Raw genomic sequence first — 115,343 nt, 5'->3', positions numbered from 1 at the left:
TTGTAAATAACAAGATTTCAGATGAGACAGTATATCTATCGCTGGAAGGAGCGGTTGAAGCGAGCGGAGTGAGCCATTATCTTACATCGCAGATGCAGTTCACCGGCTTTCGCTACACCCAGTACCAGCCCACCATGTCGGTGCGCTTTCTCGACCCCGGCGACAATACAAAAGAGCTGCATTACGCCCTGCCCGGCGATACCGTCACCGTCGAGGCCACCGCCCAGAACATCGGCAGCACCTACAGCTTTCCCGCCGCCCTCAAAAACAGCGACCTAAACGCCCATGTGGGCATAACGCCCTGTACCGGCAGCGACCAGAAGATCTATATCGGCAGCACCCCCGTCGCCACCGATACCACCCACGACATCACCAAAGACAGCGGCATCGCCTTTTCGCTGCCCACCGGTGACGACGCGGTCACCATCCGCTACAACGCCACCGTCACCGGCGATTCCGGCACCACCGCCACCGTCTACCAGCGGCTACAAGACGATTTCTTTAAAAACAACTACTACCACCAGTCCTCGCTTACAGTGGGCGCGCCCATGGTGTCGGATGACGAGGACCCCGACCACTACGACTATATCGTAGAGGGCCCGGCCGGTGAAAATGGCTGGTATACCGGTACCGTCACCATCGCCCTGGCTCCCGACAGCACCTACGACGAACTGTACTTCGCCGGCGCCGCCGCCCCCAGCGAGAACGGCCAAAAACAGTTTGAAACCGACACCGCCGGCACCCAGACAGATTTTTACGGCGTACAGACCTCCGACGGCAAGCGCTCCGGCGACACCAGCGAGACCCTCAAGATCGACAGCGCCGCTCCCACCCTGCAGCTCACCGACCGCGGCACCATGTCTTTTTCTCTAAAAGATAGCCTCTCCGGCGTGTGGAAGCTGCAGGTAAAACTGCCCGGCGGCGGTTGGCAGGATCTACAGCTCTACGCTCTCACCGACGGGGCCGGCGACCCAGTCCAGACCGCCGCCCACACCGGCTTTACCGGCCTGCCAAACGGCACCTACCAGTATCGGGCAGTCGATGCAGCGGGCAACACCAGCGACCCGGTCACCGTTAAAAAGACCGATGTGGCCCCGGTCATCGTGGCCGACGACACAGCCACGGTCCAGCACAGTGCCGCCACAGCCGACTCGCTGTCGCCGCAGGCGGTGTTCGATATGATCGCCGGCGACGATATTGCCGTCACCGCCCCTGCCGGCAGCGTCAAAACACCGGCGGTGCACAATACGCTGCCCACCGTCGACGGCGCCGCCCGCATCCAGCTGTACGATGAGCAGATCAGCTGGCGTCTCGAGCAGCCGGGCAGCAGTTTCACACCGCAGACCGGTGCCGCCAGCACCACGCGCATCCCGGTCGACCTGCCCTGCGGCAAGTATATCCTCACCTTCAGCCAAAACGGTGCCGATGACGACGGCCACACCGCCCCGCCCAAGGTCTGTACCCTGTACGTGGTAGAGGGCCAGGCTCCCGACGTGCAGCCCGGCGGCGACACCACCTACCCCGACGGTCGCCCTGACACAGACCCCGATGACGCGGTATTTCCCCCAGACCAGCCCGAGCCCGATATCGACGACCAGGGTCAGGTGCACCGCACCCTCATCGACCAGATCACCGAGCAGCTGCAAGACCCGCCAGCCGGCGGCGGGCGGTACACCCGGCAAAATATGCTGGACCTATTTGCCGGCCGCTATCAGGTCACCTCCTCCCAGCCCGATGGCCTGCTCCAGTGGGGCCAGCTGCACATCACCCACCAGGGCCAGCCGGCGTCAGAGCTCGGCACCACCCGCCCCGGCCAGTACATCATCACCCGCACCGCCACCGACAGCGCCGGCAACACCACCACCATCCAGCTCACCTATACCTTTGTCGAGCGCCCGGTGGTAGATCCGCCCCACGTACAGCCCGGCGACGGTCCCATCCAGCCCGATTGGCCCCAAAACCCCGATCAGCTGCCGGAGGTCACCGTCACGCCCGACGGCCAAAACCCCACCATCAGCCACGCGCTGCTGCGCGACGAGTTGGTGCAGGATATCGGCATCGCCCCGCCGTTTGGCGGCCACCTCAGCGCCCAGACAGCGGCCGGCTGGTTCGACGGCCGCTACCGGCTGCAGTCGGCGCTGCCCTACCCGGCCGACACGCTCACCTATTCGCCCATTCAAATACTCGACAGCCAGGGCCGCGACATCACCGCGCTAGGTATCGACACCACCGCTCCCGGCAGCTATACCATCCGCCGCACCGCCACCGATCTGCTGGGCAACACCACCACCGTCGAGCTGTCCTATCAGCTCACCCAGCGCCAGGCCCAGATAGAGCCGGGCGAGACCGGCACCTCGACCGGCGACGGCGGCCACCAGTCCGGTAGCGACGGCGCGAATGGCGGCGTAAATACCGGCGAACACCGCCGCTGCTGGGTGCACTGGCTGGCACTGCTGGCGGCCGGGTGCACCGCCGGCTATACCTGGCTGGTGCTGCGCCGACAGGATGAGGAGGAGCAAGATCCCAATGAGATATAGAGACCTGTTTTTCTACAGCGGTATGACCGCTATCGCCTGCCTGCTGTGGGCACTGCGCGGCTGCGCACTGGATATGGGGACTATCCTGTTGCTGGCAGTCGCCGTCCTGCTCTCGCTGGCGGTGCTGCTGCGCCGCGAAAAAAGGCGAAAATAGCGATTCCTGAAACCGTTCAGCCAATTTAAAAAGCCCACCGGGAGTCTGCCTCCAGTGGGCTTTTTGGCCGTCTGGCCGCGGCGGGCGCCCATGGGCTCTCGCCGATGACTGCCCAAAACAGCAGTGTAGAGACAGAAATATTTTCCAGCTGCTCCCATCGTCATTTTTTTGACAAATTGTAGATGACAGGCGTATAATGAGGTAACAAATATGTTTATTTTTCTTATAAACAGAGCGATTATTGTGACCATCAGTGTGTGATGGGGAGGATTATGTTATGAAAAAACGCTTTTGCGCCTGGGCGCTTTCACTGCTTTTGGCAGTCTCGCTCTTTACCCCAGTCCCCACCGCACAAGAAGGCGTCGTGCTGCGGGTGGGCCCCGGCGGCGACTGTGCCACCGCCCAGCAGGCTTTGGATAGCCTCAGCGCCGATACCGGCGCGCTCACACTGATCTTCACCGCCGACTTGGGCGAGCAGGGCACGCTCGAGCTGCCGCCAGATAAAGGCATCACCACAGTCACGCTGGGCAGCAACGACGGCGGGCTCTACACAGTGGGTGCCTACGAAGTGTACGCCAGCGGTATCCCCCTCACAGTAGACGGGGTAAAGATAAACTACCTGTACGGCGGCGGCCACAACCAGACGGTGCCCTCCACCAGCGTCACCGTGCGCAGCGGAAGTGTTCGCTGGCTGCTGGGCGGTGGTGGGGCCGACGTGGCGGGCGGCGTGGCACAGGTCACCGGCCAGGTGTCCATCCGCTTTGAAAATGCCGACGTAGCGCCTTACTCTAACAATGACGACTATCTCTGGGGCGGTGGCGGCACCAGCACTGCCGGTACCGATGTGTCGGTGGGCTCGGTCTCCATCTCCATCTCCGGCACCACGATGCAGCGCGAGATCATGGGCGGCAGCTACGTATCAGCGCGTGATGCCGTCGGCAACACCGGCCACGTGGACATTGCCATCAGCGATTGTACCATCGAGGGGGATGTGTACGGCGGCGGGGAGAGCAGTGGCACATCGGCTACATCCACCTCTCAAAGCACCCGTATCGCCATTCAAAACAGCACTTTCCCCCTGTACGACGGCACTTATGGCGGCAACATCTTGGGCGGTGGCTTTATCATGAATACTGACGGCTGCGTCGACGTGCTGGGCAGCGCCGTGCTCGATATAAAAAACAGTACCATCACCGCCGCCATCGGCGGCCCGCTGGCTTTTTCCAGCAAAACGGCCCGGGCCGGCAGCACTTCGGTCACCCTCACCGGCTGCACCGTGCGCGAGTTGGTCTGCGGCGGCAGCTACAGCGGCGACGGGGTGGCCGCCGTCTATAGCGGCAGCAGCGCGGTGCACATCGTAGATGGCATCACCTTCCCGAGCGGCGGCGCCATCTACACCCAGGGCTATGTCGAGGAAGATGGCACCGCCACCGTCGAGGGCGCCAGCACCCTCACCATCACCGGCAGCCCGGTCACCGTCGACCTGCTCGACGGTGTCACCGACCTGGCGCTGGGTGACCCGCTCACCGTCACCGGCCAGTATATCCCAGTCGATCCCGACCGCCCGGCCGCAGTGTCGCTGCTGGGCACTGGCTGGCGGCATCAGGATGCGCTCATCTCCTACCAGGGTCAGGATACTGCCGCCAGCTGGTTTACCTTTGCCGACGACAGTCCGGCCGCATTTCAGCCGGGGCCCCCGGCGGTGTGGTCGCTCAATACCCCCGATATACGCGTCACCACCCAGATACAGGGGCAGGGGAGCATCGATCCCAGCGGCCCGCAGACAGTGCCCTGGAACAGCACCGTCACCTTTACCGCCCACCCGGCTGCCGGCTGGCAGCTCGACAGCGTCACCGCCGGCGGACAGCCGGTAGAGGTCGCGCAAAACAGCTTCTCTCTGCCGTCGCTGCGGGCCGATGTAGCCCTAAATATCACCTTTAGGCCGCTGCCGGTACAGCTGCAAGACCCCGATACCCAGGTGCAGCTGGTCTGTCCGCCCGAGTCGCTGCCCGCCGGGGCCGACCCCGCCCAGATCCACCTGCAGGTAGAGCCGGTCGACCGACAGAGCGATGACTGGAACACCGTCCATACCGCCCTGGCCGACCGGGCCGATCAGCTCGTCGCCTTCGATATCGGTCTTTACCTGCAAGATACCAAGGTGCAGCCCGGCGGCAAGGTGCAGGTGTCCATCCCCATTCCCGCCGGGTTCGACCGCAGCCGGCTGCTCATCTACCGGGTCGAGCCCACCGGCGACCTGGTGCAGTACCCGGTCACCGTATCCGGCGATCTGGCCCAGTTCGAGACCGATCACTTCAGCTACTACGTGCTGGTCCAGCAGGCGGCGCAGTCGCCGCTGCCGGCCGAGAGCACCCTGTATTTTGCCGATGCTGCCGGCGGTCGGGTGCTGGCCCGCGCCGGTTCGGCGCAGGTGCGGTCCGGCCAGCCGCTGCCCGTCGGCACCGCCGTGCAGTTTACCGCCGTACCCGCCAGCGGTTACCAGTTTTCCCGCTGGCAGGTCGATGACCGCGCGGTCGCTGCCGGTGCCGACGGCACGCTCACCGTCACCGTGACCGAAGGGGCGCAAACGGTCACCGCCATCTTTGTCCCGGCGCCGACAGGCGGCAGCGAGGAGCCCACCGCCCCCACCACTGTTCCAGCCGGCTCCGGGGCGCCCGGCACTGCGCCGGTCCCCACCGGCGACCACACCGCGCTGCCGGCCGCGGCGGCGCTGGCACTGGTGTTGGGGCTGGTGTTAGGGCTGGCCTTAGCCGCCGCGGTACCGGGCATCTGCCGCCGGCGGGCAGGCGGCCCCCACTAGTTTTCACATCTGCCATAAATAAAAAGAGGGAAGGCTCAAAGGGCAGTCCCAGAAGGAAGTAATTCCTATGTAAGTTACGGTGTAACCTCGAAAAGAGGTTGCACCGTTTCTTTTTATGCTGTGAAGTAATAATTTTACAAATTTTGGTCTATAAAATCCGATACTCGTTATCCCTGTGGACATCATTTATTATCATATGATTTTGACAACAAAAAACCGATGACAAGTGATTTTTTCACAAGCCATCGGTTAAGAAATCAGTATTGTTTTTTATTCCTGCAAACTGGAATTTCGTGCATATCGTAATTTATCTTTACCATATGAATATGGTCTTCCCAAATTCCGTTGATATTTAGATAATATTTTGAAAGCCCCTCATTTATAAACTGATTTTTTTCTAAAACTCTTAAAGATGCTCTGTTCTTCGGCATCACATTCGCTTCAATTCGGTGCAAGCCTAATTCTTCAAATGCATATTTTGTCAGCATACCTACTGCCATAGACATATACCCTTTATTTACAAAACCTACATCTAATTTATATCCCAAAAAAGCAGAGCAGAAAGCTCCCCATACGACGTTATTCAAACCGATTATCCCTATAATTTTTTGAGGATGGTCTGTTGATTTGATATAAAAACGAAAGGCGGTCTTTTCTTTACAGCGTTTCATTTCACTTCTCAAAACTTCTTGCTGATAATCTAAAGAAAAGAACTCCTCGCTTCGTATAGGTTCAAAGGCTTCTAAAAAGTCTCTGTTTCTCCTATAGTAATCAATTACCTGTTCGGCAAGTGATAGGTCTGCCGGAACAAGTTGCATATACTGATTTTTCATTATAAACCTCTTCAAATTCAAAGTTGTCTATCTCGTAGAACAAAACTATATTTTGTTCTTATATCAAAAAATTCATATTTTTAAAAATTTCAGTATTTTCTTTTATCTGCCAAAAGAAAACACCGACAAAACTTTACGGTTCTTCTCGGTACTCCTCTAACGGTTACTTATGCAATAACCGATAATTCAGTATGTCTATTGCTTTCTAAAATACTTCCTTATAAGGCGATACCAAAGCGTCCCCTCTTTTATGTCTGCTATCTGCCCGCCGCTACTTCTGCCGGTAGTAAAATACCGCCAGCTGGGTGCGGTCGCGCAGGTCCAGTTTTTCCAAAATAGCACTCAGGTAATTGCGCACCGTCCCCTCACTCAAAAACAGCCGGTCGGCGATCTCGCGGTTCGAAAGCCCCAGCGCCACCAGCTCGGTCACCTCCCGCTCCCGCTCACTCAGCTGAAAGCCCGAGAGGTCCGGCCCCGCCGGGGCGCCCATCAGGTCGGGCAGCTTGTGCACCACCTCGTCGCCAAATACGCTCTGCCCCGAGTACACCGCCCGCAGCGCCGGGGCGATGGCCTCTATATCCTGCTTGATAAGATACCCCTTGGCCCCCATCTGCAGCGCGTCGCGGATGTAGTCGTTGTCCGAAAAAGTGGTCAAAAATAAAATGCGCGCCAACGGCCATTGAGCCAGTATCTGCCGCGCCGCCTCAAGCCCGGTCATCCCCTTCATCTGGATATCGATGAGCAGGATGTCCGGCTCGTACCGGCGGTACAGCTCCACCGCCTGCTGGCCGCTGGTGCCGGTGCCCAGCACCTCGATGTCGTCCTGGACCTGCAAGATCGTCTGCAGCGAGGCGCAGACGAACGGGTCGTCGTCAATAATGAGGATATCCATCGCTCAGTGCTCCTTTGGTATCGATATAAACAGGCGAAACCCATTTTGGTAGCCGGCGGTAAATACCCCGCCCAGCGCCTCGACCCGGTCGCGCATGTTCTGCAGTCCAATGCCGCGCCCGCCCTCTGCCGGTCGGCGGCTGCCGTTGTCCTGGATGATGAGCTGGTACAGCGCCGGGTGCTCGATGGCCCGCACTGTGGCCCCGGTGGCGTCCGAGTGGCGGGCAATGTTCGACAGCGCCTCCCGCAAAATGGCGATAAAGCAGTACTTTACCTCCCGCGGCGCGTCCTCTATCTCACACTCCAGCTGCACCGGGCAAAAGGTGGTGCTCTCGGCCAGCGCCCGCAGCTGCACCCCCAGGTCTACCGACTCGTCGTGCAGGTCGTGTACACTGCTGCGAATGTTGTCCATGGCCCCCGAAAGCGTGGCCTTCACCTGGTCCAGCTGCTCCCGCAGCGGCTCCTGGTCCCGGTACACCACCTCCAAAGCCCCCACCTGCAGCAGCGAGCGGGTCAGCAGGTGCCCCACATTGTCGTGTATCTCGCGGGCAATGCGGTTGCGCTCGGCCAGGGTAGCCAGGCGCACCTCATAATCCTGTTTTTCCATCAGGTCGTGGTTTTTCTGCTGCAGGTTTATCGCCGCCTCCCGGGTGTTGTCCTGCAGCAGGTAGTAGCGGCTAAAAATATCCGCCAGCGCGGCGGTCTTGCGGGCCAGCAGCACCGCCAGCAGGCAAAACCCGGTCAGGGTGGCCGTCAGGCTGGGCTCGGTGCGGCGCAGGCTCACCGCCAGCGGCACCAGCCACCCCAGGCGCAGGTACCACCGGTCCTGCCCGGTGCAGTCGTAGCAGCACAGCGGCAAAAACAGCAAAAACAGCGGGTACACACAGCACAGCAGCAGGTAGGGCAGCGTGCACGCCGGGCCCCACCGGCGCGGCAGGTAGCTGCACAGCGCCGTCAGCGCCACCGCTGTCAGCAGCCCCACCACCGCAAAGGTCCCGGCGTCCTGCGCCAGCGATAAAAGCAGGCACAACACCAGCAAAACGGCCTTATCCACGATCTTCTGCATCCGCTCACCCCCGCTTGCTCTTCTGTCTCTAGCATAACAAAAGCCGGTCCTTTATGCAATCGCACCCGGCTACATGTGACAATTGTCACCGCGACTCGTGCCCCCGCTCACTGCCCACCGCCGCCCCGGTGGGGTATACTGGTCATACCGGGCAGGGGAGAGCGATCCCCGCCGCCCACCACCCAAAAATAGAGAGGGGCGTATTCCATTGATCATAGAAGTAAAAAATCTCGTCAAGCGCTACGGCGACCTGGTCGCCCTCGACCACTTCGACCTGTCGGTGCAGGAGGGGGAGATCTTCGGCCTGCTGGGTCCCAACGGCTCGGGTAAGACCACCGCCATCAACTGCATGCTCTCGCTTTTACACTACGACCGCGGCGAGGTGTCGCTGTTCGGTTCCCCCATGAGCCCGCAAAACTACAAGAGCAAGCAGAAGATCGGCGTAGTCATGCAAAACGTGGCCGTGTTTCACGAGCTCACCGTGCTCGAGAATATCGACTATTTCTGTGGCCTTTACGTGGCCGACCGCAAAAAGCGCCGCGAGCTGGTCGATGAGGCCATCGATTTTGTGGGCCTGGGCGAGTACCGCAAGTTTCTGCCCAAAAAGCTCTCCGGCGGCCTGCTGCGGCGGCTCAACATCGCCTGTGGCATCGCCCACCGTCCCAGCCTCATCTTCATGGATGAGCCCACCGTGGCCGTCGACCCCCAGAGCCGCAACAACATCCTCGAGGGCATCCGCCGTCTCAACGCCCAGGGGGCCACCGTGGTCTACACCTCCCACTATATGGAGGAGGTCGAGCAGCTCTGCTCCCGCATCATGATCATGGACCGCGGCCGCGCTGTCGCCACTGGCACCAAAGAGGAGCTCAAGGCCATGATCCGCACCGGCGAAAAGCTCTTGGTCGAGCTGCCCGACCTGCCCGCCCCAGTGCTGCGCGAGATACAGGCCATCGACGGGGTGCGCCAGGTCAGTTACCAAAACGGCCAGCTCGTCGCCCACTGCATGATGGGCGGCCATCAGATGATCGCCGTGCTCGACCTGCTGCGCCAGCGACAGCTGCCCTTTGGGCGGGTGTTCTCCGAGCCGCCCACCCTAAACGACGTGTTTTTAGAGATCACCGGCAAACAACTGCGGGATTAAGGGGGAAAACGCCATGTTTTGCAACATCTATCTCAAGCGCATCCGCGCCGCCCTGCGCGACCCCACGACTCTGGTCTGGACCTGGGTGTTCCCGCTGATGATGGCCACTCTGTTCTATTTTGCCTTCGGCTCGCTCGACGAGACGGCCCAGCTGCAAACGGTGCCGGTAGCGGTGGTGCGCGACAGCGCCTACCAGCAGGACCAAACACTGCAGACCGCCCTGCAGCAGGTCTCGCAGGGCGACAGCGCCCTGCTCTCTATCACCTATGTCGACAGCACCCAGCAGGCCGATACACTGCTGCAAAATGAAAAGGTGTCCGGCTACATCCTGGCCGGTGATGTCCCCCAGCTGGCCGTCTCCGGCAGCGGCATAGAGCAGACGGTCCTGCGCGGCTTTCTCGACAGCTACCAGCAGACCAAAAACACCGTCTCCCGCGCCGTGGCCGCCGGCGTCAGCGATCCGCAGCAGCTGCGCGCGCTCATCGCCCGGCAAGACTTTACCGAGGGTATCAGCCTCACCAAAAACCCGGTCACCGAAAAGGTGGGCTACTTCTACGCGCTGCTGGCCATGGTCTGCCTCTACGGCAGCTTTCAGGGCCTCACCAGCGTCGACCGCCTGCAGGCCAACCTGTCGCCGGTGGGCGCCCGCCAAACGATAGCTCCCACCAACCGGCACATACTGGTCTCGGCCGATCTGCTCGGCGGCATCACCGTACACACGGCCTGTGTGGGTATCGTCGTCCTCTATATCCGCTACGTGTTGGGGGTAGATTTCGGCGGTAAAATGCCACTGGTGCTGCTCACCTGTCTGGTGGGCAGTCTGGTCGGGGTGGCCTTTGGCGCGCTGGTCTCGGTCAACCACCGCATCAAAGATGGGCCCAAGACCGCCATCCTCATCTCGGTCATCATGGTGCTCAGCTTTTTGTCCGGCCTCATGGTGTCCGGTATCAACTACACCGTGGCGCAAAAGCTGCCGGTGGTCTCCTGGCTCAATCCCGCCGCCCGCATCTCCGACGCCTTCTACTGCCTGTACTGCTACGATGGCTACAGCCAGTACTTCCTCAACATCGGTATCCTGCTGGCCATGGCTGCGGTCATGTTCGCCGCCACCGCCGCATTCGTAAGGAGGCAGCGCTATGAGAGTATTTAAGGCCTGTTTTCAAGTCATGTCCCGCAAAATGGGGGCGCTGGCCATCTACGTGGTCATCTTTATGGCCCTCTCGGTGCTGCTCACCGACATGAGCGCCCAGCAGCTCAGCACCGACTTTACCGCCGAAAAGCCCACCTTCACCATCATCGACCGCGACGGGGATACCCCCATCACCCAGGGCTTGCGCCGCTACCTGTCGCAAAACGGCACCGAGGTGCCGCTCAAAGACGAGATACAGGTGCTGCAAGACGCCACCTTCTACCGCGCCAGCGACTATATCGTCATCATCCCCCAGGGCTTTGCCGCCAGCTTTCTCACCGCCGCTCCGCTGCAATTACAAACAGTCACCACCCCCAACTCGGCCCGCGGCTACTACGCCGACAGTCTGGTCAGCCAGTACCTGCAAATGGTCCGCAGCAGTCTGCTGGCCGATCCCGGCGCCGACCCTGCGCAGGTCGTCGAGACCGCCATCAGCGACCTCGGTCAGCACGTGCAGGTCACCACCCGCCAGTTCGGCGAGGCCCAGCCCGTCAGCGAGAGCTACCACATCTTCTTTCGCATGCAGAGCTACATCCTCATGGTCATGGTCATGCTCTGCCTCAGCACGGTGACCATCGCCTTTGGCCGCCCCGATCTGCGCCGCCGCAACCTCTGCAGCCCCATGAACGCCGGCCGGCTCAACGGGCAGCTGTCGCTGTACAGCCTCATCATCAGCCTCTTTTGCTGGCTGCTGCTCACCCTGCTGGGCTTTGTCGTCTACCGCCGCGATCTGGCCGTGCTCGATATGCGGCTGCTGGGGCTCATGCTGCTCAACGCGCTGGTGTTCACGCTGGTGGCCATGGCCATCTCCATGCTGGCCGGCATCTTCATGAAGAGCCCCAACACTCAAAACGCCGTGGCCAACTTCGTCTCGCTGGGTCTCAGCTTTCTGGGCGGCGTGTTCGTCCCGCTGGAGTACCTGGGTCAAGGCATGCTGGCCGTGGCCCACTTTACCCCCACCTACTGGTACTCGGTAGCCCTCAACCGCATCTGTAAGATCAGCAGCTTTTCGGGCGGGGTCCCCGTCGAGATCTGGCAGGCTATGGGCGTGCAGCTGGGCTTTGCCGCCGCGCTACTGTGTATCGCCCTGGTCATGGCCAAATATGCCGGCCGGTCCGAGCGCGCGCTGCAGCAGTCCCACACCGAGCTGCAAAATTGACATGGGTGCAGCCATCTGCACCGCAACATAAAAAGAGGGGAGACTACCCGGTAGTCCCCCCTCTTTTGGCGTTATAGCGACTGGGTGTAGTGGGCGATCATATCGCGCAGGTACACCGCCCGCCCGGCAGTGCCCCGGTCGTAGTAGTCGCGAAAGCGGTCGTCGGCCACATAGCCCGCCGCCAGCGCCGCATGGGCCGCCGGGTCGTAGTGGCCCCAGCTGGCAGTCAGCCACTGGCGGTGCTTTTCGGCCAGCTCCCGCGCCGCCGGCGCGTCGGTCGGCGTCCCTGCGGCAAACAGCGCGTCCAGCTGCTGCAGGATCTCCTTTTCCAGCGCGGTAAAGCGGTCGTAGTCGGCCCGGCTCATGCAGAGCATCGCCGCGTTCGCGCTGTCGGCCGCTGCATCTCCGTATCTGGCCCGCACCTCTTTGCCGTAGCGGCGCTCATTTTCAGCCACCAGCTGCTCTTTAAAGCAGTCAAATCTCTCTTCCAATAAAAACACCTCCTGTGTGTCGTCAGCGGCCAGCACGCGGTCCACCGCGCCCAATAGCCGCTCCAGTTTCTCTCTTTTTTGCAGCAGACGGCGGCGGTGGTCGGTCAGTGCCTGCCGGCGGTCGTAGCTCGGGTCGCGCAGCAGCGCCCGTATCTCGCCCAGCTGTAGCCCCAACTCCCGGTAAAAGAGTATCTGCCACAGTGTGTCGGCCTGCTCGGCGCCGTACAGGCGGTAACCGGCGGCAGTGGTATGTTGGGGCGCCAGCAGGCCGATCTGGTCGTAATAGCGCAGGGTCCGGGGGCTTATCCCAGCCAGCTTTGCCAGTTGGCTCACGGTAAAAGACATCTGTCGGCCTCCTCATCACGCATTTCTGCTGTAACTATACGATAAGCCCTTACGCCGCGTCAAGGTAAAGCGCAAATTTGCGCCGGTGCCGGTACCGGGGGCCAAAAGTGGCAAAACACGCCAAAAAAGGCCGGCTATGAGCGCCGGCCCCCGGTCCATGGCACCCTATTCGCAAACGCCAAAAAGTAAGGTGATATGGACACTGGTAGTATACCCGCCGCTGGTTGGTGTATACAAAAATTTATCGACGCCATTGGTTGCTTTTTTATAGCAGATATGCTATTATATTGATTATTGTGAGAACATAGCTTTACTTCGGAGGTGGCACCGTGAACACAGTTCAGATCGTGGCGGGCGTACTACTGCTCATCTCCTGCCTGGTCATTATTTTAATGGTCATCATGCAGGAGCCGACATCCGGTATGTCAAACACCATCAGCGGCGGCTCGGCGCAGTCTTATTTGGGAAGCTCCGGCGGCAGGACTCCTGACGCACTGCTGGCCAAGTGGACCAAAATAGCGGGCGTTGCGTTTTTCGCGCTTACACTTTTAGTCGGTGTATTCGGAATATTTTCCAAATGAGAAAAACACCCTGCCACCTGGTGCAGGGTGTTTTGTTGTGTGTGCCCATCGGGGCGGGGTATGCCCGCCCCGGGCGCTGCCCACAATAAAGGGGCGGGCGCATACAGTGGCACAGAAGTTTACTTACCGGCGGCCGGGCCGCCCTTGAAAGACAGGTGACCGTTTATCAAACTGCAAAAAACGATAGAAAAAATACTCCGCGAGACCAAAAACCCCTACGTCCCCCTCAAGCTGATCTGCACCCGTGCGGCCAGCTTTTCCAAGCCCCAGATCCGCAGCTGTCTCGACCAGATGGAAAAGAGCGGCCAGGTGCTGTTCGGCGAGCAGGGCTTTGCCCTGCCCGAGCGGCTGGATCTCAAGCGCGGCGAGATCGTCAAGGTGGCCGGCAGCTTCGGCTTTGCCCAGCTCGACGACGAGGAGAAGACCCAGGTCTTCATTCCCGGCCGCTACTTCATGGGCGCCATGACCGGCGAGCAGGTGCTCTTGCGCACCCGCCCGGGCCGGGTGGGCATGTCGCTGGAGGGCGAAGTCGTCCAGGTCATCCCCGACCCCGACGGCGCCTTTGTCGGCGTGCTGCACCTCTCCGGCGACAGCTGCTTCGTGGTGCTCGACTGCATGCCCAAAACCGAGATCAAGGTCCGCCGCTCCACCCTGGGCGAGGCCAAAGATGGCGACAAGGTGCTCGTCAAACTGGTGGTGCGGGGCCGCAAGCACTTCGGCCACATCGCCGCCATCGAGCGGGTGTTCGGCGACTCCGGCCGCGCCAAGTTCTGCGCCGACGCCATCCTGCACCAAAACCACATCAAACTGAACTTCGAGCCCGAGACGCTGCAGGAGGCTGCCCAGGTGTTCGAGCGCGGCGTCTGCCCCGACGATTTCGCCGGCCGCGAGGACCTGCGCGACTGGGTCATCTGCACCATCGACAGCAAAGAGACCAAAGATATCGACGACGCCATCTCGCTGCAAAAAACGGCCGACGGCTATCAGCTGGGCGTGCACATCGCCGACGTGTCCCACTACGTCCGCCCCGACACCGCCCTCGACAGCGAGGCCTTCGAGCGCGGTACCTCGGTGTACTACGCCAATTCGGTAGTGCCCATGCTGCCCAAAGAGCTCTCTAACGGCGTCTGCTCCCTTAACCCCGACGAGGACCGCCTGGCCCTGTCCTGTATCGCCCAGCTCGACGAGCAGGGCCGCATCAAAGACTACCGCTTTGCCAAGACCATCATCCGCTCCCGCAAAAAGTGCGCCTACAGCGAGGTCAACGCCCTGCTCGACGGCACCGCCAGTCCCGACATCGTAGAGGCCTACGCCCAGGTGATCGACAGCTTGCAGCTCATGGGCCAGCTGGCCCAGATACTCGAGGACAACCGCTTTGCCCGCGGCGCCATGAATATCGAGTCCAACGAGAGCAAGATCATCATGGACGAAGAGGGCGACCCCGTCGATATCGTGGTGCGCGACCGCGGCGCCTCCGAAAAGGCCATCGAGGAGCTCATGCTCATCGCCAACGAGTGTGCCGCCAACCTGGGCCGCAAAAACAAGCTGCCCTTTGTCTACCGCGTACACGAAGATCCCGACGGCATCAAACTCGAGACGCTGCGCACCATCCTCAAGGCTTTCGGCTACCCCTACACCGACATCAAGGCCGGGGTACCCACCAAAAAGCTGGCCGAGATCCTCGATCTCTCCCGCGGCAAACCCGAGCAGATCCTCATCCATAAAATGGTTCTGCGCTCCATGGCCAAAGCCAAGTACAGCGAGCAGCCCCTGGGCCACTACAGCCTGTCGCTCGACGATTACGCCCACTTCACCTCGCCCATCCGCCGCTACCCCGATCTCTCCATCCACCGCATCATCACCGACTTTTTGAGCGGCGTACCGGCCTCCGAGATCAGGGCGCGGTACGACGATTTCGTGGTCGATTCCTCCGCCCACTCCACCCAGTGCGAAATAAACGCCATGATGGCCGAGCGCGACTGTGACGACGCCTACAAGGCCCAGTACATGCAGCAGTTCATCGGGCAGGATATGCCCGGTATCGTCTCTGGCGTGGCCCCCTACGGCTTCTACGTCCAGCTCGAGAACAGCTGTGAGGGACTGGTGCGCCTGGCCACCATCGAGGGCAGCGATTACGAGCTGGTCGACGATATCAAGCTGGTCGATCACGCCGGCGGCAAGACCATCTCCATCGGCGACCCCATCACCGTCAAGACCACCAACACCAACGTCTCGCTGGGCCAGGTCGATTTTGCCCTGGTCTGACCAGCTGCACAGCGCGTATAGTATCTTTGTATTTCTGCCCGCCGGCGCTCTGCCGCCCGGGCCGCAAAAAAGCGGTCGTGCCCCCATCCGGGAGCGCGGCCGTTTTTTTCGTGCTGTCTTTTCGTCTCCTCCCGGCCAAAATGGGTATTTATCCCAACCGCACCGGCATAAACTGGAGGTATAGGGGGCAAACTCACAGGCGAAAGGAGCGGATGGCTATGGAAGGTATCTTAGCGCGTATCGACGGCCGCCTCGCCGGCCTTAAACAGCTGCTTTCTCAGCGGCAGCAGACCGCGCCCAGCAGTGCCCAGCTCGCCCGCCAGCAGCTGCAAGACGACATCGCCGAGACCAATCTGCGCCTGTGTCAGGCCCACGATCGGTTCGACTACAGCAGCGAAGGCGAACTGGTGACCTCCGCCGTTTACGAGATCAAGGCGCTGGAGCACCGGCTCGATTTCCTGTACCAAAAGGCCCGGCAGCTGCCGCGCCAGGAGTAGCCCCACAATAAAAAGACGGGGGATGACGAGATGGCATACTACCGGTGGATCATGTTGGCGCTTGCCATAGTGGTGGTGGCGGTGATGGCCCGCACCTTTTCCAAGGGGCAGCACCCCTGTATCACCGCGGTGTTTACCGGGCTCTCGGGCATTTGCGTGGTGCTGCTGCTCAATGTGCTGGCGCCGTTTATCGGCCCTACCATCGGCTTTAATTTCTTTACCTGCGGGGCCTCGGCGGTGCTGGGGGTGCCCGGCGTGGCCGGCATGTTGTTTTTAAAGCTGATCTTTAAGCTCTGACCAGGTAGTGTAGCGGTGCAAAAAAGGGGCGTGTCCGGCTGTGGACACGCCCCTTTTGCCGCGCCATAAAATAGGGCAGGGGAGCAGGGGGCAGAGGCAGCAGCGCGGCAGTTGCGCCCGGCCGCCTCGGTGCGGTATACTGTACCTACCCCATAAAAAAGGAGCACTGCCAATGGAATATATCGCCAAGTGGGTCGAGGGCACCCCCCAGCAGCAAGATGCCTACGACCTGCGCCTACAGGTATTCGTCGACGAACAGGGCTTTGCCCGCGAAGTCGAGCTCGATGAGATCGACCACACCGCCTGGCACCTGGTCCTCTATGCGCCCGACGGCACCCCCGCCGCCGTGGGCCGTACCTTTCCCGCTCCCGGCGGGCCCGGCACCTACACCGTGGGCCGCATCTGTGTGGCCAAAAGCCACCGCAGATCCGGCCTGGGCGCCCGCCTGCTGGACGAGATACACGCCCGCCTGCGCGCCGCCGGCGCCAAAACCGCCCAGCTGCACGCCCAGGTGCAGGTGCAGCCCTTTTACCAGCGCTGCGGCTATACCGCTGTCGGCAGCCCCTTTATAGAAGACGGCTGGCCCCACATCACCATGCAGCGACCGCTGTGAGCGCGGCCCCACCGCCGGTACGCCCGTACCGGCCCGTTTAACAGGAGGAAGCCCATGAGCGACTGGAGCAACACCTACCCCGCCACCGCCGCCCCCACCCCCCAGCAGATAAGCCAGTACATCGGTACCCCGCTGTGGCCGCAGCTGCAGCAGTTTATAAAAGATACCTACGGCCTGTCGCCGCAGCTGTTTTTTAGCCGCTGCGGCATGGCTCCGGGCTGGAACGTCAAGTACAAAAAGGGCAGCCGTTCGGTCTGTACCCTCTATCCCGAGCGGGGCTCTTTTACCTGTCTGGTGGCCATCAGCGACCGCGACGAGCCCGAGGCGCAGGCCGTCCTCGCCGGTGCCGACCCCTATCTTCAGGAGCTGTTTTCCTCCACCCAGTCGTTTCGCGGCAGCCGCTGGCTCATGGTGGCGGTCACCACCCCCGCCATCCTAAGCGGCCTGCAGCAGCTTCTGCTGGTGCGCACCAAGCCGCCCAAGCGCAAATAGGCCTTTTGGTCCCGCCAGCACAGTTGGCGCCGGCCAAGGCCCCACGTGTCAACAGAGAAAGCCCTGTAGTTTACAGGGCTTTCTTTTTGCGTGGCCGGTCACTCCAATATGCCGGTATGGATGACTTTCCCATATAGCGCCAGTTGTGCCCGCGTCAGCAGGGCGTCGGCTGCAAGCGCTCTATACGGCATACGCCCCTGCCAGTCACTGCGGATGTTGCGGCCGCCGATCTCCCGGTGCATTTTTCCCCCTAAGAGCACGAGCCCCTCGATAATGAGCGCCAACTCTATGCGGCTGATGGAAAAAGCCACCGTCTGACCGTCTCTCTTTTTCTCCTCCTGAAAGGCCTGGTACTGCCGAAAGCGCCTTTGCGCATTGCGTAAGTGGAGCGACACCGCGCTCACCGATAGGTGCAGCTCCTCGCCAATGCACTTACAGGTCAGCCTCTGCTGCCGCAAAAGATATACTTCCCGTTGCCTCTCCGTGAGGATAGATAGATCGTTTTCCATAGTTTTTCTCCCTTTATTGTTTATTTTTAAGCCCTTTGCTCGTATACGAGTAAAGGGCTGTATATTTATTGCTAATATGAAAATATTAGCCCTATATATAGGGATAGTATTTTTATATTAGCAGGGGTGTGAAGTATGTGGATAAGGCAAACATAATTTATTCTCAAATTATTGTTGACCACATAGTATCGCTCTGCAAACAGCAAAGAATATCTATTAATGAGTTGGCGCGGATGAGCAATATTAGCCAGTCTACCCTCGACAACTTGGTTAATAGAAGAACATTTAACCCAAGAATCAAAACACTACACAAAATCGCTAATGCTTTTAATATGACGGTGGCGGAATTTCTTAACTTTCCCGCTATTAACAACTATTCTTTCGAAGACGATTCCGATGAAGACGATTCCGATGAATAACCTAAACAGATGTAGCGCCGCTATATCTGTTTTTTGCTATCCAGTTATGGTAAGTAGGTGATTGCTATGCCAGTCCCAATCTCGGTGCTTATCGCCGCCCATATCCAAAAACTCTGCCACCAGCGCGGTATTTCTATCTATCAGTTGGCACAGATGGGTGGCCTTGCCGACTCTACGCTCGATAACATTATGAACCGCCGCTCCGCCTATCCGAGTATTAAAACGCTGGTGCGGATAGCCAACGCCTTTGGCCTTACCGTGGCCGAATTCTTGGATTTCCCCGCCCTCAACGACTACTCGTACGAGGACGATACCGATGCCTGACGATAGCGGATGCAGCGCCGCTATATCGGCTTTTGCCACGCAGCCATAAACAGGTAGGTGAATACTGTGAAAGACCAGCTCTCATCGCTCGTAGTCGACCGCATCTGCACTCTCTGCCGCCAGCGCGGTTTTTCTATTTACAAACTGTCGCAGATGAGCGGCATCACCCAGTCCACCCTCGATAACCTCATGGGCCGCCATACCTTTAATCCAAGTCTTAAAACGCTGGTGCGGGTAGCCAACGCCTTTGGCCTTACCGTGGCCGAATTTTTAGACTTTCCCGCCCTCAACGACTACTCGTACGAGGACGATACCGATGCCTGACGACAGCGGATGCAGCGCTGCTGTATCGGCTTTTGCCACGCAGCCATAAACAGGTAGGTGAATACCGTGAAAGATCAGCTCTCATCGCTCGTAGTCGACCGCATCCGCACTCTCTGCCGGCAGCGCAGTTTTTCTATTTACAAACTGTCGCAGATGAGCGGTATCACCCGTTCTACGCTCAACAACATCATGGGCCAAAAAACGCGTGATGCCCGGCTGTCCACACTACTTAAAGTAGCCAACGCCTTTGGCCTTACCGTGGCCGAATTCTTAGATTTCCCCGCCCTCAACGACTACTCATTCGAGGACGATACCGATGAGTAGTAAAAATAGTGGATATTTGTGCTAAACGTGGAAAGCATGCTCTCATGATACCATTGCCCAATATTTTAGTCAATAGCACATTAAATAAGACTGTATTGCAGCCTGACAAAATCTATAATATACACCATACGATACAAGAGGGGAGGGGCATACATGGGTCGGGACGTGTCTTTTGACAACCGCGACCGCTTTATCGAGTTGGGGCTGGCTATCGCCGCCCTGCGCAAAATGCAGGGCCTCTCGCAGGAGCAGCTGGCCGAAAAAGCGGGTATCAGCCGCTCCCACCTCAGTTCCATCGAAGCGCCCGGCACCGTCTACCCCTTTTCGCTGGAGGTGCTCTATAACATCGCCGACGCGCTGCACATCCGCCCCGGCGACCTGCTCAACTTCACCCTGCCCGGCAGCCGCCGCAGGCCGTGACCCGCGGCAAGGGCCATGGCCAAAAAGACGCCACTACCCACACCTGTGTAAGGGGGATGCAGAGAAATGATCGTCTATGACCCACTGTGGGCGACCATGGCCAAAAGAGGGGCGACCACCTACACCCTGCGGGTGAAATACGGCCTTAGCCATGCCACTGTGCAGCGCTTACAGGCCGGTCAACCCGTCACCACCCACACGCTAGATAAGCTGTGCCAGATATTCGACTGTGCGCTGTCAGACATTGCGGTATATGTTCGCGCCGAGAGCGATAAACAGCATTTGCCAAAATAAAAAAGCACCCGATACGGGTGCTTTTTTTTCAAGTAGGCGACTAAACCATAAGCCGAGTTCTGTATTGAGTGACGATCTATCTTGGCCGCGCGTCGCCGCACAGCTCCAGCCACCTTGTCGGGAGCCGGCCGGGCAAGCCGTATCTGCCCCCATTGCGGTGTTGCTCCGGATAGGGTTTACATAGCCGCACAGTCTCCTGTGCGCTGGTGAGCTCTTACCTCGCCTTTCCATCCTTACCCACATGCCATAAGGCCGGGGCGGTTTCTTTCTGTTGCACTTTCCCTAAAGTCGCCTTCGGCTGCCGTTAGCAGCTATCCCTGCCCTGCGGAGCTCGGACTTTCCTCACACACGCTCTTTCGGGCTGTGTGCGCCGCCACATGGTCTACTCGCCGCGCAAAACTGCGCCCTGCTATTTTAGCACAACAGCGCGCTTTTTACAAGTGACCTACCGGTCCAGCGGCACGCCGTTGCCGTCCACGCTGATCGACTCGGTCAAAATCAAAATACCCTCGATGAACGACCAGATGTACGATACCGTGCCACAGCACAAAATACCCAGTATCAGCTGTACGATGGCCTTGTTGGTGTAGCCCAGGTAAAAGTTCTGAATGCCAAAGCTGCCCAGCAAAAAGGCAAACAGCGCCGCCACCACTTTGCTGCGGGGCTTGTAGCCCGCCGGGATGGGCGCGCCCTGCAGCACCGTGCCGCAGTTGGGGCAAACGCTGGCGCCCGGGGGCACCACCGCGCCGCACACCGCACAGGTGGCGCCGGCCGCCTGTCCGGCGGTGTTCTGTCCGGCCTGTTCCGCGTGCTCCACCGGGGTGCCGCACACCGTGCAGAAAGCCGCCCCGTCGGGGATGATATTGCCACAGTTTTTACAGTTCATAGTACCCAACTCCCAATTTTGTGGTTTGGCCCGCCCGCTTCGGCGCTGTTGCCGCCGGGCGGTGGGCCCGCTCTCAATGGCCTTATTATAGCATTTTTGACCTATTGGGGCAACTTAACAATTTATGAAGTACTCTTACGAATATCTTGCGGTATACCCAAACAAGCGCCCCGCCGCCCCTGCAAAAATTGGCATAGCCCATAAATTTGCAAGTCGCTGCCCGGTTTTACTTCACTTTTGCTTGAACTGTGCCCCCAAACTCTATATAATATGGACATATCGGGGTGCGATGTACCGCTTTACAGCGATGATGTGCCCAATCCCATTTTAAGGAGGCCCCCTATGTCTTTTAGCAACGCATATCTCAGCCAGGTTTACGAGCAGGTCTGCCGGCGCAACGCCGGCGAGCCCGAGTTTTTGCAGGCCGTCCAAGAGGTTCTCGAGTCCCTCGAGCCGGTCGTCGCAGCCGATCCCGCCATCGAGAAAAACGGCGTTATCGAGCGCATGGTCGAGCCCGAGCGGATGATCGTGTTCCGCGTCTCGTGGGTAGACGACGCCGGCAAAGTACAGGTCAACCGCGGCTTTCGCGTCCAGTTCAACTCCGCCATCGGCCCCTATAAAGGCGGTCTGCGCCTGCACCCCTCGGTCAACGCCTCGGTCATCAAATTCCTGGGCTTCGAGCAGGTGTTCAAAAACAGCCTTACCGGCCTGCCCATGGGCGGCGGCAAAGGCGGCAGCGACTTCGACCCCAAAGGCAAGTCGGATATGGAGATCATGCGCTTTTGCCAGAGCTTCATGACCGAGCTGTGTAAACATATCGGCCCCAACACCGACGTGCCCGCCGGCGATATCGGCGTCGGCGCCCGCGAGATCGGCTATCTCTTCGGCCAGTACAAGCGCCTGCAAAACGAGTTTACCGGCGTGCTCACCGGCAAAGGCCTTACCTACGGCGGCTCGCTGGCCCGCACCGAGGCCACCGGCTACGGCCTGTGCTACTTCACCCGCGAAATGCTCGCCGACCTCAAAAACGAGAGCTTCACCGGCAAAAAGGTAGTCATCTCCGGCTCCGGCAACGTCGCCATCTACGCCGCCGAAAAGGCGACCGAGCTGGGCGGCAAAGTCATCGCCATGTCCGACTCTGCCGGTTACGTCCTCGACGAGAGCGGCATCGATCTGGCCCTCATGAAACAGGTAAAAGAGGTCGAGCGCGCCCGCATCACCGAGTACGCCGCCAGAAGAGAAGGCGCCGTCTACACCGCCGGCAGCAAAAACATCTGGAACACCCCCTGCGATATCGCCCTGCCCTGCGCCACCCAAAACGAGCTCGACGAAGAGGGGGCCAAGGCCCTCATTCAAAACGGCGTCATGGCCGTGGCCGAAGGGGCCAACATGCCCTCCACCCCCGCTGCCATCGCCGCCCTGCAAAAGGCGGGCGTGCTGTTTGCCCCCGCCAAGGCGGCCAACGCCGGCGGCGTGGCGGTCTCCGGCCTCGAGATGAGCCAGAACTCTATGCGCTACAGCTGGACCTTCGAGGAAGTCGACAGCAAGCTCGAGGGCATCATGAAAGGCATCTACCAGAGCGCCAGCAGCGCCGCCGCCCAGTACGGCCACGCCGGCAATCTGGTCATGGGCGCCAACATCGCCGGCTTTAACAAGGTCTGCACCGCCATGATCGCCCAGGGCGTCGCCTACTGATATCTTTACGCCGCGCCGGTACCCATATATGCCCCGCCCGTGTTTCGCAAGGTAAAGTAAAGCCGGCGCGGCGGTGTGTATTTGACCGGCACACCGCGCCCCGCCCAGCCGGGGCGCCCGGCGGGTCCGGCCCGCCAACTGTAGAAAGGCAGTGATTTTCATGCAAGAGATCAGAGTGGAACTTGCAAAAACCCTAAAGGATAAGCCCGTCGACGAGAGCAAATTGGGCTTTGGCCAGGTCTTTACCGACTATATGTTCGTCATGGAGTACACCGCCGGTCAGGGCTGGCACGACCCGGTCATCAAGCCCTACGGCCCCATCTCCATCTCCCCGGCAGCCATGTGCCTGCACTACGGGCAAGAGGTGTTCGAGGGTATGAAGGCCTACCGCGCCGACGACGGCCGCGTGCTGCTGTTTCGCCCCGAAGAGAACTTTAAGCGTCTCAACCGCTCCAACAAGCGCATGTGTATCCCCCCCATCGACGAGGAGCTGGCCCTCTGCAGCCTGAAAAAACTGGTCGATCTCGACCGCGACTGGATTCCCAAAGCCAAAGATTCGTCGCTGTACATCCGCCCCTTCATCATCGCCACCGAGGGCAAGCTGGGGGTCAAATCCTCCGATAGCTACCTGTTCATCATCCTGCTCTCTCCCTCCGGCCCCTACTACGCCAGCGGCCTCGACCCGGTCAAGATCTATGTCGAGTCCTCCTACGTGCGCGCCGTGCGCGGCGGCACCGGCGAGGCCAAGACCGGCGGCAACTACGCCTCGGCGCTCATCGCCCAGGAGGAGGCCCACGAGCAGGACTATGCCCAGGTGCTCTGGCTCGACGGCGTCGAGAGAAAATACATCGAGGAAGTGGGCGCCATGAACATCTTCTTCGTCATCGACGGCGAGGTGGTCACCCCCGCTCTAAACGGCAGTATCCTGCCGGGCATCACCCGCAAATCCACCATCGAGCTGCTGCAGTCCTGGGGCCAAAAGGTCAGCGAGCGCCGCATCTCTATCCAGGAGATCGCCGACGCCTACGACGCCGGCAAGCTCACCGAGTGCTTTGGCACCGGCACCGCCGCGGTCATCTCCCCGGTGGGCGAGCTCAAGTGGCAAGATAAGGTCATGCCCATTGGCGGCGGCCAGATCGGCGCTATCTCACAAAAGCTCTACGATACGCTCACCGGTATCCAGTGGGGCCGTCTCGACGGTCCGGCCGGCTGGTCGGTCGATATCGACGCCTAGCTGTCCCATCACACTGTGCTGCGTAGCTGCGTACTGTGTGCTGTTTGCTGTTTGCTTGTGTACCGCACATAAAAAAGAGCGGGGCCGGGTCCATCCCGGCCCCGCCCTTTTTATCTTTCTTATAGGCCGGCGCACCCCAAGCGCCGGTGCCCCGCGGTCCAGAGCAGGGCAGAGCAGCCCCACTTTTTTCCGCCCGGCAAAAAGAAAAGCGCCCCTCTTTTTAAAGAGGGGCGCTTTTTTTACAGTGCACTTACAGCGCAGTCACGTTGGTAGCGCGCAGCTTGCTGCTGTTTTTGGGGTCCTGCTCGGTCTCGAACGAGACTTTCTGACCCTCATTGAGCGATTTGTAGCCGTCGCCCACGATGGCCGAGAAATGTACGAATACGTCCTCGCCGCCGTTGTCGTCAGCAATAAAGCCAAAACCTTTTTCCGAGTTGAACCATTTTACAGTACCAGTATGCATAATAGGTACCTCCATCAAAAATATTATATTCTCTGACAAAAAAGAATCACATGTTTTTGTAGACCATCTAACGAGCAAATGATTTACAAAAACATGTGAGATCAAATGTACATCTAGAATACTTCTCTAGTATACAGACTGGCGGCGGTGTTGTCAAGCGTTTTGGCAAATAAAATTTAAGCTGTTTAAGCTGTGCTCAGCCCTCGGCCAGTTGCAGCGCCTGCTCCCAGCTGAGCTTTCGAACGCACATATCCAGCTCGGGCGACGGCACCCAGTCGCCCGCCGGGCAGCTGCCGTACTTCACCGCGTGCACCACCGCCCCGGCCCCCATGCACAGGTCGTGGGGCACACCGGGGTCGGGGCAAAAGCAGTCGCCGGTTTCTAAAAGCCGCAGCACCGCCTTGCCCTGCCGGTACACGGCGCAGATCACCGGCCCCTGCTGCACCAAGATGAACTCTCGGGTGGTGTGGTGCAGATGGCTGTTTTCCCATACCGGCCCGCCGGGGTTCTCGCAGCGGATGTAGCCGCTGCCGTCTGGCCCCAGCAGGCGAAAGCGCCGCTCGCCGTTTTCCATCTCCTGGTGGTTGCAGGTAACGCCACTGGCTGCCACCATCTCCGCTGTCATCTTTTGGGGCATGTTGCGCCCTCCTTTTTTATAGGTGGCCTGTGTGCGGCGGGCGCTCGCCCACCTCGTAGGCGGGGTAGGGGGCATCGGGGCGGTAGCCCAGCTTTTGGGCCAGCGCCAGCGAATGCAGGTTCTGGGCGTCCCAGCTGGGGTACAGCCCCCGCTCTAAACAGTCCAGGATCAGCGCCGCTCCACAGGCGGTGGCCAGCCCCCGGCGCCGGTGGTCGGCGCGGGTGTCGATCTCGATCTCAATGCCCTGCCGGTACACACTGTAAGAAGAGGCCCCCGCCACCAGCTGCCCGTCGCGGGTGGCCGCCACCCCCAGCCCCCGCCGGCGGTAATCCTCCCACCCGGCAAACTGTCCGCACAGGCTGTACGACCATTGCTGGGCCTTAGCCTGTGCAAACAGCGCCGCGTTTATGGGCTGCAGCACATAGCCCTCCGGCAGCTCGGCGGCCAGCGCCCGCAGCCGGTCCCGGTCAAATACGCCCGGCTCCTTTTTTACCGCATAGCGCTGTACCCGCTGGGCCCGGTCGCCGTACACCTGCTCAATACAGCGGGCCCACGCCTCGCTCTGGGGCACCAAAATGCAGAGATCCGGCGCGTCCTCTGGCCGGTGTGCCGCCAGCTGCGGCTGTGGCTGTCCGGCCAAAAAGCCAAAGTCGCCCAGCGCCACCAGCGCCGCGGTGGGCGCTGTCTGGTCATCGGCCCAGGCGCTGCCCATACAGCCCTGCAAACACGACCAGATCATCGTCTCCGGCCACTTTGCAAAAAGCGGGGCAACGCGCGCAGTGTCAGTCACCCGATATACGGCCATAGGTGTCCCTCCCATCTGGCAGCGGGGCCGTCAGCCGTCTGGCCATTGGCTCCTCTGCGTATCCTGTGTAATCCCACCCATTGTATCATGTCGCCTTGCTCCCCACAAGCACCCCCTATTTTGCCTTTTTCGCCTTTTTCCTATATAATAGAAGCTCATGTCGGGCACGCGCGTATCGCCGGCCCATCAAATGTGTAAAACATCCGTCATGGCAGAAAGGAGCGGTATTCTTGCGGGAGATCGTCTACATCATCAAAGAGCACCAAAACGGCAAGTCGGTCAAGCAGATCCTCAAAGGCGCTTACGGCTATTCCTCCCGCACGCTCACCCGGTTGCGCAAAGACCCGCTGGGCCTGCGGTGTAACGGTTCCCACATCCGCACCATCGACCCGGTGCACACCGGCGACCGGCTGCAGGTGCGCCTGCCCGAAGAGCAAAACACCTATCGCCGCAGCCTTATCACCGTCCCTGTTTTATATGAAGACGACGACCTCATGGTCTATAACAAGCCGGTCAACATGCCCAGCCACACCGCCTATGCCCACCATCAGGATACACTGGCCAACGTGTTTGCCGCCCACTGCGACCAGCTGGGTCTGCAGCTCAAGTTCCGCATCGTCAACCGGCTGGATAAAGACACCACCGGCTGTGTGCTGGTGGCCAAAAACCAGTATGCGGCCAGCGCACTTACCGGCCGGTTGCAAAAAGTTTACCTGGCTATTGTCGAGGGCGCGCTCACCCCGCCCACCGGCACGGTCGAGGCCCCTATCCTCCGCGAGCAGGAGATCCTCACCAAACGCATCGTCCATCCACACGGCCAATATGCCCGCACCGACTACGGTACCCTGGGTCGGGGCCCCGGCTGTTCGCTGGTGCGCTGCCAGCTGCCCACCGGCCGCACCCACCAAATACGGGTGCACATGTCCTATCTGGGCCACCCGTTGCTGGGCGACAGCCAATACGGTGGAACGTTACGATCCATCGCCAGGCCGGCCCTGCACTGCCGCACGCTGCGCTTTTTACACCCGGTCAGCGGCCAATATCTTACAGTACAAGCCCCAATTCCTGGAGACATGCAGGGTATAATCGACCAAATGACAGAGCTCACTGGCGACCATTACTAGCAAAGTTCCACGATAATCGGGCCAAAAATCGGCTTTTTCCGCCGGCAGGGGTTGAAATCTTACAGGATTGCGATATAATAGTAACCAAGTTGTAACCAATTTGTAAGATTTGAAATTGGTTCACGGCAATTCCCAAGACAGGAGTGATTGGATGGCGCATCTGCCAAAAGGTTTGTCTCAAGACCTCAAAAAAGATGAGATGACCCAAAGCGGGGGCGGGCAGTCAGAAGACAAGAGTTTTAAAAAGACCGTTAAAAAGGTCGCCCACAAGATCGATGCATTCAGCTGCTATATCGGCACCGTGATTATCCGCCGGTATAAGCACTATCATAAAATATGGGTAAAGCGCAGAAAGGCGATGGCTATCGTCTTGAAGCAGCTGCCGGGCAGGGTGGCGCACAGCTTTATCGAACTGATGGTAAAGGCCAAAAAACATCTGGTCAACCCGGTACAGCGCTTTTTCGGCAACATCGTCGACGGTGTCCGCGGCACCTGGCGGGCCCACAAAGACCCGCACAAGTCCGGTCGGGCCCACTTTAAGGGCTGGTTCGGCCGCTCGCAGCACGGCTTTAAAAAGGCCATCAACTACCTTATGCCGGTAGCGGCCATCGCCGTCAGCGCGCTGGTCATCAGCACCGTGCTCAACTTAAACTTCGCCCTCAAGGTCGAGTATGAGGGACAAGTTGTCGGCTACGTCGACAGCGAGGCCACCTTCAACCAGGCCAAAAAAGTGGTCAACGACCGCATCGCCGTCAAAGACAGCACCGATACCGAGTACATCAAAAGCCCCACCTACTCCATCGCCGTAGTCGACTCGAAAAAAGTCGTCGAGACCGAGGAGCTGGCCAATACGCTCATCAGCGCCTCCGGCGCCGAGATCGTCGAGGGCTACGGTCTCTATATAAACGGCGAGTTCCAGGGCTGTGTAAAAGACGAGACCGCCACCCAGCAGGCGCTGGCCGCCATGATCGACCCGGTCAAGGCCCAGTACCCCGACGCCACGGTGGAGTTCAATAAATCCGTCGAGCTCAAAGAGGGGCTTTTCCCCACCGACAGCGAGATGGCCGACGAAGAGATGGTCGCCCTGCTGAGCTCGCAGGAGGTGGAGGAGAAGATCTACACCACCCAGGACGGCGACACCCCCATCGATATCGCCGCCAAAAACAACATCACCCTCAGCACGCTGGTGGCCCTAAACCCCAACATCACCGGCGACCTGTTCCCGGGCGATCCGGTCGTCATCCAAAATCCGGTGCCCATCATTCAGGTCAAGGCCACCCGTCAGGTCACCTATAACGAGAAGATCCCCTTCGAGACCGAGACCAGCCAGAGCGCCGAGTACGACAAGGGAACCACCACCACGCTGCAAGAAGGCGTCGAGGGCGAGCAGGAAGTCACCGCCCGCGTGGTCACGGTCGGCGGTGTCGAGACCGAAAAGACCATTCTCAGTGCCAAGGTCCTATCCGAGCCGGTCACTAAAAAGGTGGTCGAGGGCACCAAAGTCAGCTACTCGCCCAGCTACAGCGGCAGTTCCAGCACCTATAGCGGCGGCTACAGCGGCTCTGCTTCCGGCAGCCTTATCTGGCCGGTAGCCGGCGGCTATATCAGCTGCCCCATCTGGGGGTACTACGGCCATACCGGTATGGATATCGCCGCCCCCGCCGGCACCGCCGTATACGCCGCCGATGACGGCGTGGTCGAGAAAGTGGCCTACCAGAACGTGGGCTACGGCTACCACATCATCATCAACCACGGCAACGGTATGAAAACGCTGTACGGCCACAACTCCGAGCTGCTGGTGACTGCCGGCCAGACCGTCAGCAAAGGTCAGCAGATCGCCCGCGTCGGCCGCACCGGCAACGCCACCGGCAACCACTGCCATTTTGAGGTGCGCATCGGCGGCTCTTATATGGACCCGCTCAACTACATCTAAAATAGGCGATCACCTATTTCTATAAAAGGCCGGGGGCCGCAGCGATTGCGCTGCGGCCCCCGGCCTTTTTTGTCTCCCGCCCCGGCGCCGTCCAGCACCTGCCGGGCCCGCCTCCTGCCGCCCGCCGCGTCCCGATAGTCCCGAGCCGCCATCCAATGCTCTTTTGTAAAAAAATATCTATAGCATCTTGTTCCCTCTTGAGCCGGCAATTGTTTTTCACGCTGACCGCCTGTTTTTCCCCGCCCATATCTCGCCCTCTAAACAGATCCTGCGATCGCATCTCTGCCGCCGACACACCGGCTCATCATCCGTCATCCATCGCCCGTCACGCGCCGCCCGCCAAACGGCAAACGGCGCGTAAATGGGTGCGCTTTTAACGCTTTTTGGCCCGTTTTAACAATTTCGTAACATCTTGCCTTTTGTGCAGCGTACCGCCTCAAGGCGCATCAGCAGTCGCTCGGTGCCGGTTTGACATACAAAATTGCCGAGTATCGGCCTTGTTTTTGGGGAAAATACAGTCAAAGACAGATGTTGCCGGGCAAAATGGCAAAATGCTACTTTTCTTTTTTGGTCAAAGATGCTATAATAACTTCATCCATACACAGGTGGTGACAAGGGGTATCTCTGCGTACAGCACAGCGTGCCGCTTGTGGGGCGCGGCCCCGCCGGGTATAGGTCCCGGCCACCGCGATCTTTCGCTTTTTTCACTCGCCACGGCCGCCGGGCAGCGCTGTCCACGGCATATTGGTGGCGATTTTGTATACGAGTTTAGCGCGCCGCAGCAGCCCCGGGGGAGTGGGGCAGGTGCGCTCTGCGTCTGTAAAGGGAGCGTTTACCATTGGAGAAATTCGTCATCCGCGGGGGAAAGCCGCTGAGCGGTGAAGTAAACGTGAGCGGTGCCAAAAACGCCGCCGTCGCTATTTTGCCCGCCGTGCTGCTGGCCGAGGGCCCCTGTCTTATAGAAAATGTGCCCGCCATCAGCGATATCGATATCAGCAAAGACATTCTGGCCGCCATGGGCGCCCAGGTAGAATATATCACCAAAAACACCCTGTCTATCGATCCCACCACCGTTTTGGGCACCGATGTGCCCTATGCGCTGGCCAAAAAAATGCGCGGTTCCTACTACTTTATCGGCGCGCTGCTGGGCCGGTACAATCAGGTGTGTGCCGCGCTGCCCGGCGGCTGTGATTTCGGCATTCGCCCCATCGATCAGCACCTCAAAGGGTTCGAGGCGCTGGGTGCCCAGGTCGGCATCGAGGGGGATATCATCCATGTCAGCGCCGATCAGCTCATCGGCGCCCACGTGTATTTCGACATCGTCTCGGTGGGGGCCACCATCAACGTAATGATGGCCGCCGTCAAGGCGCAGGGGGTCACCATCTTAGAAAATGTGGCCAAAGAGCCCCACATCGTCGATGTGGCCAATTTTCTAAATTCGCTGGGAGCCGATATCCGCGGCGCCGGAACCGACGTCATCAAGATCCACGGGGTCGAAAAGCTCGGCCGCACCGAATACGGCATCATCCCCGACCAGATCGAGGCCGGCACCTATATGGTGGCCGCAGCCGCCACCGGCGGCGACGTGCTGGTCAGCGGGGTTATTCCCAAGCACCTCGAGTCTATTACCGCCAACCTCATCAGAGCCGGCGCCCAGGTGACCGAGTACGACGAGGCGGTGCGCGTCCAGCGCGAGGGGCCCATTCAAAAGTGCAACATCAAAACACTGCCCCATCCGGGTTTTCCCACCGATATGCAGCCGCAGATGACCACCATGCTCACCGTGGCCGAGGGGACCAGCATCATCACCGAAGGCGTGTGGGACAACCGCTTCGCCTACGTCGAAGAACTCAAAAAACTGGGCGCCAACGTCCAGGTCGACGGCCAGGTGGCGGTGGTCGACGGGGTCGACCGCCTGCACGGCGGTGTGCTGCGCTCGGTCGATCTGCGGGCCGGGGCGGCCATGGTCATCGCCGGCCTCATGGCCGACGGTATCAGCGAGATCGAGGATATCCGCCATATCGAGCGCGGATACGAAGACATCGTCTCCAAGCTGCGCGATCTGGGGGCCGATATCCGCCGGGTAGAGTGTGCGCCCCAAAAACAGTAAGCGGCCAGAGAGGACAGGGTAGAGCATGGCAAAAGTTTGTACGCTGTACAGCGGTTCCAGCGGTAACAGCACCTATATCGGCAGTGAATGCGGCGGATTGCTGGTCGATATCGGCAAAAACTGCAAGCAGACCGTACTGCAGCTGCAGAGCCGGGGCATCGAGCCCGAGTCGCTGGGCGGTATCCTCATCACCCACGAGCATATCGACCATGTGCGGGGGCTCAAGGTGTTTTTAAAAAAATACCACACCCCGCTGTACACCACCACCGGCACCGCCGGGGCACTGCGGATGAAAGATCTGCTGCAGAGCGATTACCCGGTCCACTACATAGAAGAAGAGACCCCGTTTGAGATCCAGGACATGCAGATCAGCGCCATGCGCACCAGCCACGACTGCGCCGACAGTATGGCCTACCGGGTGCGGACCGCACGGGGCAAAAAGGTGACGGTGGCCACCGATATGGGCCAGCTGCCCGATGGGTTTATCGACAAAGTCGCCGACAGTGATCTCATCGTGCTCGAGTCCAATTACGACGAGAACATGCTCCGCAGCTGCGACTACCCCTATTTTCTCAAACGGCGCATCTTCTCCGACTGCGGCCATCTCTCCAACGACCTGTGCGCACAGACGGTGTGCACGCTCACCCAGCGGGGGGTGCCACGCTTTATGCTGGCCCACCTCAGCATCAACTCCAACGCGCCCGAGGTAGCCTATCAAACAACGGCCTGCCAGCTGCAGATGATGGGGGCCGATCCCGAGGGGGACCTCCAGCTGTCGGTGGCCCCGCGCGACACCGCCTCGCCGCTGTGGGAGCTGTGATACGATGCTCAGTGTACAGGTGCTCTGCATCGGCAAACTCAAAGAAAAATATCTGGTACAGGGCTGCCAGGAATACGCCAAACGGCTGCAGAGCTTTTGTAAGCTCACTGTTACCGAGCTGCCCGAGACCCGCCTGCACGACAGCGTCGACGCCGTGCTCGCCGACGAGGGTCAGCGCCTGCTGGCCAAACTGCCCGCCGGCGGCTATCACATCGCCCTGTGCGTAGAGGGGCAGACCTGCTCTTCTCCCCAGCTGTCGCAGCTGCTGCAAAAAAAGGCGCTGGCGGGCATCAGCCAGTTCACCTTTGTCATCGGCGGCAGCTACGGGCTGCACGAGCAGGTGAAAAAGGCCTGCCAAATGCGGCTGTCGGTCTCGCCGATGACTTTCCCCCACCAGCTTTTCAGGCTCATGCTGCTCGAGCAGATCTACCGCGCTTTCTCCATCGGCGCCAACACCAAATACCACAAATAAAAGCCTCTGGCCATAGCTGCCAGAGGCTTTTTTATATCTGTCGGCGGCGAGCCGCCCAGCCGACCCCGGTCTAAAACCCGGCATCGGGCCGGTCCAGCTGCCGGTACTGGATTACCTCTGCCATGTGGTCTCCGGTGATCTGCTCGCTGCCGTCTAAGTCAGCCACGGTGCGGCTCAGCTTTAGCAGTTTGTCCCGGGCCCGGGCCGACAGGCCCATCCGCTCAAAAGCGCCCCGCAGCATCTGCTGTGCGGGCTCGGTCATGGCACACACGGTATCCAGTACCCCGGCGGGCAACTTGGCGTTGCACGACACACCGGTCTGCTGTTGTCGGTCCAGCTGTCGCTGACGGCCGGCCACTACCCGGCGGCGTATCTGCGCACTCGATTCCGCCGGTAGGGGAGAGGCCAGCGCGTCATAATCCACCGGCTGCAGCTGTAGGTGTATATCAATGCGGTCGAGCACCGGCCCGCTGATGCGCCCCAAGTAGCGGCTGATGGCCGAGGGGCTGCAGCTGCACCGGCGGGTGGGGTGGCCCGCCCAGCCGCAGGGGCAGGGGTTCATGGCCGCTACCAGTAAAATATCACAGGGGTACTGCACCGTCACTCCGCCGCGGTTTATGCGCACGGTGCCGTCCTCCATAGGCTGCCGCAACACCTCGATGGCGCTGCGCTTAAATTCGGCAAACTCGTCTAAAAACAAAATGCCCCCACTGGCCAGCGATACCTCGCCCGGCCGGGGCGTGCTGCCGCCCCCCGCCAGCCCCACCGCTGATATCGTGTGGTGCGGTGCCCGAAACGGGCGCGACGAGAGCAGTGCCGTCTCGGGCGGCAGTGTCCCGGCGATCGAGTGCACCATCGTGGCCGAGAGCTTTTCCGCGAACGTCATGGGCGGCATGATGCCCGGCAGCCGTTTGGCCAGCATGCTCTTACCTGATCCCGGCGGCCCCATCAGCAGAATGTTGTGCCCGCCGCAGGCCGCCACCTCAAAGGCGCGCTTAGCCAGGTACTGCCCCTTCACGTCGGCAAAGTCCAGCGGGTATATCGTGTCGTCCGGCGGCAGCTGGCTGTGGTAGGGGGCGATCAGCGCTGCTTTGCTCAGGTGATCCAGCACCTCTTTTACCGTGGCAGCCGGTAAGATCTCAAGCCCCTCTACCACCCCTGCCTCCATGGCGTTCTCTGCCGGCACGAACAGTGCCCGGTACCCCTGCCGGCGGGCCTCGATAGCCATGGGCAGCACGCCCCGCACCGGCCGCAGGTCACCCCGCAGCGACAGCTCACCGATAAAGGCGCAGTCGTCGGTGTCGGCTTTCAGTTGACCCGAAGCTCGCAATATGCCCACAAAAAGCGGCAGGTCATATACCGAGCCGGCTTTTTTGATATCTGCCGGCGCCAGATTGGCGGTGATGCGGCTCACCGGAAAGGCAAAGCCGCTGTTTTTTACCGCTGCCCGCACCCGGTCTCGCGACTCTTTTACCGCCGTGTCGGGCAACCCCACGATCTCAAAGCTCGGCAGCCCGCGTGCAGTGTCCACCTCTACCTGTATGCGGTAGGCCTGCAGGCCCACCAGACCCAGACTGTGCACCATACAAAACATGCCCGTTTCCCTCCTCGCCCCTCTTACAGCTAGTATACACGTTCTGTGCACTTGTCACAATGGGTCGTCAAAAAATGTCGAATACAGCAAAGTGAAAAACACTGGGCAACCGGTGCTGCCTAGTGCTGCCTAGTGCTGCCTGGTTTCGTCTGCACAGTCAAATACCCACACAGGTCCCCCGCATATACAACTTATAGCGGTCGCTGCGAATGATCTGCCGGGCGCAGTGCAGGGGGTTTTGGTGGCTGTCGCGCACATAGTCGTCGATGCACAGTAGGGCGGTCCTGGGCTCTACCTGCAAAAGCGCCGCCTCCTCCCGGCTGGCATAGCTGATGCCGATCGCCTTTATCGTGTCGCTGGGGGTAATGTGATATTTTTGCAGCACCCGATACAGCGAACCAGAGAGATCCTCCTGCAGCAAAAAGCTGTAGTGGCGGGCAAAAATATTCTGCTCGATCATGATGGGTACGCCGTCGGCAAAGCGCAGCCGCCGCAGTGCAACGACCGGTTCTCCGGGGCGTATGCCCAAAAAAGAGGCCTCCTCCTCGCCGGCAGTCTGGTAGCCGACCGAAAGCACCTCTGTGCCAGCCACCTGGCCGCCGGCCTCACAGGCGTTGGTGAACCCGCGAAATTCAGCCATGTCGCGGCCTATGTACGGGCGTGCTACATAGGTGCCTTTGCCCTGCCGTCTGATGAGCAGGCCCTCCTCTACCAGCGCGTCGATGGCCTCGCGCACGGTAATGCGGCTGATACCGTACCGCTGGCTCAGCTGTGCCTCGGTGGGGATCTTCTGGTCGATCGAGAACTCGCCAGCGGCGATCGAACTGCGCAGGGCGTCTATCAGCTGGCGGTACAGCGGCACCCCGCTGTCGGGGGTCAAAGTGGGTATCATCGGGCACAGCGCTCCTTCCTATCTGTGGTCTCGGTATCCGGCAGGTCCTATATAGTATGATTATAGCACATCTCGAGCAGCCCAACAGCCGGCATACAGCAGGGGAGCAGACACATCTAAAAAAACGAGCAACTGGGGCCGGTAAACCGGCTGGCCGGGCGTTGCGGTGTCGGCAGTCAGGACCTGACCGGGCAAGCGTTCCCAGGTGAGACCCGCGTATCGGCATTTGGGCGCCGAATATCTACCACTGGGGAGCGGGCACCTTGCCGGCGTGCGCGGCGCCCAGTATAATAGGGGTCGTACAGAGGCGCTGCCATCTGTGCAGACAGGAGGAGCTGTGTGTGAAGATCAAACTGAATCAGGACCCGGCACTCACCGAGACGCAGGTACAGATCGACTGCCCGGTCATCGACGAAGCGGTGCTGCAGATCGTGACCGGTCTGCGGCTCTACCAGCAAAAGCTCACCGGTATCCGCGACGGGGAGGTCCACATCGTCGACGTACGGGATATTCTGTATATCGACTCGGTGGATAAAAAGACCTTTTTCTACACCGAAACTGCCGTATACGAGAGCGCCCTGCGCCTGTATGAGCTGGCTGACCGGCTGGAGAAACTCGATTTTTTCCGGGCCTCACGGTCCACCATCGTCAATTTTGCCAAGATATGTGCCATGCGCCCCGATCTGGGCGGCCGGCTGCTGCTCACCGTGGAGGGCGGTGAAAAGCTGTACGCCTCCCGTCAGTACGCGGGCGCTTTTCGCCAAAAACTGGCCGCTCTGGAGAGGGGAGATCGCTGATGAAAAAATTTATGCGCCGGGTCATGGAGTGGAAAGCCGCCTGCTGCTTTGCCTTTACCGGCTGTGCGCTGCTGTACGCGCTGGTGTGCCTGTTTATGGGGCGCACCCAAATACGAGTCACCAGCCTTTTATACCTGTTGGGGCTCACCGCCGTCGCCACCGGCCTGCAATACCTGTGCTTTACGCAAGCGCTCTTTAAAAAGATGCGCTACACCGCCCGCCTGCTGCTGTTTGCCGCACTGTTACTGCCGGTACTGGTAGGGGCGGCCCTGCTGCTGGAGTGGTTTCCCAGCCAGTATGCCAGCGCTTGGGTGCTGTTCGGGCTCATCTTTTTAGCTGTATTGGCTGTATTCACCGCCGGGTTCGAGCTGTATTTTCGGCTGGCTGGCCGGCGGTACGACGGGCTACTGGGCCGCTATCGGGCCGGCGCAGACCACCGGCAAAAATAGAGTATAAAAAGAGAAAGAGCCATCCGGCCGGGTGGCTCTTTCTCTTTTATAGCGGTGATGCAGTTTTATTTATTGCGGCTAAACAGCTTGGCGATCTCCACGATGGGCACCGGCAGCACGCTCAGTCCCAGCACGCAGCCCCAGGCGGCCAGCGGCAGGTGTACCATGCCAAAGATACCGGCCACCGGTGGGATCAGCGCTACTGCCAAGATCAGCGCGATAGAGGCCAGCACCGCCAGGTTCAGATAGCGGTTGGCAAAAGGGTTAGACTTGAAGATCGAGCGGCGGGTGCGGGCGCCAAAGATGTGGAACATCTGTGAGAGTGCCAGCACCAAAAAGGCCATGGTCCGCCCCTCTGCTACCGAGTTCTCGGCGAACACATAGCGGCCCAACACGTAGCTGGTCACGGTGAGCGCCGCCAGCATCAGCCCCTGCAGCACGATGTGCAGCCACATGGGCCCGTCAAAGATACCTTTATCCTTGGGCCGCGGCGGATCGTCCATCACGTCGCTGCCGGGGGCGTCCATACCCAGCGCTAAAGCGGGCAGCCCGTCGGTGACCAGGTTGACCCACAGCAGTTGGATGGCGCTCAGCGGGGCGCCAAAGCCGGCCAGCATCGAGGTCAGCACGGTAAAGATCTCGCCGATGTTGCAGCTGAGTAAAAACTTTACCGATTTGACGATGTTCTGGAAGATGCCGCGCCCCTCGCGCACCGCCACCACGATGGTGGCGAAGTTGTCGTCGGTCAGCACCATATCGGCGGCCCCTTTGGCCACATCGGTGCCGGTAATGCCCATGGCACAGCCAATATCTGCCGCCTTCAGGGCGGGGGCGTCGTTGACGCCGTCACCGGTCATAGCCACGATCTGCCCCTTTTGCTGCCAGGCCTTGACGATGCGGATCTTGTCCTGCGGGGTCACCCGGGCGTATACTGAGTAGTCGCCGATGGTAGCCGCCAGCTGCTCGTCGCTCATCTCCTGCAGCTGGGCGCCGGTGATGGCCTTTTGGCCCTCCTGCAAAATGCCCATCTGGCTGGCGATGGCCGAGGCGGTCACCACATGGTCGCCGGTGATCATAATGGGGCGTATACCGGCCTTTTTGCAGGTGGCGATGGCGTCTTTGGCCTCCTGGCGGGGCGGGTCGATCATGCCGATGAGACCGATGAGCGAGAGATCCTGCTCCAGGCTGGCCGACTCGTCTTCTGGCGGCAGCACCTCGATGACCTTGTGGGCGACAGCCAGTACGCGCAGTGCATTTTGGGCCATCTGGTCGTTTGCTTTGCGGGCGGTCTCGATCTGTCCGCTGCAGCGGGGGGCCAAAATATCAAAGGCGCCTTTTACGATGACGTGCAGCCGGCCGTCGATCATGTTGACGGTGGTCATCAGCTTGCGGTCCGAGTCAAAGGGGAGATCGAACATGCGGGGGTAGTCGGCATTCAGCTGCTCCTGCTTTTCCCCCGCCTGTAGTGCGGCGGCTACGATCGCCGTCTCGGTGGGGTCGCCGATATGCTGCAAACTGCCGTCGGGCTGCTCTAACACCTTGCCGTCACAGCACAGTGTGGCCAGTTTTAGCAGCGACACTACCTCGGCCGGGGTGTCGGGGGCGCCCACTTCGTCGAGCAGGTCCGCACCGTCGGCGCGCTCCTGGCGGCGGGGCACCCAGCAGGCAGTTACCGTCATGCGGTTTTGGGTGAGCGTACCGGTCTTATCCGAGCAGATGACCGAGGCGCTGCCCAGCGTCTCCACCGCCGGTAAGCGCCGGATCAGTGCGTTTTTCTGCACCATTTTCGACACGCCAACCGCCAGAACGATGGTGACGATGGCCGGCAACCCCTCGGGAATAGCCGCCACCGCCAGCGAGATAGCGGTCATAAAGATCTCTTTGATGGGGGTGCCGCCGATGAGGCCGATGATAAAGATCACCGCGCACACGCCCAGCGCCACCAGGCCCAGCGTTTTGCCCATCTTTTCCAGCTTGTGCTGCAGCGGGGTAGCGGTGTCTTGCTGGCTGTCTAAAATGGCGGCGATCTGACCGATCTGTGAGGACATACCTGTCGAGGTGACGATGGCCTTAGCGCGGCCATAGGTAACGCTGCAACCGGAATACACCATGTTTACCCGGTCGCCCAGTGGTGCCCGCTCCTCCACTGTGGCCGCCGCATCTTTTTGGGCCGGTACGCTCTCTCCGGTCAGGGCGCTCTCCTCGCACTGCAGACTGGAGGACTCGATGAGTCTGGCGTCGGCGGGCACGTAGTCGCCGGCCTCCAGCACCAGAATATCGCCCGGCACCAGCTCGGCCGAGGAGATGATCTGCTCGCGGCCGCTGCGCACCACCCGCGCGTGGGGGGTAGACATATCTTTGAGGGCATCCAGCGCCTTTTCGGCTTTGCTCTCCTGAAATACCCCCAACACCGCGTTGAGGATCACGATGAACAGAATGACGGCGGGCTCTAGAAAGTCGCCGTGCCCCTCCATCACCGCCAGCACCGTCGAGATAACGGCGGCGATGATGAGAATGATGACCATGGTGTCTTTGAGCTGGGCGGCAAAGCGCTGCAGAAGGGTCTTGGGCGGCTTGCCCTGCAGCTTGTTCTCGCCCACCTCGGACAGCACACGGGCGGCGGCCTCATCGGTGAGCCCCCGTTCCAGATCGCTGGAAAATTGCCCCGCGATCTGCTGGGGCGTCCTATCATGCCACGTCAATACAAAACACTCCTTTTTATCATTGGGCCGCCCGGGATAAAGATCGCCCCGGCGCCCCATAACTGCTTTGTTTTACCGGCCCCCGCCGCTGCCCTGAACAGGCGGCGGGCGGCACCTCTGGTCACTGGTTCTTTTTACCTTATAGTATAGCCGCTTTCGCCAGCCCATTCAACCAAAATAGCGCCGCGCCAGCTGTCGGTCTGGCGCAGCGCTTTTTATATGCTTAAGACGGGGGAGATGCACTACCGGCCAAACAGCCCCCGCAACTTTTGCCACAGCCCGCGGCTCGCACTGCTCTGGCCGGCGACCGGCTGCTTCTGCGCGTCCAATATGGCTTGGTCCATAAAGCACTGCTGGCTGTCCACCGGTATCTGTCCGTCGGGGTGGCGTATGCGGTAGCGCCCGTCGGCGCCCAGCTGGCGGGCCTTTACATTATCGCCCAGCATTACCTGCATCATGTGCAGGATGCGCTGGCGCAGGGCCGGGTCGTACACCGGGCACGAGACCTCTACCCGGTGCATGGTGTTGCGGCTCATCATGTCCCCCGAGGAGATGTACATCTTCATCTGCTGTCCCACCCCGAAACAGTACACCCGCGAGTGCTCCAGGTAGCGCCCCACGATGCTGATGATGGTGATGTTCTCGGTCAGCCCCTCCACGCCCGGCACCAGGCAGCAGATACCGCGGACGATGAGCTGGCAGGGTACCCCCGCACAAGAGGCCTCAATGAGCTTTTCCATCACGTCGATGTCGGTGAGAGAGTTGAATTTCATCATTACCCCCGCGGGTTGGCCGCTGCCGGCCAGCGCGATCTGCTCGTCGATGCAGCGCAGCACGTTTTGTTTAAAGCAGCAGGGGGCCACCCACAGCTGCCCATAGCTGCCGTGCAGGTTGCCGATCGACATGTTTTTAAAAAACGCAGTGGCGTCGGCACCGATCTGTGGGTTGGCGGTGATCAGGGCCAGGTCGGTGTAGAGCTTGGCGGTCTTTTCGTTGTAGTTGCCGGTCCCCACCTGGGTGATGGTCTGCAGCCGCCCGTGCTCGCGGCGGGTAATGAGGCAGATTTTCGAGTGCACCTTGTAGTGGTCCATACCGTAGATCACCCGGCAGCCGGCCTCCTCCAGCCGCTGGGCCCACTCGATGTTGTTCTGCTCGTCAAAGCGGGCCCGCAGCTCCATGAGCACAAATACCTCTTTGCCGTTTTCTGCCGCGGCGATCAGATATTCGGCCAACTTGGCCTGCCGGGCAATGCGGTAGAGCGTGATCTTGATCGAGAGCACGTTTTTATCTTCCGACGCCTCTTTGATCAGCCGCAAAAAGGGGTTCATGCTCTCATAGGGGTACGAGAGCAGGATATCCCGCTTGAGCACCTGTCGCAGCACCGGCTCGCCCTGTTTTACGAGCGCCGGCTGCTGCGGGGTGAACGGGGCGTCGGTCAGCTGGCTGACAAGCGGTGCCGGCAACTGACCCGTCAGGGCAAAGCAGAAAGACAGGTCCAGCGGTGCCGCACACAAAAATACCTGTTCGCGGGTAATGCCCAGCTTGCCCCGCAGGTACTTAATAAATCCCTCGCTGATATCCCCCTGCACCTCCAGCCGCACCGGGGCCAGCCGCATGCGCTTTTTTAGCACCTTTTTCATGTGCTGGCGGTAGTCCAGGTCCTCGTCGTACATGCCGGCGTCGGCGTCGATATCCGCGTTGCGGGTGATGCAGATGATGGCTTTTTCCCCCACCTTGTACATGTCAAACACCTTGGGGGCGAACTGCAGCAGCACCTCCTCCATCAGGATATAGCGCAGCTGTTCTCTATCCACGAACAGCATGCGAGGCACCGAGCCGGGCAGGGGAATGATGCCGAACATGGTGTGATCTTTATGCCGCAGCGACACCGCCACATTGAGCTGCTTGTTGTCGATGTGGGGGAACGGATGACGAGTGTCGATGATCTGGGGCGACAGCACCGGCAGCACTGTGCGATAGAATTCCTTCTCTACCAGCTTTTGCTCGCTCGGTTTTAGTTCGTCGTAGTGCAGTTGAGAAATGCCCGCCTGGGCCATCAGGGTGGTCAACTCGGCAAAGGCCCGGTCACGCTGGGCATATAGGGGCGCCGTCTCGCGGTAGATCGCCGCCAGCTGCTCCTGGGCGGTCATGCCGGTCTTCGAGTCGCGGTCGTCGGGCTCTACCAGGGCCAAGTCGGTCAATGTGCCCACCCGCACCATGTAAAACTCGTCCAGGTTAGAGGTGAAGATCGATAAAAACTTCAGCCGTTCCATCAGCGGGGTCTCTTGGCAGTTGGCCTCCTCCAGCACCCGTTCGTTAAATTTTAACCAGGACAGCTCGCGGTTCTCCATGCAGCTGCGGTGCCGCTTGTCTTTCATAATATGTATGCTCCTTTTGCTCCTCTATCCAAGTCGTTTTGGGCCGCCGGTCAGTTTTCGGCCGCAGGGTCTGCCAGCACGTGCCGCAACAGATACCCCTCTCGCACACCGCCGGTGCTCACCTGCACCTGTCGGCAGCCAAAATGGGCGGCGATCTGCCCCAGCAAAACAGCGCCCGGGACCAGAGTCAATATGCGCTCGGGCACCAGCGAAAACACCTGCCGCTGCAGCTTTTCATCGCCGCTGGCAAGCAGCGCGCACAGTTCGTCGGCCCAGCTGGCGGGGAAGTAGCCGGCCAAATCGCCGCCGCCCATCTGGGCGTATAGCTGCCCACAGGCGCGCACGGTGCCGCCAATTCCGCACAACACCCCGCCGGGCGGCACCGGCCAATCCAGCAGACACAGCTGCTCGGTGATGTATTGGCGCATCTGCTTCACGGCCGCTGCCGTGGGCAGCAGGCCCGGTACATACCGCCGCGACAGCGACAGCGAGCCCAGCGGCAAACTTACTGCATCCAGCGGCCGACCGTCGGCAAAGCCCACCAGCTCGGTCGATCCACCGCCGATATCGCACACCAGCCCCGCCCGAGCGCCGGTGGCGTGCATCGCCCCGGCCAGCGAGCACAGTGCTTCCTCTTTGCCCGAAAGAACCTGTGGGCGCACCCCACACGCCTGTTCGATCGCCGTCAGCACCTGCGTCCGGTTTCTTATCTGCCGCAGCGATGCGGTGGCAAATACCTGCACCTGTACGACTCCCAGCAGTCGGGTCAGCTGCAGCAGCCGCGTCAGTGCCCCGCAGGCGCGCTCAACGCCCTGTTCAGTCAGGTCGCCACCCTCTATACAACCGGCCAGAGCAGCCATCTGCTTGTCTCCGAACAGCAGAGAAAACGAACGCCCCGTGCAGCGATAGACCGACAGGCGGATAGAGTTGGAGCCCATATCGATGATGCCGATGGTCACCGCCGGCACCCCCTCTCTGTGTATGCGCTTACAAAATTCCTTTATATAGGTATATTGTGACAAATGTTTCGTGAATTTGCAAGTGTTTACGAAAATTTTACACAATAATTTTGGTAAATCCTACGACTTATGGGGGACGGCAGATGTGCTAAAATAGGGGAGAGCCGAACGGGGGGTAAAGGTGCGGCGCGCCCCGCCGCCACCGCGTTTTTTTGCAAAAAAGTACTTGCATTTTGCGGGGGGCTGTGCTATTATTTTGAAAGTAACGTTTCGTTGAGTGAAAGAGGTGACTACGTTGAAACAGGGGATTCATCCAAAATATGAAGAGACCACAATCAGATGCGCTTGCGGCGAGACCTTTACGACTCGTTCCACCAAGAGCGATATTCGTGTTGAGATCTGTTCAAAATGCCACCCATTCTATACAGGCAAACAGAAACTTGTCGATACCGGTGGACGTGTTGAGCGCTTTAAAAAGCGTTTTGGCACAAAATAAGACGGGCTTTTCACAAAAGTCTAGCAGGTGGTGTTTTTTAAAAAAGCACCGCCTTTCTTTTTTTGCCGGCCGCCCGCGGCCAGAGAGGAGAGGACCATGGCAGATGCGCTGCAGCTACAGGAATACCGCACTCCCGGCGGTGCCGCCCAGTCGCTCTACGAGCAAAAAAAGTCCCGCTTTATCGGGCAGCTCTTTCCAGCGGCCGACCAGCAACAGGTAGACGCGCTGCTCGCCCAGGTAAGAAAGCAGCACCGCGAAGCGCGGCACCACACCTATGCCTATCGGCTGCGCACCGATCATGTCGAGCGCTCATCAGACGACGGCGAGCCGCAGGGCACTGCTGGCCGCCCCATATTAGAGGTGCTGCAAAAGGCGCAGATCACCGATGCGCTGCTGGTGGTCACCCGCTATTTCGGGGGCGTTTTGCTGGGCGCCAGCGGGCTGCTGCGGGCCTATTCTAAAGCCGCCTCGCTGGCGGTGGCCGGCGCCGATATCATTACCATGTGCACCTGCATCGACTGTGTGCTCACCGTGCCCTATAATCTCTACGGCGTCATACAGAATATGTTGCCCGGCTACACGCTGCAGATAAGCGACACCCGTTTCGAGGTGGATGTCACACTGGCGCTCACCGTCAAGGGCAGCGACTACCAGCGCCTGGTAGACGAGGTCACCGAGCGCACCGATGGCCGGGTGGTGCCCAAAAAGATAAAGAGTCACTTTTCCTATCTGTAGCCGCCGCACTGCGCGCGGCGCGAGATGGCGGTGCACTCCTGGCAAAAAGCCGATAAAATAGCGGCTCTTTTTGTAATTTTGCAAAAAAAGAGGGATAGCCCGCGTTTTTGCGTATAAGCTTGTTAGAGGGGCATCGTCTGCGCCGGCGGCGATCCCCACGCATATATCGTACCTGTACCCAACGCAGTTTATAAAAACTGCCCTACATATACATAGGGGAGGTGACACCCATCGACACCACCATCCGCAGCCGCAGCGAACAGGCCGAACGGCAGACGCTGTCACCCTATGCGGTGTGCGCCGCCGATTCGCGGGGGCGGCGGCACCCTACTGCCCCCTGCGATATCCGCACCGATTTTGCCCGCGACCGCGACCGCATCTTACACTGCAAGTCGTTTCGCCGTCTCAAACACAAAACACAGGTGTTTTTGTCCCCTAAAGGGGATCATTATCGCACCCGCCTCACCCACACGCTGGAGGTCTCGCAGATCGCCCGCACCGTCGCCCGTGGGCTGCGTCTCAACGAGGACCTGACCGAGGCCATCGCCCTGGGCCACGATCTGGGGCACACGCCGTTTGGCCACGCCGGTGAGCGGGCGCTCAACGAGGTCTGTCCCGCCGGCTTTCGCCACTACCTGCAGAGCGTGCGGGTAGTCGACTTTTTAGAAAAAGACGGCCGCGGTCTCAACCTCACCTACGAGGTGCGCAACGGTATCGCCTGCCATACCAAAGGTGTCCGCGCCAAAACGCTGGAGGGCCAGCTGGTGCGCTACGCTGACCGCATCGCCTATATCAATCACGATATCGAGGACGCGATCACCGCCGGTATCCTGCAGGAAAACGAGCTGCCCTACGACAGTGTGGCGGTGTTGGGACGGGGCAAAAATCAGCGCATCACCACGCTGGTGCGCTCGCTGCTGGAAAACAGCGGTGCGCGCATCTGGATGGGGGAGGAGGTGTACACCGCCTATCAGCGGCTGCACCAGTTTATGTTCGATGTGGTGTACACCGACCCGGTGGCCAAAAAAGAGGAGAGCAAAGCAGAACAGCTCATCATCACCCTCTATAAACACTTTGTCAGCGACCCCGATGCGCTCTCGCCGCGATATCAGCAGCTGGCTGACCGCTGGGGCCTCGATCGCGCCGTGTGCGACTATCTCTCGGGCATGACCGACGACTATGCCGTCCAGCTGTTCGAGCGGCTGTACGTCCCCCAGTTTTGGCACGGAGAGTAGCGGCCCGACACGGCGCGTTAGCACCAGTATAGCTCTGCCCGGGAGGCAGATTTTGACGAAAGGAGAGGAGCGCCTTGCTGCCCGAGAGCTTTTTGACCGAGCTGAAATTCCGAAACGACATCGAAGACGTGGTCGGTTCCTACGTCGACCTCAAGCGGGCCGGCAGCAATACCGTCAAGGGCCTGTGCCCCTTCCACTCTGAAAAAACGCCTTCCTTCGTGGTCTACCGCGACACCCAGTCCTACTACTGTTTTGGCTGCGGTGCCGGCGGCGACGTCATCACCTTTATCAAGTCCGCCGAGAACCTCGACTATATCGAGGCGGTCAAGTTTTTGGCCCAGCGCGCCGGCATGCAGATGCCCGAGCAGGGGGTCGACGACTCGATGGGCAAGCTCAAGCTGCGCATTCTCGAGGCCAACCGCGCCGCCGCCCGCTGGTTTTATGCGGCGATCTTCTCACCGGCCGGCAAGCAGGGGCTCGACTACCTGCTGGGCCGCGGTCTCAGCATCGAGACCATCAAGCACTTCGGCCTGGGCTTTGCCCCGTCGAGCTGGAATGCCCTGCGCGACGCGCTGCGCAAAAAGGGCTTTTCCGATGGCGATCTGCTGGCGGCGGACCTGGTGGCCCGCTCGTCTAAGGGCAGCGTGTACGACAAGTTCCGCGGCCGGGTGATGTTCCCCATCATCGATCTGCGCGGCAACGTCATCGGCTTTGGCGGCCGCAACATGGGCGACGAAAAGCCCAAGTACCTCAACACCGCCGAGACGCCGGCCTTTCACAAAAACCGCAATCTGTTCGCCCTCAATTTTGCCAAGCGGCAAAAAGATCGCGCCTATATTCTGGCCGAGGGCTACATGGACGTCATCGCCATGCACCAGGCCGGCTTCTGCACGGCGGTGGCCACCCTGGGCACCGCCATCGGCGACCACCAGGCCCGGCTCATCGCCCAGTACGCCGACACCATCACCATCGCCTACGACGCCGATGAGGCCGGGCAGATCGCCACTAAGCGGGCCATCGGCATTCTGGCGCCCACCGGCATCAAGGCGCGGGTGCTGCACATCCCCCGGCAAGAGGCCAAAGACCCCGACGAGTACATCAAAAAATACGGCAATCTGCGCTTTGAGCGCCTGCTGCAAAATGCCCGCGGCTCCACCGAGTACGAGCTGCAGCGGGCCGAGACCGGCCACGACTTAAAAGAGCCGGCTGGCCGCGCCGGATATATCAAAGACGCCGCGGTGGTCGTGGCGGCGCTGCCCACCCCCGCCGAGCGCGACATCTACGCCGGGGTGGTGGCCGAGCGGGCCGGGGCCACCAAGCAGGGGGTGCTCGAGCAGGTAGAGCAGCTGCGGCGGCAGCACTACCGCAAACAAAAGAAAAAAGAGCGCAGCGAACTGCTCAGCAGCGCCATCGACTACCGCGACAAGGTAAATCCCCAGGCGGCTAAAAATCCGCTGGCCAACACCGCCGAGGAGTTCCTCATCGCCGCGCTGCTGCGCGATGTCGCCTTTGGCCGGCGCATCTACCCCCAGCTGGCCGAGCGCGACTTTGTCACCGATTTTAACCGCCGGGTGTACAGCCTGCTCAAAGGCGCTTTCGATGCCGGTCTCACCGGTGACCTGTCTTACCTAGCCCAGCTGCTCACCGATCAGGAGCTGGCCCGGGTCACCCGCATCATCGCCGAGACCGCGCCGCTGCACATCGACATCGAGGAGATCGACCAGAAGATCGGGCTGCTCAAAAAAGAGAGCAGCCGCCCCGACAGCGAGACCATCGCCCACACCCCCGACGCGGACTGGGCCGAGATGATGCGCCAGCTGCGGCAGCAAAAAAATAAGCGGACATAGCACCCCGCACCCATATACAGACACCAACACGCAGGAGAATAGGGAGAAAAGACGTATGGCAAAAATGGACAACACGGCAAACACCGCTAGCATGCTGACCATCGCCGAGATCGGCGCCAAAAAAGGCAAGCTCACCACCCAGGAGCTCACCGAGTTTATCGAGAAATACGATTTCGATGTGGAGCAGGTGGACAAGCTCTACGAGCTGCTCGAGAGCAAAAAGGTCGAGATCGTCGACGATCTCGAGACCGAGCAGGACATCGATCCCGAGGCCGATTTCCAGCTGGTGAGCACTGCCGAGAGCAAGTACTCCCACAAGGAGATTGAGGAGGGCAAGCGCTACGCCACCGCTGCCGACGGCGCCAACATCGACGATCCGGTCAAAGTCTACCTCAAAGAGATCGGCCGCGTGCAGCTGCTCACCTCCGAGGAGGAGATCGAGCTGGCCAAGCGCATGAGCGAGGGGGACCCCTACGCCAGAAAGCGCCTGAGCGAGGCTAACCTGCGCCTGGTAGTCAGCATCGCCAAGCGCTATGTGGGCCGTGGTATGCAGTTTTTAGACCTTATCCAGGAGGGAAATCTCGGCCTCATCAAAGCTGTCGAGAAGTTCGATCACACCAAGGGCTTTAAATTCTCCACCTACGCCACCTGGTGGATTCGTCAGGCCATCACCCGCGCCATCGCCGACCAGGCCCGTACCATCCGCATCCCGGTGCACATGGTCGAGACCATCAACAAGGTCAAAAAGGTCTCCAGCCAGCTGCTGCACCAAAATGGCCACGAGCCCACCGCCGAAGAGATCGCCGATGTGCTCGACATGCCGGCCGAAAAGGTGCGCGAGATCATGCGGGTGGCGCAGGAGCCGGTGTCGCTCGAGACCCCTATCGGCGAGGAGGAGGACAGTCACCTGGGCGACTTTATCCCCGACGACGACGCCCCCGCCCCCGCCGAGGCCGCCTCCCACACGCTGCTGCGCGAACAGCTGGGCGAGGTGCTGCAAACGCTCACCCCCCGCGAGGAAAAGGTGCTGCGGCTGCGCTTTGGCCTGGAGGACGGCCGCAGCCGCACCCTGGAAGAGGTGGGCAAAGAGTTTAACGTCACCCGCGAGCGCATCCGCCAGATCGAGGCCAAAGCTCTGCGCAAGCTGCGCCACCCCAGCCGCAGCAAAAAGCTCAAAGACTTTTTAGACTAGCCCATATGTCCGCTCCCGTTTGACAAATCGCAGTTGCTGTTCTATACTGGATACAGAATGTATAGTAATTTGGTTAACTTTTGACAGCAAGGAGTTGCGAGAAATGGTTTTTACCCGGGAGACCGATTATGCGGTGCGCATCGTGCGGCATCTGGCTACCGTCACCAGCCGGACCGAGGCCAAAAAAATAGCAGAAGCCACCGATGTCACGCTGCGCTTTGCACTGAAGATACTCAGCAAATTGGTGGCCGGGGGCCTGGTGCGCTCCTATAAAGGCACGCAGGGCGGGTACGAGCTGCAAAAGCCCGCCGCCGAGATATCGCTGCGCGACATCGTCGAGATCATCGAGGGGCCGGTCACCATCTCCAAGTGCCTCGACCAAAACAGCGACTGCGAGTGTCAGAGCGCGGGCAACTGCAAGGTGCGCCGCGTATTCGGCAAGATCGCCGACTCGGTCAACGCCCAGCTGGCCTCATACACCATCGACCAGTTTGCCGACGACTGACCGCCTTATACACAGCTATACGAAAGAGGGGAACTACCGCCGTGAGCGAGAGTCAAGATATCCAGTACCACGTCCGCCGCTACTACGAGAACTGGTTTATGATCGACAGTTTGTATGGCGCATGGGCCGCCCGTCGGGGCGTGCAGTTTAACACCGTGCTGGTGCTGGACATCATCCGCGAAAACCCCCAGGGCTGCACCCAAAAGCACATCTGCGACAAGACCGCCCTGCCCAAGCAGACGGTGTCCTTTCTGCTCTCGGGCCTCGAGAAAAAGGGGTACATACACCGCAAGCAAAACGACAGCGACCGCCGGGGCAAGCTGGTGGCTCTCACCCCGGCAGGGGAACAGTTTGCCTTTCCCCTGCTAGATGAACTGGCCACCGCCGAGGAAAACGCCTACGAAAACCTCACCGAGCAGCAGCGCCGGGCCATCACCGATGGCATGACCAGCCTGGTCGAGGCCCTGCAGGGCAGTCTGGCCGACTAGTGTCCGTCTGCTGCCCCGCCGCAGCACACCATATGTTAAAAAACCGCCCGCGATGTAACTGTCGCGGGCGGTTTCTTTATTTTGCCCCGCTGCGGGCGCCGGAGCGGTCTCGCTGGCCGCCACCTTTACCGTCTCGCAGCGATTTGGGGCGGTTGCGCGTCTGCGTGTTCTCACCCGGCCAGCATCCAGCATACAGCACATAGCACACAACACACGGCCCGCAGAACCGCAGAACGGCTGCTCAGCAAGTCGGCTCACAACCGGCTCACTGGTGCAGTGGCGGCAAGAACTGCCCACTGCACCAGAAATAGGGGAGAGCGGCGCCGTACCTTTCAGTAATGCGTCTACCCCTGTATACAGTGCCAGAAAACAGAGGTCAAGATTGGCACAGCTACCAGTATCAAGTGTATATTATATTTGATATAATATAGTTGTAGAAATAATAAGGGGGCGAGCAGATGATCTTTCAGACCGGCGCGGCGCTGCTGGAGTGCTGCGTGCTGGCGGTACTGGACCGGGAAGATACCTACGGCTATGTCCTCACCCAGCGGGTCAAAGGCGTGTTGCAGATCTCCGAGTCGACCCTGTACCCGGTGCTGCGCCGCCTGCAAAAAGAGGCCAGTCTCTCCACCTACGACCGGGCCTTTCAGGGGCGCAACCGCCGCTATTATTCCATCACCCCCCAGGGGCGTGAAAAACTGCAGCAGTACCGGACCGAGTGGGAGGCCTACAAGAACCGGATAGACGATATTTTGTTGAGGGGGCTTTGTGGCGATGAATAGAGAGCAGTACCTTAAAAGATTGGAGACCTGTCTGGATACGCTCTCCACCGAAGAGCGGTCCAGTGCGCTGCTGTACTACGTCGACTATTTCGAGGACGCAGGAGCGGATGCCGAGCAGGAGGTGATCGCCCAGCTGGGTGACCCGCGACAGCTGGCTGACCGCATTCTCGAGGAAAACGGCCAGAGCCCGTCAGCCGGCCGCTGGCGGCAGTGGCTGGCAGCGGCAGCCCAAAAGTGGGGGGCATACCGCCGCCGGCGGTCAGAAAGGCGCGTTTCAAAATCGCCCCACAAGCGGGAGCGGCTGCGGATCGCGGGTTTTTGCATCCTGTTTGTGCTCTCGGCGTGGCTGCTCCTGTGCGGGGTGGCGGTGGTCATCCTCAGCCTCACGCTGTTTTCGACCGGGCCTATGGGGGCGCTGTTCTACCTGGGTCTTGGCCTGTTCGTTTCCGGCGGTGCGCTGCTGGCGCTGTCGGCGCTCTCCGGTCGGCTGCCCCGCCCCCGCAAGAGGAATACCCCGCCCGCCGGTCGGCAAACAGCAGAGGAGGTGACTGCACATGGCCGCTGATCGCCAAAAAAGAATACGTATCGCCGCAGTCGCCATAGCTGCCGCCGGGCTGGTACTCATGGGTGCGGGCTATCTCTCCGGCTCCAGCCTGTGGGTGGCAGCCGATCAGAAGGGCCTGTTCATAGTAGAAGATACCCCGCGCAGCCGTATCAGCTACCCTGAAGAGGGGGGCATAAGCAGGGCCGTCGGCATCCAGCTGCATCTGGATGATTTTGATGTGCAGATCGTCCACGGGGAGAAGCTCTCGGTAGAAACGGTGTGCTACGGATCTCTCCGCTCGCCCGATGTAAAGGTCAAGGACGGTATCCTGTCGATCGGCGAGACAGCATCGCAGGGCCGCGGCGTGGGCACCACGCTGCTGGACCCGCGCGGGCAAAAACGCAGTCAGGTACGCATCACGCTGCCGTACCGCAGGTGCAGTACGGTGAGCTGTGTGTTGCAAAAAGGCGACGTGCTCGTCGATCACCTGGAGGCCGATGATTTAGAGATCGACACCCGTCAGGGCGATATACAGCTGCACGACATCAGCGCCCAGCAGGCCGCCATCAGGCTCGGCCGCGGCAACGGCAGTCTGCTAGAAGTCTATGTGAGCGAGATGGACTACCAAAATGAGCGGGGTCAGAGCACCTACCAAAATGCCACTCCGCAGAGGGGCAAAACACTCAACTTTGCCAGTGCCGGCGGTCCAGTCAAGCTGCAAAAGCTGCAGGTAGATATCGCCCGGCTGCAGCTCGACGGCGACTTGCAGGCCAGCGACGTCAAGGCCGGCCAGCTGTATATCAGGCGCACCAGTGGCCAGGTCGAAATCAGCCGCCTGCAGGATAACGGGGTCATCTCGGTCATTGGCGGTACGGGCGACGTGTCGCTGCAGGGCGGCAGTCAGCAGGCCACAGTCAACATCGACAGCGGCGATATCCTGCTGGATGTGGGGCGGGGGAAATACGCCTGCCCCACCACCGCCATCACGCAAAAGGGCAGCATCACCCAACAGCGCCAGCTGGCCGAGACCTACGCAGTCGACTGCCTGGCCGAAGACGGCAAAGTCACCCGCGCCGGCAAAACGGTCGAGGGTAAAAACAGCTTTACCACCGCCGCCCATTACACCCGCGATGATCGGAGCAAAATGCTGCTGAAAACACAGAAAGGCGACATCGCCCTGCCCTGACCGCCCCTTACCTCCCCAGACCCCACCCGACAAATAGAAACGGGCACTCCACCGCCCGTCACTGTAATGAGCACAGAGCAGAGCGACACCAAAAGCCAGGTGTCGCTCTGCTCTGTTGCAGTAGATCAAAAAAACGGAAAAAGTCGCTAAAATCGCAACTTTTCCCGTGCAAATCGGTTGACATCAGGAGATATCTATACTATAATGATATACTGTATCAAAATGGATATTTGTAGCTCTCGCACAAGTATTATAGCATGAACCCGCCGTGAAATCAACATCATTTTTTATCGGATTTACCGGTAATGAGGGATGTTCAATAGATGAAGGAGTGATCGAGCCTATGGTGAATGTCAAGCCGACCAAGCTGGGTAAAAACGTCAGGATGAGCTTTTCCAAGATCAACGAAGTACTGGAGATGCCCAACCTGATCGAGGTGCAGAAAAACTCGTACCAGTGGTTTTTGGAGCAGGGCCTCAAAGAGGTATTTGAGGACGTGTCCGCCATCACCGACTACACCGGCAATCTGGTTTTGGACTTTGTGGACTACCGCCTCGACGACGAGCCCAAGTACTCGGTAGAGGAGTGCAAGGAGCGCGACGTCACCTTCGCCGCCCCTCTGCGGGTCACCGCCCGGCTGTTTAACAAAGTCACCGGCGAGGTCAAGCAGCAGGAGATCTTCATGGGGGATTTCCCCCTCATGACCGACAGCGGCACCTTTGTCATCAACGGCGCCGAGCGGGTCATCGTCTCCCAGCTGGTGCGCAGCCCCGGCGTGTACTACGGCATGGAGCACGACAAGACCGGTAAGGAGCTGTTCACCTCCACCGTCATCCCCAACCGCGGCGCCTGGCTGGAGTACGAGACCGACTCCAACGACATCTTTTACGTCCGCATCGACAAGAACAGAAAGATCCCCGTCACCACCTTCATCCGCGCATTAGGCCTGGGTCAAAACAGTCAGATCATCGACTTCTTCGGTGAGGACCCCAAGATCATGGCCACCCTGGAAAAAGACACCACCGAGTCCACCGAGGAGGGCCTGCTCGAGACCTACCGCAAGCTGCGCCCTGGTGAGCCGCCGACGATCGAGAGCGCCCAGACCCATATCGACAATCTCTTCTTCGACGCCCGCCGCTACGACCTGTCCAAGGTGGGCCGCTACAAGTACAACAAAAAGCTGGCCCTGGGCGACCGCATCTCCGGCCAAAAATTGGCCGAGCCCGCCATCGACCCCATGACCGGCGAGATCATCGCCGAGGCCGGCGAGCTGCTCACCCGCGAAAAGGCGCTGCAGATCCAGGAGTCCGGCCAGGACACAGTGGTGCTCGACGTAGAGGGCCGCCAGGTCAAGGTCATCTCCAACGGCATGGTCGATCTGGCCCACTTCGTGCCCGGCATCGACCCGGCCGCGTGCGGCATCCGCGAAAAGGTCCGCTTCTCGGTACTGCTGGATATCCTCGAGGCCGCTGAGGGCGACGAGGAGCTCAAAGAGCTCATCACCCAGAAAAAAGACGAGCTGGTGCCCAAGCACATCATCATCGACGATATCTTCTCCTCTATCAACTACTTAAATTGCCTGGCGCAGGGCATCGGCACCACCGACGACATCGATCACCTGGGCAACCGCCGCATCCGCTCGGTGGGCGAGCTGCTGCAAAATCAGTTCCGCATCGGCTTTTCCCGTATGGAGCGGGTCATCCGCGAGCGCATGACCCTGCAGGCCCAGGAGCTGGAGAGTGCCACCCCGCAGGCCCTCATCAACATCCGTCCGGTGGTGGCCTCTATCAAAGAGTTCTTTGGTTCCAGCCCGCTGTCGCAGTTTATGGATCAGACCAATCCCCTGGCCGAGCTCACCCACAAGCGCCGCCTGTCGGCCCTGGGCCCCGGCGGCCTGTCCCGCGATCGCGCCGGGTTCGAGGTCCGCGACGTGCACTACAGCCACTATGGCCGCATGTGCCCCATCGAGACTCCTGAGGGCCCCAACATCGGCCTGATCTCCTACCTGGCTACCTTTGCCAAAATAAACGAGTACGGGTTTATCGAGGCGCCTTTCCGCAAGGTGGATAAGGCCACCGGCGTCGTCACCGACGAGGTGGTCTACATGACCGCCGACGTGGAGGACAACTTCGTGGTGGCCCAGGCCAACGAGCCGCTGGACGAAGAGGGCCACTTCAAAAACAAAAAGGTCAACGCCCGCCACCGCGACGAGATCCTCGAGATCGGTCGCGACAAGGTCGACTACATGGACGTATCGCCGAAGATGGTGCTCTCGGTGGCCACCTCCATGATCCCCTTCCTCGAAAACGACGACGCCAACCGCGCGCTGATGGGCTCCAACATGCAGCGGCAGGCAGTGCCGCTGCTCAAGACCGAGAGCCCGGTGGTGGGCACCGGTATGGAGTACAAAGCCGCCGTCGATTCCGGCGTCTGCGTGCTGGCCAAACACGACGGCGTGGTCGAGGCCGTCAGCGCCGACGAGGTGCTGCTGCGCACCGACGAGGGAAAACTCGAGCGGTACAAGCTCATCAAGTTTATGCGCTCCAACCAGGGCACCTGCACCAACCAGCGCCCGGTAGTCGACAAAGGCGAAAAAGTGGTCAAGGGCCAGGTGCTGGCCGACGGCCCCGCCACTGACAACGGCGAGATCGCGCTGGGCAAAAACGCGCTCATCGGCTTTATGACCTGGGAGGGCTACAACTACGAGGACGCCGTCCTCATAAACGAGAAGATCGTCCGCGACGACGTCTACACCTCGGTGCATATCGAGGAGTACGAGACTGAGGCCAGAGACACCAAACTGGGCCCTGAGGAGATCACCCGCGACATTCCTAACGTGGGCGAAGAGGCCCTCAAAGACCTCGACGAGCGCGGCATCATCCGCATCGGCGCCGAAGTGCGCGCCGGCGATATCCTGGTGGGCAAAGTCACCCCCAAAGGCGAGACCGAGCTCACCGCCGAGGAGCGGCTGCTGCGGGCCATCTTTGGCGAGAAGGCGCGCGAGGTGCGCGACACCTCGCTGAAGGTGCCCCACGGCGAGTACGGTATCGTGGTCGACGTCAAGGTGTTCACCCGCGAGAACTGCGACGAGCTCAGCCCCGGCGTCAACATGGTGGTGCGCTGCTACATTGCCCAGAAGAGAAAGATCTCGGTGGGCGACAAGATGGCCGGCCGCCACGGCAATAAGGGCGTCGTGTCCCGCATTCTGCCGCAGGAGGATATGCCCTTCCTGCCCGACGGCACTCCGCTGGACATCGTGCTCAACCCCCTGGGCGTTCCCTCCCGTATGAACATCGGGCAGGTGCTGGAGGTCCATCTGGGCCGCGCCGCCAAGGCGCTGGGCTGGAAGATGATGACCCCCGTATTCGACGGCGCCCACGAGGAGGACATCCGCGATGCCCTGCGCGAGGCCGGTCTGCGCGAGGACGGTAAGACCGTTCTGTACGACGGCCGCACCGGCGAGCCGTTTGACAACCCGGTCACCGTCGGCTATATGTACTTCTTAAAGCTGCATCACCTGGTCGACGACAAGATCCATGCCCGTTCTACCGGCCCGTACTCGCTGGTCACCCAGCAGCCCCTGGGCGGCAAAGCCCAGTTCGGCGGCCAGAGATTCGGCGAGATGGAGGTCTGGGCGCTGGAGGCTTATGGCGCCGCCTACACCCTGCAGGAGATCCTCACCGTCAAGTCCGACGACGTGGTGGGCCGTGTCAAGACCTACGAGGCCATCGTCAAGGGCCAGAACGTGCCCCAGTCCGGTGTGCCCGAGTCGTTCAAGGTGCTCATCAAAGAGCTGCAGTCGCTGGCGCTGGATATCCGTGTGCTGGATAAAGACGGCGAGGAGATCGACCTCAAACAGAACTTCGACGACGAGGATATGGGCATCCCCAAAGTGGTGGATGACGAGGCGTTCTCCAATGTAGCTGTCGACAGCGAGATCGAGGAGCTCAGCGTCGAGGACGTGCCCGAGGAGATCCTCACCGGCGAAGACAGCGAGGACACCGGTGCCGCCGACCTGCTGGGCGCGCTGCTCGGCGGTGACGACGACGCAGATCTTGAAGACGAGAACATGTAACGCGCTGTGATCCGCAAAAAACGGAAAACATGCCTTCTGATATAGAAAAAGGGGACGCCTATGGAATTTAATGTTTTTGAATCGATCAAGATCGGCCTGTCCTCCCCGGAGCAGATCCGGGAGTGGTCCCATGGCGAGGTCAAAAAACCCGAGACCATCAACTACCGCACCCTAAAGCCCGAGCGCGACGGCCTGTTCTGTGAGCGCATCTTCGGGCCCACCAAGGACTGGGAGTGCTACTGCGGCAAGTATAAACGGCTGCGCTATAAAGGCAAGGTCTGCGAGCGCTGCGGCGTCGAGGTCACCCGCGCCAAGGTGCGCCGTGAGCGCATGGGCCACATCGAGCTGGCCGCGCCGGTGTCGCACATCTGGTACTTTAAGGGCATTCCCTCCCGCATCGCCCTCATTCTCGATATCTCTCCGCGCCTGTTAGAGAAGGTGCTCTACTTCGCCTCCTACATCGTCACCGATCCCGGCTTTACGCCGCTGGAGAAAAAGCAGCTGCTCAGCGAAAAAGAGTACTGGGATATGCGCGAGAAGTACGAGGACGAGTTCGAGGCCGGCATGGGCGCCGAGTCCATCAAAAAGCTGCTGCAGGATATCGACCTCGAGGCCCTGAGCAAAGAGCTCAAAGAGGAACTGGAGACCGCCACCGGTCAAAAGCGCATCCGGCTGCTCAAGCGGCTGGAAGTGGTCGACGCCTTCCGCCTCTCCGGCAACAAGCCCGAGTGGATGATCCTGGATGTCATCCCGGTCATCCCGCCGGATATCCGCCCCATGGTACAGCTCGACGGCGGCCGTTTTGCCACCTCCGACCTGAACGACCTGTACCGCCGGGTCATCAACCGCAATAACCGCCTCAAACGGCTGCTCGAGCTCGGCGCGCCCGATATCATCGTGCGCAACGAGAAGCGCATGCTGCAGGAAGCAGTAGACGCCCTGATCGACAACGGCCGCCGCGGCCGCCCGGTCACCGGCCCCAACAACCGGCCGCTCAAGTCGCTGTCGGATATGCTCAAGGGCAAACAGGGCCGTTTCCGTCAGAACCTGCTGGGCAAACGCGTCGACTACTCCGGCCGTTCAGTCATCGTGGTCGGCCCCGAACTGAAAATGTACCAGTGTGGCCTGCCCAAAGAGATGGCGCTGGAGCTGTTTAAGCCCTTCGTCATGAAACGCCTGGTCGAGACCGGCGCCGCCGGCAACATCAAGAGCGCCCGCAAGATGGTCGAGCGCGCCCGCAACGAGGTGTGGGACGCCCTCGAGATCGTCATCAAGGGCCACCCGGTGCTGCTCAACCGCGCGCCTACTCTGCACCGTCTGGGCATTCAGGCCTTCGAGCCGGTGCTGGTCGAGGGCCGCGCTCTCAAACTGCACCCGCTGGTCTGTACCGCCTACAACGCCGACTTCGACGGCGACCAGATGGCCGTGCACGTGCCGCTGTCGGCCGAGGCGCAGGCCGAGGCCCGCTTCCTCATGCTGGCGGCCAACAACCTGTTAAAACCCTCCGACGGCCGCCCGGTGGCGGTGCCCACCCAGGACATGGTGCTGGGCTCCTACTACCTGACCATGGAGAAGCCCGGCGAGCCGGGCGAGGGGATGATCTTCCGCGACGAGGCCGAGGCCCTTATGGCCTATCAGGAGGGCTCGGTAGGGCTGCACGCCCGGGTCAAGGTCCGCCTCATCCGCGAGATTGACGGCGAGCGCTGCTCCAAGATCATCGATACCACCGTGGGCCGGCTGATCTTTAACACCCCCATCCCGCAGGATCTGGGGTATGTCGACCGCTCCGACCCCGACAAGAAGATAGACCTGGAAGTGGATTTCCTGGTCACCAAAAAGCAGCTGGGCGATATCATCGACCGCTGCATCCAGGTGCACGGCACCGCCACCACCTCCGAGGTGCTCGACAAGATCAAGGCCCAGGGCTTTAAGTACTCCACCAAAGGCGCCATCACCGTGGCCGTCTGCGATGCCGAGATCCCGCCCCAGAAAGCCGATTATCTGGCCGAGGCCGACGAGCAGATCGACCGGGTGGTCAGCCTGTACAACAAGGGCCTCATCTCCGACGACGAGCGCTATGCCAAGGTCATCGAGATCTGGGATAACTGCACCAGCAAGGTGTCCGACGCCCTGACCGACAACCTCGACCAGTATAACCCCATCTTCATGATGGCCGACTCCGGCGCCCGCGGTTCCATCAACCAGATCCGCCAGCTGGCCGGCATGCGCGGCCTGATTGCCAACACCTCCGGTAAGACCATCGAGCTGCCCATCAAGGCCAACTACCGCGAGGGCCTCAACATCCTGGAGTACTTCATCTCCTCCCGTGGCGCCCGTAAGGGCCTGGCCGACACCGCGCTGCGTACCGCCGACTCGGGTTACCTGACCCGCCGTCTGGTGGACGTCTCGCAGGAGGTCATCGTCTGGGAAGAGGACTGCGGTACCCATAATGGCATCGTGGTCGAAGATATCCGTGAGGGCAACGAGATGATCGAGCCGCTGCAGGAGCGCCTTACCGGCCGCTATGCCGCCGAGCCCATCCTGCACCCCGAGACCGGCGAAGTGCTGGTCGACTGTGATACGCTGATCACCGATACCATCGCCGCTCAGGTAGTGGCCGCCGGGGTCAAGAGTGCCAAGATCCGCTCCATCCTCACCTGTGACGCCACCCACGGCATCTGTGCCAAGTGCTACGGCGCCAACCTGGCTAACAAAAAAGAGATCGCCATCGGCGAGGCGGTGGGTATCATCGCCGCCCAGTCCATCGGCGAGCCCGGCACCCAGCTGACCATGCGTACCTTCCATACCGGCGGTATCGCCTCGGCTGACGATATCACCCAGGGTCTTCCCCGCGTCGAGGAGCTGTTCGAGGCCCGCCGGCCCAAGACCATGGCCATCATCAGCGAGATCGACGGTGTGGTCTCCATCCGCGAGATCAAAAAGGCCCGTCACGTGGTGGTCACCAACAACGAGACCAAAGACGAGCGCAGCTACCTCATCCCCTATGGCTCTCGTCTCCGGGTCACCGAGGGCCAGTATGTAGAGGCCGGCGATACCTTTACCGAGGGCTCGGTCTATCCCCACGACGTGCTGGCCATCAAGGGCGAGACTGCCGTGCAGAATTACCTCATCCAAGAGGTGCAGCGCGTCTACCGCCTGCAGGGCGTTGACATCAACGATAAGCATATCGAGGTCATCGTCCGCCAGATGATGAAGAAGGTGCGGGTGGACAACGCCGGCGACACCAATCTCATCTCCGGTTCGGTGGTCGAAAAAGGCGATTTCATCAAGGCCAATCAGGAGATCGAGCGCCGCATCGCCGCGGGCGAGGTCAGCTTGCAAAAGGCCAACTATATCCCGGTGCTGCTGGGTATCACCAAGGCCTCTCTGGCCACCGAGAGCTTCCTCTCGGCCGCCTCTTTCCAAGAGACCACCCGTGTGCTCACCGACGCCGCCATCAAAGGCAAAGCAGATCCGCTCATCGGCCTCAAAGAGAATGTCATTATCGGTAAGCTCATCCCGGCCGGTACCGGTATGCCCATCTACAACGATGTCGAGGTCGTCAAGCGCACCCCCGAGGACCTGGTCTCCAAGGTGGCTCCCTGCGAGTTCCAGCTCGACCAGATCGGCGAGTAATTTATCCTAAAACGACAAAAGAGCAGAGGCTTTTGCCCCTGCTCTTTTTCTCTCCGCCCCGGCCATTCCCGTACGCCCGCTGGCTTTCTGGCGTTGGCCTGCGGCCGTCTAACTGGCGCACTGAGCAGGGGAGAGGTGTATTTTATAGCCCCTGTACCAGCGCCAGCGCCCACCGCTTTAGCGCCGTCAAGTCCCGTGCGTCGGGGTGGCTGCGCGCGGCGTCAAAGTTTTGCAGCATGGCCTGCGCCTGTGCGTTGCCCGGGTCGTCTTTTAGCATCTGCCGGTACCGCTGCCCCACGCTCCCGGGCATTTTGCCCTGACACATAAAGCCCGGCAACAGACGGGCATCCGACGGCGCCAGCGCCGCCACCCGCTCTAAAATGCGGTCAAAGTAGTCGCGGCTGCCGCCAAACCCGGCGGTGCCGAACAGCGCCACCGTCTTGCCGTGCAGCTGGGGCAAAAAGGCAGCTGTCTGCTGGTCGCACCCGCCCTTATCAGTCCAAAACCCCACCAGGATCAGATCGACCGCCAGTGCCGCATCGTCCGGGGCCCCGCAGTACAGCGGCCCGCTTCCCGCCCACAGTGGCGGCAGCGCCTTTGCCAACTGGGCTGTGTTGCCGGTTCGGCTGCTGTAAACGATCGCGTATGTCATGGTCTCTACCTCCGTCTGTCATCGCCGGGCACTCTGCGCGCCTGGCATCTTCTTTCCTTTTATATACACAGTATACCACCGCTGCCAACCGTTCTTTTGCACCCGGTCCGGTCTGGTCCAGTCTGTTCTGCGCGCCCCGCCTGTCACGCAGCAGCCCGGTCTTGACAGAGCTGCATAAAAAACCAGAAACACGGTTTTACGAGGCTGATTATTTACCCAAAAACGGAAAAACTTTCATAAATGCCGCATGACAAACTTTTTATGTGGCAATATTACCTAAAAGCTTGACAAAATAATTGTATAGGTGTTAAAATTCAAATGTTGAGCCATGTCTAGATGGCCCAACTGACTCATTTTCAAGGAGGTGTAAATACATTGCCAACCTTTAACCAGCTCGTTCGCAAAGGCAGAACTGCTTCTGTGAAGAAATCGACTGCTCCGGCCCTGCAGAAAAACCTGAACACCATCAAGAAACAGCAGACCGACATGTCTTCTCCGCAAAAGCGCGGCGTATGCACTGCCGTTAGAACCATGACCCCGAAGAAGCCGAACTCGGCGCTGAGAAAGATCGCCCGTGTGAAACTGACCAACGGAATGGAAGTATCGGCTTACATCCCCGGTATCGGCCACAACCTGCAGGAGCACTCGGTTGTACTGATCCGCGGTGGACGTGTCAAGGACCTGCCTGGTGTGCGTTACCACATCATCCGCGGCACTCTGGATACCCAGGGCGTTAACGGACGTATGAAAGCGCGCTCCAAGTACGGCGCAAAACGTCCGAAGGCTGGTGCTTCGAAGTAAACAAGACTTGTTATAGCCAGATGATGGCATTTTTTATAAATGTCTCGTCTTGGCAATACGGGAGTTTTGTCGCTTTCGAGTACCTGTGAATTCATTTATATGAAGGAGGGAAGCAAAGTGCCAAGAAGAGGTAAAATTGCAAAACGCGACGTATTAGCCGATCCGCTGTACAATTCCAAGATGGTGACCCGCCTGATCAACTCCATCATGTATGATGGCAAAAAAGGTGTGGCCCAGAAGATCGTGTACGGTGCCTTCGATATCGTCAACGAAAAGACCGGTAAAGACCCCGTAGAGGTCTTCGAGCAGGCCCTCGAGAACATCATGCCTGTCTTAGAGGTCAAGGCCCGCCGTGTCGGTGGCGCCACCTACCAGGTCCCCATGGAGGTCCGCCCCGCCAGACGTCAGACCCTGGGTCTGCGCTGGCTCACGCTGTACGCCCGCAAGCGCTCCGAGAGAACCATGAAAGAGCGCCTGGCAGCCGAGATGATGGACGCCGTCAACAACACCGGCGGTTCTGTCAAAAAGCGTGAGGACACCCACAAGATGGCAGAGGCCAACAAGGCGTTTGCCCACTACCGCTGGTAGGAATACAGCCCGGACAAGCCTTTTGCCCGCGCTGTGGCGTACGGCCCATGTGGGCCGTTTTGCCAGTTTTAGATTTTTTCCTGTAGCGATACAGGTCACACACAGTTTAAGGAGGGCACTATGCCAAGAGACGTATCTCTCGAACTCACCCGGAATATTGGCATAATGGCTCACATTGATGCTGGTAAAACCACCACCACCGAGCGTATCTTGTTCTACACCGGTGTTAACCACAAGATCGGTGAGACCCACGACGGTGCAGCAACAATGGACTGGATGGCGCAGGAGCAGGAGCGCGGTATCACCATTACCTCCGCTGCTACCACTGCCCACTGGAAGGGCCATCGCATCAATATCATCGACACCCCCGGACACGTGGACTTCACCGTTGAGGTGGAGCGCTCCCTGCGCGTGCTCGATGGTTCTGTAACAGTTTTCTGTGCCAAAGGCGGCGTTGAGCCCCAGTCAGAGACTGTTTGGCGTCAGGCAGACAACTACAGAGTCCCCCGCATGGCGTTCGTCAACAAGATGGACATCATGGGCGCCGACTTCTACAACGTTGTCTCCATGATGAAAGACCGCTTAAAATGTAATGCAGTTCCCCTGCAGCTGCCCATCGGCGCCGAGGAGACCTTCCGCGGCATCATTGACCTTCTCACCATGAAGGCCGAGGTGTATTACGACGATCTGGGTCAGGATATCCGCGAGGAGGACATCCCCGAGGATATGAAGGAACTGGCAGAAAAATATCACAGCGAGCTTATCGAGGCTGTTGCAGAGCAGGATGAAGACCTGATGATGCAGTATCTCGAGGGCGAGGAGCTCTCCATCCCCGAGATGAAGAAAGTCATCCGTAAGGCCACCATCGCCAACGACTTCGTGCCGGTGCTGTGCGGTACTGCTTACAAGAATAAGGGCGTACAGCCCCTGCTCGACGCAGTGATCGACTACATGCCCGCCCCCACCGATATCGACGATATCAAGGGCGTGAACCCCGACACCGAGGAAGAGGAGACCCGTCCGTCCTCCGACGACGAGCCCTTCTCGGCGCTGGCCTTTAAGATCGCCACCGACCCCTATGTGGGCAAGCTGTGCTTCTTCCGCGTGTACTCCGGTGTGCTGCATGCCGGCAGCACCGTGTACAACTCGGTCAAGAGAAACAACGAGCGTATCGGCCGCATCCTGCAGATGCACGCCAACCACAGAAAAGATATCGAGGAAGTTTACGCCGGCGATATCGCCGCTGCCGTGGGCCTAAAGAACACCACCACCGGCGACACCCTGTGCGACCCCAAAGCCCCCATCATCCTCGAGTCCATGGAGTTCCCCGAGCCCGTTATCCGCGTCGCCATCGAGCCCAAGACCAAAGCTGGTCAGGAGAAGATGGGTATCGCGCTGGCCAAACTGGCTGAAGAGGACCCCACCTTTAGGACCTACACCGACGAGGAGACCGGCCAGACCATCATTGCCGGTATGGGCGAGCTGCACCTCGAGATCATCGTCGACCGTCTGCTGCGCGAGTTCCGCGTCGAGGCCAACGTGGGCAAACCCCAGGTCGCCTACCGCGAGACCATCCGCACCGAAAAAGAGGTCGATCACAAATACGCCCGTCAGTCCGGCGGCCGCGGCCAGTACGGCCACGTCAAGATCCGCCTGATCCCCAACGAGACCGGCAAGGGCTACGAGTTCGTCAACAAAGTCGTTGGCGGCGCCATCCCCAAAGAGTACATCCCCGCTGTCGACGCCGGTATCCAGGGCGCCATGCAGACCGGTGTGCTGGCCGGCTACCCGGTGGTGGATGTGAAAGTCGAGCTGTTCGACGGTTCTTACCACGAGGTCGACTCCTCCGAGATGGCCTTTAAGATCGCCGGCTCCATGGCTTTCAAAGAGGGTATGGCCAAGGCCAACCCCGTCCTGCTCGAGCCCATCATGAAAGTTGCCGTCATCGTCCCCGAGGAGTACATGGGCGACGTTATCGGCGACCTGAACTCCCGCCGTGGCCAGATCCAGGGCATGGAGTCCAGACCTGGTTCCCAGCAGATCAACGCCTTTGTACCTCTGTCCGAGATGTTCGGCTACGCCACCGACCTGCGCTCCAAGACCCAGGGCCGTGGCCAGTACTCGATGGAGCCCAGCCACTATGTGGAGGTCCCCAAATCGATCGCCGAGGGCATCATGAACGCCAGAGCCAAAAAGGGCGAGTAGTCTTGCTTTTTTGTATCGCTCTTGATACAATGAAACCACCAAAAACTATTTTCTTTGCATAAAAGGAGGAAATACCATGGCAAAAGCTCATTTTGAAAGAACCAAACCCCATGTGAACATTGGTACCATCGGCCACGTTGACCACGGCAAGACCACCCTGACCGCTGCTATCACCAAAGTGCTGTCTTTCAAGGGCCAGGCTCAGTACGAGGCCTATGACATGATCGACAAAGCCCCCGAGGAGAGAGAGCGCGGCATCACCATCAACACCTCTCACGTAGAGTACGAGACCGACAAGCGCCACTACGCCCATGTCGACTGCCCCGGCCATGCTGACTACGTCAAGAACATGATCACCGGTGCTGCTCAGATGGACGGCGCTATCCTGGTTGTTTCCGCGGCTGACGGCCCGATGCCCCAGACCCGTGAGCACATCCTGCTGTCCCGTCAGGTCGGCGTTCCCTACATCGTCGTGTTCATGAACAAGGCCGATCAGGTCGACGACGAGGAGCTGCTGGAGCTGGTGGAGATGGAAGTCCGCGAGCTGCTGGACGAGTACGAGTTCCCGGGCGACGACACCCCCATCATCAAGGGTTCCGCTCTGGCCGCTGTCGAGTCCACCAGCACCGACATCAACGCCCCCGAGTACGCTCCCATCCTCGAGCTGATGGACGCTGTCGACGATTACATCCCCACTCCGGAGAGAAAAGCCGACCTGCCCTTCCTGATGCCTGTTGAGGACATCTTCACCATCACCGGCCGCGGCACCGTTGCCACCGGTCGTGTGGAGAGAGGCCAGCTGAACACCGGCGACGAAGTCGAGATCATCGGCCTGACCGACGAGAGAGCCAAGACCGTTGTTACCGGTATCGAGATGTTCAGAAAGATCCTGGACTACGCCGAGGCTGGCGACAACATCGGCGCCCTGCTGCGCGGTGTGCAGAGAAACGAGATCGAGCGCGGTCAGGTTCTGTCCAAACCCGGCTCCATCAACCCCCACACCAAGTTTGCTGGCCAGGTCTACATCCTGAAAAAGGAAGAGGGCGGCCGTCATACTCCTTTCTTCAACAACTATCGTCCCCAGTTCTACTTCAGAACTACCGACGTGACCGGCGTCATCACCCTGCCCGAGGGCACCGAGATGTGCATGCCTGGCGATAACGTCACCATGGACGTTGAGCTGATCACCCCGATCGCTATCGAGGAAGGCCTGCGTTTCGCTATCCGCGAGGGTGGCCGCACTGTTGGTTCGGGCGTTGTTACCGCTATCAACGGCTAATTTAGCTTTTTAAGCTGCTATAAAAGAGAGCTGTACGTTTCGTACAGCTCTCTTTTTGCATGATCTCTACATTTCCTACATAGAATATCTCCACATAAAAAGGCCGGTCCTGCCAAAATCCAGTTGGCAGCCCGACCTTTTCCACAGTGGTCCTGTATATGCTATTTTCTGCCGGACTGCGCATCATCCGTCAATCGCAGAATATAATCGGTACTCACCCCATAAAAGTGGGCTAACCCTACCAGAATATCCTCGGTCAACGGCTGAGTACCGGTCTCTATGTAGCTGTATTTGCGCTGCGTAATGCCCAGCGCCGCCGCCACCTGTCGCTGTGATAGATCGTGATCCTCCCGCAGATCGCGCATCCTGTTTTTCATCTTTATCACCCGAGTAAAGCATACGATAGATAAAATCTATCTATTGACATTTAGATAAATAATATCTATAGTAAGTTAGAAGAGGTGATACTTTTGACAGATTATCAAAGACTATATACCTATCTTTTTAACCAGGTTACCGACTGTATCGAGCTGCTCAAACAGGCTCAGATAGAGGCAGAAGAGCAGTACCTCAAAATGGATGACTCGCCGTCACCGGCAGAGTCCCCCACAAACGACACACCGCCCCTGCAAAGGCCATAGATCGTCACAAATTATATACAAAACGTATAATGCGCATAAAATATGTTGTTTTGTGCCGGCAGATCAGTGTTGACAAACCCCATCAGCGCGCTATAATATAGGTGCAGTCTGTTTCAGGGCGAGGTGCGATTCCTCACCGGCGGTAAGGGGCGTTGCCCCGAGCCCGCGACCGCACAGTCTCTGCTGTGCGCTGATCTGGTGTGATTCCAGAGCCGACGGTATAGTCCGGATAGAAGAAACGACACACCGCGGCAGCATCTCTGTCGGTATATCGTGTTTTTTCGCCCACAGCTACAGCTGTGGGCTCTTTTTGTCCCGCAGCCTCCGTAGCCGGTGGGGTATATACACAGTATTCCAGCGCGGTGAGCCTCCCAGAGCAGACCTCCCGGCGCAGGTGTCAGTACCAGTATCCGTAAAGAGTACACCCGCGCACATTTATTATCGCTGGAGGTACCCCTATGCAACGCAACGACCGTGTCCGCACACTCACCTATATGGCGCTGTTTGCCGCCATATCCACCTTGCTCATGTATATTGAGATGCCGCTCCCGTTCCTGCCCCCGTTTTTAAAACTCGATATCAGCGGTGCGCCTATCCTGCTGGCCGCTTTTCTGTTTGGCCCCTGGCAGGCGGTGGGCATCACCCTGGTCAAAGACCTGGTGCACCTGCTCTCCACCCAGACCGGCGGCGTGGGCGAGCTGGCCGATTTCCTCATGCTGGCCAGCTTTGCCCTGCTGTGCGGCTATCTTTACCGCTATGTACACAACCGCAAAGGCGCGCTCATCTCGCTGTCGGTGGGCACGGTCATTCTCGTCGCAGTGGGGGCGCTGAGCAACTGGTTTTTGCTCATCCCTTTCTACTCCAAGATCATGCCCATCGAGGCCATCGTCGGTGCCTGTCAGGCCATCAACAAAAATATAAACAGCATCGCCGCCTATATCTGGGTGGGGGTAGTACCCTTTAACCTCATCAAAGGGGTGGTCATCTCGCTGCTCACCTTCCTGCTCTACAAGCGTCTCTCCGGCCTGGTACACCGGCAGCCCAAAGCCGCTCCGACACGCATTGACAAATCCAGACAGGTCTAGTATAATAACTCTCGACAATTAAATACCTTATTGCGAGTGGTGGAGGGACTAGGCCCTGTGAAACCCGGCAACCTGCAAGTTTGCAAGGTGCTAAATCCTACGGTACTACCGAGAGATAAGGCCGCTTAAAAAAGTATAGAGCGCTCGGTATGGGCGCTCTTTTTTACTGCCTGTACAAAAACGGCAGGACAAGGCCCAAAACGCAGGGATTTAAAAGTCACATCCATTTTTTCATAGCCGCCGGTTAAGGGCGGCCCGGCATTACAAAAGGAGTGCATAGTATGGCAAGACATCTGTTTACATCCGAATCGGTCACCGAGGGCCATCCCGATAAGATCTGCGACCAGATCTCCGATGCGGTGCTCGATGCGATCTTAGAAAAAGACCCCAGCGGCCGTGTGGCCTGCGAGACCGCCGTCACCACCGGTATGGTGCTGGTGATGGGCGAGATCTCCACCAGCTGCTATGTCGATATCCCAAAATTGGCCCGTCAGGTCATCGCCGACATCGGCTACACCCGCGCCAAATACGGTTTTGACGGCGAGACCTGCAGCGTGCTCACCTCCATCGACGAGCAGTCGCCCGACATCGCCATGGGCGTCGACAAGGCGCTCGAGTCCAAGGTCGGCCAGCAGGATGCCGACGCCGACGAGACCGGCGCCGGCGATCAGGGCATGATGTTCGGCTACGCCTGCGACGAGACGCCCGAGCTCATGCCGCTGCCCATCAGCCTGGCGCATAAGCTGGCCAAACGCCTCACCGAGGTGCGCAAACAGGAGCTGGTCGATTACCTGCGCCCCGACGGCAAGACCCAGGTCACCGTCGAGTACGAAGACGACCGCCCGGTGCGCATCGACACCATCGTCATCTCTACTCAGCACGGCCCCGAAGTCTCTCTGGAACAGATCCGCCGCGATCTGGTAAAGCTGGTCATCGACCCCATCGTGCCCCGCGACCTGCTGGACGAGAGCACCCGCATTCTGGTCAACCCCACCGGCCGTTTCGTCATCGGCGGCCCGCAGGGTGACAGCGGCGTCACCGGCCGCAAGATCATCGTCGACAGCTACGGCGGCACCGGCCGCCACGGCGGTGGCGCCTTCTCCGGCAAAGACCCCACTAAGGTCGACCGCTCCGCCGCTTACGCCGCCCGCTACGTGGCCAAAAATATCGTCGCCGCCGGCCTGGCCAAAAAGTGTGAGATCCAGCTGGCCTATGCCATCGGTGTGGCCCACCCGGTCTCGGTGTTCGTCGATACTTTTGGCACCGGTGCCGTCAGCGACGAAAAGCTGGCCGAGGCAGTGGGCCAGGTATTTGACCTGCGCCCCGCCCGCATCATCAAAGATCTCGACCTGCGCCGCCCCATCTACCGCCAGCTGGCCGCCTATGGCCATATGGGCCGCGAGGACCTGGGCGTCCGCTGGGAGGACACCGACCGGGTCGACGCCCTCAAAGCCGCCGTCTACGGTAAAACCTCGGCCTAACGAGATAAAAAAGGAGTAAGAAGGGGGAAAAGCCGGGTGTGCGTAAAGGCTTCGCATCCCAGGCGAAAAGTGCCGCTCGCGGGCCCGTACGCCCACTGCTTTCCTCGATGTCGGTGCCACCTCTGCTGCACATTGTGCAGCAGAGGTGGCACTGCGCTTCTCCCAACTTACATCTCCCCAAAAACATCGCAGCCCCTGAAACAAAAATATAAGAGATCAAAAAGAGAGCACCCGGCCGCGGCGCAGAAACTGTCTGCCCGCCCCAGGTGCTCTCTTTTTTGTGGCCGTATCTGTGGGACCGGGCGCATACGGCGCACACTACAGGGCCAGCACTTGTGCCCGGTCGATGCGCATCAGAAATTCGCCTTTGTGGTCCCGCTCGCCGGTAAACACAAAGCCCAGCGACTGGTACAGCGCAGTGGCAGCAGTGTTGTCTCGGTACAGGCTCAGGTAGATGTGCCGGTGCCGGGGGTACTCGTCGGCCATGCGCCGCAGCACCGCTCTCAGCGCCGCCCGCCCGTAGCCCCGGCCCTGATACCGCTGGTCGATGAGCAGCCGGTCCATCCACAGGCGGCCGCCAGGCCCCTCTTTTTCCCACAACCCATACATGCAAAAGCCCACCACCGTTTCGCCGGCGCATACCGCCAGCGGTCTCCACAGCGCCAGCTCTGCCGCCTCCTGCAGGCAGCGGGCAGTGGTCTCGATAAAGTTCTGCTGGCTCTTTTCTACCCGCAGCGCCAGCACCTGCGCCCGGTTGTGTTCATCCACCGGCCGCAGCGCGATCTCTCGGTCCATATTTGCCCTCCCCCGGTTCTGCCTGCCGTCGGGAGGTCCCGGCTCCGCCAAAGCCCGAACAGCCCCCGGCGCGTTGCCGGTGTACACGATACATACGGTATCCGCTTTCCCCCATTGTAGCGCGGCGGCCCATAAAAGAAAAGCCACAAATCGGTCTGGGAGTGACCCTTTTTCTTCTGTTTTCATAGAATGGGTAGAATTTTTAAGATAGGGGGCTCTTGTCATGAAACTGATCACGATGCTGTTTTTGGTGGTGCTGGCGGCGCTGGGCTTGTGGGAGGTGGTGCGCATGTTGGGCGACCGGCTCGACAGTTGCCGCCGCCGGCAGCTCACGCTGATGCTGCCGCTGCAGGGGAATGAGCGCGACCTCGAGAACATCCTCCACAATTTAAAAAACACACAGGAGTACAGCTGCTTTCGCTGCCAGGTCTACCTGCTGGCCGAAAAGCCGCTCACCGGTGAATGCGACCAGGTGCTGCGCCGCTTTCTGGCCGATTGCCCCATGCAGCTGCAGGTGCTCTCCGCCACCCAGCTGCCCGATCTCGCCTCCGGGCGGGTGGTGCGGCCGTGAGGGCCCGGCTGTGTTCCGCCCCAGTCGGCGGAGGGCAAAACGAACGTTTGCAAAGCGACGGCGAAATGGGTATACTGTACCTGTATACGATGCTGTGCGGCCGCCGGTGCGGGCGGCCAAAATCTCACCTACAGCGCAGTCACAGGGGGCGCCATGGAACAACCGCTGATCCAGATCTCCGGCACCGTCGAAGGTGTCATCTATAAAAACGAAGAAAACGGCTTTGCCGTCATCGATATCGAGTATCAAGACGAACTGCTCACCGCCGTGGGAGAGTTCCCCGACGTCCATCAGGGCGAAGAGGTAGAGCTCACCGGCTGCTTTGTCAATCACCCCACTTTTGGCCGCCAGTTCAAGGCCAGTCTCTGCACCACCCGGCTGCCGGCCACCACCGGCGCGCTGCTCAAGTATCTGGCCTCCGGCGCCATCAAAGGCATTGGCCCGGTCATGGCCCGCCGTATCGTCGACGAATTCGGCGCGAATACGCTGGAGGTCATCGAGCGCGAGCCGCAGCGGCTGTGCGCCGTGCGGGGCATCACCCCCAAAAAAGCCGAGCAGATCGGCGAGGAGTACAAGCGCATCTTCGGTATCCGCACGGTCATGGCCTTCCTCACCCAGTACGGCCTCACCCCGGCCGAGAGCATCCGCGTCTGGAAGATGTGGGGCGCTATGGCCCAGGAGATCGTCACCCAAAACCCCTACCGCCTCTGCTGCGACTTTATCGGCATCTCCTTCGACCGCGCCGACGATATCGCCCGCCAGCTGCAAATGCCGCTCTCGGCGCCCGAGCGCATCCGCGCCGCTCTGGAGTTCGTGCTGCGCCACAACCTGCAAAACGGCCACACCTGCCTGCCCAAGAGCCGCCTGCTGCAGGTGGCCACAGACTATATCGCCCTCGAGGAGGAGCCGGTGGCCCAGGTGCTGGCGGCCATGCTGGAGGAAAACGATCTGGTCGAGTACATGGTCCGCGGTAAGAGCATGGTCTTTTTGCCCGATCTCTACCGGGCCGAGGGGTATATCGCCACCCGTCTGCAGATGATGACCGCGGTCATGCCCGATAGCGGCACCAAGTGGGATAAGGCCATCGCCGCCCAGGAAAAAAAGCTGGATATCACCTACGCCGACAGCCAGCGGCAGGCCATCTCCAGCGCCATGCGTCAGGGCTTTGTGGTGCTTACCGGCGGTCCCGGTACCGGCAAGACCACCACCATGGCCGCCATGATCTCGCTGTTCGAGGAAGACGGCAAAAAGGTGGCGCTGTGCGCCCCCACCGGCCGCGCCGCCAAGCGCATGACCGACCTGTGCGGGTCCGAGGCCAAGACCATCCACCGCCTGCTGGAGGCCGGCTATCAAAAAGACGGCACGCTCTCTTTCTCCAAAGGGGAAGACGACCTGCTCGACTGCGACGTGCTCATTTTAGACGAGGCCTCCATGGTCGACGTGCTGCTGCTGGAGGCGCTGCTGCGAGCCATGAAGCTCACCTGCAAACTGGTGCTCGTGGGCGACTACGATCAGCTGCCCTCGGTGGGGCCGGGCAACCTGCTCAAAGACATCATCGACAGCGGCTGCTTTGCCACCATTCGTCTGTCCCACATCTTTCGCCAGGCGGCCCAGAGCGCCATCGTCACCAGCGCCCACCAGATCCTCACCGGCCAACTGCCCGATCTCTCCCGCCGCGACAGCGACTTTTTCTTTCTCCGCGCCCCCGGCAAAGCCGGCGGCCTGCAGCTCATCGAGGACCTCATCGCCCGCCGCCTGCCGGCAGCCTACGGGGTCTCTCCCGGCGACATCCAGATCCTGTCCCCCGGGCGGCGGGGCCTCTGCGGCTGTGAAAACCTCAATCTGCAGCTGCGCGAGCGGCTAAACCCCCCCGCGCCGGACAAGCCCGAGATCAAGAGCATGGGCTTTTCCTTTCGGGTGGGCGATAAGGTCATGCAGACCAAAAACAACTACGATATCCTCTACAAAAAGTCCGACGGCGAAAAAGGGACCGGTATCTTCAACGGCGATATGGGCCTCATCACCCACATCGACCGCCGCGACGGTCTGGTGCAGATCCTCTTCGATGAGGAAAAGACCGCCACCTACACCGCCGACATGTTGCGCGAGATCGAGCTGGCTTACGCTGTCACCGTGCACAAGAGCCAGGGCAGCGAGTTCGATGTGGTCATTCTCTCGCTGCTCGAGCCCAATCCCAAGCTCTACTACCGCAACCTGCTGTATACTGCCGTCACCCGCGCCAAAAAGCTGCTGGTGATGGTGGGAAGTCCGCAGGCGGTGTCCATGATGGTCGAAAATAACCGCAAAACGCTGCGCTACAGCGGCCTGGGCGCCTTTATCCACGATATTATGGATTAGCAGGTGAAGTCCGTGCCGGCCACATTTTCACCGCCCGGCCTGCCGCCTATATTTTTGGGGCAGCCTACATAAAAGAGGGGAGGGGCTCGCGATCTCGCACGTCAAAAGTGTCGCCGCGGCGCTGCTGCGTTTTTTCTACCCCGATCTGTGCCCCTTTTGCGACCGACCAATCCCCGGCGGGCAGGTGATCTGCCCCGACTGCGATTTGCAAAAATCGCGGCTTTCCGATACAATAAATCAAAGGGGTATTTTCGCCTATTTTGGCCGCACACTGCCCTATGTCGAAAAAGACGTGGCCCCGTTTATCTACCGGGGAGAGGTGCAGCGGGCGCTGGGACGGTACAAATTCTCCGGCCGCGCCGGCAGCGGTCGCGCATTGGCCGTCTATATGGCCGCCTGTGCGCGGGCGCACCTGCCCCTGGGCGATATCGCCGCGGTAACGGCGGTGCCCATGTCGCCCCAAAAGCGCCGCCAAAAGGGGTACGACCACGCGGCGGTGCTGGCCCGGCAGTTGGCCTCTCAGCTGGGGCTGCCCTTTTGGGGCGATCTGCTCAAAAAGATCTACCCCACGGCGGCCCAGCATACTCTGCCCAAGCTGGCGCGCAGCGCCAATCTGTTGGGCGCGTTCGAGGTAAAAGACCCGCAGCGGGTGCGGGGCCGGGCGGTACTGCTGGTCGACGATATCCTCACCACCGGCGCCACTGCCGGTGAATGTGCCAAAATGCTGCGGGTGCGGGGCTGCAGACAGGTCTACCTGTGCTGTGCCGCTGCCGCGCTGCAAAAAGGGGACAAGCTCCCCGATGGCGCATAGTACCCACACGGCCCGCTTTCCCGCGGGCTGTTCACACCGCACAATAAGCGCGGGGCGGTCCCACCGCCCCCCAGTCTATAGAGGAGTTTAAGCGCATGGCAAATTACGACATCGGTATCGATCTGGGTACCACCTCCATCATCATCTACGTAGTGGGCAAAGGCATCGTCAGCAAAGAGCCCTCGGTAGTGGCCGTCAACAAAAAAACAGACAGCGTGCTGGCCATCGGCCAAAAGGCGTACGAGATGGCCGGCAAGACCCCAGCCCACATCGTGGTGGAGCGCCCGCTGCAAAACGGTGTCATCTCCGATATCGACATGACCGAGGAGATCGTCAAATACTTTATCAAAAAGGTGTCCTCCTCCTATGTGGTCAAGCCCAAGGTGGCCATCTGTGTCCCCTCGGCAGTCACCAATGTCGAGGCCCGGGCCGCGGTCAATGCCGCGCTCTCCGCCGGTGCCCGCAAAACCTTTTTGGTCGAGGAGCCCATCGCCGCCGCCCTGGGCAGTGGGGTAGATATCTCGCTGCCGCGCGGCCGCATGGTGGTGGATATCGGCGGCGGCACCGCCGACATCGCCGTCATCTCTTTAAACGACGTGGTCGATTCCACCTCGGTCAAATGTGCCGGTACCCAGTTCGATGACCGCATCATCCAGTATGTGCGTCTCAACCACAAGGTGCTCATCGGCGAAAAGACCGCTGAGCGCCTCAAAAAAGAGATCGGCTCGGTCAAAAAGGTGATGGAAGATACCGAGATGGAGATCAAGGGCCGCAGCCTCGAGACCGGCCTGCCGGTCAAGATCACCGTCACCTCCGACGAGTTCATCCCCACCTTAAACGAGTTCGCCATGACGCTGGTGGTGGCTGTCAAAGGCGTGCTGGAAAAGACCCCGCCCGAACTGGTGGGCGATATTCTGGAAGACGGTATCCTGCTCACCGGCGGCGGCAGCCTTATCAAGGGCCTGCCCGAGCTCATCTCCGGCGAGACCGGCGTGCAGTGCCGGGTGTCCGAGAACCCCATCGACTGCGTGGCTATCGGCACCGGTATGGCTCTCGACCTCATTGCCGACGGCTACTCGCTCTCCTACAGCAGCGACTATTAAAGTACAGATTTTCGTTCTCCTTTACAAAGCGTATCGAGCCCTAGAAATAGGGCTCTTTTTTATTGATTTGCGGTCACTTTTAACAAGAATGAAAATCTGTGCAAAATCAGTCGACAATGCATTCAAAGCGGGTCTACAGTCTCGACTGCTTAAAGGCCATCTTTATACTCATGGTGGTGATCACCCACTTTTCCTTTACCGATGAACAGCGCCACCGCCTGCTGGCCCCTTTTTGGCTCGACCTGGCAGTGCCTGTGTTTATGGTCATGACCGGGTATACCTTTTTCCTCTCGGCAGAAAGAGCACAGATCAGCGGCTTTTTAAAACACTTTGACAGATCCGTTCTGGGTAAAAAGCTGACCCGTGTACTGCTGCCCTACTGTATCTGCCTGACGGCCGAGGTGCTGCTCCTCTTTTTAACGGGTGGGCTCGATGTACACGCCCTAAAAGCCTCTGCCCGTAGCGTTTTATACAGCACAGTCTTTTACGGCGGATGGGGTCCCGGCAGCTATTACCCATTGGCCTTTTTGCAGGTGCTGTTGTGCGCGCCGCTGCTCTATGTCTTTATAAAAAAGATGCCGCTGGTCGCCACCGTGTCGGGGCTGGGGCTGGCAGTGCTCTACGAGGTGTTTGCCCGCACCTATATAGACGATGCCCTCTACCGCATCCTGGGCTTTCGCCACCTGCCGTTCGCGCTGCTGGGCATGGCTCTATACATGTATGGGAAGCGGCTGCGCGGCAGCTATCTCCCGCATCTCGCCGCCGCTGTCGGGCTGCTCTTTCTGGGGGCCACTGGGTATCTCGGCTACAGCCCCAGGCTCTTTTACCGCTGGACCTCCAGGTCGCTGCCGGTCGCTTTGCTGGCGTTTGCCGTGGTGTGGTGGGCACTGCAGCACGAGTCGTTCCTGGCGCGCCACCACCGTGTTTTTAGGCCCCTGTGCGAAATCGGTCAGGCGTCGTACCACATATTTTTATCCCAAATGCTCTTTTACGGCCCGCTGCAGGCGCTGGTCCAAAAGCAGATCTGGCTGTGCAACCGGGTGGGCAACTACCGTGTCCTCCCCGCGGCACTGCTCCTAAACTGTCTGGTGGGGTATCTGTGGTTCAGGGCAGAAAACTATCTGCTCCGCCGTTTTCGCGCCGCTCGCCCCGCATAATCTGTGCTTTCTTCACGACGCACCTCCCTACCGCCGGGCGCGCCGCCGTCTATTTTTGCCAAACTTTTCTCTGTATATTGACAAATGTCCCGCGCAAGCTTATCATATGACCCATAGTCGGAGCATACCTCCGGCGCCAAATAAATATCTTTACCATACAAAAGCAACGATGGGAAGAGTAAGCCAGAATGGTAGCCACAGAGAGCTGCGGGGGGTGCGATCGCAGCGCGGATTTCTGGCCGAAGAACATCCCGGAGCTGTCAACCGAAAGCGAGAGCGAGTAGACTTGACCGCGTTTGGCGCGTTACAGCCAACAGGCATCGGCCCTCAAAAATGGCGCCCGTGCCGGATAAGGGGGCAGCTTCTCATGGGGCTGCCACATTGGGTGGTACCGCGGTGAGCACATAGGCTCGTCGTCCCAAACAGATCTGTTTGGGTCGGCGGGCTTTTTTTGTTCGCCCCGCGATTTCCGGCCCCCAGCAGTCTGTTACGGGCGCGGCGCTCGTCGCGGCAGCCCCGTCACCGCCCATCATCTCCCGCCGCCCCGGCGCTTTGTATGGCAAGCACCAAAGAGAAAGGCGTGAAGAGACAGTGAAACTAAAACGCAGCCACTACGGTGGCTCCCTTACCGAGGACCTGGTGGGCCAAACGGTCACCGCCTGCGGCTGGGCCCAAACGCGCCGCGACATGGGCGGCGTCATCTTTATCGACCTGCGCGACCGCACCGGCCTGCTACAGGTGGTGTTTGACCGCCGCGATCTCTCGGCCGCCGAGTTCGCCGTGGCCGAGCACCTGAAAAACGAGTCGGTACTCGCCGTACAGGGCCCCATCTGTATCCGCGACCCCGAGACCTACAACCCCAAGCTGCCCACCGGTACCATCGAGCTGCGCGCCACCCGGTTGGAGCTGCTCTCCACCGCCGACACGCTGCCCTTTTTTATTGAACAGGCCGGCTCGGTGCGGGAGGATCTGCGGCTGCGCTATCGCTACCTCGATCTGCGGCGGCCGCAGCTGCAGCACAACCTGCGCTTTCGCCACCAGCTGCAGCGCGCCACCGAGAACTACCTCGACGCCCATGGCTTTTGGCAGGTCGAGACGCCCATCCTCACCAAAAGCACCCCCGAAGGCGCACGCGACTACCTGGTCCCCAGCCGGGTCCACCCCGGCGATTTCTATGCGCTGCCCCAATCGCCGCAACTGTTTAAACAGCTGCTCATGGTGGGGGGCCTCGACCGCTACTACCAGGTAGCCCGCTGTTTTCGCGATGAGGACCTGCGGGCCGACCGTCAGCCCGAATTCACCCAGGTAGATATGGAGCTCTCCTTCGTCGATCAGGAAGATATCCTCGCCCATCTCGAAGACCTGTTTAAAACGGTGGTGCAAGAGGTGACCGGTATCCGGGTCGAAAGTCCTTTTCCCCATCTCACCTGGCAGCAGGCGATGGACCTCTACGGCAGCGATAAACCCGATCTCCGCTTTGGCCTGCCCATCACCGATATCACCGCTATCGCCGCCCAATGCCGCTTCTCGGTCTTTCGCCGGGTGTGCGACGGCGGCGGGGTGGTGCGGGCCATCTGTGTACCCGGCGGCGACGCCTTTACCCGCACTCAGATCGACCGTCTCACCACCATCGCCCGCCGCTGTGGCGCCGGCGGTATGGCCTGGCTCTCCCTGCGCCCCGATGGCCAGGTCTGCTCCATCCTCACCAAGTACCTCACTGCAGAGGAGATCGCCGCGATCACCGCCGCTACCGGTGCCCAAAACGGCGATTTCATCCTCTTTTGTGCCGACGATCTGGCCACCGTCCGCCGCACACTGGGCACACTGCGCCTGGCTGTCGCCGATATGCTCGGTCTGCGCCGCCCCGGCGAATACCGCTTTTTGCTGGTCACCGACTTTCCCCAGTTCGAGTACTCTGCCGAGGAAAAGCGCTGGGTCTCTACCCACCACCCGTTTACGATGCCCTGCGAGCAAGATCTGCCCTATCTGCAAAGCGATCCCGGCAGGGTACGGGCCCAGGCCTACGACGTGGTGCTCAACGGCGTCGAGCTGGGCAGCGGCTCCATGCGCATCCACCGCCCCGACATCCAGCGGCAGATGTTCGCCGCGCTGGGTTTCACCCAGCAGCAGATCGAGCAGCGCTTCGGCTTTTTCATCGAGGCCTTCCGCTACGGCGCCCCGCCTCACGGCGGTTTTGCCTTTGGCCTCGACCGGCTGGCCATGCTGCTGCTGGGGGCCGCCTCACTGCGCGATGTCATCGCTTTCCCCAAATCCAAAGACGCCGCCTGTCCGCTCACCGGCGCGCCGGGTCGGGTCGATGCCGCCCAGCTCGCCGCCCTGCACCTGGAAGGTGGCCGGCCCACTGCCGGCGGCGCTCAGCCGCCGGCAGCCCCGGCGGTAGACGTAGACGCCGTCGCCGCTCTGGCCATGCTGGAGCTGACGCCCGCCGAGCGGGAGAAGACAGCCGCCGACCTGCACGCGATGCTCGATTTTACCGGCCAGCTGGCCGCCATCGACACCGCCGGGGTCGAGCCCACCGCCCACGTGTTGCCGCTGCAGAACGTGTTTCGCCCCGATGTCCCATCCCCCGGCGATTTTCACGACCAGCTGCTGGCGATGGCCCCCACCACCTATAAAAACTATATTCGCCTGCCCGACCGCGACGAAAAAGGAGGGGCAAAAGCATGAAACAGATCACCGCGCACACCGCTGCCGAGCTGCTGGCGGCCATGGAGAAACGCGAGCTGAGCGCCCGCCAGATCACCGCCGCCTATCTCGAGCAGATAGAAAAGACGGATCGCCACATCGGCGCCTACCTCACCGTCACCGCCAAAGAGGCCCTGGCGGCTGCCGATGCCGCCGATACTGCCCGCCGCCAGGGCCGTGCCGGGTCGCTGTGCGGGCTGCCGGTAGCGGTAAAAGACAACATCTGCACCGCCGGGGTGCGCACCACCTGCGCCTCCAAAATGCTCGCCGATTTTACGCCCCCCTACAGCGCCACCGCCTTTAAAAAACTGCAGGCCGCCGGGGCGGTGCGGCTGGGCAAAACCAACATGGACGAGTTCGCCATGGGCTCCACCACCGAGAACTCCCACTTTCACCCCACCAAAAACCCGGTCGATCCCACCCGTGTGCCCGGCGGCTCCTCCGGTGGCAGCGCTGCGGCGGTGGCTTCCCGGCAGGCGCCGCTGGCCCTGGGGTCCGATACTGGCGGCTCCATCCGCCAGCCGGCCGCCTACTGCGGGGTGGTGGGGCTCAAGCCCACTTACGGCGCCGTCTCCCGCTACGGGCTGGTGGCGTTCGCCTCCTCACTCGACCAGATCGGCCCGCTGGCTAATACGGTAGAAGATGTCGCCCTGCTCTACGACGCCATCTGCGGGCACGACCCCCGCGACGCCACTTCCGCCCCCCGCGACTACACGTCCACCCGCACCGCCCTGTGGCAAGATATAAGCGGGCTCAAGATCGCTCTCCCGCGGGAGTATTTCGGCCCCGGCCTCAGCGCGCCGGTCAAGCAGGGCATCCTGGCCGCCGCCCGTCGCTTTGAGCAGCTGGGCGCCGAGATCGTAGAGACCACACTGCCCAGTCTCGACAGCGCGCTGCCGGCCTACTACGTCATCTCCTCGGCTGAGGCATCCTCCAACCTGGCCCGGTTCGACGGGGTCAAATACGGCTTTCGCGCCGCCGGCTTTACCTCCCGCGACGAGATCTATCTAAAAAGCCGCAGTCAGGGCTTTGGGGCCGAGGTCAAGCGCCGCATCCTGCTGGGTTCCTTCGTGCTCTCTGCCGGCTACTTCGACGCCTACTACAAAAAAGCCCAACAGGTGCGCACCTTGGTGGTGCAAGACTTTGCCCGCATCTTAGATACCTGTGATATGGTGCTCTCGCCGGTGGCCCCCACCACCGCCTACAAGCTGGGTGAAAAGCAGGGCGACCCCATGCAGATGTACCTGGGCGACGTGTATACCGTACCGGTGAATATCGCCGGCCTGCCCGCCGTCAGCCTGCCCTGCGGCCGCGACGAACAGGGCCTGCCGGTAGGCATGCAGCTCATCGGCCGCCACTTCGGCGAGGCGCAGATCCTGCGGGCCGCCCACCACTTCGCCCAGAGCTATAGAGAGGAGAGAGCATGATGGATACGAGCTACGAGATGGTCATCGGGCTGGAGGTCCACGCCGAGCTCAAAACAGAGACCAAGATATTCTGCGACTGTCCCACCACCTTTGGCGCTGCCCCCAACACCCAGTGCTGCCCAGTCTGCACCGGTCTGCCCGGCAGTCTGCCGGTGCTCAATCAGCAGGTGGTGGCCTACGCCGTCAAAGCTGGTCTGGCCCTGAATTGCGAGATCGCCGGCTTTTCTAAACAGGATCGCAAAAACTACTTTTACCCCGACCTGCCCAAAGCCTATCAGATCTCCCAGTACGACCTGCCGCTGTGCAGCCGCGGCCATCTGGATATCCAGACCAAGTCCGGTGCCAAACGCATCGGCATCACCCGTATCCACATCGAAGAAGACGCCGGCAAACTCATCCACGACTCGGTCCAGGGCACACTGCTCGACTGCAACCGCTGTGGTGTCCCACTCATCGAGATCGTCTCCGAGCCGGATATCCGCTCGGCTGCGGAGGCGGTGGCCTATCTGCAAAAGCTGCGCTCGGTGCTGCTCTACACCGGTGTGTCCGACTGCAAAATGCAGGAGGGATCGCTGCGCTGCGACGTCAACCTGTCGGTGCGCCCCCAGGGGCAGAGCGCACTGGGTAAGCGCGCCGAGCTCAAAAACCTAAACTCCTTCTCCTTTATCCAAAAAGCCATCAACTACGAGTTCTGCCGCCAGGTATCTCTGCTGCAGGCAGGCGAGCCGGTGGTGCAAGAGACCCGCCGCTTCGACGAAAAAGACGGCAAGACCCACTCTATGCGCCGCAAAGAAAATGCCAACGACTACCGCTATTTTCCCGACCCCGACCTGGTGCCCATCCGGGTGGACGAGACCTGGCTGCGGCAGTTGGCCGCCGAGATACCCACTCTGCCCGATGCGCGCCGCGCCCGCTACCAGCGCGACTTTGGTCTCACCCCCTCCGACGCCGAGCAGCTCACCGCCGACCGCCAGGTGGCCGACTACTTCGAGCAAGCCGCCCAGCTCACCGCCTACCCCAAGCTGCTGTGTAACCTGGTACTGAGCCAGATATTGCGCCTGCTGGGCGATGGGGAAGATAGCACCATCCCCATCGCCCCGGCCCACCTGGCCACTCTGTGCGACCTGCTGGGCCAAAAAAAGATCGGTAGCAGCACTGCCCGCCAACTGCTGCCGCGGCTGTGGAAAAAAGACGGCGACCCGGTAGCGATCATCGCCGGCGAAGACCTCTGGCAGCTGACCGACCCGGCCCAGCTGGTCCCCTATGTCGAGCAGGTGCTTTCCGCTGACGCCCGCTCGGTGGGCGACTATAAAAGGGGAAAGAGCAGCGCATTGCAGGCGCTGGTGGGCCGCACGATGAAAGCACCCGGCGGCCGCGGCGACCCCGCCGTCATCGCCGCGCTGCTGCGCGAGCGGTTGGCCCAGTGAGCGCGCCAATATAAAAGAGCGCACCCCAGCTCTGCCGGGGCGCGCTCCTGCTATCGCCAAATAAGTCGTCTTGTCTTCCACCTGCTCACCGGGGCCGGATCGGTCGACCGGCAAAAGCGGCCGCAGCTATACGAAAAAAAACGAGCGCCCACCCCGGGTCGGTTGGGGCAGGCACTCGCACTCCAGCCGATCAATCGTCCGGCAGGTAGCGGGATAGATTTTGCTGATACCGCTGCTGGGTGGGGGTCACCGCCTTCTTTTTAGGGGCAAAAGCGGCGTCAAAATCTTGCAGCTGCCGCGGCTCGATGGGCTGGTCAAAAACCGGTGCCTGTATAAAGCGCCCCCGTGTCCCGCTCAGCCCGCCCGGCACCAGCTCCCTGGCCAGCAGCGCCGCGTGGTAGCGCCCGTCGACCATCGCTATACCAAACACCTTCGACACCTGGTACCCCAACCGGCTGTAGATCGCATCATCACCGGTAATAACGATGCCGCGGTAGCCCATCCCTGCCGCCAGCGCCTCGGTGCGCCGGATCAGTGCCCGCCCCACACCTTGCCGCTGCCAGCCAGGCAGCACGCTGATAGGGCCGAATGTCGCCACAGCAGTGCTGCCGTGCGCCCCGGCTATCTGCGAGCGGGTGTAGGCGATGTGCCCCACGATCTGCCCGTCCCTGTCGACAGCTACCAGGTCCAGTGCCGGCAGGTACGCGCTGCTCTGCCGCAACCGGTGTAGCAGCAGGTGCTCGCAGCACCCCGGCTGGTAGGTGTTCCAAAACGCCTCCCGCACTACCACTTCGGTCTGGCGCCAGTCTCTGGGCCGGGTCGGCCGCAGGGCAAATCCGCCGTCCATCGCTACTGTTCCCGCCCGTCGGCCGACTCGCCGCTCTCGTCCTGCCGCCGGGCCTCTTGCAGCAGCTTTTGGCAAATCAGCGCCAGCTCCATCTTGCCGCCCAGCTCCGTTACACAGGCGAACTGCTCACCGGCCGCCGTCAGGTCACCCATCTCCAGGTAGGCCCGCCCCACATAATAGCCGGCGCACACCTGCCCGTACGGGGTGCGCTGCTTTTGGCCGCGCATCTGGGCAATGTAGGTGTCATATTTGCCTTTTAAAAAAGTCAGGGTCCGCCGCAGCCGGTGGATCTGCCCCTTTTTCTGGGCGTCTACCTTTTTATCCCTCTCGCTCTTCCAGCGGTTTAGGGTATCCAGCACCGCCCGCACCGTGTCGGCGTCGCCGTCATCGGTGGCGATATGGGCCTGTACCGTACAAAAATTCAGGTAGTTCTGCGACGAGAAGGGGCCATTTTGCACCAGTTCCAACACCTGCTCTGCCAGCTCGCGAGCCCCCATCAGGTGCAGGTTGCGGGCCAGATCGATACACCCGGCGGTGTGCGCCCCTTTCCAAAATGCCTTTTGGCAGGTAATAAAGGCAGTGGCCGCCATGGCCGGGTCGCACTGCTGCAACAGGCAGTCCTGCAGCAGCGCCATCGAGCGGTCCTGCTCCAGCCGCAGCAGCACCGCCCCGGCCGCCAACAGCAGCACCCCGGCAATAATGCCCCAAAAGCCAAAACGGCTCACCAGCAGCACGCCCACCAGCAGCATCAGCAGGTAGCAGCCCCGCATCAGCTGGTGCCGCCTTTTTATCTGCCGACCCAACTGCTGGCCGTCCGGGTCGGGGGCGTATTGCTTTAAAAATGCATCGACGATCTCATTCATGCGGTGTTCTCCCATCGTAGAAACAGTGGTTTTCCTGCGGTTTTCGTAAAAAGTATAACACAAAAACCCGCCGCCGTAAAATATGCCGATACCCGGCCCGCCGCCGACAGCTTTTTTTGAATATCCCACTGCGGTGCGGTGTACACTACTAAGGCAACGTTTAAAAAAGGGGGAAAACCACCGTGAACACCATAACCGAAAAAGAGCTCTCCGGCATTGAGGACTGCCTCACCGAAGAGCGCATCCTCATCCAAAAATACCAGATGTACGCCTCTATCTGTCAAGACGCCCAGATCAAGCAAAAATGCGAGCAGATAGCCGCCAAACACCAAAACCACTACGACAAGCTGCTCAATCAGCTGCAGTAAAAAGGAGGCATCTTGAATGAATACCATAGACGATCAGGCCATACTCACCGATATGCTCTCCTCGCAAAAGCACATCACCGCCCAGTATAATACCTTTGCCTGCGAATGTGCCGGCAAAGAGATAAAGAGCGTGATGATGAGCCTGCTGCAAGATGAACACCAGATCCAAATGGAAGTGTTCGAGGAGATGCAAAAGCGCGGCTGGTATCCCACTCCCGCCGCCAAGGCCGACAAGATCAACCAGGCCAAACAGAAAGCCACGCAGGAAGACCCGGCCAACGCTCAGCAGTAGTACCGGCCATGCACCCCCAATAAAAGCAGAGCAGCGGTTCATCCGGTCCGCCGCTCTGCTTTTTTGTGCCCACAACCATCCCGCGCCAGCTCCGGGCGTAGTACGTTCCCCATACACCATCAATATAGCTACATCCCCACCTGTAAAAGTCATCTGCCCGCAGCGCCCCGCCCCGCGCCGATGTCGACACCAGTACGGGCACCGCCCCCAATACAAAAGGGGAGACCGTCCCCATCCCACAAAGCCAGATGGCGGTGCATCACTACTCCATATTTGCGCCCGCAAGCACCCCGCGCCAGCTAGCCCCAAGTGCAGTATGCTGCCCCATACACCACCAATAGCCACACAAAAGCCAGTTGTCCGCATCTCCACCCCCTATACCGCCTCGCCCCACACCGATGCCGACACCAGTACGGGCACCACCCCCATTACAAGAGGGGAGACCGTCCCCATCCCTCAAAGCCAGATGGCGGCGCAGCACCACCCCTCTATGTTTGCCCCCACAACCATCCCGCGCCAGCCAGCCCCAAGTGCAGTATATCGCCCCATACACCACCAATAGCTACACAAAAGCCAATTGTCCGCATCTCCATCACCTGCACCGCCCCGCTCGCCCGCCCCACACCGGTGCCGACACCAGTACGGGCACCGCTCCCAATACAAGAGGGGAGACCGTCCCCATCCCTCAAAGCCAGATGATGGCGCAGCACCACCCCTCTATATTTGCCCCCACAAACATCCTGCGCCAGCCAGCCCCAAGTGTAGTGTACCGCCCCATACACCACCAATAACTACATAAAAGCCAGTTGTCCGCATCTCCATCACCTGCCCCGCCCCGCCCCACACCGGTGCTGACACCAGCACGGGAACCATCCCCAATACAAGAGGGGAGACCGTCCCCATCCCACAAAGCCAGATAGCGGCGCACCACCACTCCATATTTGCCCCCACAAACATCCCGCACCAACCAGCCCCAAGTGCAGTATATCGCCCCATACACCACCAATAGCTACATAAAAGCCAGTTGTCCGCATCTCCACCCCCTATACCGCCCCACACTGGTGTCGACACCAGTACGAGCACCGCCTCCAATACAAGAGGGGAGACCGTCCCCATCCCTCAAAGCCGGATGGCGGCGCACCACCCCCCTCTATATTTGCCCCCACAAACATCCCGTACCAACCAGCCCCAAGTGCAGCATACCGCCCCCATACACCACCAATATAGCCCCACCTCTACCTACAAAAACCAACTGCCCGCAGTGCCGCCCCTGTACCGTCCTGCTCGCTAGCCCCGCCCCACACCGGTGCCGACACCAGTACGGGCACCGCTCCCAATACAATAGGGGAGACCGTCTCCATCCCTCAAAGCCAGATGGCGGCGCAGCACCACCCCTCTATATTTGCCCCCACAAACATCCCGCACCAACCAGTCCCAAGTGCAGTATGCCGCCCCCATACACCACCAATATAGCTCCACCTCCCCCTATAAAAGCCAACTGCCCGCAGTGCCAATCCCTGCACCGTCCCGCCCCGCTCACTCGATCCGTCCTGCACCAATATCGGCACTGGTATAGACACCGATACCAATATCAATATCAATACAAGAGGAGAGACCATCCCCATCCCTCAAAGCCAGATCACGGTACGGTGCTGCCACAGGCTCTCCATATGCAACTCACCATCTCCGGCAGTCTCTCTGTTTTCCCAAGTATCTCCCCCAAACTACGCTCTCGCACGGGGGCCGCCCGGCACCCCAAGGCCCACCACCCGACCCAGGGGCTTACCGCCCTATCGCCAGCTGCCCCGTCATTTTCCTGCATTTTCTGCGATCGCCCCCCAAAAGCAGCCGTCAACCAGCACCGTCCCCGGTCCGGGCCGCCGTCTTTTTCAGCAATCCACTTAGCCGTCCCCTCTCTACCACGCCGTACCCAAATGCCGCCGGGCGGGGCACCTGTCCGCGCATCCCGCCCCGCCGTACAGAGAAAGAGGAGGGGAGAGCCGCCGCCCCCACTGCCCGGTTGTTCGGTACTGCCAAGCCCAGCCGACACGCCGTCTATGCGGTCAAAAGTACGGCGGTTCTCTTTTTTCCGGCAGCATCCTTCGGAAACTGACAAAATTTGTATTTTGTTCCAAAAATATACAAATTGTATATTTTGCGTGGCCTTTTCAGCCGCTCCATCAGGAAAAAGAGCTCCCGGTATGACTATTTTATCGCTGCCGGTGTCCCTTATAAATGGGGGCTCGCCCTGTTGCGCCCCCCCGCTCCGCAAGCGCAAGACGCTGCCGCCGTGCGGCCCACCAGCGCTGTACCAGCACCCAAACTGATTTTATGACCCCCCCAGACGAGATAGACGTTGCTCCCGCGCAGCACGCCGGTCATCTGGCCGCACTGCTGTGCCATCCCCGCCAGGTCAAGCTGGCCGCCTTTGTCGACGGCCAGCTGGTGGCTGTCGGTGGGGTGGCCCCAGCCTCCCTACGGCAAAATATTGCCATCGGGCGGTATTTGGTATCTCTGTCCAGCAGCGCTGCTGGGGCCTCGGCCTGAGTAGTGTCATGCGCGATGCGCTGCTGTCTGCCGCCCGCAGCATGGGCTATACGCAGCTCGAGCTGGAAGTCGATGCCCGCAACGGGCGCGGTCTGGCCCTGTATCAAAAATTTGGTTTTTCTCTACGGTACCCGACCCGCGACCACCTGCTACCGCGGTACCGCCGTGTCCGCCCACCTGGTGGTCCGTCCCCTGCGATGCGCCTACACTGCCACACCGCTTTAAAAAAGAGAGAGCAGACCGATCGGCCAGCTCTCTCTTTTAAAGTTAATGCGCAGTGGCAGCGGGAGTAATTCCGCACCACCGCTCGCCGGTCTGGTACCGGCTCAAAGCACTCACCGGCCGCTGTACTGCCGGTACAGGTCCTCGGCCATGCGGCGGGCTTTTTGGCGCAGCGCCGCATCCATCACCGGCATGGGGCCAAACTGCTGCGCGTTCAGGCAAGAGGTCACGTTGCCCATGATCGCGCACATCAGCGGGTCCTCCCCCTCACACATGGCATAAAAAGCCGCCGCTGTCGACGAGTTGCCGCAGCCGGTAGGGTCTATGTCGTGTTCCCCGCGCACAATGGGCACGAACCACGCCTTGTCGGGCATCACCATGTAGCTGCCCTTGGTGCCCACCCTAAAAAAGCAGGGCTTGCCGGTACGCTGTATGGCGGCGATGCACGCCTCCTCCGTGTCCAGTGAAAACAGGTCCTTGGCCTCCGGCAGGTTCACCGAAAAAATATCCACATACTCTAAACAGGCCATCACGTTTTCGTAGTCCTCGGCCTTGCAGTGGTGGGAGTTCACCTCCAGCATCACTTTAAAGCCGTACTTCTCCCGCATGCGCCCGATCTTGCGAAATTCCACCGGGTTGGCGTTGGCCACCATCGACAGGCCTTTCAGGTCGCCGGCCAGCGGCTCTATCTGCTCGGGGTGGCTCACCAGGTACATGCTGTGGCTGTCCCCCTCCGGGTAGATCGAGTGCTCGTTAAAGCGCCCGTCGGGCTCATAATTCACCTGGTTGTAGCCACAGTGCTTGTGGCACAGGTTCAGCCCGGTGCGGGGTATGTGGTTGCCATCCCACCAGGGGGCGATCAGCGTCTCAAAATCCTCGCCGATGTTGCCCACCATCAAGCAGTCGTCGGTCCACAGCCGAATGCCCGATAGCGCATACAGCCCGCCGCCGCCCAGCAGTCCCTCTTTGGTGCTGCCGTCGGTGTAGCGAATGTCATTGAGGATGATCGCCCCGGTCACCGCATATTTTTTCATCTCGCTGTTACCTCCTCACGCCCAACTGTCCGTCAGCGGTCCATCGCCGGCTCACTTGTTCCAGGGCCGGGCAAAACCGCGAAAGAACTGCTCGCCGCTCAGCGCGGTCATGTAGCTGGCCAGCAGCGACAGCGCCAGGTAGTTGGCCGCCGGCGCCAACCAGGATACCGGAGCCTCGGGCAGGCTGATGACATGCAGCTCCTGGGGCTCGATGCGCTCGGCCGGCAGGTCGGTCACCACTACGCCTTTGCGCCCAAGGTACGCCACCACCGGCAGCTGTTCCAGCTGCCGCGATAGAGACGGCGAGCTCTTGCTGATGACCGAGAAGGTGGCCATGTGCCGGGTGTCTTTGATAAAGTGGTTCACGTGCTCCCAGTTCTCCGAGTCATCGTACACCGTAAAAGCGCCAAAGCCCTCGGCAAACTTGCAGCTGCCAAAGTAGGCGGTGGCAAAGTCGGCGTCGTCGCCCACAAAGTCAAAGCCGTCGCACCCCATCAGTTCCTGCGCCAGCACAAACAGGTCGTCGGCCTGCTCCTGGCAGCGCTCGCCGCAGGCCGCGCAGTAGGCCTTGGCATCCTCTCTATAGCCCTCGGCCTGTTCTTGGGTAATGGTCCCGGCGGCCAGTGCCAGCCCCACCCCGGTAAAGATCACGCCTAGGCAAGATATCGCGTAGCTCAACACGCTGGGGGCGGGCGCGCCCGGCTCGGCGCTCACTTCTGGCTGGGGCAGCGCCACGGCACGGTCGCAGTCCCTGCTCAGCGGGCTGTCGGTACCGCCGGTCAGGCCGATGGTAAAAGCGCCGCAGCTCTTGGCGCGCGCCATGCCGTCGAGCACCCGCTGGGTGGTGCCCGAAACGCTGATGCCCATGGCCAACACCCCTCTTTTCAGCCGAAAGGCGGCTACATGCCCGGCCAGGTCACTGGCCCGTACCGGGTGCACCGTGCAGCCCGGCAGCAGTGCCCGCAGCGCCGGGGCGGCGGCCATACTGGCGCCGTACGAGTCGCCGCAGCCGGTCACATACACCGCCTCCGGCCGCACCAGCACGGCGTCCTGGGCCGCCATGTCGGCAGCGACCTTGACCGCCCGGGCATATATCTCATCTATGTAGCCGGGTACGAGCACGGCAAATTCTTTTACCTGTTTAGAAAGAGCGTTCTGCTCACAGTCGTTTCTGGTGATAGTTGCCACTTTGTTTCCCTCCTCTTACAGTACTTCGATGTGGCTCTTGCGCAGCCGGTCACCGTTGTCCCACGGGTGTTGTTTGTTGCGGTAAGGCGCCAGCATATCCGGCTCCAGCGCGTGTGGGTACGAGGCCAGCAGCGTCAGCGGAATGTGCAAAAAACCGGCCGCCATCCACGGATAAGGGGCGCGGGGCATAGTGCAGACCACCGCTTCCGGGGGAAACAGTTCCCGCTCGGCGTCGGTGGCTATGACCGGTATGCGCCCCATCTCACACAGCACGCGGGCGGTCCTTATGGCCTGCTGCAGCGTGGGCGAGTCGGCGCTCACCGCCATCGCGGTGCCGATCTTGTCCAGTTCGCGGTGAAAGTAGCCCACGTGGTTAAAGTTCTCGGTGTCGTCCCAGTGGGCCATGCGCCCCACCGACTCGGGAAATTTAAAGCCCGCAAACAGCGCCGCGCCGTAGTCGCCGCCGTCGCCCAACATCGCGTAGCGGTCAAATTTAGACCAGGTCTCCATGTAGCCGAAAACTGTCTCGTCGATCGTATCGGCCACCGCGGCAAAGTCGCTGGTCCCGTAGCGGTACAACGCGTCGCGCACCGCCTGGTACTCGGCGCCGTCTATCTTTTTCTGGGTCTCGGCCAGCTTGGCCGCCAGGTAAAATAGTCCCACGCAAGAGGCGGTGTAGGCGATCACCTTGGGCGTGCCGGTGGTGTCGGGCAGCTCTTTTAACTGCAAGATGCTATCGCATTCTCTGGCCAGCGGCGAATCGGGGTTCGAGGTGAACGCCACGGTAAAAGCGCCGTGGGCCTTGGCATGCCGGGCAGATTCTATCACTCGTGAGGGCCCGCCCGATATGCTGTTTAGCACCACCAGCGCCCCCTCAAATTCGGCGGGGGTGGTGTAGCGGCCGCAGTACAGAGCCGAGATGCCCTGCGCCGGCAGCTGGCACAGCTGCTCAAAAGCGGGGTAGGTGGCGACACCGCTGGCAAACGAGTCACCGCAGCCCGACAAGATCACCTGCTTAATGCTGCTGGGGTCGGCCGGCAGGGCCGCCCGCAGCGCCTCATCCGTAAAGCTCGCCTCCATAATGGGCGCCAGCATGGTGGGCGTCTCAACGGCCTGCCGCACCATAGGGCTGTGGTAGTCTAAACGATTCATAGATAGAACCTCCTTTGTCTCACATGTGTGTCCCGAATGATTTTAGTATAGCACGAAAGCTGTGTTTTGTGTGATTGCACAAAAAAGATTGTTAAATACAGCAAATAAAAGACTTTTTAACGGTCCTATTCGACGCTGCTTTGTGCAAAAAGTAAAAATAACACCATAAATACAGAAGTTAAATAACGGTATCTATAAATCATTTATATATAAACTATCAATTGACGAATAGACGCTTTATGGCTTTTATATCATAAAAAAATATGCAAATACACAAACAATCTCTATCAAGGCAAAATGGGGGAGCCATCCGGCCCTGTGCGGCGCTCGCCCCGCTGCGGTGCTATTTTGGCACCGCCTAACAGTCGTGTCGTCAACCCCTGCACGCTGCCGCTCCCACAAAGCAGCGCGCGATCACGCCTGCCGCCCATCTGCGCGCCCCCAGCTCCACTGCGCAAAAAAAGAGAGCAGACCCAGCGGTCCGCTCTCTTTTTATTTCCAGGTCACTTACCGGTCCGCGCTCTTGCAGGCCGCTCTCGCCGCCCGCTCAAAGCACTCACTGGCCGCTGTACTGCCGGTACAGGTCCTCGGCCATCTGGCGGGCCTTTTGGCGCAGCGCCGCATCCATCACCGGCATGGGGCCAAACTGCTGCGCGTTCAGGCAGGAGGTCACGTTGCCTATGATTGCGCACATCAGCGGGTCCTCTCCCTCGCACATGGCAAAGAAAGCCGCCGCTGTCGACGAGTTGCCGCAGCCGGTGGGGTCTATGTCGTGCTCGCCGCGCACAATGGGCACGAACCACGCCTTGTCGGGCATCACCATGTAGCTGCCCTTGATGCCCACTCTAAAAAAGCAGGGCTTGCCAATCTTCTGCATGGCGGCGATACATCCCTCTTCGGTCTCCTGCGAAAAGATGTCTTTGGCCTCCGGCAGGTTTACCGAGTAGATGTCCACATGCTGCAGGCACTCCAGAATATCGTCTAAAAACCCGGCCTTACAGTTGCCGGTATTGATCTCAAACATTACCTTAAAGCCGTACTTCTCCCGCATGCGCCCGATCTTGCGAAACTCCACCGGGTTGGCGCTGGCCACCATCGACAAGCCCTTCAGGTCACCGGCCACCGGCTCTATCTGCTCGGGGTGGGTCACCATGTACATGTTGTGGGCGCTGCCCTCGGGGTAGATAGAGTGCTCGAAAAAGCGGCCGTCGGGCTCGTAGTTCACCTGGTTGTACACGCAGTGCCTGTGGCACAGGTTCAGCCCGGTGCGGGGTATGTGGTTGCCGTCCCACCAGGGGGCCACCAGCGTCTCAAAGTCCTCGCCGATATCGCCCACAAAGTGGCACTGGTCGGTCCACAGTCGAATGCCCGATAGCGCATACAGCCCGCCGCCGCCCAGCAGCCCCTCTTTGGTGCTGCCGTCGGCGTACTTGATGTTGTTGAGCATGATGGAACCGGTCACGGCGTAATTTTTCATCTCGATCCCTCCAGTATCAGTGCACGGGGGAGCACATGCATATATGCACACATCCCCCGCCGGGCATTGCGGTCTGTTACTTGCCCCAGGGGCCGGCAAAACCGCGGAAGAACGGCTCGCCGTCGAGCACGGTCATGTAGCTGGCCAGCAGCGACAGCGCCAGGTAGTTGGCCGCCGGCGCCAACCAGGATACCGGAGCCTCGGGCAGGCTGATGATGTGCAGCCCTTTTTGCGCGATGCTCTCAGCCGGCAGGTCGGTCACCACTACGCCTTTGCGCTCCAAATGCTCCACCACCGGCAGCAGCTCCAGCTGCCGCGAAAGCGACGGCGAGGACTTGCTGATAACGGCAAAGGTGGCCATGTGGTGGGTATCCTTGATAAAGTAGTTGACGTGCTCCCAGTTCTCCGAGTCGTCGTATACCGTAAAGGGGCCAAAGCCCTCGGCGAACTTGCAGCTGCCAAAATAGGCGGTGGCAAAGTCGGCGTCGTCGCCCACAAAGTCAAAGCCGTCGCAATCCTGCAGCTCCTGCGCCAAGGCAAAAATGTCGTCGGCCTGCTCCTGGCACAGGTCGCCGCAGGCCACGCAGTAGGCCTTGGCGTCCTCTCTATAGCCCTCGGCCTGCTCTTTGGTAATGGTTCCGGCAGCCAGTGCCAGCCCCACCCCGGTAAAGATCACGCCCAGGCAGGACACCGCATAGCTCAGCACGCTGGGGGTGGGCGACACAACCTCCGGTTTGGGCAGCGCCACTACACTGTCACAGGCCTTGCCCAGCGGGGTGGTGGCATTGCCGGTCAGAGCGATGGTAAAGACCCCGCTCCCCTTAGCGCGCACCATGCCGTCGAGCACCCGCTGTGCGGTGCCCGAGGCGCTGATGCCCATGGCCAGCACCCCTTTTTTCAGCATGAACGACGGGATCTGACCGGCCAGATCATTGGCCCGCACCGGGTGTACCGTGCAGCCCGGCAGCAGTGCCCGCAGCGCCGGGGCGGCGGCCATGCTGGCGCAGTACGAGTCGCCGCAGCCGGTCACGTACACGTCGCTGGGGCGCACCAAAGCGCTGTCTTTCTCAGCGATCTTGGCGGCGGCGTCCACCGCTGCCGCGTACATCTCATCTATGTAGCCGGGCACGAGCGCGGCGAAATCCTTTACCTGTTTAGAAAGAGCGTTCTGCTCACAGTCGTTTCTGGTGATAGTTGCCACTTTGTTCCCCTCCTCTTACAGCACTTCGATGTGGCTGTCCTGCAGCCGGCTGATGTTGGCGTTGTCCCATACGCCCTGCTTTTTGCGGTAAGGCGCCAGCATATCCGGCTCCAGCGCGTGCGGGTACGAGGCCAGCAGCGACAGCGGGATGTGCAAGAACCCGGCCGCCATCCACGGGTAAGAGGCCTTGGGCATAGTGCAGACCACCGCCTCTTTGGGGAACAGCTCCCGGTCGGCGTCGGTGGCGATGACCACCATACGGCCCAGCTGGCACAGCGTCTCGGCGGTCTTTACCGCCCGCTGCAGCGTGGGCGAGTCGGCGCTGATGGCCATGGCCGTACCGATCTTGTCCAGCTCGCGGTGGAAGTAGCCCACGTGGTTAAAGTTTTCGGTGTCGTCCCAGTTGGCCATGCGGCCCACCGACTCGGGGTACTTAAAGCCCGAGAACAGCGCCGCGCCGTAGTCGCCGCCGTCGCCCAGCATCGTATAGCGGTCAAATTTGGCCCACTTGTCCATGCAGCCAAAAACCGTCTCGTCTATCTCGTCGATGACCTCGGCCAGATCGCTGGTGCCGTAGCGGTACAGCGCGTGGCGGATGTCCTGATACTCCCCATCGTCGATCTTGCCCTGGGCTTGGGCCAGCTTGGCCGCCAGGTAAAACTGCCCCACGCAGGAGGCGGTGTAGGCGATCACCTTGGGGGTGCCGGGCATGTAGGGCATGTCCTTGAGCTGCAAAACGCTGTTGCACTCTTTGCCCAGCGGCGACTCGGGGTCGCCGGTCAGCGCCACGGTAAAAGCGCCGTGGGCCTTGGCGTGGCGGGCGCTCTCCACCACCCGCGAAACACCGCCCGAGATGCTGTTTAAGATCACCAGCGCCCCGTCGAGCTCGGCGGGGGTGGTGTAGCGGCCGCAGTACAGGGCCGAGATGCCCTGCGCCGGCAGCTGGCACAGCTGTGCAAAAGCGGGATAGGTGGCGGCGCCGCTGGCAAACGAGTCGCCGCAGCCCGACAGGATCACCTGCTTGATGCTGCTGGGATCGGCCGGCAGCGCTGCGCGCAGGGCCTCATCAGAAAAGCTCGCCTCAATAATGGGTGGCAGCATGGTCGGGGTCTCAACGGCCTGCTGCACCATAGGGCTGTGATAGTCTAAACGGTTCATAAAAAAACGGCCTCCTTTATTGTGCGTACTCGAAACATGTTCAGTATAGCACCAAAAAATGCCCCTGTATAGTTGCATAAAAAAGATTGGCGAACACCACAAAAAAGAGACTTTTTACCCAAGGCAAACGGCGAAGATTTTGTGCAAAGGGTTAAAATTGGCCGGATATTTTGGGCACCTCGCAGACAGACACCGTCCAAAACACCGGTGTTTTGCGGTGCTTTTTGGCAGTCTCTCTATTTTTCCACCGCCGGCGCTGTGCAGCCCGTCGCCCCTGTAGAGCGCGGCGTTTGCCCCCGCCTGCCGGCCGTGTTACACTGTGTATGGGGCCGCCATCAGGCCGCCTTACACACCGGTACTATAAAAAGGAGCGCCTATGTCTTCACTCACCGTCACCTCGCCCAGTTTCGCAAACGGGGGCCAGATCCCCCTGCTGCACACCGGCTTTGGGGCCGACTGCTCGCCCCAGCTCGAGCTGTCCGGCCTCAGCAGTCAGGCCGTCTCGCTGGCCGTCGTGCTGTGCGATATGGATCACCCCATCCCCGCCTACCCCCACTGGCTCATCTGGGATCTCCCCGCCGCCCCGGTCATCCCCGGCAATATCCCCCCCGGCGCCGCGCTGTCCGCCCTGGGCGGCGCAGTGCAGGGGGTAGCCTACGGCAAAAATCGCTACCGCGGGCCCAAACCGCCTTTTCACTGGTCACACCGCTACCACTTTACCGTGTACGCGCTCGACTGCCGGCTCTCCCTGCCGCCCACCACCCGCCGCCGCCAACTGCTGGCGGCCATGCAGGGGCATATCCTGCAGCAGGGCCAGCTCGCCGGCCACTACCGCTGATCTGGCCGCGACCTATCTATATAAGGAACGAACACGTTCCGCCCCGGGTCCCGTCCCTCCAAAAGTTATCGCCTGCCGCACCCCGTGCTGCAAGGTATCGCCGCCGCCCATATGCCTGCCCGGCCACACCACCGCGAAAATAGATACCTCGCCTAACAGAGCCCAGCAGTGCCCAACAAAAGAGAGCGGACAGTGCCCCTATTTGGGCGCTCGTCCGCTCTCTTTTATAAGTGCTCGTGTTCCCCTAGACAAGGCAGCGGCCCCGCCCGCCGCCTAAGGGGCCAGCCGCTTTTTCACGGTGCCGGCGCTATCGTCCAGCGCGATCTGCAGCTGTCCTTTGCCCAGGTGCAGTCCGGCGCTGTCAAAAGCGGTCTTGATGTGCTCCAGCAGGTCGTATTTCAGCGGGTACAGGTCGTCTGGCGCCGCCCATACCCGCAGCAAAATATTTAGGCTGGTGTCGCCGTACTCGCCCACCCGTATCAGCGGGGCGGGGTCTTTGTAGGCCTTTTCATCGGCGTACACGATCTGGTGCAGCAGGTCTTTGGCCAGCTGGTAGTCGTCGTCGTAGCGGATGGGGATGCGCAGATCCAGCATGCGCATGGTCTCCGAGGAGCAGTTGATGATCTTCGAGGAGGAGACCTGGCTGTTGGGCAGGTAGATACCGCGGTTGTCGATGGTCGAGAGCTTGGTATACACGATGCCGATCTCCTGCACCGTGCCGCTGATGCCGTCCAGCTCCACAAAGTCGCCCACCGCAAACGGCTTGGCAAACAGGATCTGCAGCCCGCCGGCCACATCGGTCAGGCTGTCCTTTACCGCCAGCGAGATCGCCAGTCCGGCCACGCTGAACACCGCCAAAAAGCTCGACAGGTCAATGCCCAGCGAGCCGCCGGCCGTAAACAGGATGAGCAGCCAGAACACCAGCTTGATGGCCGAGACGAAAAAGCGGTGAAACGAAGGCTGCAATTTCGAGCGCTGCAGCACTTTTTCAAAGAACGACAGCGCCACCTTCATCACGATATAGCCGACGACGATGATGGCCAGCGCGGTCAAGATAGCCGGCAGGTGCTCCTTTAAAAAGCGAAACAGGCTGTCGGCGGTCACCGCCCCGCTCGGGTCCTTGATCTCCTCCGGTATCTCCAGCGCGCTCGAAGAAGACGAGCCCGACGAAGTCGCCGCCAACATATACAGCAAACGCGTCACGATAGTCACCTCTTTTAAAATACAGCGGTGCCGCTCGCCCCGCGGCCCACCCGATTTTTCCTTACAGTACCACATTTTTACCCGCAGGGCAACCCGGCCGGTCCCACATTATCGGCCGGCCGGGGCAGGGGAGGAGCACCCCGCTCCTTGCCCGTCTCCCGCCGCCCGATATCCCCCAAAACGCGGTGGCACTGTCCCCGGTTCGCACAAACACCTCACGTCCCCACTCTATAGCCGCCGCCGGCCATACATCGGGTCCAGAGCAGGGGAGACCCCCGCCCTCTGTGCACCTCACCGTCCGCCGTACCCGGTACCCGCCCACCCAAACTCCCGCCGTGCCGCACCCGGTGCCCCCCTCAAAATGAACAGCCGTGCCGCCCCGCTGCCCCCCAAAAACGCTTTCCAACACCACCTCAACACCACCCTAATATTTCCCCAACATCTGCCCCCACATCGCCGCCCGCCATCTTGCGGCCGCGGCAGCGCCCCCCACCGCTCGCCCCCAACTCCTGCCCCTCTTTTTTCTAAAAAAGCATACCGATTGCACAAGCCGTACCCACCGCGTTTGTTCAAATAATCTTTATCGCCCGTACAAAAACTGTTCACGAGTCATTGTAAAAGCAAAAAAAATGCGCTATAATATGGTGGATTGGAATGGGGGCCGCTTTTCCCCTTTCATATATTACAAGGTTAAGGAGATAGAGAGATGGAATTTGCACTACTCGTAACGATCACCGGTATGGTCGTCGTGTTCGCTGCGCTGATATTCCTCACCCTGTGCATCTGGCTGCTGGGCAAGATCGTGGGTGGTATCGGCGGAGGGTCCAAAAAAGACGCGGCGCCCGCCCCGCAAAAACCGGCTGCCCCCGCCGCCAGACCCGCCGCCCCGGTACAGCAGGCGGCCGCAAGCGACGGCGTTCCCGAAGGGGTCGTCGCCGCCATTTCCGCCGCCGTGGCCATGATGATGGGCGGCAAGCCCTTCAAGGTCAAGAGCATCCGCCGCCAGAAATCCGGCCGCCGTCCGGCCTGGAGCACTGCAGGCATCATCGAGAACACCCGCCCCTTTTAAAATCTATCTAAAGAGAGAGGAAATGTGACATGTTTCAACAGTTTCTCGATACTGTAAAAGGTATCATCATGTCCTCGGGCTTTGCCAACTGCCCGTGGCAAAATCTCTTGATGATCGCCATCGCCTGTGTGCTGCTCTACCTGGCCATCGTCAAGGGCTTCGAGCCGCTGCTGCTTTTGCCTATCGCATTTGGCATGCTGCTGGCCAACATCCCCGTCGCCAACCTGTCCTCCCACGCCGAGGGCAGCCTTATCTACTACCTGTATCAGGGCGTTAAGATGGGCATTTACCCGCCCCTTATCTTCCTCGGTATCGGCTGTATGACCGACTTTGCCCCCCTCATCGCCAACCCCAAGAGCTTCCTTTTGGGCGCCGCGGCACAGGGCGGTATCTTCTTCACCTTCATCGGTGCCACCCTGCTGGGCTTTACGCCCAAACAGGCCGGTGCCATCGGCATCATCGGCGGCGCTGACGGCCCCACTGCCATCTTCGTCACCAGCAAACTGGCCCCCGAGCTGCTGGGCGCCATCGCCATCGCCGCCTACTCCTACATGGCGCTGGTCCCCATCATCCAGCCGCCCATCATGAAGGCGCTCACCACCCAAAAAGAGCGCATGGTGGTCATGGATACTCTGCGCCCGGTCTCCAAGACCGAGAAGGTCATCTTCCCCATCATGGTCACCATCATCGTCTCCTTCCTGGTGCCCGATGCCGCCCCGCTGGTCGGCATGCTCATGCTGGGTAACCTCATGCGCGAGAGCGGCGTGGTCGACCGTCTGGTCAAGACCGCGCAAAACGAACTGATGAACATCATCACCATCTTCCTGGGCGTCTCGGTCGGCGCCACCGCCACCGGCGACCGCTTCTTAAGCCCCGAGACCTTAAAGATCATCGCCCTGGGCCTCATCGCTTTCTGCGTGGGCACTGCCTGCGGCGTGCTGCTGGGCAAGCTCATGTACCTGGTCACCGGCGGCAAGATCAACCCCCTCATCGGCTCGGCCGGTGTTTCGGCAGTCCCCATGGCCGCCCGTGTCTCGCAGAAGGTCGGCCAGCAGTATAACCCCGCCAACTTCCTGCTCATGCACGCCATGGGCCCCAACGTGGCCGGTGTTATCGGCTCGGCGGTCGCGGCCGGCGTGCTCATCAACATCTGTCGATAAAAGCTACATAATCGCATCTTAAAAGGCAGGGGCCCGCGGGCCCCTGCCTTTTTATCCGCCCGCCACACCAAATAAAAAGCGAGGTGTCTTTCATGCAGATAAGCGAGATCATAAATACCATCACCGCCGCGCTGGCCCCGGTCGCCGGTATCGACGCCGTGGTGCTGGGCGGCTCCCGTGCCACCGGTACCGCCGGCCCCGGCTCCGATATCGATATCGGCGTCTACTACACCGCCGCCCTCGACCTGCCCGCCTTTTCCCGTGCCGCCACCGCCCTCGACGACGCCCACCGCCCCGACTGTATCACCGGTCTGGGTGCCTGGGGCCCCCGGATAAACGGCGGCGGCTGGCTCACGGTGGGCGGCGTCCCGGTCGATATCCTCTTTCGCGACACCGCCCAAGTCGCCCGCTGTATACAGGACTGTATCGCCGGGCACATCACCATCGACTATCAGTGCGGCCATCCCTTCGGTTTTGTAAATGCCATCTACATGGGGGAGGTATACCACTGCCGCCCGCTGCGGCAAAATACCCCCGCGCTGCAGCAGCTCAAAGATCAGCTGCGCACCTTCCCGCCCCGCTATCAAAAAGCCGCCGTCGAAAAGTTTCTCTGGGAGAGCGATTTTTCCCTCACCTGCGGGCAAAAAGCGATCGCCAAAGGCGACCACCTCTATGCCGTCGGCTCTCTCTACCGCACCGCCAACTGTCTGCTGCAGGCGCTGTATGCCGCCGCCGGCCTCTACTGCCTAAACGAAAAAGGCAGTCTTCAGCGCCTGCTGCACAGCGGCGCCCCGGTCCCGCCCGGCCTGGCGTCCGCCCTGTCGGCCATCCTAACGGTAGACCCGCAAAATATCGCCCCCTCCTTCGATATAGCCGCGCAGCTGCACCGGCAGGTGTGCGCACTGTGCGCCCGGGGATAAGGTGACGACAAAGCCCGGTGCGCCCACTCGGCGGCCGCTGCCGCTCGCTGCGGTGGCGGCCGCCGCTGTCTGTCTTTACAAAAATGTACTGCGGCGGCAGGGGAGCGGTAATCGGGGATAAATCTACCTGCACCCGGCCCCATTTTGCCGCCCAAGCCAGAGAAAAAAGGTGCATTTTAAAACAGCCGCTTCGCCCCGCGCGCAGCCGCCGCCCGGCGCGGGCCAAAAAGCCGTCCATCCGCTTGGCAGTGCCGTTTGCCGGCGCCTTAAAAGAGTTTTCTGCCCGGCGGTGATCGGGTCTGCCAACACGGCGCTAAGGTCCTGTTTTGCCGGCGACACTTTTAAAAAGGCGGGGCATGTGGTAAAATGTAAATAGACTGCGATCTCTTGCCGGGGGCCCTTTGGGGCCCCCGCAAAGTCGCCCCTGCGCCGGCCTGCCCGCCTCGCCCCGCGCGGGACTACATATGATTGGAGACGCGTTATCCTATGGCTCAACCACTCAAAGAGCAGTTTGTAAAATTGCGGCGCGATTATATCGCGAGCCGCTTTTCCTCCCTCAACGACATGCAGCGACAAGCCGTCCTGCAGACCGACGGCCCGGTGCTCATCCTGGCCGGTGCCGGCAGCGGCAAAACCACCGTGCTGGTCAACCGGGTGGCCAATCTGGTCGCCTTTGGCCGCGCCTATCACGCCGAAGAAGTGTACGGCACCCCCACCCAGCAGGATATCGACGCCCTGCAGGCGGCCATAGCCAGCGGCGCCCAGCTGCCCCAGTCCACCGCCGACCTGCTGCCGGTATCCGCCCCCCGCCCCTGGAACATTTTGGCCATCACCTTTACCAACAAGGCCGCCGGCGAGCTCAAAGAGCGCCTTTTTTCCATGGTGGGCGACGCCGCGGCCGACATTCAGGCCAGCACCTTCCACTCGGCCTGTGTGCGCATCCTGCGCCGCTGTATCGACCGGCTGGGCTTTACCTCCAACTTCACCATCTACGACACCGACGACGCCGTGCGCCTGCTCAAAACAGTGCTCCGCGAACTGCAGATCGACGACAAGATGTTCCCCCCCAAGTCGGTGCTGTCGGCCATCGGCCGCCTGAAAGACAGCATGGTCGACCCGGAGGAGAACGCCGCCCGCGACCACGCCGACTTTAAAGAGCGCACCATCGCCAAGATCTACCAGCGCTACCAAAAGGCGCTCAAAGCCGCCAACGCGGTGGATTTCGACGACATCATCTACCACACGGTGCGCATCCTGCAGGCCGACGAGCAGGTGCGCAGCTACTACCAGGACCGCTACCGCTACGTGCTGGTCGACGAGTATCAAGACACCAACCGCGTCCAGTTCGAGCTGGTGCGCCTGCTGGCCGCCGGCCACCAAAACCTCTGCGTGGTGGGCGACGACGACCAGTCCATCTACAAATTTCGCGGCGCCACCATCGAAAATATCTTAAACTTCGAGCAGACCTTCCCCGGCGCCACCGTCATCCGGCTCGAGCAGAACTACCGCTCCACCCAAAACATCCTCAGCGCGGCCAACCAGGTCATTCAAAACAACACCGCCCGCAAAGGAAAAAATCTCTGGACCAGCGCCGGCGCCGGGGCCAAGATCACCGTCTACACCGCCCGCGACGAGTTCGGAGAGGCCGAGTTCATCGGCGACACCATCGAGAAAAACGTCTCCGAGGAGGGCTGCCGCTACGGCGACCACGCCATCCTCTACCGCATGAACGCCCAGTCAAACGCCATCGAGCGCTACTTCGCCCGCGCCGGCATCCCCTATAAGATCATTGGCGGCCTGCGCTTTTTCGACCGCAAAGAGATCAAGGATACCGTCGCCTATCTCAGCGTCATCCAAAACCCGGCCGATACCATCCGCCTGCGCCGTATCATCAACGAACCCAAGCGCGGCATCGGCGGGGCCACCCTGGCCAAAGCCGAGCAGATCGCCAGCGGTCTGGGCCTGCCCCTGTACGAGGTACTGCAGCACGCCTACGACTACCCGGCCATCGCCAGCCGCGGCAAAGGCATCCGCGCCTTTACCGACATGTTCGACGCGCTCATCGCCCAAAAAGACCAGCTGAGCCTGGCCGACCTCACCCGCCAAATGCTCGAGGACACCGGCTATATCGCCGCTCTGCGCGCCCAGGGTTTCGAGGGCGAGACCCGGCTCGAGAATATCGAGGAGTTCGTCTCCAACGTAGTCAAGTACGAGCAGTCGGCCGAGGAGCCCTCGCTGCAGGAGTTTTTAGAGGAGATCGCCCTCATCACCGACATCGACAATTTCGATGCCGAGGCCGACAGCGTGGTGCTCATGACCATGCATGCGGCCAAGGGGCTGGAGTTTAAAAACGTGTTCATCGCCGGCATGGAAGACGGCATCTTCCCCGGCCGCCAGTCCATGTACTCCTCCGAGGAGCTGGAGGAGGAGCGCCGCCTGGCCTACGTAGGCATCACCCGCGCCAAAGAGCGGCTGTACCTGCTCAACACCAAGCAGCGCATGCTGTTCGGCGCCACCCAGCGCAACCCGGCCTCCCGCTTTTTAGCCGAGATCCCCGACGAGTATCTCGAGGTACAGGGGGCCCCCGAGCCCATGCATCTCGACCTGTCGGCAGTGCGCTTCGGCCCCTCGCCCTCCACCCGCGGCGGCGGTCAGATCGGCGTCGGCGGCCGCCGCCAGCCGGCCCCGGCCGCCCCCAAAAAGACCGGCGCCCAGTACGCGGTGGGCGACAAGGTGGCCCACAAGGTGTTCGGTGCCGGCGCCATCCTCTCGCTGACCCCCATGGGCGGCGACACGCTGCTGGAGGTCGACTTCGACAAGGTGGGCATCAAAAAGATCATGGCCAACTTCGCCAAGCTGCAAAAGCTCAGCGACTAGCGATACCCGCGCGCAAAACTTTCATCACAAGGGGGAAACACCTGTGCAAAACCCATCAAAACAGGGCAAACTGATCGTGATAGAGGGCCTCGACGGCAGTGGTAAGGCCACCCAAACGGCGCTGCTGGCCCAAAACCTGCAGCGCGGCGGCCATCCGCTCTTGCAGGTCAGCTTTCCCAGCTACGGTCAGCCCGCCGCCGGCGCGCTGGAGGAGTATCTGTCCGGCGCCTACGGCCAAAAGCCCGAAGATGTGGGTGCCTATGCCGCCTCCACCTTTTTTGCCGTCGACCGCTTTGCCAGCTTTCGCAAGAGCTGGGGGGCGCACTACCGGCAGGGGGGGCTGGTGCTGTGCGACCGCTACACCACCTCCAACGCCCTGCACCAGCTGGCCAAATTGCCCCCGCCCCAGTGGCAGCCCTACCTCGACTGGCTGTGCGACCTGGAATTCTGCAAAATGCAGATCCCGGCGCCCGACCTGGTGCTGTATCTCGATATGGACCCGGCCGTGTCCCAGCAGCTGATGGACCGGCGCTACGCCGGCGGCGGCCACAGAGATATCCACGAACAGGATGTAGCCTATCTCACCCACTGCCGCCGGGCGGCAGATTTCTGCATCCAAAAGCTGGGCTGGCACAAAATACGCTGCAGCAGCGCCACCGAGCCGTATCCCATCGAGCAGATAGCCGGCGAGATATACCGTAAAGTATGTGAGGAGATCATTTCTATATGTTGACATTTAAAAAGCCCGCTCTCGAGGACCAGTCATGGGCCGAACCGCTGCTCTATGCCGCCGGTTTCGGCAGCTGTGAGTACGCCTTTTCCAACATCTACATGTGGTGGGGCGCCTACGGCATCGAGTACACCCAGGCCGAGGGGTTCTTCGTCTCCCGCTCGATCGACGGCGACAGCGCCATCTACAATTTCCCCGCCGGCCCCGCAGTCGACGACCTCACCGCCCTGCGCCGGGTGCTTGACCTGCTGCGCGAAGACTGCCGGGCGCTGGGCAAAAAGTTCGTCATCAACGGCGCCGGCGAGCGGCAGGCGTCTCTGCTGCGGGCGCTCTTCGGCGACGATATCCAGCTGCAAAACAATCGCGACTACTTCGATTACGTCTACTCCGCACCAAAGCTGGCGGCGCTGCCGGGCAAAAAAATGCACTCCAAGCGCAACCACATCGCCTTTTTCGAAAAGACCTACAACTGGTCCTACGAGCCCATCACCCGCCAAAACATCCCCGACTGTCTGGCCATGAACGAGGAGTGGTGTCGCCAAAACGGCTGCAGCACCAGCGAGAGCCTGCAGATCGAGCACTGCGCGGTCAAAAAGGCCTTTGCCGACTACGAGCAGCTGGGCCTGCGCGGCGGTCTCCTGCGGGTCGACGGCCAGGTGGTGGCCTTCACCTTCGGCCACGCCATCAGCAAAGACTATTTCGATACTCATGTCGAAAAGGCCTTTGGCGACTACCGCGGTGCCTATCCCATGATCAACCGCGAGTTCGCCAAAACGCTGCAGGACGAGTTCCTCTTCATCAACCGCGAGGAAGATCTGGGCGAGGAGGGGTTGCGTAAGGCCAAGCTCTCCTACAAGCCCGAACTGCTGCTGGAAAAATACACCGTGACACTGGAGGACTGATGCCGGTGATCGATACCGCCACCCGGGCCGACTGGCCCGCACTTAAAACCATCTGGCAGGCCTGCTTCGGCGACGAGAGCAGCTATATCGACCTGTTTTTAGAGGATCTGTTTGACAGCTGTATCCCGCTGGTCTGGCGGCAAGAGGGGCAGCCGGTGGCCATGCTCTACCTGTTGCCGGTGCAGCTGGTGCATACCGGCCAGGCGCAGAGCTGGCACTACCTCTACGCCGCCGCCACACTGCCCAGCTGTCAGGGGCGGGGGCTCATGGGGCAGCTGTTAAAAGCCGCCCGGCAGAGCAGCGCACAGGCCGGTGCCGCGGGCATCCTTCTGGTCCCCGGTGAAAAGAGCCTCTTTCAGTACTACGCCCGCTTTGGCTACGCTACCTACGGCGCCCGGCGGCAGCTGTGTCTGGCGGCCGACGAGCTGTCCGGCCCCGCCGCAGTGATCTCGCCGCTGCCGCCGCCGCAGCTTGCCGCCTGCCGCCGGCAGGCGCTGGCCGGGCTCGGGCTCAGCTATATGGCCCACAGCCCGGCGGGCTACCGGCACATCTGCCGCGAAGCGGCGTACCTGGGCGGCGGGGTCTACCACTTTAACGGCGGGCACTGCGTCGTCCACCGCGACGGCGACACCGCCCTTGTCAAAGAGCTGGCCGCCGCCGATACCGCCACCGCTGCCGCTGTACTGCGGGCGGTGTGCGGTCTCCTGGGCACTGCCCGGCTGCTGCTCACGCTGCCGCCGCAGGGGCCGCTGTTTGCCGGTCTGGGGCAGGTGCTGCCGGCGGCCATGTCGCTGCCGCCGCCGGGCCCGTCCGCGCCTCCCGCCTTTATCGACCTGGTGTTGGACTGACGCGTTCCCGATCGCGCCCCTGTCCCGTCGGGCCATATCTCGCCGGCCGGTAAAGACGCAGCCTGCTGTTGCACAAAGTCATATTTTAGGGCACAAAAGGCCCAATTTTACAATTTGTTTACAATTTCGCGCGCAACTGTGCCGCGGTGAAAGGATGGTCTCAGCTCGTGATCTATGTATTTTTTGCCCAGGGATTTGAGGAGATCGAGGGTCTGGCCCCGGTGGATATTTTGCGCCGGGCCGAACTGGAAGTGATGATGGTCGGCGTCGGTTCCCGTCAGGTGACCGGCGCCCACGGCATCACCGTCGCCTGCGACATCGCCGACAGCGATATCGTCTTAGAAGAGGGGCTGCAAATGATGGTGCTGCCCGGCGGTATGCCCGGCACCCTGGGGCTGGAGCACAGCCCCCAGGTGCAGCGCTGTATCGACTACTGCGCAGAAAACCACATCCCCATCGGCGCCATCTGCGCCGCCCCCTCCATCCTCGGCCACAAAGGCCTGCTCGACGGCCGGCGCGCCACCTGCTTCCCCGGCTTTGAAGACCAGCTGGGCGACACCGTCTCCACCGGCGCCCCGGTAGAGATCGACGGCGATATCATCACCGCCCGCGGCGCCGGCGTGGCCTGCGAGTTCGGTCTGGCCCTGGTCGAAAAACTGCTGGGTGCCCCCCGCGCGCAGCTGCTCAAAAATTCCATCCGCATGCGCCCCTAGTCAGCGGGGGCAGCCCGCTCGGCGGCGCTGTCCTTTTCTCGCGAGGTGATATCATGACGACCGATCCCAAAGCCCCTCTGCGCCACTGGGCCAAGCAGTACCGCGCCGGTCTGGACCGGCGGCAAAAAGCGCAAAAAGATGCCGACATCACCGCCCAGCTCTGGCAGCTGCCCCAATTTGCCGGCGCCCCGGCGGTGGTGCTCTACGCCGCCCTGCCCCGCGAGATCGATACACTGCCGATCATCGAGCAGTGTATCGACCTGGGCAAACAGGTATATCTGCCCCGGGTGGTGGGCCGGCAGCTGCAGCTGGTACATACGCCGTCCACCGCCAGCCTGCGCATCGGTGCCTTTTCGGTGCCCGAGCCCACCGGTACCCGGCTGTGCGGGCGCACCGACCTCCCCATCGTGGTTCCCGGTCTGGCCTTTGACCGGCAGGGCTACCGCGCCGGTTACGGCAAAGGTTACTACGACCGGCTGCTGGCAAACTGGACTGGCTTTAAAATCGGCCTGTGTTACCGCGACTGCCTGTTTGCCACCGTCCACCCCCACCTGTACGACATACCTGTAGACCAGGTGCTCACCGAAGAGACAGAGAAGGAGAACACCCATGACCAGTAATTTAAAAACCACCTCCAAAGGCCCCAAAAGCCGCAAAAAACTGCTGCTCATCATCGCCGCTGTCGCCGCCGTACTGGTGCTGCTGGCCGGCGGTGTCGGCCTCTGGGCTGCCGGCGAGATCGGCGGCTGGGGCGGCGCCGGCAAACAGGTCACCGTCACTGTGGCCGAGGGCAGCTCCACCGGCCAGATCGCCCAGGCCCTCAAAGATAAAGGGGTGATCTCCAGCCCCACCGTCTTTAAGATCTACTCCCGCCTGCAGGGCCACGACGGCAGCTACCAGTTCGGCGACCACCAGGTAAAGAAAAACGCCCCCTATGCCGATATCGTCAAGGTGTTGCAGCAGACTACGCAGGATGCCGACACCGTATCGGTCACCATCCCCGAGGGGTATAATCTGGCCCAGATCGCCCGCCGCCTGCAAAAGGCCGGTATCTGCGACGAGAACGCCTTTATCGAGGCCATCAACACGGCCGATTTCGGCCTCAAGTTCCAGCAGCACGTCGCCGACGATCCGCTGAAAATCCTCAAGATGGAGGGCTACGCCTTCCCCGACACCTACCAGTTTAAAAAGGACGCCGACCCCACCGAGGTGGCGCGGGTGTTCCTCACCCATTTCGACAGCCAGATCACCGACGAGATGTACGCCCGCATGGATGAGCTGGGCATGTCGCTCGACGAGACGATCGCCTTGGCCTCGATGATCCAGAGCGAGTCGTTTTCAAACGACGACATGTTCATGGTCTCCTCAGTGTTCCACAACCGGCTCAACAACCCCGATATCCTCTCTCAGCTGCAGTCCGATGTGACCATCCTCTTTTTGCAGTTCTACGACGATTTCGGCATCACCTACAGCGAGCAGCAGTCCGAGGCCTACAACACCTACTCGGCGGTGGGCATCCCGGTGGGTGCCATCTGCAACCCCGGCCAGGCGGCCATCCACGCCGCGCTCTACCCGGCCGAGTCCGAGTACTTCTACTTCGTCACCGACGGCAACAACAACTACTACTACGCCAAGACCTACGAGGAGCACGAAAAGAACGTGGCCGAGGCCAGCAAGACATGGAAAAAGTAAATATGCAGCCGGTACCTGCCCATCCGCTGGAACTGCTGGCCCCGGCCGGCGACCCCGAGCGGCTGCAGGCCGCACTGCTCTATGGGGCCGATGCGGTCTACCTGGCCGGTGACAGCTACGGCATGCGCGCCGGGGCCGGCAATTTTAACCGGCAGCAGCTGGCCCAGGCGGTGGCCGATGCCCACCGGCAGGGAGTCAAGGTGTATGTCACCTGTAATACCATGCCCCGCTGCGGCGAGCTGGCAGAGCTGCCCAGCTACCTCTCTTACCTACAGTCTATCGGTGTCGACGCGCTCATTGTCGCCGACTTGGGGGTACTGCAGCTGGCCCGTCAGCACGCCCCACAGGTGGCGCTGCACGTGTCTACCCAGTTTGGGGTGGTCAATTACGCCACCGCCAATGCACTGTACCAGTTGGGTGCCAGCCGGGTGGTGCTGGCCCGTGAGCTCTCGCTGCAGGAGATAGCCGATATCCGCCAAAACACCCCGCCCCAGCTGGAGCTGGAGGCCTTTGTCCACGGGGCGATGTGCATGTCGGTATCGGGCCGCTGTCTGCTCTCCCAGTACCTCACCGGCCGCGATGCCAACCGCGGCGCCTGCGCCCAGCCCTGCCGCTGGCAGTACCGGCTGGTAGAGGAGACCCGTCCCGGCCAGTACTTTCCGGTAGGGCAAGACGAGAGCGGCAGCTATATCCTAAACGCCAACGACCTGTGCATGATCGAACACCTCGATGCGCTCATCCGCGCCGGCGTCACCTCTTTAAAGATCGAGGGGCGGGCCAAGGCGGTGTACTATGTGGCCGCCGTCACCAATGCTTACCGCTGTGCCCTGGATGCCTACCTCCAAGAACCCCAGCACTACCAGTGCCCCAGCTGGCTGCGGCAGGAGGTGCAAAATGTCAGCCACCGCCCCTATTCCACCGGCTTTTATATGGGCGATATACCCGGCCAACACCTGGAGGATGGCATCTATATCCGCCAGAGCGACGTGGTGGCGGTGGTGCAGAAATACCGGTCCGGCCGGCTGTACGCCACCTTAAAAAACCGTCTGCATCGGGGCGAAGAGGTCGAGCTGCTGTTGCCCGGCCGGCCGCCGCAAAAGTTTGTGGTCGATAACCTGCGCGGTGAAGACGGCCAAATTATCGACCAGGCGGTGCACCCGCAAATGCTCTTTTCGCTGCCCGCCCCCGCCGCCCCGGCCGGCTGCATGCTGCGCCGCTGCAAGGCATAGATAAAAAGCAGCCCCGTTTTTAAACGGGGCTGCTTTTTGGTTACGGTTTATGCACGATGGCCGTAGGGGCATAGTGCCCTGGATAAGCGGGGTATGCGCTGCGAAAAGATCATTTAGCCCGCTGCTTTAAAAAATCCAGCTGTTCTCAAAGAAAAAGGAGACAGCTTCTGTCAAAGTGCCTCCTTTCGCAATGACCGAACTATTTTGGTGATCGGTAGGTCCTACTGTAAACGGTGACGGACAACTACCCAATAATATCTATATACTTGGCATGGAGCTGGGGGATGGTAATACTCGCCCCCAGCGTAGAGGTATAGGTCTTGGTCCCGTCCATCATGCCGTACATGGTAATGATGTCGTCCTCTAAAATGCGCTGGCTGCCGGCGGGCAGTGTATAGGTTACATATACAGTATCCCTGTAAATGCTGTAAGAACCCAGAGTCACATTTACCCGCATAGTGACGTAATCCGCCGACGCTCCGTCGATGACCTGAACCACTTTGCCGGTAAATTGTACCTTTTCACCGACATGGGCAGTGGGATTACGAGCCGCCTCATCATAGGACAAGCTGCCGCAGCTGGCCTTAAACAGCGAGATGATCTCGGCCTCGCCAAATCCCACATCCATCTCTTTTGCCTTTTCCGCGCAAAATACATTGTCGCTGCCCACTGTTCCATAAAGCCGCACACCGCCGGCTTTTAAAGAGGAAGCCGCTGGATTGCTGCTGTAGGGGAGCTCTACCGTCTGCTGCGCAAAGTTGCCGTCAATGTTCTGACTGAATAAAAAGGTGACCTTTTTGTCGGCGGAGGACTTGCTGAGATCGGTGATATAGCCGTCCATATACACATACTGTCCGGCGTGGCTGCCGTCGGTGGCGGCGGCCCAGCTAATGGGTGCGCCGCTCTGCTCCACCAGGGCAATGAACTGATCTCCAGAGGAGCGAAAGGCGCTGTCCTCATATATTTTTTCGCTCTGTTTGTCCCCGATCTGCTGCACCTGCATAGTCAGATGGCCATCTTCAGACGAGCCGGTAAATTTTCCAAATATCCGTACCTCTTTGTCCTTGAGCACCGCGACGTTGTCGGGCGCGTACTGCGGTATATCGCCGACGGTCAGTGCCCAGGATTTGCCATTACTGTCGCTGGCCAGAGCTACGACAACGCCGTTTTGCTGCTGCACATCCTCGATCTTGCCGTCAAAGAAAATATAGTTGTTGGTAAACCCTTTACCACTGTAGACATTTTTGTCGGCTTGGCGATAGCCGGCTACCCGGTCCTGTTCCTCAAAACCGGTATTGCTCTTAAACTGCAAGGTGTTTCTAAAATCCTCACCAAAGTCACGCAGTTGTGTACTGCTGTACTTGGGCATACAAAAAATAAAGCTGTATACAGTTTGCTCTTTATAGAAGAGCTCGATGACCGCCGGGTAGTCGGTACCGTCTATCGTCATGGTAGCTAAAAACTCAGCGCCGAACAACCCCGATGTGAGCTGTGAGAGCGGTTCGAGCTCCTTAACATCAGACATCGCATCGGTATCGCTGTATGCCTTATAGTATGTCTCTAAAAACGTCTGTGCTTCATCACTGGTGGGACTCTCTTTCATTGTCCTGTCTAAAACATAGGAGGCAGTCATATAACCGTCGTCGGGGGCACCTATTTTTTTAGCAAAAAAACGTTCCAGATCTCCAGAGCGATCATGTGCCCACTTACTCGGCATGCTAAAGGACAGGCGCCCGTCCAGTGCATAGCGTTTATCGAGCTTAACCGATCCGCAACCGGTAAACGAGCAGACGGCCACGATACACAGCGCCATCAACAGTGCCACAACTTTTTTCATCACGCTTACTCCCATCTCAGAAAATAAAATGTTATTTTTACATAGTATATCATATTGCTCGTGTTTTTGCAGATGATTGTCGAAGAATATATAAATTTCTGCATATAGATGATAAATATTCGACAAATTTGTGCAAATAAGAAAATCAAAATAGGTAAATAAAAAAGAGGGAGCCACTTTTGTGACTCCCTCTTTTTAGACGTTCTAAGACCTGTCAGACCGCTATTTTTAAACGCCCTCTTTGTTGGCGCGCTCCAGCCAGATCTCGGCGATCTCTAAAGCGCCCCAGATCCCCTTTTTCTCGCTGCTCTTGACGATGCGCTCGATGGGGGAGAGGTCGGTGTTGGTGTTCATCAGCGACAGCCGCACCTTATCGGCCACATCCTCATCGCCCTGTTTCCGGGTCGAGAGTATCTGCATATACACGATGTACCGGTCGTCCATGCTGCCAAAGTACATGTCGTTGCCGCAGCGCACCAGTGGTTTGCCCCTGTACATAAGCGTCTTTTTTTCTGCCATATCGTATTCCTCCCGCTCTGGTAGAATTTTCATGAAACAAAAAGCGTTCTGTACCGCCGCTCCCGGCTGCCACCACCTGTTTAAGTGGGCCGCAATGAAGGGCACAAAACGCCAGATCTATAGAGTTTCTTTACACAGTATAGCAGTTTTTACCCGCAAAGTAAACAACCCACCGGTAAACTTTATGCCCACCTGCCGGCAGCGCCCCAATAGGGCCTATCAAAAACGGCCGGCATTTTGCCATTTAAAAAGGCAAAAACCAGCCGTTTTTACAGTTTGTTCACAAATACGAGTTCTACTACAATAGCAGAATACGCGCGCTATTCGCCCAGGTAAGATTTTACCAACGTGCGCAAAAGTTCATCGCGGTCCAGCTTGCGCACCAGACTGCGGGCATTTTGATAGGTCGTGATGTAGGTGGGGTCTTCTGACAGGATGTACCCCACGATCTGATTGATGGGATTGTAGCCCTTGTGGCGCAACGCGTCGTACACCTGGGTCAATATTTTTTTGGTCTCGTCTTCCTTGTCCTCATAGAGGGAGAAAGTCATGGTCCGATCCTGCATGGTTATCACCTCTCACCTAATAAGATACACTATTTTGCTCTATAAATCAACCAAAACATGCCCTGGAAAAACTTCAAAATAGGGGGAGATCTTGCCGACAGCTCCATGCTGCACAGCAAAGAACGGCACATTTTTTACCGTTCAGATCGACGGTCAGCCAGCACCCCCCGCAGATATCAAGTAGAGAGCGGACCTCCAAATTAGCTGTAGAAAAAGAGCACTACGGCAGGCCACAGCCCACCGTAGTGCTCTCAATAGAAGTATCAACTTTTCGTGGGACCGACCCTGCTTTTTCGTTTTGCACTACATAGCGGGGAGAACAAGCTGTCTACCCCAAGGATATAAAGCCTGACCGATCGTGCAGGTGTATAATCATAGCACCTCACACCTCACAGTTGGCAAGAACTGTGTCACTGCCGACGGCAGTGTGAGGAGCGCTGCTCCGAGAACAGTTCTTGTCCTTTTTGCACTACTTAACGGGGAGAACAAGCCGCCTATCCCTAAGATATAAAACTTGACCGATTGTGCAAAAAGCTATGCGCGCAAGCTCACGCCCAGCGGCGCCAGATTTTTGAGGATCTTGGCCACGATATCATCGGCGTGCTTGTCGGTAAGGGTCTCATTTTCCGAGCGCAGCACGATCTTGAAGGCCACGCTCTTTTTGCCTTCAGGCAGCTGTTTGCCGCGATAGATATCGAAGAACTCCACCTTTTCCAGCAGCTTGCCGGCGCTGTGCTGGATGCTCTCGGTGATGTCGCCCACCAGTACTTCCTCATCGCAGACCAGGGCCAGATCGCGTGTGGAGGCGGGGAATTTGGGCAGCGGTTTGTAGGTCACGGTCTCTACTGCTCCGGCCAGCAGAGAGGCGATATCCAGCTCGGCGATATAGGTGCGGGGTTTGATGCCATAGCTGGCAGCCACCTCTGGGTACACCTCGCCGATGACGCCCACGATCTTACCGTCGAGCTCGATCTCGGCACAGCGGCCGGGGTGGAAGGTGGGGTGATCAGCACAGGGGATGAAGCGGCAGCCGGGCACCTTTAGTCCGTCGAGCAGGCCCTGACAGACACCTTTGATGGTGTAGAAATCGCAGTCACCGTACATGCCCAGGGTCAGGTGTTCGGGCTCGTTTGGCAGTTGGTCATCACCGGCCTTTTCGTACACGGTGGCCAGCTCGAACAGGCGGCAACTCAGGTTGCGATTGGCGTAGTTTTTAGAGAGGATATCCAGCATCGAGGGCAGTGCAGTGGTACGCATGACGCTGGTATCTTCGCCCAGCGGGTTACGGATGGTCACCGAATCGCGCAGGCGACTATCCGCCGGCAGGCGAATATTGTCGTAGTATTTGGGGCTGATAAAGGTGTAGGTGATGATTTCGTAGAGCCCCATGCCCACCAGCTGCTGACGGATAGTGCGGGCAAATTTCTGCTCCCGGGTAAGCTCGGCCTCGTCGGCTGTCTGGGCCAGAGTAGAGGGGATCTTATCATAGCCGTACAGCCGGGCGATCTCCTCGGCTACGTCGGCTTTATGGGCTACGTCGGCTCTGAAAGACGGCACCACGATGCTGTCGTCTGCACGCACCTCGAACTCTAGGCTCTCGAGATATTTGACCATATCTTCTTTGGGGATCTCGGTACCCAAAAAGCGGTTGGTGTAGTCGGCGTCCAGGTGCAGGACGGTGGGGGCCTTGGGGGCGGGGTAACAGTCGATGACGCCGCCGACCACTTCACCGGCCCCCAGCTGCTCTACCAACTGGCAGGCGCGCAGCAGGGCAGAAATGCAGGTCTCGGGGTCGAGCCCCTTTTCGTATCTGGACGAGCTCTCGGTGCGCAGGCCCAATTTTTTGCTGGTGCGGCGCACACTGGGGCCGGCAAAGCAGGCACTCTCAAAGATAATGGTGGTGGTGTCGTCGGCAATACCGCTCTTCTCGCCGCCCATCACACCGGCCACTACCGAGGGGCCCTGTTCGTCGGCGATGACCATCATGGTCTCATCCAGATGGCGCACTACACCGTCTAAGGTCTCCAGCGTCTCGCCTGGGCGGGCCTGGCGCACGATGATGTGCCCGTTTTTCACCTGCTGGTAGTCAAAGGCATGCATGGGGCTGCCGTACTCCAGCAGCACGTAGTTGGTGATGTCGACGATGTTGCTGATGGGGCGGATGCCGCACACCCGCAGCCGGTCGCGCATCCACTTGGGCGAGGGACCGATCTTTACATTTTTGACGACTTTGGCGGCGTACCGCAGGCAGTTTTCGGTCTCGACGTCCACTTTCAGGTAATTGCCGATATCCCCACTCTCATGTTCTACGCGGGGGTCGGGCAGCCGCAGCGGCTTTCTAAAGGTGGCGGCGCTCTCACGGGCCAGACCGATCATCGACAGACAGTCGGGCCGGTTGGAGGTGATCTCGAACTCTACCGCCAGATCGTCCAGCTCCAGCGCGGTGACGATATCCTCGCCGACGGTGTAGCTGCCATCCTTTAAGATCATGATGCCGTCGGCATCTTGGTCGGGGCAGTCGTGCTCGGTGAGACCCAGCTCGGCAAACGAACACATCATCCCGTTAGAGACCTGTCCCCGCAGCTTGCCTTTTTTGATGTGCACGCCGCCGGGCAGATAGGAGTCGTGCAGCGCCACCGGCACCACCGCGCCGGGGTACAGGTTGGTGGCGCCGGTGCAGATCTGGATGGGCTCCGCTCCGCCCACCTCTACCTGGCACACCACCAGTTTATCGGCGTCGGGGTGCTTTTCGATCGAGAGCACCTTGCCTACCACTACGTTTTTTATCTCGTCGGCCAGGTTCTCCCAGCCCTCTACTTTGGAGCCGGACATGCTCATGGCCTCGGCGTACGCCCGGGGCGCAGCGTCGATCTCGGTGTAGTCCTGCAACCATTTATACGAAAGGATCATCTTCTCTACCTCCTGTTAGAACTGGCTCAAGAACCGCTGGTCGTTCTCGTAGAACAGCCGCATATCGCCGATACCGTAACGCCGCATGGCCACCCGCTCCAAGCCGATACCAAAGGCGAAGCCGCTGTATACCTCGGGGTCGATACCGCAGTTTTGCAGCACCCAGGGGTGGACCATACCGCAGCCCAGCAGCTCGATCCAGCCCTCGCCTTTGCACAGGCGGCAGCCGGCGCCGTGACAGGCATAGCACTGGGTGTCCATCTCGGCCGAAGGTTCGGTGAAGGGGAAGTGGTGGGGACGGAAGCGCACCACGCTGTCGGCGCCGTACAGCTTTTTGGTGAACACCTCCAGGGTGCCTTTCAGGTCGGCCATGGTGATGCCTTTATCCACCACCAGCCCCTCGATCTGGTGGAATACCGGTGAGTGGGTGGCGTCCACCGCGTCGGAGCGGTAGACCCGCCCCGGGGCAATGACCTTGATGGGGGGCTTTTGCTTCTCCATGGTGCGCACCTGCACCGGCGAGGTCTGGGTGCGCAGCAGGATGTTATCGGTGATATAGAAGGTGTCCTGGGTATCGCGGGCAGGGTGATCCGGCGGCAGGTTGAGCGCCTCGAAGTTATAGTAATCGAGCTCTACCTCCGGCCCCTCGGCTACCGAGAAGCCCATGCCCAAAAAGATCTCGGTCAGGTCGTCTAGCACCTGGGTCATGGGGTGCAGGCCGCCCTGCTGGGGCAGCTTGCCGGGGATGGTCACGTCCACCCGCTCGGCCTCCAGCTGGTTCTTCAGCGCCTCGGCTTTCATCTGTTCGGCCTTTTTGGCGATCGCCTCGGCGATATCGGCGCGCACCTGGTTGGCCAGCTGGCCGATCTGTGGCCGCTCCTCGGCCGACAGTCCGCCCATCTGTTTTAAAATGGCTGTCAGCTCGCCCTTTTTACCCAGGTATCTCACCTTGATCTCATCCAGGTCGTCTCTGGCCGCCGCGATCTGCGCGATGGCCTGCTCCTTGATCTGCAGCAGTTTGTCTTTCATATCCGGCTCCTTTCACAGTGCGGGTCTTTTGCTTGGGGACGGCGCCGTTTTTGGCGCCGGGCAAATAAAAAAGCCCCCGTCCCCCAAATAGGGACGAAGGCGTAAAAGTCTCCGCGGTACCACCCTGCTTTTTGCTTAGAGCAAACACTCTTTTTGCCGCTAACGGGGCTGCCCGTCCCCACCTACCGGCCACAGGGGGCTTTCAGCGGGGCCGCTCGGGAGTGAACTTCGCACTGCTGGCCCTCTGAACCCTTCACAGCAGCCGGGCTCTCTCTGAAAAGAGGGGAAATAAGCGGTGTTACTCTCTCCGTCATCGCGTTTATATACTTTAAAATAGCACATCCCCCCGTGTTTTGCAACACATTTTGAAGCAGATATTTGTAATTTCTGCCGGTTTCCTCTATAATCACAGCAGAGGACTACCGCCCACCGGACGGTAAAGTATAGGGGAGGGATGTAAGTGTTGCGCTGCGGCTGCGATATTATCGAGATCGAAAGGATAAAAAAGAGCATGGAGGACCCGCACTTTTTACAGCGGGTGTTCACCGCTGGCGAACGAGATTATTTTACCCAAAAAAACAGCGCGCCCCAAACGGTGGCCGGCGTGTTTGCCGCCAAGGAGGCGCTGGTGAAGCTTGTTGGTACCGGCTTTCGCGGGCTTTCCTTCACCGATATCGAAGTGGCGCACACCCCGCAGGGCAAACCCTATTACCGGCTGGCGCCGCGCGCCGCCGCCCGGCTGGGCGATTATGAACAGCTAGATCTCTCTATCAGCCACGACACTGGGCGCGCGATGGCTGTGGCGGTGTGCCTGTAGCGTTACCGCCCCTCGCCGGTGTCGCAGACTACCTGGTCTTTTCCCTGATGTTTGGCGGTGTACAGCGCCTGGTCGGCCCTACGGATAAGGGTCTGCCAGGCGCTTTTGTCTTGGGGAACCGCCGCGCAGGCGCCAATGCTCACCGTGACCGGCGACGGCTTACCAGCTGCGTGCAGCGCCAGTGCCCGTACCGCCGCACACATCTCTTCGCCCCGCCGGCGCACCGCCGCGGTATCCGCGCCAGAGCCCAGATATAAAAACTCCTCCCCACCGTAGCGCAGAATGTACTCCCCCTCACTCTGCAGGCAGCCCAGCAGCGCCTGACTGACCTGATCCAAGCAGGCATCGCCCATCTGATGGCCAAACTGGTCGTTATACAGCTTAAAATCGTCGATGTCGATCATCATCATGCCCAGGTGCTTTCCGTGCTCGGCGCAGTCGGCACAGATGGCCGGCAGCCGCAGGTCTAAAAAGCGGCGGTTGTAGAGCCCGGTGAGCGAGTCGTGCCCTACCAGGTACATGAGCTCCCGGTTCTTCTCGGCGATCTCCCGGTTTTTTTCGAGGATGAGCTGCGCCCCTTCGTGCTGTCGCTTTTGCGACAGGTAGCGGTAACAGGCGATAAAGATCGCCACCGCCGCCAGCACGGTAGAGTTGAGGTACAGGCCGAAATTGTCCTGTTTGGTCGGCTGATAGTAGGGCAGTGCCAACATCAGCGCGATCTGCGGCACCCCCAGCAGTACAGCCGCTGGCACGGGCGGAAGCTCGGCCAGCACCGCTACCGTGAGCAGTACGGTCAAATAGGTCTCGGCACCTGGGCCCACCCGCTGATCGTACAGCGTTACCATCACCGCCCAGCACAGCAAAAACCCGCAGTAGATCCACTGCAGCCACAGAGTGAGACCCGCCGAGCGGGGCAGCGACCGCTTTAAAAAAGGCACACAGGCCAGCCCCAGCAGCGATACGACAAGCAGGCAGGCATAGAGCAGCACGTACACGCGGCTGGCCGGGGTGTGCAGCCGCCAGCCGGTATAGACGAGCGCATGCAGGATGTTAAAGAGTTGGATGCCAGCGACCAGCAGCAATATCCACCACAAATAGCGCAACACCCGCTGTGCCATGTGTTCTCGCAGGTCCTGCCTTTTTTGAACCGTGGTGCTCGGTGCCGGTCTCTTCATACGCTCCTCCTCATGCTGGCGGTATGGTCCTTATGACCCCATTATACATATATGGGTCCGGCAGCACAATCACTCTGCGCACATTGGCAAACAGGTGGCGGCATACTTTTTGGCCGGCGGGCATATCCTAAAACAGTGCCCGGACCCTGTATATTGGGGCCGATGGAAAGAGCAAAAAGAGGGGGATAATGCCAATGAGATCACGCTGTGCCCGCCGTA

Annotated in this window: 104 protein-coding genes, 1 other RNA gene, 2 riboswitches and 2 other annotated features (1 of these 109 cut by a window edge); of the genes, 72 read left to right on the top strand and 33 right to left on the bottom strand. The window is 60.2% G+C overall.

Going from position 1 to position 115,343, the window contains the following annotated elements:
• Nucleotides 1-68 precede the first annotated feature (68 nt).
• The 3 genes from C6Y32_RS08875 to C6Y32_RS08870 all read left to right on the top strand — a co-directional run bounded on the left by C6Y32_RS08875 (nt 69) and on the right by C6Y32_RS08870 (nt 5,509).
• Nucleotides 69-2,537 (top strand): hypothetical protein, encoded by a 2,469-nt coding sequence (locus C6Y32_RS08875; protein WP_129589424.1) that lies wholly within the window; start codon nt 69-71, stop codon nt 2,535-2,537.
• Nucleotides 2,527-2,691 carry a hypothetical protein gene (locus C6Y32_RS15370; RefSeq protein ID WP_164998196.1) on the top strand — a complete coding sequence of 55 codons (165 nt, stop codon included), beginning with the start codon at nt 2,527-2,529 and terminating at the stop codon, nt 2,689-2,691. Before C6Y32_RS08875 ends, C6Y32_RS15370 begins: the two co-directional genes overlap by 11 nt.
• Nucleotides 2,692-2,968: 277 nt before the next feature.
• Nucleotides 2,969-5,509, top strand: a complete 2,541-nt coding sequence (locus tag C6Y32_RS08870) for an InlB B-repeat-containing protein (RefSeq protein WP_105204948.1) — start codon at nt 2,969-2,971, stop codon at nt 5,507-5,509.
• A gap of 257 nt (nt 5,510-5,766) precedes the next feature.
• Here the strand turns inward: C6Y32_RS08870 and C6Y32_RS08865 are convergent, their stop codons facing one another.
• From C6Y32_RS08865 to C6Y32_RS08855, 3 genes are all read right to left on the bottom strand, one after another.
• Nucleotides 5,767-6,342, bottom strand: a complete 576-nt coding sequence (locus C6Y32_RS08865) for a GNAT family N-acetyltransferase (protein WP_105204947.1) — start codon at nt 6,340-6,342, stop codon at nt 5,767-5,769.
• A 271-nt stretch (nt 6,343-6,613) separates the two neighbouring features.
• A complete protein-coding gene (locus tag C6Y32_RS08860) occupies nt 6,614-7,234 on the bottom strand; it encodes a response regulator transcription factor (protein ID WP_105204946.1) in 621 nt (206 codons plus the stop codon).
• A 3-nt stretch (nt 7,235-7,237) separates the two neighbouring features.
• Complete coding sequence (locus C6Y32_RS08855) at nt 7,238-8,299, bottom strand: sensor histidine kinase (protein ID WP_105204945.1); 1,062 nt, start codon at nt 8,297-8,299, stop codon at nt 7,238-7,240.
• Between the two features lie 208 nt (nt 8,300-8,507).
• Between C6Y32_RS08855 and C6Y32_RS08850 the strand changes: the two genes are divergently transcribed.
• Genes C6Y32_RS08850 through C6Y32_RS08840 form a run of 3 tightly spaced genes read left to right on the top strand, consistent with a single transcriptional unit; the run spans nt 8,508 to nt 11,788 of the window.
• Nucleotides 8,508-9,440 (top strand): ABC transporter ATP-binding protein, encoded by a 933-nt coding sequence (locus tag C6Y32_RS08850; RefSeq protein ID WP_105204944.1) that lies wholly within the window; start codon nt 8,508-8,510, stop codon nt 9,438-9,440.
• Nucleotides 9,441-9,453: 13 nt separating this feature from the next.
• Complete coding sequence (locus C6Y32_RS08845; protein ID WP_105204943.1) at nt 9,454-10,590, top strand: ABC transporter permease; 1,137 nt, start codon at nt 9,454-9,456, stop codon at nt 10,588-10,590.
• Complete coding sequence (locus tag C6Y32_RS08840) at nt 10,577-11,788, top strand: ABC transporter permease (protein WP_105204942.1); 1,212 nt, start codon at nt 10,577-10,579, stop codon at nt 11,786-11,788. The genes C6Y32_RS08845 and C6Y32_RS08840 overlap by 14 nt, the downstream gene beginning before the upstream one ends.
• Before the next feature lie 71 nt (nt 11,789-11,859).
• Here the strand turns inward: C6Y32_RS08840 and C6Y32_RS08835 are convergent, their stop codons facing one another.
• Entirely contained in the window at nt 11,860-12,624 is a 765-nt protein-coding gene (locus tag C6Y32_RS08835) for a MerR family transcriptional regulator (RefSeq protein WP_105204941.1), read from the bottom strand.
• Between the two features lie 329 nt (nt 12,625-12,953).
• Here C6Y32_RS08835 and secG point away from each other — a divergent pair, with 329 nt between their 5' ends.
• From secG to C6Y32_RS08805, 6 genes are all read left to right on the top strand, one after another.
• A complete protein-coding gene (gene secG, locus C6Y32_RS08830; protein ID WP_105204940.1) occupies nt 12,954-13,205 on the top strand; it encodes a preprotein translocase subunit SecG in 252 nt (83 codons plus the stop codon).
• A gap of 165 nt (nt 13,206-13,370) precedes the next feature.
• Nucleotides 13,371-15,470, top strand: a complete 2,100-nt coding sequence (gene rnr, locus C6Y32_RS08825) for a ribonuclease R (RefSeq protein WP_105204939.1) — start codon at nt 13,371-13,373, stop codon at nt 15,468-15,470.
• 218 nt (nt 15,471-15,688) lie between these two features.
• Nucleotides 15,689-15,967, top strand: coding sequence for a DUF2508 family protein (locus tag C6Y32_RS08820; protein ID WP_105204938.1), 279 nt, complete (start codon nt 15,689-15,691; stop codon nt 15,965-15,967).
• A gap of 30 nt (nt 15,968-15,997) precedes the next feature.
• A complete protein-coding gene (locus C6Y32_RS08815) occupies nt 15,998-16,264 on the top strand; it encodes a pro-sigmaK processing inhibitor BofA family protein (RefSeq protein WP_105204937.1) in 267 nt (88 codons plus the stop codon).
• 172 nt (nt 16,265-16,436) lie between these two features.
• Nucleotides 16,437-16,877 carry a GNAT family N-acetyltransferase gene (locus C6Y32_RS08810; protein WP_105204936.1) on the top strand — a complete coding sequence of 147 codons (441 nt, stop codon included), beginning with the start codon at nt 16,437-16,439 and terminating at the stop codon, nt 16,875-16,877.
• 54 nt (nt 16,878-16,931) lie between these two features.
• Nucleotides 16,932-17,369 carry a DUF3788 domain-containing protein gene (locus C6Y32_RS08805; RefSeq protein ID WP_105204935.1) on the top strand — a complete coding sequence of 146 codons (438 nt, stop codon included), beginning with the start codon at nt 16,932-16,934 and terminating at the stop codon, nt 17,367-17,369.
• Nucleotides 17,370-17,467: 98 nt separating this feature from the next.
• Here the strand turns inward: C6Y32_RS08805 and C6Y32_RS08800 are convergent, their stop codons facing one another.
• The gene (locus tag C6Y32_RS08800) at nt 17,468-17,878 is read right to left on the bottom strand and encodes a LuxR C-terminal-related transcriptional regulator (protein ID WP_105204934.1); all 411 of its coding nucleotides are present in this window, start codon (nt 17,876-17,878) and stop codon (nt 17,468-17,470) included.
• 137 nt (nt 17,879-18,015) lie between these two features.
• Between C6Y32_RS08800 and C6Y32_RS08795 the strand changes: the two genes are divergently transcribed.
• From C6Y32_RS08795 to C6Y32_RS08770, 6 genes are all read left to right on the top strand, one after another.
• Nucleotides 18,016-18,297: a helix-turn-helix domain-containing protein gene (locus C6Y32_RS08795; protein ID WP_243562644.1), complete on the top strand. Its 282-nt coding sequence runs from the start codon at nt 18,016-18,018 to the stop codon at nt 18,295-18,297.
• 66 nt (nt 18,298-18,363) lie between these two features.
• Entirely contained in the window at nt 18,364-18,621 is a 258-nt protein-coding gene (locus C6Y32_RS08790) for a helix-turn-helix domain-containing protein (RefSeq protein WP_105204933.1), read from the top strand.
• Nucleotides 18,622-18,687: 66 nt separating this feature from the next.
• Entirely contained in the window at nt 18,688-18,945 is a 258-nt protein-coding gene (locus tag C6Y32_RS08785; protein WP_105204932.1) for a helix-turn-helix domain-containing protein, read from the top strand.
• A 66-nt stretch (nt 18,946-19,011) separates the two neighbouring features.
• Complete coding sequence (locus C6Y32_RS08780; RefSeq protein WP_164998195.1) at nt 19,012-19,269, top strand: helix-turn-helix domain-containing protein; 258 nt, start codon at nt 19,012-19,014, stop codon at nt 19,267-19,269.
• A 153-nt stretch (nt 19,270-19,422) separates the two neighbouring features.
• Nucleotides 19,423-19,689, top strand: coding sequence for a helix-turn-helix domain-containing protein (locus C6Y32_RS08775; RefSeq protein ID WP_105204930.1), 267 nt, complete (start codon nt 19,423-19,425; stop codon nt 19,687-19,689).
• 66 nt (nt 19,690-19,755) lie between these two features.
• On the top strand, nt 19,756-19,983 hold the full coding sequence (locus C6Y32_RS08770) for a helix-turn-helix domain-containing protein (protein ID WP_105204929.1): 228 nt from the start codon (nt 19,756-19,758) through the stop codon (nt 19,981-19,983).
• 33 nt (nt 19,984-20,016) lie between these two features.
• Here C6Y32_RS08770 and rnpB read toward each other — a convergent pair.
• Both rnpB and C6Y32_RS08760 read right to left on the bottom strand, forming a co-directional pair.
• An RNA gene (rnpB, locus tag C6Y32_RS08765) (RNase P RNA component class A) lies at nt 20,017-20,372 on the bottom strand.
• A gap of 56 nt (nt 20,373-20,428) precedes the next feature.
• Nucleotides 20,429-20,869 carry a TM2 domain-containing protein gene (locus C6Y32_RS08760; RefSeq protein WP_105204928.1) on the bottom strand — a complete coding sequence of 147 codons (441 nt, stop codon included), beginning with the start codon at nt 20,867-20,869 and terminating at the stop codon, nt 20,429-20,431.
• A 342-nt stretch (nt 20,870-21,211) separates the two neighbouring features.
• Between C6Y32_RS08760 and gdhA the strand changes: the two genes are divergently transcribed.
• The gene (gene gdhA / locus C6Y32_RS08755; RefSeq protein WP_105204927.1) at nt 21,212-22,564 is read left to right on the top strand and encodes an NADP-specific glutamate dehydrogenase; all 1,353 of its coding nucleotides are present in this window, start codon (nt 21,212-21,214) and stop codon (nt 22,562-22,564) included.
• A 160-nt stretch (nt 22,565-22,724) separates the two neighbouring features.
• Nucleotides 22,725-23,798, top strand: a complete 1,074-nt coding sequence (locus tag C6Y32_RS08750; protein ID WP_105204926.1) for a branched-chain amino acid aminotransferase — start codon at nt 22,725-22,727, stop codon at nt 23,796-23,798.
• A 250-nt stretch (nt 23,799-24,048) separates the two neighbouring features.
• On the opposite strand, the gene C6Y32_RS08745 is transcribed toward C6Y32_RS08750, so the two are convergent.
• The 3 genes from C6Y32_RS08745 to C6Y32_RS08735 form a co-directional block, all read right to left on the bottom strand.
• Complete coding sequence (locus C6Y32_RS08745; protein WP_105204925.1) at nt 24,049-24,261, bottom strand: cold-shock protein; 213 nt, start codon at nt 24,259-24,261, stop codon at nt 24,049-24,051.
• A 196-nt stretch (nt 24,262-24,457) separates the two neighbouring features.
• Complete coding sequence (locus C6Y32_RS08740; RefSeq protein ID WP_105204924.1) at nt 24,458-24,898, bottom strand: hypothetical protein; 441 nt, start codon at nt 24,896-24,898, stop codon at nt 24,458-24,460.
• 16 nt (nt 24,899-24,914) lie between these two features.
• A complete protein-coding gene (locus tag C6Y32_RS08735) occupies nt 24,915-25,703 on the bottom strand; it encodes a GNAT family N-acetyltransferase (protein WP_105204923.1) in 789 nt (262 codons plus the stop codon).
• A gap of 230 nt (nt 25,704-25,933) precedes the next feature.
• On the opposite strand from C6Y32_RS08735, the gene C6Y32_RS08730 reads away from it, so the two are divergent.
• From C6Y32_RS08730 to C6Y32_RS08705, 5 genes are all read left to right on the top strand, one after another.
• The gene (locus C6Y32_RS08730; protein WP_164998194.1) at nt 25,934-26,827 is read left to right on the top strand and encodes an RluA family pseudouridine synthase; all 894 of its coding nucleotides are present in this window, start codon (nt 25,934-25,936) and stop codon (nt 26,825-26,827) included.
• A 151-nt stretch (nt 26,828-26,978) separates the two neighbouring features.
• A complete protein-coding gene (locus C6Y32_RS08725) occupies nt 26,979-28,760 on the top strand; it encodes a peptidoglycan DD-metalloendopeptidase family protein (protein WP_105204921.1) in 1,782 nt (593 codons plus the stop codon).
• A gap of 838 nt (nt 28,761-29,598) precedes the next feature.
• Nucleotides 29,599-30,870, top strand: coding sequence for a UDP-N-acetylglucosamine 1-carboxyvinyltransferase (locus tag C6Y32_RS08715; RefSeq protein WP_105204919.1), 1,272 nt, complete (start codon nt 29,599-29,601; stop codon nt 30,868-30,870).
• Nucleotides 30,871-30,895: 25 nt separating this feature from the next.
• A complete protein-coding gene (locus C6Y32_RS08710) occupies nt 30,896-31,690 on the top strand; it encodes an MBL fold metallo-hydrolase (protein ID WP_105204918.1) in 795 nt (264 codons plus the stop codon).
• A 4-nt stretch (nt 31,691-31,694) separates the two neighbouring features.
• On the top strand, nt 31,695-32,162 hold the full coding sequence (locus tag C6Y32_RS08705) for a 23S rRNA (pseudouridine(1915)-N(3))-methyltransferase RlmH (RefSeq protein ID WP_105204917.1): 468 nt from the start codon (nt 31,695-31,697) through the stop codon (nt 32,160-32,162).
• Between the two features lie 70 nt (nt 32,163-32,232).
• Here the strand turns inward: C6Y32_RS08705 and C6Y32_RS08700 are convergent, their stop codons facing one another.
• Together C6Y32_RS08700 and C6Y32_RS08695 are read right to left on the bottom strand one after the other, a co-directional pair.
• Complete coding sequence (locus tag C6Y32_RS08700; protein WP_105204916.1) at nt 32,233-33,756, bottom strand: YifB family Mg chelatase-like AAA ATPase; 1,524 nt, start codon at nt 33,754-33,756, stop codon at nt 32,233-32,235.
• Nucleotides 33,757-33,913: 157 nt separating this feature from the next.
• A complete protein-coding gene (locus tag C6Y32_RS08695) occupies nt 33,914-34,648 on the bottom strand; it encodes a GntR family transcriptional regulator (protein ID WP_105204915.1) in 735 nt (244 codons plus the stop codon).
• A 341-nt stretch (nt 34,649-34,989) separates the two neighbouring features.
• Here C6Y32_RS08695 and C6Y32_RS08690 point away from each other — a divergent pair, with 341 nt between their 5' ends.
• On the top strand, nt 34,990-35,445 hold the full coding sequence (locus C6Y32_RS08690) for a LytTR family DNA-binding domain-containing protein (RefSeq protein ID WP_164998193.1): 456 nt from the start codon (nt 34,990-34,992) through the stop codon (nt 35,443-35,445).
• Nucleotides 35,445-35,894: a hypothetical protein gene (locus C6Y32_RS08685; RefSeq protein ID WP_105204913.1), complete on the top strand. Its 450-nt coding sequence runs from the start codon at nt 35,445-35,447 to the stop codon at nt 35,892-35,894. The genes C6Y32_RS08690 and C6Y32_RS08685 overlap by 1 nt, the downstream gene beginning before the upstream one ends.
• 65 nt (nt 35,895-35,959) lie before the next feature.
• Here the strand turns inward: C6Y32_RS08685 and C6Y32_RS08680 are convergent, their stop codons facing one another.
• The 3 genes from C6Y32_RS08680 to C6Y32_RS08670 all read right to left on the bottom strand — a co-directional run bounded on the left by C6Y32_RS08680 (nt 35,960) and on the right by C6Y32_RS08670 (nt 41,933).
• Nucleotides 35,960-38,596 (bottom strand): cation-translocating P-type ATPase, encoded by a 2,637-nt coding sequence (locus C6Y32_RS08680; RefSeq protein ID WP_243562641.1) that lies wholly within the window; start codon nt 38,594-38,596, stop codon nt 35,960-35,962.
• 242 nt (nt 38,597-38,838) lie between these two features.
• A complete protein-coding gene (gene ppk1 / locus C6Y32_RS08675) occupies nt 38,839-40,974 on the bottom strand; it encodes a polyphosphate kinase 1 (protein WP_105204911.1) in 2,136 nt (711 codons plus the stop codon).
• A gap of 50 nt (nt 40,975-41,024) precedes the next feature.
• A complete protein-coding gene (locus C6Y32_RS08670) occupies nt 41,025-41,933 on the bottom strand; it encodes a Ppx/GppA phosphatase family protein (RefSeq protein ID WP_105204910.1) in 909 nt (302 codons plus the stop codon).
• Between the two features lie 295 nt (nt 41,934-42,228).
• On the opposite strand from C6Y32_RS08670, the gene rpmE reads away from it, so the two are divergent.
• The 12 genes from rpmE (at nt 42,229) to rpoC (ending at nt 58,654) form a co-directional block, all read left to right on the top strand.
• Entirely contained in the window at nt 42,229-42,429 is a 201-nt protein-coding gene (gene rpmE / locus C6Y32_RS08665; RefSeq protein ID WP_105204909.1) for a 50S ribosomal protein L31, read from the top strand.
• Between the two features lie 96 nt (nt 42,430-42,525).
• The gene (locus tag C6Y32_RS08660; protein ID WP_129589423.1) at nt 42,526-43,164 is read left to right on the top strand and encodes an IMPACT family protein; all 639 of its coding nucleotides are present in this window, start codon (nt 42,526-42,528) and stop codon (nt 43,162-43,164) included.
• Between the two features lie 221 nt (nt 43,165-43,385).
• Nucleotides 43,386-44,399, top strand: a complete 1,014-nt coding sequence (locus C6Y32_RS08655; RefSeq protein ID WP_243562638.1) for a deoxyguanosinetriphosphate triphosphohydrolase — start codon at nt 43,386-43,388, stop codon at nt 44,397-44,399.
• Nucleotides 44,400-44,473: 74 nt separating this feature from the next.
• Complete coding sequence (gene dnaG, locus C6Y32_RS08650) at nt 44,474-46,246, top strand: DNA primase (RefSeq protein WP_105204907.1); 1,773 nt, start codon at nt 44,474-44,476, stop codon at nt 46,244-46,246.
• Between the two features lie 64 nt (nt 46,247-46,310).
• On the top strand, nt 46,311-47,438 hold the full coding sequence (rpoD, locus tag C6Y32_RS08645) for an RNA polymerase sigma factor RpoD (RefSeq protein ID WP_105204990.1): 1,128 nt from the start codon (nt 46,311-46,313) through the stop codon (nt 47,436-47,438).
• Nucleotides 47,439-47,541: 103 nt separating this feature from the next.
• A complete protein-coding gene (locus C6Y32_RS08640; protein ID WP_105204906.1) occupies nt 47,542-47,943 on the top strand; it encodes an RrF2 family transcriptional regulator in 402 nt (133 codons plus the stop codon).
• Nucleotides 47,944-47,984: 41 nt separating this feature from the next.
• Nucleotides 47,985-48,431, top strand: coding sequence for a MarR family winged helix-turn-helix transcriptional regulator (locus C6Y32_RS08635; protein WP_105204905.1), 447 nt, complete (start codon nt 47,985-47,987; stop codon nt 48,429-48,431).
• A gap of 458 nt (nt 48,432-48,889) precedes the next feature.
• Nucleotides 48,890-49,213, top strand: coding sequence for a PadR family transcriptional regulator (locus C6Y32_RS08630; RefSeq protein ID WP_105204904.1), 324 nt, complete (start codon nt 48,890-48,892; stop codon nt 49,211-49,213).
• The gene (locus tag C6Y32_RS08625; RefSeq protein WP_105204903.1) at nt 49,206-49,778 is read left to right on the top strand and encodes a DUF1700 domain-containing protein; all 573 of its coding nucleotides are present in this window, start codon (nt 49,206-49,208) and stop codon (nt 49,776-49,778) included. The genes C6Y32_RS08630 and C6Y32_RS08625 overlap by 8 nt, the downstream gene beginning before the upstream one ends.
• On the top strand, nt 49,768-50,943 hold the full coding sequence (locus tag C6Y32_RS08620) for a DUF4097 family beta strand repeat-containing protein (RefSeq protein WP_105204902.1): 1,176 nt from the start codon (nt 49,768-49,770) through the stop codon (nt 50,941-50,943). The genes C6Y32_RS08625 and C6Y32_RS08620 overlap by 11 nt, the downstream gene beginning before the upstream one ends.
• A gap of 343 nt (nt 50,944-51,286) precedes the next feature.
• Nucleotides 51,287-55,018, top strand: coding sequence for a DNA-directed RNA polymerase subunit beta (gene rpoB, locus C6Y32_RS08615; protein WP_105204901.1), 3,732 nt, complete (start codon nt 51,287-51,289; stop codon nt 55,016-55,018).
• Between the two features lie 60 nt (nt 55,019-55,078).
• Complete coding sequence (rpoC, locus tag C6Y32_RS08610; RefSeq protein WP_105204900.1) at nt 55,079-58,654, top strand: DNA-directed RNA polymerase subunit beta'; 3,576 nt, start codon at nt 55,079-55,081, stop codon at nt 58,652-58,654.
• 142 nt (nt 58,655-58,796) lie between these two features.
• Here rpoC and bilS read toward each other — a convergent pair whose 3' ends face one another.
• Nucleotides 58,797-59,306, bottom strand: a complete 510-nt coding sequence (bilS, locus tag C6Y32_RS08605) for a flavodoxin family protein BilS (protein WP_105204899.1) — start codon at nt 59,304-59,306, stop codon at nt 58,797-58,799.
• Nucleotides 59,307-59,681: 375 nt separating this feature from the next.
• Here bilS and rpsL point away from each other — a divergent pair, with 375 nt between their 5' ends.
• The 4 genes from rpsL to tuf all read left to right on the top strand — a co-directional run bounded on the left by rpsL (nt 59,682) and on the right by tuf (nt 64,179).
• On the top strand, nt 59,682-60,107 hold the full coding sequence (gene rpsL, locus C6Y32_RS08600; protein WP_105204898.1) for a 30S ribosomal protein S12: 426 nt from the start codon (nt 59,682-59,684) through the stop codon (nt 60,105-60,107).
• Between the two features lie 117 nt (nt 60,108-60,224).
• Nucleotides 60,225-60,695, top strand: a complete 471-nt coding sequence (rpsG, locus tag C6Y32_RS08595; RefSeq protein ID WP_178089874.1) for a 30S ribosomal protein S7 — start codon at nt 60,225-60,227, stop codon at nt 60,693-60,695.
• 120 nt (nt 60,696-60,815) lie between these two features.
• Nucleotides 60,816-62,900, top strand: coding sequence for an elongation factor G (gene fusA, locus C6Y32_RS08590; RefSeq protein ID WP_105204896.1), 2,085 nt, complete (start codon nt 60,816-60,818; stop codon nt 62,898-62,900).
• A 76-nt stretch (nt 62,901-62,976) separates the two neighbouring features.
• Complete coding sequence (gene tuf, locus C6Y32_RS08585) at nt 62,977-64,179, top strand: elongation factor Tu (RefSeq protein WP_105204895.1); 1,203 nt, start codon at nt 62,977-62,979, stop codon at nt 64,177-64,179.
• Nucleotides 64,180-64,340: 161 nt separating this feature from the next.
• Here tuf and C6Y32_RS08580 read toward each other — a convergent pair whose 3' ends face one another.
• A complete protein-coding gene (locus C6Y32_RS08580) occupies nt 64,341-64,556 on the bottom strand; it encodes a helix-turn-helix domain-containing protein (protein ID WP_105204894.1) in 216 nt (71 codons plus the stop codon).
• Between the two features lie 93 nt (nt 64,557-64,649).
• Between C6Y32_RS08580 and C6Y32_RS15365 the strand changes: the two genes are divergently transcribed.
• From C6Y32_RS15365 to metK, 3 genes are all read left to right on the top strand, one after another.
• Complete coding sequence (locus C6Y32_RS15365) at nt 64,650-64,820, top strand: hypothetical protein (protein ID WP_164998192.1); 171 nt, start codon at nt 64,650-64,652, stop codon at nt 64,818-64,820.
• 105 nt (nt 64,821-64,925) lie between these two features.
• A riboswitch (FMN riboswitch) is annotated at nt 64,926-65,065 on the top strand.
• 213 nt (nt 65,066-65,278) lie between these two features.
• Nucleotides 65,279-65,905 (top strand): ECF transporter S component, encoded by a 627-nt coding sequence (locus C6Y32_RS08575; RefSeq protein ID WP_105204893.1) that lies wholly within the window; start codon nt 65,279-65,281, stop codon nt 65,903-65,905.
• 24 nt (nt 65,906-65,929) lie between these two features.
• Nucleotides 65,930-66,027, top strand: a riboswitch (SAM riboswitch).
• Nucleotides 66,028-66,186: 159 nt separating this feature from the next.
• Entirely contained in the window at nt 66,187-67,386 is a 1,200-nt protein-coding gene (gene metK / locus C6Y32_RS08570; protein ID WP_105204892.1) for a methionine adenosyltransferase, read from the top strand.
• Nucleotides 67,387-67,704: 318 nt separating this feature from the next.
• On the opposite strand, the gene C6Y32_RS08565 is transcribed toward metK, so the two are convergent.
• Nucleotides 67,705-68,181 carry a GNAT family N-acetyltransferase gene (locus C6Y32_RS08565; protein WP_105204891.1) on the bottom strand — a complete coding sequence of 159 codons (477 nt, stop codon included), beginning with the start codon at nt 68,179-68,181 and terminating at the stop codon, nt 67,705-67,707.
• A 223-nt stretch (nt 68,182-68,404) separates the two neighbouring features.
• Between C6Y32_RS08565 and C6Y32_RS08560 the strand changes: the two genes are divergently transcribed.
• The 8 genes from C6Y32_RS08560 to gatB all read left to right on the top strand — a co-directional run bounded on the left by C6Y32_RS08560 (nt 68,405) and on the right by gatB (nt 79,741).
• Nucleotides 68,405-68,752 (top strand): hypothetical protein, encoded by a 348-nt coding sequence (locus C6Y32_RS08560; RefSeq protein WP_105204890.1) that lies wholly within the window; start codon nt 68,405-68,407, stop codon nt 68,750-68,752.
• 153 nt (nt 68,753-68,905) lie between these two features.
• Nucleotides 68,906-71,110, top strand: coding sequence for an SF1B family DNA helicase RecD2 (recD2, locus tag C6Y32_RS08555; RefSeq protein WP_105204889.1), 2,205 nt, complete (start codon nt 68,906-68,908; stop codon nt 71,108-71,110).
• 184 nt (nt 71,111-71,294) lie between these two features.
• Nucleotides 71,295-71,921 carry a ComF family protein gene (locus C6Y32_RS08550; RefSeq protein WP_105204888.1) on the top strand — a complete coding sequence of 209 codons (627 nt, stop codon included), beginning with the start codon at nt 71,295-71,297 and terminating at the stop codon, nt 71,919-71,921.
• A gap of 95 nt (nt 71,922-72,016) precedes the next feature.
• Complete coding sequence (gene mreB / locus C6Y32_RS08545) at nt 72,017-73,024, top strand: rod shape-determining protein (protein WP_105204887.1); 1,008 nt, start codon at nt 72,017-72,019, stop codon at nt 73,022-73,024.
• A 98-nt stretch (nt 73,025-73,122) separates the two neighbouring features.
• On the top strand, nt 73,123-74,181 hold the full coding sequence (locus C6Y32_RS08540) for an acyltransferase family protein (protein ID WP_129589422.1): 1,059 nt from the start codon (nt 73,123-73,125) through the stop codon (nt 74,179-74,181).
• Nucleotides 74,182-74,338: 157 nt separating this feature from the next.
• Nucleotides 74,339-74,605 (top strand) — a binding site (T-box leader).
• 167 nt (nt 74,606-74,772) lie between these two features.
• On the top strand, nt 74,773-76,869 hold the full coding sequence (gene aspS, locus C6Y32_RS08535) for an aspartate--tRNA ligase (protein ID WP_105204885.1): 2,097 nt from the start codon (nt 74,773-74,775) through the stop codon (nt 76,867-76,869).
• Nucleotides 76,866-78,314: an Asp-tRNA(Asn)/Glu-tRNA(Gln) amidotransferase subunit GatA gene (gene gatA / locus C6Y32_RS08530; RefSeq protein ID WP_105204884.1), complete on the top strand. Its 1,449-nt coding sequence runs from the start codon at nt 76,866-76,868 to the stop codon at nt 78,312-78,314. Before aspS ends, gatA begins: the two co-directional genes overlap by 4 nt.
• A complete protein-coding gene (gatB, locus tag C6Y32_RS08525) occupies nt 78,311-79,741 on the top strand; it encodes an Asp-tRNA(Asn)/Glu-tRNA(Gln) amidotransferase subunit GatB (protein WP_475600679.1) in 1,431 nt (476 codons plus the stop codon). Before gatA ends, gatB begins: the two co-directional genes overlap by 4 nt.
• A gap of 190 nt (nt 79,742-79,931) precedes the next feature.
• Here gatB and C6Y32_RS08520 read toward each other — a convergent pair whose 3' ends face one another.
• Together C6Y32_RS08520 and C6Y32_RS08515 are read right to left on the bottom strand one after the other, a co-directional pair.
• Nucleotides 79,932-80,588 carry a GNAT family N-acetyltransferase gene (locus C6Y32_RS08520; RefSeq protein ID WP_105204883.1) on the bottom strand — a complete coding sequence of 219 codons (657 nt, stop codon included), beginning with the start codon at nt 80,586-80,588 and terminating at the stop codon, nt 79,932-79,934.
• 2 nt (nt 80,589-80,590) lie between these two features.
• Nucleotides 80,591-81,451 carry a hypothetical protein gene (locus C6Y32_RS08515; protein ID WP_105204882.1) on the bottom strand — a complete coding sequence of 287 codons (861 nt, stop codon included), beginning with the start codon at nt 81,449-81,451 and terminating at the stop codon, nt 80,591-80,593.
• Nucleotides 81,452-81,633: 182 nt separating this feature from the next.
• Here C6Y32_RS08515 and C6Y32_RS08510 point away from each other — a divergent pair, with 182 nt between their 5' ends.
• From C6Y32_RS08510 to C6Y32_RS15865, 4 genes are all read left to right on the top strand, one after another.
• Entirely contained in the window at nt 81,634-81,819 is a 186-nt protein-coding gene (locus tag C6Y32_RS08510) for a spore coat protein (RefSeq protein ID WP_105204881.1), read from the top strand.
• A gap of 16 nt (nt 81,820-81,835) precedes the next feature.
• Complete coding sequence (locus C6Y32_RS08505) at nt 81,836-82,111, top strand: spore coat protein (RefSeq protein ID WP_105204880.1); 276 nt, start codon at nt 81,836-81,838, stop codon at nt 82,109-82,111.
• Nucleotides 82,112-84,442: 2,331 nt separating this feature from the next.
• Complete coding sequence (locus tag C6Y32_RS15655; RefSeq protein WP_243562635.1) at nt 84,443-84,658, top strand: hypothetical protein; 216 nt, start codon at nt 84,443-84,445, stop codon at nt 84,656-84,658.
• Complete coding sequence (locus C6Y32_RS15865; RefSeq protein WP_370738815.1) at nt 84,622-84,951, top strand: GNAT family N-acetyltransferase; 330 nt, start codon at nt 84,622-84,624, stop codon at nt 84,949-84,951. The genes C6Y32_RS15655 and C6Y32_RS15865 overlap by 37 nt, the downstream gene beginning before the upstream one ends.
• Nucleotides 84,952-84,993: 42 nt before the next feature.
• On the opposite strand, the gene C6Y32_RS08495 is transcribed toward C6Y32_RS15865, so the two are convergent.
• The 6 genes from C6Y32_RS08495 to C6Y32_RS08470 form a co-directional block, all read right to left on the bottom strand.
• Nucleotides 84,994-85,914: a carbohydrate kinase family protein gene (locus C6Y32_RS08495; RefSeq protein WP_105204878.1), complete on the bottom strand. Its 921-nt coding sequence runs from the start codon at nt 85,912-85,914 to the stop codon at nt 84,994-84,996.
• Nucleotides 85,915-85,965: 51 nt separating this feature from the next.
• On the bottom strand, nt 85,966-87,102 hold the full coding sequence (locus C6Y32_RS08490) for an SIS domain-containing protein (RefSeq protein ID WP_105204877.1): 1,137 nt from the start codon (nt 87,100-87,102) through the stop codon (nt 85,966-85,968).
• A 15-nt stretch (nt 87,103-87,117) separates the two neighbouring features.
• A complete protein-coding gene (locus C6Y32_RS08485; RefSeq protein ID WP_105204876.1) occupies nt 87,118-88,254 on the bottom strand; it encodes an SIS domain-containing protein in 1,137 nt (378 codons plus the stop codon).
• Nucleotides 88,255-88,810: 556 nt separating this feature from the next.
• A complete protein-coding gene (locus tag C6Y32_RS08480) occupies nt 88,811-89,731 on the bottom strand; it encodes a PfkB family carbohydrate kinase (protein WP_105204875.1) in 921 nt (306 codons plus the stop codon).
• A 76-nt stretch (nt 89,732-89,807) separates the two neighbouring features.
• Entirely contained in the window at nt 89,808-90,932 is a 1,125-nt protein-coding gene (locus C6Y32_RS08475; protein ID WP_105204874.1) for an SIS domain-containing protein, read from the bottom strand.
• A gap of 15 nt (nt 90,933-90,947) precedes the next feature.
• The gene (locus C6Y32_RS08470; protein ID WP_164998191.1) at nt 90,948-92,090 is read right to left on the bottom strand and encodes an SIS domain-containing protein; all 1,143 of its coding nucleotides are present in this window, start codon (nt 92,088-92,090) and stop codon (nt 90,948-90,950) included.
• A 376-nt stretch (nt 92,091-92,466) separates the two neighbouring features.
• Here C6Y32_RS08470 and C6Y32_RS08465 point away from each other — a divergent pair, with 376 nt between their 5' ends.
• Nucleotides 92,467-92,928, top strand: coding sequence for a YbhB/YbcL family Raf kinase inhibitor-like protein (locus tag C6Y32_RS08465; RefSeq protein WP_105204872.1), 462 nt, complete (start codon nt 92,467-92,469; stop codon nt 92,926-92,928).
• A gap of 273 nt (nt 92,929-93,201) precedes the next feature.
• Here C6Y32_RS08465 and C6Y32_RS08460 read toward each other — a convergent pair whose 3' ends face one another.
• On the bottom strand, nt 93,202-94,131 hold the full coding sequence (locus C6Y32_RS08460) for a mechanosensitive ion channel family protein (RefSeq protein ID WP_164998190.1): 930 nt from the start codon (nt 94,129-94,131) through the stop codon (nt 93,202-93,204).
• 706 nt (nt 94,132-94,837) lie between these two features.
• Between C6Y32_RS08460 and C6Y32_RS08455 the strand changes: the two genes are divergently transcribed.
• The 11 genes from C6Y32_RS08455 (at nt 94,838) to C6Y32_RS08400 (ending at nt 106,271) form a co-directional block, all read left to right on the top strand.
• Nucleotides 94,838-95,200, top strand: coding sequence for an OadG family protein (locus tag C6Y32_RS08455; RefSeq protein WP_105204870.1), 363 nt, complete (start codon nt 94,838-94,840; stop codon nt 95,198-95,200).
• Nucleotides 95,201-95,229: 29 nt separating this feature from the next.
• Nucleotides 95,230-96,360 (top strand): sodium ion-translocating decarboxylase subunit beta, encoded by a 1,131-nt coding sequence (locus tag C6Y32_RS08450; protein ID WP_105204869.1) that lies wholly within the window; start codon nt 95,230-95,232, stop codon nt 96,358-96,360.
• 92 nt (nt 96,361-96,452) lie between these two features.
• The gene (locus tag C6Y32_RS15755; RefSeq protein WP_105204868.1) at nt 96,453-97,280 is read left to right on the top strand and encodes a nucleotidyltransferase domain-containing protein; all 828 of its coding nucleotides are present in this window, start codon (nt 96,453-96,455) and stop codon (nt 97,278-97,280) included.
• Nucleotides 97,281-97,766: 486 nt separating this feature from the next.
• Nucleotides 97,767-100,157, top strand: a complete 2,391-nt coding sequence (locus C6Y32_RS08435; protein ID WP_105204866.1) for an ATP-dependent helicase — start codon at nt 97,767-97,769, stop codon at nt 100,155-100,157.
• Between the two features lie 43 nt (nt 100,158-100,200).
• Nucleotides 100,201-100,890, top strand: a complete 690-nt coding sequence (locus C6Y32_RS08430) for a dTMP kinase (RefSeq protein ID WP_105204865.1) — start codon at nt 100,201-100,203, stop codon at nt 100,888-100,890.
• Entirely contained in the window at nt 100,884-101,789 is a 906-nt protein-coding gene (locus C6Y32_RS08425) for a DUF2156 domain-containing protein (protein WP_105204864.1), read from the top strand. The genes C6Y32_RS08430 and C6Y32_RS08425 overlap by 7 nt, the downstream gene beginning before the upstream one ends.
• On the top strand, nt 101,789-102,637 hold the full coding sequence (locus tag C6Y32_RS08420) for a GNAT family N-acetyltransferase (protein ID WP_105204863.1): 849 nt from the start codon (nt 101,789-101,791) through the stop codon (nt 102,635-102,637). The genes C6Y32_RS08425 and C6Y32_RS08420 overlap by 1 nt, the downstream gene beginning before the upstream one ends.
• A 167-nt stretch (nt 102,638-102,804) precedes the next feature.
• Nucleotides 102,805-103,350: a DJ-1 family glyoxalase III gene (locus C6Y32_RS08415; protein WP_105204862.1), complete on the top strand. Its 546-nt coding sequence runs from the start codon at nt 102,805-102,807 to the stop codon at nt 103,348-103,350.
• Nucleotides 103,351-103,403: 53 nt separating this feature from the next.
• A complete protein-coding gene (locus C6Y32_RS08410) occupies nt 103,404-103,970 on the top strand; it encodes a 5-formyltetrahydrofolate cyclo-ligase (protein WP_105204861.1) in 567 nt (188 codons plus the stop codon).
• Nucleotides 103,960-105,042 carry an endolytic transglycosylase MltG gene (gene mltG, locus C6Y32_RS08405; protein ID WP_105204860.1) on the top strand — a complete coding sequence of 361 codons (1,083 nt, stop codon included), beginning with the start codon at nt 103,960-103,962 and terminating at the stop codon, nt 105,040-105,042. The genes C6Y32_RS08410 and mltG overlap by 11 nt, the downstream gene beginning before the upstream one ends.
• Complete coding sequence (locus C6Y32_RS08400; RefSeq protein ID WP_243562633.1) at nt 105,030-106,271, top strand: peptidase U32 family protein; 1,242 nt, start codon at nt 105,030-105,032, stop codon at nt 106,269-106,271. The genes mltG and C6Y32_RS08400 overlap by 13 nt, the downstream gene beginning before the upstream one ends.
• 244 nt (nt 106,272-106,515) lie before the next feature.
• Here the strand turns inward: C6Y32_RS08400 and C6Y32_RS08395 are convergent, their stop codons facing one another.
• From C6Y32_RS08395 to pheS, 5 genes are all read right to left on the bottom strand, one after another.
• A complete protein-coding gene (locus tag C6Y32_RS08395) occupies nt 106,516-108,108 on the bottom strand; it encodes a hypothetical protein (protein WP_129589420.1) in 1,593 nt (530 codons plus the stop codon).
• 228 nt (nt 108,109-108,336) lie between these two features.
• Nucleotides 108,337-108,627 carry a hypothetical protein gene (locus C6Y32_RS08390; RefSeq protein WP_105204858.1) on the bottom strand — a complete coding sequence of 97 codons (291 nt, stop codon included), beginning with the start codon at nt 108,625-108,627 and terminating at the stop codon, nt 108,337-108,339.
• A 320-nt stretch (nt 108,628-108,947) separates the two neighbouring features.
• A complete protein-coding gene (locus C6Y32_RS08385) occupies nt 108,948-109,193 on the bottom strand; it encodes an IreB family regulatory phosphoprotein (protein WP_105204857.1) in 246 nt (81 codons plus the stop codon).
• Between the two features lie 534 nt (nt 109,194-109,727).
• Nucleotides 109,728-112,103, bottom strand: a complete 2,376-nt coding sequence (pheT, locus tag C6Y32_RS08380) for a phenylalanine--tRNA ligase subunit beta (protein ID WP_105204856.1) — start codon at nt 112,101-112,103, stop codon at nt 109,728-109,730.
• A 15-nt stretch (nt 112,104-112,118) separates the two neighbouring features.
• A complete protein-coding gene (gene pheS / locus C6Y32_RS08375) occupies nt 112,119-113,132 on the bottom strand; it encodes a phenylalanine--tRNA ligase subunit alpha (protein WP_105204855.1) in 1,014 nt (337 codons plus the stop codon).
• A gap of 86 nt (nt 113,133-113,218) precedes the next feature.
• Nucleotides 113,219-113,455: a binding site (T-box leader), on the bottom strand.
• A gap of 137 nt (nt 113,456-113,592) precedes the next feature.
• Between pheS and acpS the strand changes: the two genes are divergently transcribed.
• A complete protein-coding gene (acpS, locus tag C6Y32_RS08370; protein ID WP_105204854.1) occupies nt 113,593-113,949 on the top strand; it encodes a holo-ACP synthase in 357 nt (118 codons plus the stop codon).
• 2 nt (nt 113,950-113,951) lie between these two features.
• Here the strand turns inward: acpS and C6Y32_RS08365 are convergent, their stop codons facing one another.
• Complete coding sequence (locus C6Y32_RS08365; protein ID WP_105204853.1) at nt 113,952-115,124, bottom strand: GGDEF domain-containing protein; 1,173 nt, start codon at nt 115,122-115,124, stop codon at nt 113,952-113,954.
• A gap of 194 nt (nt 115,125-115,318) precedes the next feature.
• On the opposite strand from C6Y32_RS08365, the gene C6Y32_RS08360 reads away from it, so the two are divergent.
• Nucleotides 115,319-115,343 carry the start of a hypothetical protein gene (locus C6Y32_RS08360; protein WP_105204852.1) on the top strand. Its footprint extends 542 nt past the window's final position, so 25 of the gene's 567 nt are visible here — the first part of the coding sequence; it begins with the start codon at nt 115,319-115,321; its stop codon lies beyond the right edge, outside the window.

This window comes from Neobittarella massiliensis (ex Bilen et al. 2018) (assembly GCF_900289145.1).
Taxonomy (GTDB): Bacteria; Bacillota; Clostridia; order Oscillospirales; family Ruminococcaceae; genus Neobittarella; species Neobittarella massiliensis.
The sequence above is the reverse complement of the archived record's forward strand: the minus strand, read 5'-3'. Positions and strand labels throughout refer to the sequence as shown.

Excerpts from the sequence above, each read along its gene's own strand:
- C6Y32_RS15370 (WP_164998196.1), top strand. The coding sequence starts at position 2,527 with ATGAGATATAGAGACCTGTTTTTCTACAGCGGTATGACCGCTATCGCC.
- C6Y32_RS08870 (WP_105204948.1), top strand. The coding sequence starts at position 2,969 with ATGAAAAAACGCTTTTGCGCCTGGGCGCTTTCACTGCTTTTGGCAGTC.
- C6Y32_RS08865 (WP_105204947.1), bottom strand. The coding sequence starts at position 6,342 with ATGAAAAATCAGTATATGCAACTTGTTCCGGCAGACCTATCACTTGCC.
- C6Y32_RS08860 (WP_105204946.1), bottom strand. The coding sequence starts at position 7,234 with ATGGATATCCTCATTATTGACGACGACCCGTTCGTCTGCGCCTCGCTG.
- C6Y32_RS08855 (WP_105204945.1), bottom strand. The coding sequence starts at position 8,299 with ATGCAGAAGATCGTGGATAAGGCCGTTTTGCTGGTGTTGTGCCTGCTT.
- C6Y32_RS08845 (WP_105204943.1), top strand. The coding sequence starts at position 9,454 with ATGTTTTGCAACATCTATCTCAAGCGCATCCGCGCCGCCCTGCGCGAC.
- C6Y32_RS08840 (WP_105204942.1), top strand. The coding sequence starts at position 10,577 with ATGAGAGTATTTAAGGCCTGTTTTCAAGTCATGTCCCGCAAAATGGGG.
- C6Y32_RS08835 (WP_105204941.1), bottom strand. The coding sequence starts at position 12,624 with ATGTCTTTTACCGTGAGCCAACTGGCAAAGCTGGCTGGGATAAGCCCC.
- C6Y32_RS08820 (WP_105204938.1), top strand. The coding sequence starts at position 15,689 with ATGGAAGGTATCTTAGCGCGTATCGACGGCCGCCTCGCCGGCCTTAAA.
- C6Y32_RS08815 (WP_105204937.1), top strand. The coding sequence starts at position 15,998 with ATGGCATACTACCGGTGGATCATGTTGGCGCTTGCCATAGTGGTGGTG.
- C6Y32_RS08810 (WP_105204936.1), top strand. The coding sequence starts at position 16,437 with ATGGAATATATCGCCAAGTGGGTCGAGGGCACCCCCCAGCAGCAAGAT.
- C6Y32_RS08805 (WP_105204935.1), top strand. The coding sequence starts at position 16,932 with ATGAGCGACTGGAGCAACACCTACCCCGCCACCGCCGCCCCCACCCCC.
- C6Y32_RS08800 (WP_105204934.1), bottom strand. The coding sequence starts at position 17,878 with ATGGAAAACGATCTATCTATCCTCACGGAGAGGCAACGGGAAGTATAT.
- C6Y32_RS08790 (WP_105204933.1), top strand. The coding sequence starts at position 18,364 with ATGCCAGTCCCAATCTCGGTGCTTATCGCCGCCCATATCCAAAAACTC.
- C6Y32_RS08775 (WP_105204930.1), top strand. The coding sequence starts at position 19,423 with ATGGGTCGGGACGTGTCTTTTGACAACCGCGACCGCTTTATCGAGTTG.
- C6Y32_RS08770 (WP_105204929.1), top strand. The coding sequence starts at position 19,756 with ATGATCGTCTATGACCCACTGTGGGCGACCATGGCCAAAAGAGGGGCG.
- C6Y32_RS08760 (WP_105204928.1), bottom strand. The coding sequence starts at position 20,869 with ATGAACTGTAAAAACTGTGGCAATATCATCCCCGACGGGGCGGCTTTC.
- gdhA (WP_105204927.1), top strand. The coding sequence starts at position 21,212 with ATGTCTTTTAGCAACGCATATCTCAGCCAGGTTTACGAGCAGGTCTGC.
- C6Y32_RS08750 (WP_105204926.1), top strand. The coding sequence starts at position 22,725 with ATGCAAGAGATCAGAGTGGAACTTGCAAAAACCCTAAAGGATAAGCCC.
- C6Y32_RS08745 (WP_105204925.1), bottom strand. The coding sequence starts at position 24,261 with ATGCATACTGGTACTGTAAAATGGTTCAACTCGGAAAAAGGTTTTGGC.
- C6Y32_RS08740 (WP_105204924.1), bottom strand. The coding sequence starts at position 24,898 with ATGCCCCAAAAGATGACAGCGGAGATGGTGGCAGCCAGTGGCGTTACC.
- C6Y32_RS08735 (WP_105204923.1), bottom strand. The coding sequence starts at position 25,703 with ATGGCCGTATATCGGGTGACTGACACTGCGCGCGTTGCCCCGCTTTTT.
- C6Y32_RS08725 (WP_105204921.1), top strand. The coding sequence starts at position 26,979 with ATGGCGCATCTGCCAAAAGGTTTGTCTCAAGACCTCAAAAAAGATGAG.
- C6Y32_RS08710 (WP_105204918.1), top strand. The coding sequence starts at position 30,896 with ATGGCAAAAGTTTGTACGCTGTACAGCGGTTCCAGCGGTAACAGCACC.
- C6Y32_RS08705 (WP_105204917.1), top strand. The coding sequence starts at position 31,695 with ATGCTCAGTGTACAGGTGCTCTGCATCGGCAAACTCAAAGAAAAATAT.
- C6Y32_RS08700 (WP_105204916.1), bottom strand. The coding sequence starts at position 33,756 with ATGTTTTGTATGGTGCACAGTCTGGGTCTGGTGGGCCTGCAGGCCTAC.
- C6Y32_RS08695 (WP_105204915.1), bottom strand. The coding sequence starts at position 34,648 with ATGATACCCACTTTGACCCCCGACAGCGGGGTGCCGCTGTACCGCCAG.
- C6Y32_RS08685 (WP_105204913.1), top strand. The coding sequence starts at position 35,445 with ATGAAAAAATTTATGCGCCGGGTCATGGAGTGGAAAGCCGCCTGCTGC.
- ppk1 (WP_105204911.1), bottom strand. The coding sequence starts at position 40,974 with ATGAAAGACAAGCGGCACCGCAGCTGCATGGAGAACCGCGAGCTGTCC.
- C6Y32_RS08660 (WP_129589423.1), top strand. The coding sequence starts at position 42,526 with ATGGCAGATGCGCTGCAGCTACAGGAATACCGCACTCCCGGCGGTGCC.
- rpoD (WP_105204990.1), top strand. The coding sequence starts at position 46,311 with ATGGACAACACGGCAAACACCGCTAGCATGCTGACCATCGCCGAGATC.
- C6Y32_RS08640 (WP_105204906.1), top strand. The coding sequence starts at position 47,542 with ATGGTTTTTACCCGGGAGACCGATTATGCGGTGCGCATCGTGCGGCAT.
- C6Y32_RS08630 (WP_105204904.1), top strand. The coding sequence starts at position 48,890 with ATGATCTTTCAGACCGGCGCGGCGCTGCTGGAGTGCTGCGTGCTGGCG.
- C6Y32_RS08625 (WP_105204903.1), top strand. The coding sequence starts at position 49,206 with ATGAATAGAGAGCAGTACCTTAAAAGATTGGAGACCTGTCTGGATACG.
- C6Y32_RS08620 (WP_105204902.1), top strand. The coding sequence starts at position 49,768 with ATGGCCGCTGATCGCCAAAAAAGAATACGTATCGCCGCAGTCGCCATA.
- rpoB (WP_105204901.1), top strand. The coding sequence starts at position 51,287 with ATGGTGAATGTCAAGCCGACCAAGCTGGGTAAAAACGTCAGGATGAGC.
- rpoC (WP_105204900.1), top strand. The coding sequence starts at position 55,079 with ATGGAATTTAATGTTTTTGAATCGATCAAGATCGGCCTGTCCTCCCCG.
- bilS (WP_105204899.1), bottom strand. The coding sequence starts at position 59,306 with ATGACATACGCGATCGTTTACAGCAGCCGAACCGGCAACACAGCCCAG.
- fusA (WP_105204896.1), top strand. The coding sequence starts at position 60,816 with ATGCCAAGAGACGTATCTCTCGAACTCACCCGGAATATTGGCATAATG.
- tuf (WP_105204895.1), top strand. The coding sequence starts at position 62,977 with ATGGCAAAAGCTCATTTTGAAAGAACCAAACCCCATGTGAACATTGGT.
- C6Y32_RS08580 (WP_105204894.1), bottom strand. The coding sequence starts at position 64,556 with ATGAAAAACAGGATGCGCGATCTGCGGGAGGATCACGATCTATCACAG.
- C6Y32_RS08575 (WP_105204893.1), top strand. The coding sequence starts at position 65,279 with ATGCAACGCAACGACCGTGTCCGCACACTCACCTATATGGCGCTGTTT.
- metK (WP_105204892.1), top strand. The coding sequence starts at position 66,187 with ATGGCAAGACATCTGTTTACATCCGAATCGGTCACCGAGGGCCATCCC.
- C6Y32_RS08565 (WP_105204891.1), bottom strand. The coding sequence starts at position 68,181 with ATGGACCGAGAGATCGCGCTGCGGCCGGTGGATGAACACAACCGGGCG.
- C6Y32_RS08560 (WP_105204890.1), top strand. The coding sequence starts at position 68,405 with ATGAAACTGATCACGATGCTGTTTTTGGTGGTGCTGGCGGCGCTGGGC.
- recD2 (WP_105204889.1), top strand. The coding sequence starts at position 68,906 with ATGGAACAACCGCTGATCCAGATCTCCGGCACCGTCGAAGGTGTCATC.
- mreB (WP_105204887.1), top strand. The coding sequence starts at position 72,017 with ATGGCAAATTACGACATCGGTATCGATCTGGGTACCACCTCCATCATC.
- gatA (WP_105204884.1), top strand. The coding sequence starts at position 76,866 with ATGAAACAGATCACCGCGCACACCGCTGCCGAGCTGCTGGCGGCCATG.
- gatB (WP_475600679.1), top strand. The coding sequence starts at position 78,311 with ATGATGGATACGAGCTACGAGATGGTCATCGGGCTGGAGGTCCACGCC.
- C6Y32_RS08520 (WP_105204883.1), bottom strand. The coding sequence starts at position 80,588 with ATGGACGGCGGATTTGCCCTGCGGCCGACCCGGCCCAGAGACTGGCGC.
- C6Y32_RS08515 (WP_105204882.1), bottom strand. The coding sequence starts at position 81,451 with ATGAATGAGATCGTCGATGCATTTTTAAAGCAATACGCCCCCGACCCG.
- C6Y32_RS08505 (WP_105204880.1), top strand. The coding sequence starts at position 81,836 with ATGAATACCATAGACGATCAGGCCATACTCACCGATATGCTCTCCTCG.
- C6Y32_RS15655 (WP_243562635.1), top strand. The coding sequence starts at position 84,443 with ATGACCCCCCCAGACGAGATAGACGTTGCTCCCGCGCAGCACGCCGGT.
- C6Y32_RS08495 (WP_105204878.1), bottom strand. The coding sequence starts at position 85,914 with ATGAAAAAATATGCGGTGACCGGGGCGATCATCCTCAATGACATTCGC.
- C6Y32_RS08485 (WP_105204876.1), bottom strand. The coding sequence starts at position 88,254 with ATGAATCGTTTAGACTACCACAGCCCTATGGTGCGGCAGGCCGTTGAG.
- C6Y32_RS08480 (WP_105204875.1), bottom strand. The coding sequence starts at position 89,731 with ATGAAAAATTACGCCGTGACCGGTTCCATCATGCTCAACAACATCAAG.
- C6Y32_RS08470 (WP_164998191.1), bottom strand. The coding sequence starts at position 92,090 with ATGAACCGTTTAGACTATCACAGCCCTATGGTGCAGCAGGCCGTTGAG.
- C6Y32_RS08465 (WP_105204872.1), top strand. The coding sequence starts at position 92,467 with ATGTCTTCACTCACCGTCACCTCGCCCAGTTTCGCAAACGGGGGCCAG.
- C6Y32_RS08455 (WP_105204870.1), top strand. The coding sequence starts at position 94,838 with ATGGAATTTGCACTACTCGTAACGATCACCGGTATGGTCGTCGTGTTC.
- C6Y32_RS08450 (WP_105204869.1), top strand. The coding sequence starts at position 95,230 with ATGTTTCAACAGTTTCTCGATACTGTAAAAGGTATCATCATGTCCTCG.
- C6Y32_RS15755 (WP_105204868.1), top strand. The coding sequence starts at position 96,453 with ATGCAGATAAGCGAGATCATAAATACCATCACCGCCGCGCTGGCCCCG.
- C6Y32_RS08435 (WP_105204866.1), top strand. The coding sequence starts at position 97,767 with ATGGCTCAACCACTCAAAGAGCAGTTTGTAAAATTGCGGCGCGATTAT.
- C6Y32_RS08425 (WP_105204864.1), top strand. The coding sequence starts at position 100,884 with ATGTTGACATTTAAAAAGCCCGCTCTCGAGGACCAGTCATGGGCCGAA.
- C6Y32_RS08420 (WP_105204863.1), top strand. The coding sequence starts at position 101,789 with ATGCCGGTGATCGATACCGCCACCCGGGCCGACTGGCCCGCACTTAAA.
- C6Y32_RS08410 (WP_105204861.1), top strand. The coding sequence starts at position 103,404 with ATGACGACCGATCCCAAAGCCCCTCTGCGCCACTGGGCCAAGCAGTAC.
- mltG (WP_105204860.1), top strand. The coding sequence starts at position 103,960 with ATGACCAGTAATTTAAAAACCACCTCCAAAGGCCCCAAAAGCCGCAAA.
- C6Y32_RS08400 (WP_243562633.1), top strand. The coding sequence starts at position 105,030 with ATGGAAAAAGTAAATATGCAGCCGGTACCTGCCCATCCGCTGGAACTG.
- C6Y32_RS08395 (WP_129589420.1), bottom strand. The coding sequence starts at position 108,108 with ATGAAAAAAGTTGTGGCACTGTTGATGGCGCTGTGTATCGTGGCCGTC.
- C6Y32_RS08390 (WP_105204858.1), bottom strand. The coding sequence starts at position 108,627 with ATGGCAGAAAAAAAGACGCTTATGTACAGGGGCAAACCACTGGTGCGC.
- C6Y32_RS08385 (WP_105204857.1), bottom strand. The coding sequence starts at position 109,193 with ATGCAGGATCGGACCATGACTTTCTCCCTCTATGAGGACAAGGAAGAC.
- pheT (WP_105204856.1), bottom strand. The coding sequence starts at position 112,103 with ATGATCCTTTCGTATAAATGGTTGCAGGACTACACCGAGATCGACGCT.
- pheS (WP_105204855.1), bottom strand. The coding sequence starts at position 113,132 with ATGAAAGACAAACTGCTGCAGATCAAGGAGCAGGCCATCGCGCAGATC.
- C6Y32_RS08365 (WP_105204853.1), bottom strand. The coding sequence starts at position 115,124 with ATGAAGAGACCGGCACCGAGCACCACGGTTCAAAAAAGGCAGGACCTG.